The following is a 99,140-nucleotide window of genomic DNA, read 5'->3' as shown; positions in this document are numbered from 1 at the left end:
GCCCCTATGGGGGCGTCCAGCGTCCACAAAAACAGATCTTGCCCAGTGATCGCAGCGGAATACGGGAAAGTGCGGTCTCGCTGCGACGCGTACCGCCCGAGGATCAGGTGAGGGCGGTGCGGGAGCGCTCGTACGCGGCCAGGGCGCGGCGGACCGGTTCGACGACGTACCGCAGGGCGACCTTGTCGATCTCGGCGCGCAGCACGATCTCGGTCTTCTGGTCGGCGCGCTTCTTGCCGCCGGGGAGCCAGTTGCGGCGCGGGCGCTGGGCGTCGGCGAACGCGACGGCCTGGCCCAGGGCGGCGGGCAGCTCGTGCAGGCGGGAACGGGCCGCCTGCTCGACGGCCCTGGCCCAGGGTCCGGGGAGCCCGACGGAGGCGCTGGCGGCGTACGCCTGGATGGTCTGCTCGATGCGGGCGGCGTCGGTGCCGGCCGAGGACAGGCCGCGGACCAGCGGGTTGATCGTCGGTGGGCTGGCCGGGCCGCCGACGAGCTTGCTCAGGTCGGCGATGCTCGCGGTCAGGTCGCGGTCGACGGACTCCTCGGCGAGCGTGCCGCGCAGAATGATCGGTTCGAGCAGCGCGCGCAGCGCGGAGACGCCGGAGTGGCCGCGGGTGGAGCGCTCGGCGACGAACGGGCCGGGCTTCGGCTTGATCGGGCCGCGCTTGGCCGGCGGCAGCTGCGGGACCTCGCCGGTGGCCGAGGTCGGCACCAGCGGGACCTTGGAAAGGCCGCCCTCGTCGAGCAGTTGGCGCAGGTCGGCGCCGACCTTGGGCAGCTGGGCGGGTTGCAGGCGGTCGGTCTGGTTGAGGGCGACGATCAGGCCCTCCCGCGAGCTGGCGAGCTGGCGCAGGTAGCCCTCGTGCACGAGCTGGTCGCCGTACTTCTGCGGGTCGCAGATCCAGATGACCACGTCGACGAGGTGCAGCAGCCGGTCGACCTCGGCGCGGTGGCGCGGCTCGACGGAGTCGACGTCGGGCAGGTCGAGCAGGATCATGCCGCGCAGGCCGACCTCGTCGTTGGCGTCCAGCGCCGACTCCCGGGTGAACCGGCGGCGCGACGAGACGCCGAGCCAGTCGAGCAGCTCGTCGGCGAAGGTCAGGCTGCCCCAGACGCACGCGTACGGCTCGGAGGTCGTCGGGCGCAGGATGCCCGCGGGCGACCGGTCGATCGTGGTGAACGCGTTGAACATGCTGGATTTGCCGCTGCCCGTGGTGCCGGCCAGCGCGATGGTGGTGAAGCCGCGGGCCAGCCGCAGCCGGTCGGCGGAGCGTTCCGCGACCGTCCGCGCGTTCTCCATCGCCGGCTCGCCGGCGAGATGCTCGCCCGCCAGGTCGACGAACTGCTGGACCATGTCGAGCTTGGTGGTGACGGACTCACTGCCGGGGGTGGAGTGGGCCACTGGTCCCTCCTCACGCTCTCCTCAGCCGACGCGGTGCCGACCTGAACCCTCGTCGCCCGCGGAAGCGGCCGTCCGTGTCATCTTGACTCGGCAAGTTTCGCACTCGCGGTCTTGTCGAGGAACTCCCAGATCGGGGTGACCACTCGGTCCGAGAGCATGCCCTGCCGGTCGAGCGCCGATTCGGCCACCACGAACAGTGGCACCGGTTCGCCGAGCAGCTGGGTCAGGTGCGGCAGGATCTCGTCCGCGGCCTCGGTGGGCAGCCGGTTGAGGATCACCGCCAGGTCGACCCGGCGCTGCTGCGCGGCCCGCAGGTGCCGCCACGCCTCGGCGTCAGCGTAGCGGCTCGCCGTCGTCACGAAGATCCAGAGGTCGGCCCGCTCGAACGCCGCGTCGGTGGCTGCCCGGTTCTTCTGGTCCACCGCGTTGAGGTCCGGCGAGTCGACGATCGCGACGTGCGCGGGCAGCGCGGGCGCGGCGATCGGCAGCAGCCCGGCCACGTGGGTCGCCGCCACACTGCGGGGGTGGCAGGCCAGGACCGGTTTGCGGGTGGTGGGCCGGAGGATGCCGGTGGCGCTCACGGGTGACCGGACCAGGCTGTTGACCAGCGTGGACTTGCCCGCGCCGGTCGGCCCGCCGACCACCGCGAGCAGGGGGCCGGTGCGCACCGCGCCCTCCTCGGTTACTCGTTGGTCATACACAGGGGAAGCGTAAGCGGAAAAGGGACAACTCACTAGGACACCACCAAACTTGAGTGTGACCGACTCAACCTTCCGCTTGACACTTCCCGGTCTCATGTCAGTATTGAGCCGTCCGGACTCAACTTGAATCTCCGGCGACCTTGATCTTGGAGGAACACGAACATGGCACGTGCGGTCGGCATCGACCTGGGTACGACCAACTCCTGTATGGCCGTGCTCGAGGGTGGCGAACCCACCGTCATCGCGAACGCCGAGGGCTCCCGCACGACGCCCTCCATCGTGGCGTTCGCCAAGAACGGTGAGGTGCTCGTCGGCGAGGTGGCCAAGCGCCAGGCCGTCACGAACCCGGACCGCACCATCCGGTCCGTGAAGCGTGAGGTCGGCACCAACTGGACCGTCGACATCGACGGCAAGAAGTACACGCCGCAGGAGATCTCCGCGCGGGTGCTGCAGAAGCTCAAGCGCGACGCCGAGGCCTACCTCGGCGAGACCGTGACCGACGTCGTGATCACCGTCCCGGCGTACTTCAACGACGCGCAGCGCACCGCGACGAAGGAGGCCGGTGAGATCGCCGGCTTCAACGTGCTGCGCATCGTCAACGAGCCCACCGCCGCCGCGCTGGCGTACGGGCTGGACAAGGGCTCCAAGGAGCAGACCGTCCTGGTATTCGACCTCGGCGGCGGCACGTTCGACGTGTCGCTGCTGGAGCTGGCCGAGGGCGTCGTGGAGGTCAAGTCGACCTCCGGCGACAACCACCTCGGTGGCGACGACTGGGACGAGCGCATCATCGAGCACCTGGTGAAGACCTTCCGCGGCCAGTACGGAGTGGACCTGGGCGCGGACAAGATGGCCATGCAGCGCCTCAAGGAGGCCGCGGAGAAGGCCAAGATCGAGCTGTCCGCCGCCAACACCACCGGCATCAACCTGCCGTACATCACGGCCGGCGCCGAGGGCCCGCTGCACCTGGACGTCACGCTCACCCGGGCCGAGTTCCAGCGCATGACCCAGGACCTGCTGGACCGCTGCAAGGCGCCGTTCGAGCAGGCGATCAAGGACGCGGGCGTGAAGCTGGTCGACGTCGACCACGTCATCCTGGTCGGCGGTTCCACCCGCATGCCCGCCGTGACCGACCTGGTAAAGCAGCTCACCGGCAAGGAGCCGAACAAGGGCGTCAACCCGGACGAGGTCGTCGCCGTCGGCGCCGCGCTGCAGGCCGGTGTGCTCAAGGGTGAGGTCAAGGACGTCCTGCTGCTCGACGTGACCCCGCTGAGCCTGGGCATCGAGACCAAGGGTGGCATCATGCACCGCCTGGTGGAGCGCAACACCACCATCCCGACCAAGCGCTCCGAGGTCTACACCACCGCGGACGACAACCAGCCCTCGGTGCTCATCCAGGTCTTCCAGGGCGAGCGCGAGATGGCGGCGTACAACAAGAAGCTCGGCACCTTCGAGCTGACCGGCATCGCGCCGGCCCCGCGCGGCGTGCCGAAGATCGAGGTCACCTTCGACATCGACGCCAACGGCATCGTGCACGTCTCGGCGAAGGACCTCGGCACCGGCAAGGAGCAGTCGATGACGATCACCGGCGGCTCGTCGCTGCCGAAGGACGACATCGAGCGCATGCGCCGCGACGCCGAGGAGCACGCGGAGGAGGACCGCCGCCGCCGCGAGGAGGCCGAGACCCGCAACGTGGCCGAGGCGCTGCAGTGGCAGACCGAGAAGTTCCTGGCCGAGAGCGGCGACAAGCTGCCCGGCGACGCCAAGGAGAACATCAACGACGCGCTGAGCGAGCTGCGCAGTGCGCTCGCGGGCACCGATCTGGAGAAGATCAAGTCGGCGCACGAGAAGCTGGCGCAGGTCTCCCAGGCGGCCGGCTCCGCCCTGTACAACCAGGGTGACAACCCGGCCGCGGCCGGTGCGGGCCAGCAGCACGACGCGGCCGGTGGCCGTGCCGACGACGACGTCGTGGATGCGGAGATCATCGACGACGAGGGCAAGAAGTGACCGAAGCGGCACAGGGTGCCTCGCCGGCGGAGGAGCAGTCCCCCGCCGGCGAGCGCATCGTGATCAAGAACAAGCGCAAGATCAGCCCGAGCGGAGCGACCATGTCCGAGCAGCCGGCGACGCCGGCCGCCCCGGCGGCCGGCACCGAACAGCCGACCGGAGAACAGGAGACCCCTGCCCCGGAGAGCACCGAGCAGGACCCGACGCCGCAGGCCGCCGAGGCTGTCGCCGACCAGGACACCGTCGAGGTGCCGGTCGTCGCGCAGCCGGAGGCGGCTGCCGAGGCCGGGCCGGACACCGCCGAGGCGGTGGAGGGCGAGGTCGTCGAGGCCGAGCCGGTCACCGTGACGGCCGCGCCCGAGGCCGAGCCGGCACCCGCGCTGGGCGCGGAGCTCGCGCAGCTGCGGTCCGCTCTGGAGGAGCGCACCGCCGACCTGCAGCGGGTGACCGCCGAGTACGCGAACTACCGCAAGCGGGTGGAGCGCGACCGCACGGTCTCCGCCGAGCTCGCCACCGGTCAGGTGCTGACGGCGCTGCTGCCGGTGCTCGACGACCTGGACCGGGCCCGCGAGCACGGTGACCTGAGCGGGCCGTTCGGCGCGGTGGCCGACCAGATCGCCGCGGTGGTGGCGAAGTTCGGCCTGACCGCGTTCGGCGAGAAGGGCGACACCTTCGACCCGAACCGGCACGAGGCGGTGGCGCACCTGCCGTCCGCCGACGTGACCGAGCCGACCTGCATCGACGTGATGCGCCGTGGTTACCTGCTGGGCGAGCGCCTGCTGCGCCCCGCGATGGTGGCCGTCGCGGCACCGGAATGACACCATGACCGGGGCTCCCTCCCCCGCCCGATTCCGGGCGGGGGAGGGAGCTTCGATCACGACTGGGGGAGGGGGACGGATGAGCTCGAAAGACTGGCTGGAGAAGGATTTCTACGCCGTGCTCGGAGTGGCCAAGGACGCCACCGCAAGCGAGATCAAGAAGGCGTACCGCAGACTCGCACGCGAGCTGCATCCTGACCACAACCCCGGCAACACCGCCGCCGAGGAGCGCTTCAAGGCGGTGTCCGAGGCGTACGACGTGCTGTCGGACGAGAACCGGCGGCGTGAGTACGACGAGATGCGCTCGCTGTTCGAGGCCGGCGCGTTCCGGCGCGGCGCGCGTGGCGCGGGCGGGCAGCACTTCGACGTGAACGACCTGTTCGGCCAGGGCGGTGGACGCCAGGGCCCGGACCAGCGGTTCGGCGGCGCGAGCTTCTCCGACCTGTTCGGCTCGATCTTCTCGGGCGGGGCCACCGGCACCGGCGCTCCCCCGCGCGGCCCGGCTCGCGGTCGCGACGTCGAGGCCGAGATCTTCCTGGACTTCGCCGACGCGGTGCAGGGCACCACCCAGCCGCTGACGCTGCGCACGCTGGGCGTGTGCGACACCTGCCACGGCGACGGGGCCAAGCCGGGAACCCGCCCCCGGGCCTGCCCGCACTGCCAGGGCACCGGTGTGGTCAACCGCAACCAGGGCGCGTTCGGCTTCTCCGAGGCCTGCCGCGACTGCCAGGGTGTGGGCACGGTCGTCGACCAGAAGTGCCCCGAGTGCCACGGCACCGGCGGGGTGACCAAGACCCGCACGCTGACCGTACGCATCCCGGCCGGTGTCTCCGACGGGCAGCGCATCCGGCTGGCCGGGCGCGGTGAGCCGGGCGAGCGCGGTGGCGCCCCCGGTGACCTGTACATCCGCGCGATCGTGCGCCCGGACGCCATGTTCGGCCGCAACGGCGACGACCTGACCGTGACGGTCCCGGTGACCTTCGCCGAGTCGGTGCTCGGCGCGGAGGTCCGGGTGCCCACTTTGGACGGCATGATGAAGGTCAAGGTGCCCGCCGGCACGCCCAGCGGGCGGCTGCTGCGGGTGCGGGGCAAGGGTGTGCCCAAACGTGATGGCCACAGCGGGGATCTGCTGGTTACCGTGGAGATAGTGGTGCCGCAGCAGCTCTCCGAGGAAGCCCGGGACGCGCTGGTGCGCTTCACCGAGCTGGCCCCGCCGGTGCGGCGGGACCACCTGGAACGGAGGTGATCCACAGTGGACGTGCACGCCAAGGTGCTGCTGATCTCGGTGGCCGCGCAGCTGGCCGGGATGCACCCGCAGACGCTGCGGCAGTACGACCGGATGGGTCTGGTCGAGCCGGGCCGCTCCGCGGGCGGCGGACGCCGGTACAGCCTGCGTGATGTCGAGCTGCTGCGTGAGATCCAGCGGCTCAGCCAGGAGGAGGGCGTCAGCCTGGCCGGCGTCAAGCGGATCATCGATCTGGAGCAGCTGGTGCTGGAGTTGCGCGAGCGGCTGGAGCATGCGCAGCAGCAGCTGGCGTATGCCGAGCGGCGGTTGGCGCAGCTGGAGACCATCTCCGCGTTCCCGCGCACCGATCTGCTGCCGAGCACCCGCACCTCGACGGCGCTGGTGGTGTGGCGGCCGCGTTCGGCCGAAGGCTGAACCCGGCAGGTCGCCGGCCGGTATCCTCGACATGGGTCAGTCCGAATTGTCGGACTGACCCGGAGGGGGATGAGATGGGCATGTTGGACAAGGCCAAGGACGCCCTCGGTATCGACGACAAGTCGGACCAGGCCACGGACAAGGCCAAGCAGATGTCGGACAAGGCCAAGAAGGCCGTCGACCAGGCAGGCGACGCCGTCGACAACAAGACCGGCGGCAAGTACGCCGGTCACGTCGACAAGGCCCAGGACATGACCAAAGACGCGATCGACAAGATGAACAAGAAATAGTCGTATCGCGCCACGGCTCCCCGCGGTCAGTTCCGCGGGGAGCCGTGTGTGCGAGATCAGGTGCTCTTACTGCAATCTCCGCGAATGGCGGACCAGACCGCCTTCGCACCAGTCGTGGTAGTCGAAGAGCTGGGGCCGGGCCAGCAGCACGCGGGTGTTGTGGGCCCAGATCGCCATCTGCTCGTCGCCCTCCTCCTCGGCCTCCTCGACCATCTTGCGCAGCTTGCGCCGAGGGTGGGCCTTGAAGCCGGTGCGGATCGCGTCGGCGGCGTAGATGTACAGGCAGTGCATGGTGAAGCGGCGGGCCGGGCAGCTGGTGTCCATCGCCAGGTCGAACAGGGTCCCGATGAGCCGGTCACCGGAGACGAGCAGGTCCCAGTCCGGCGGCATGGCGGTGAGCGGCACGGAGTCTGGCGCGTACGCCCAGGTGCGCAACTCGTTGGGGGTGGGGTCGACCGGGTTGGCGAATCCTCGGAACACCGCCGGAGAAGCGCTCATCGATATCTCCTCCGCTGTGAAGACGCGGGATGGGGGAAGACGCGGCCAGATTCAGCGGCGCTGCTGCCGCGACACGCTAGCGCGGCCGCCCAGGTCAAGGGAAGGTCACGGCGCGTACTTTCATCAACCTGTTACGCATTGCGACCAACCGGGCACGGCAGCTGGGCGTCAGGACACCGAAAGCGCCCCATCGACCGGTGCCGACGGGAACCGGCCCGCCGGTTCACGGCTCGACCGGGTATGACTTCCGCCAGCGTGAACGGAATCGCGGGCCGCGTGCGCCCGCTGCTCATGACGGTGCTCGGGCTCGCGCTGGTCACGGCGTGCACCCCGCGCGGCGAGGGCCTCAGCACGTCCTCGCCAATCCCGGCCACTACCGCGTCCCCGCCTGCGCGGGCGGCGGTGCAGGAGCGTACGGCCGAGGTCGGCGTGCCGCCGGGCTACCTGCCGTTCGTCGAGTTCGCCGACGCCCGCAACGGCTACGCCGTCTTCACCGACTGCGGCGGCAGCGGGACCTGCCGGGGCCGCCTGTTCGCGACCGCGGACGCCGGGGTCACCTGGCAGGCCCGCCCGATGCCGCTCGCCGAGGACGAGAGCATCCAGCTGTACGTGGTCGGCCCGAAGCAGATGATGATCTGGGGCGACAAGGCCGGCGGCTACCACCTGTCCCGCGACGGCGGCCTGACCTTCACCTTCAGCGCCACCGTGCCGGCCGACTACCACGCCGCCACCGGTGTGCGCTACGGCGTGGACTTCGCCGCGGACGAGCCGGTGCTGCGGGAGTGGCAGACCGGCAAGCCGGTGGCTTTGCCCGACGGCTACCAGGGGGCGGGCGCGGTCGCCACGCCCGACGGCGCGATCTGGCTGACCCGGTTCGAGCCGAAGAAGGAGACCGCCCGCAGCGTCGACGGCGGGCGCACCTGGCAGCGGCTGGCCGTGCCGGACCAGCCCGGCCGCAAGCTGTGGATGCTGTCGGTGCGGGTCTCCCCCACCGGCGACGTCTGGCTGGTCGGCGAGCAGGACATGCTGTCCGCCGGCGGCGGGACCTCGCTGCTGCGCGGTTCGGTGCTCAAGGCGACGGGGCTGCCGCTGATCTGGCAGCTGGTGGACGGCGCCTGGCGGGCCCGCCCGATCGAGGGCCTGCGGGAGCAGCCGAATCAGATGTACACGGTGGCCCCGGCCGGTGACGGGCTGCTCGCGATCGCCGGACCGGACGCGGTCGGCTACCTCGCCGACCGCTACGTCGAGATCCCTGGCATGCCGCGCCTGGCCTGGGTCACCGAGCTGCCCGACGGCACGCTGTTCGCTCGGCAGGACACGCCCGGTGAGTTCTATCTGGGCACCGGCCACGGCTGGTCGCGCGAGTGGGTGAAGGTCACGTTGAGGTAGCCCGTCGACAGCTCCCTCCCGACTGGCCCGGGCAAGTTGAGTGCAGTAGGCTCAACTTTGGTTCGGAGACCAGCAGTCGAGGGAGCGTATGGACACTCAGCGTCTGACCACGAAGAGCCGCGAGGTCATCACGGACGCGGCGGCGACGGCGCAGCAGCGGGGCCACGCCACGGTCGAGACGTGGCACCTGCTGCTGACCCTGCTCGACACGGGCGGTTCCACCGCCGCGGGCCTGCTGCGCGCGGTCGGGGCCAACCCCGCCGACGTGCGCCGGGCCGCCGCGCGCGCGGTCGAGCAGCTGCCGTCGGCGCGCGGGTCGAGCGTGGCCGAGCCGAGCCTGTCCCGGGAACTGGTCAACGCCATCAACGCGGCCGAGCAGATCGCCCGCCCGATCGGGGACGAGTACGTCTCCACCGAGCACCTGCTGGCCGGCCTGGCCCGAGTCGGCGGAGCGGTCGGCAAGGCGCTCAAGCAGGCCGGCGCCACCGAGGAGGCGCTGGTCGCGGCGTTCCCGCAGATCCGCGGTGGGGATCGCCGGGTCACCAGCCCCGACCCCGAGCAGCAGTACCAGGCACTGGAGAAGTACGGCGTGGACCTGACCGCGCGGGCGCGCGACGGCAAGGTCGACCCGGTGATCGGCCGGGACCCCGAGATCCGGCGCGTGATCCAGGTGCTGTCCCGGCGTACCAAGAACAACCCGGTCCTGATCGGAGAGCCCGGCGTCGGCAAGACCGCCATCGTCGAGGGCCTGGCCCAGCGCATCGTGGCCGGTGACGTGCCCGAGTCGCTGCGGGACAAGAAGCTGGTCAGCCTCGACCTGGGCGCGATGGTCGCCGGCGCGCAGTACCGCGGGCAGTTCGAGGAGCGGCTCAAGAGCGTGCTGGAAGAGATCAAGGGCAGCGACGGCCAGGTCATCACCTTCTTGGACGAGCTGCACACGGTCGTCGGCGCGGGCAAGGGCGAGGGTTCGATGGACGCGGGCAACATGCTCAAGCCCATGCTGGCCCGCGGCGAGCTGCGCATGGTCGGCGCGACCACGCTCGACGAGTACCGCGACAACATCGAGAAGGACCCGGCGCTGGAGCGCCGCTTCCAGCCGGTCGTGGTCGGCGAGCCCACCGTCGAGGACACCATCGGCATCCTGCGCGGGCTCAAGGAGCGCTACGAGGTGCACCACGGCGTGCGCATCACCGACGGCGCGCTGGTCGCCGCGGCGAGCCTGTCCGACCGGTACATCGCCGACCGCTTCCTGCCCGACAAGGCGATCGACCTGGTGGACGAGGCCGCCTCCCGGCTGCGCATGGAGATCGACTCCCGGCCCACCGAGGTCGACGAGATCGAGCGCCAGGTGCGCCGCCTGGAGATCGAGGAGATGGCGCTGGCCAAGGAGCCCGACCCGGCCTCGGCGGAGCGGCTGACCAAGCTGCGCGCCGAGCTGGCCGACAAGCGCGAGCACATGGCCGCCCTGTCCGACCGCTGGCGTAACGAGAAGCAGCACATCCAGGCCATCTCGGCGGCCAAGGAGCAGCTGGAGGAGGTGCGCGACCAGGCCGACCGGGCCGAGCGCGACCTCGACCTGGGCCGCGCCTCCGAACTGCGCTACGGGCGCATCCCGGCGCTGGAGCGTGAGCAGGCCCGCGCCGAGGCCGAGCTGGCCGCGCTGCAGACCAACGGCGCGATGCTCAAGGAGGAGGTCGGCGCGAACGACATCGCCGAGGTCGTCGCCGCGTGGACCGGCATCCCGGCGGGCCGGATGATGGAGGGCGAGACCGAGAAGCTGCTGCGCATGGAGCAGTCGCTCGGCTCCCGGGTGATCGGCCAGGCCGAGGCGGTCGGCGCGGTCTCCGACGCGGTGCGCCGGGCGCGGGCGGGCGTCGCCGACCCGGACCGGCCCACCGGCTCGTTCCTGTTCCTCGGCCCCACCGGCGTCGGCAAGACCGAGCTCGGCAAGGCGCTGGCCGAGTTCCTCTTCGACGACGAGCGGGCCATGGTCCGCATCGACATGAGCGAGTACGCCGAGAAGCACTCCGTGGCGCGGCTGGTCGGCGCCCCGCCCGGGTACGTCGGGTACGAGGAGGGCGGCCAGCTCACCGAGGCGGTGCGGCGGCGGCCGTACTCGGTGGTGCTGCTGGACGAGGTGGAGAAAGCCCACCCGGACGTGTTCGACGTGCTGCTGCAGGTGCTCGACGACGGCCGGCTCACCGACGGCCAGGGCCGCACCGTCGACTTCCGCAACGCGATCCTGATCCTCACCTCGAACCTGGGCTCGCACGCCATAGCCGACCCGACCCTGTCCGAGGAGCAGCGCCGCGACGCGGTGATGGCGGTGGTGCGCACGCACTTCAAGCCGGAGTTCCTCAACCGGCTCGACGACATCGTCGTCTTCCACGCGCTCACCCAGGACGAGCTGACCCACATCGTCGACATCCAGCTGAGCCGCCTGCGCCGGCGGCTGGCCGACCGCCGGCTCACCCTGGAGGTCTCCGACGTGGCCCGCAAGTGGCTGGCCAGCCACGGCTACGACCCGGTGTACGGCGCCCGCCCACTGCGGCGGCTGGTGCAGTCGGCCATCGGCGACAAGCTGGCCAAGGCGCTGCTCTCCGGCGAGATCCGCGACGGCGACACGGTGCTCATCGACCGCGACGGGGACGCACTCAAGCTGGCCTGAACAGGTGATACGCAGACGGCGGGAGCGGTGGGACCCGCTCCCGCCGGCTGCGCGGGCCGAGGCGGAGCAGGCGCGTCTCCTCCTGAGGGGTGAGCGGCGATCGATCTGAGGTCGCAGGCGCGCCTGGCGGCCGGCGATTACGGTGTGCTGCATGTCGTACACGCCACCTCCGAGCGGTTACCTCGTTCCCGCCGCGCCGGGCTCCACCCCGCGGCCGGCCACGGTCTCCGTGTCGGCCCTGCTGCTCTATGTCATCTCGGCCATCCTGCTGCTCAGCGCGGCCATCTCGGTGTACACGTTCGCGTCGATGCCCGAGGGCCTCATCGAGGACATCTACCGCGACGCGGGCATGGACGCCGGCCTCGCCGAGTCCACCGCCTCCATCGCGATGGTCACCGCCTACGTCACCGCCGCGCTGTACGTGGCGCTCGCCGTGTTCTTCGTCGTGCTCGGCATGTTCGTGAACAAGGGCAAGCAATGGGCCCGGATCACCACGTGGGTGCTGACCGGCATCGGGCTGTGCTGCATCGGCTTCGGCCTGGTCTTCCAGGGGCTCGGGAGCGGCCTCGGCTCGTCCAGCGCCGGTGGCATCGACCAGAAGGAGGTCACCGACCGGCTGGCCGAGGTCGCCCCGGACTGGTCCGTCCTGGTGGGCACGGTGCTGAACGTGGTGCTGCTGCTGTCGATGCTTGGCGTGATCATCATGCTGGCGCTGCCGCCGTCGAACGCGTACTTCCGCAAGCCGGCGCCGGAGTGGACGCCGCCGGCGTACCCGACCGTCTGACCTGGCGAACCGCGGGCCGGCGCGACCCGCGCCGGCCCCGCGCGCAGTCCGGGGATATCCCCAATCAGGCACATACTCCCTGGTAGGGCGGGTAACTTCCGATCTGGAGCAATCTTCGGGCCGCATCGGGGGTACGCCAATGTCGCAATCCGCCTCGTCTCCGGTGGAGCCGGTGTCCCCGGCCGGCCCCAGAACGATGCTCACCCGGCCCATGGTCGTCACCGCCGCGGCAGCGATCCTCGCCCTGCTCGCCCTGCTCAATCTGGCGAACGCGATCCTGCACCTGGCCGCGATCGGCGGCACGCTGAATCGGTTCCGGGTACGGGCCGTGCTGGCCGGGGTGAACCGCGCCGACCTGGCCACCGCGGAGAAGAGCCTCAAGATCGCGCTCGTCGTCAGCGCCGCGGTCGTGGTGCTGGTCGCGATCGTGCTGCTGGCCCTGGCCTGGGGCGTCTGGCAGGGCAATCAGATCGCCCGCATCCTCACCTGGGTCGTCTGCGCTCTCGGCGTCCTGCTGGCCTGTTGCGGCATCTCCGGCGCGGTCAGCCTGGGCACCGGCAACGTGACGGTGCAGGGCGGCGGGGACCCGTCGACGACGCGCGCGTTCCAGGCTCTCGTCGACTCGTTCCCCGGCTGGTGGGCGGCGCTTTCCGGGCTCTCCTCCGTCGGGCAGGTTCTCGGCTACATTGCCTCTGCGGTGCTGCTCGCGATCCCGGCTGCGAACGCCTGGTTCAGCCGGACGCGGTCGCTGCCGCCGGGCCCCGACACCCCCGCGGTGCCCCCGCCGACGACCGCTTGAGGTGAGCCGATGTCCTCCTCCCCTTCCGCAGGCACCGCTGTGCCCGACGCCGCGACAGCGCCCGAGACCACGCCGGAACCGGCGGGCGAGCGCCGCACCGCCCTGGTCACCGGTGCGACCGCGGGCATCGGCCGGGCCTTCGCGGTCCGGCTGGCCACCGACGGCTGGGACGTGGTGCTCGTCGCCCGCGACGCCGGCCGGCTGGCCGACTTCGCCGAGGCTCTGAGCAGGACGTACGGCGTGCAGGCGAGTGTGATTTCGGCGGATCTGGCCACCACGGAGGGCTGCGAGCTGGTGGAAACGCGGCTGCGCGACACCGCCCGGCCGGTGGATCTGCTGGTGAACAACGCGGGACTGTCGCTGAACACACCGTTCCTGAAATCCACTGTGGAGCAGGAACTGCACCTGCTGGCCGTGAACGTGCAGGCGGTGATGCGGTTGACGCACGCGGCGCTGCCCGTGATGGCGGCGCGCGGCCGCGGAGATGTCATCAATGTCTCATCGGTGGCCGGATTCGGCGCGGCGATGCCTGGTAGCACCTATCCGGCGAGTAAAGCCTGGGTCACCAACTTCAGCGAGTCGGTGGCGCTTTCGGTGGCCCACCGCGGGGTGCGCGTGATGGCGCTGTGCCCGGGATTCACCCGTACGGAGTTCCACGACCGGGCCGGAATCAACATGACGAAGACACCGGGGTGGCTGTGGCTGCAGGCCCCGCAGGTCGTCTCCGACAGCCTGCGTGACCTGCGGCGGGGCCGCACGGTGAGCGTGCCGAGTTGGAAATACAAAGTGCTGGTGGGTTTCATGCGGCACACCCCGACGCGGCTGCTGCGACGGCTCGCGCGCGGGGCCCGGGTGCGCACCGGACGGGACACCGAAGCCGACAGCTGACGAGTGTGGGGAGGTCAACGCACCCCCCTAGATCGAGCTCTCAGCATCGGCGAGTAGTGTCCGTCCCATGTCCGACCGCGACGACCTGCGTAAATTCATCACTGACCTCGCGGTGGTTCGGGGAAAGGTGGTCCTGTCCTCGGGACAGGAGGCTGACTACTACGTCGACCTGCGCCGGATCACCCTCCACCACGCTGCTGCGCCCCTGGTCGGGCGCGTGCTGAACGAACTCACCGCGGACTGGGACTTCGACGCCGTCGGCGGTCTCACGCTCGGCGCCGACCCGGTCGCCGCTGCCATGCTGCACACCTCGACGCGTCCGCTGGACGCGTTCGTGGTGCGCAAGGCGGGCAAGGCGCACGGGCTTCAGCGCCGCATCGAAGGACCCGACGTGGCCGGCCGCCGCGTGCTCGCTGTCGAGGACACCTCGACTACTGGCGGTAGTGTTCTTGCCGCTATTGATGCACTGCGGGAGGCGGGTGCCGAGGTCATCGGTGTTGCGGTTATTGTCGATCGAGGCGCGGGCGATACGGTGCGTGCTGCCGGTCTGTCGTACCGAGCCGCCTATACGTTGGCGGACCTTGGCCTGTCGGCCTAACGGAACTCCGATCCGTACCTGCTAATATGTAGGTGGATCGATGCTGTTGTTGGAAGGAAGAAATCACGTGGGAACAGCTCTGGTGGAAACCCCGCTGCCTCAAATCTCGCCCCTCGCTGGTGAGCCGATCGAGCGTGCCGACGCGGAGCGCCTCGCCGGTGTCCTCAAGGCACTGGCCGACCCGGCCCGTCTCCGGCTGCTCAGCCTTATCCAGTCTGCCCCCGAGGGCGAGGCGTGCGTCTGTGACCTGACCGCTCCGCTGGGCCTGTCCCAGCCGACTGTCAGCCACCACCTGCGCATCCTCACCGAGGCCGGCCTGCTCAACCGCGACAAGCGCGGTGTGTGGGCCTACTACAGCCTGGTGCCGTCCGCCATCGCCACCGTCGCCGAGCTGCTGACGCCGCCGCGCAAGCGCGCGACCAAGAAGGCCCGCTGACCCTGGCAAGGCCCTGAAGCGCCGTGGGGCGCATCCTCTGTCACGGAGGGTGCGCCCCACGGCGCTTTTGGTGATATTGAGCGGCGAAAAAGTCACGCAGTGCAGGCTTCGGCAACCGTGAGTGAATTCTGTCATCACCCGGTTGCGCCTGGCCGGGGGACATCTAAGCTGACGCGAAGTCAGGCGTGCTGCCGCCCCGGTAACCCCCGCCGAAGGGCTCGGCGCCGCCGCCTCCTCACTGGGAGTCACCCATGTCTGGACGCCACATCCGTCGCGGCTGGGATGCCCCCGAGGCACCCGCGCCCCGGCGGACCGGCCTGTTCGGTCGCCGTGCCGTACGGATTCCCGTCATCATCATCAGTGCCCTGTCCGTGTGCGGCCTGGCCACCGTCGTGCTGCGCTCGGTCAGCGCCGACGCGGACGGCTGCGGCAGCGCCGGCATCACGCTGACCGTCGCCGCCGATCCCGCCATCGCGCCCGCCCTCACCGAGATCGGCAACCGCTGGAGCGCGACCAGCCCCATGGTCGGCGAGGACTGCGTGCGCGTCGAGGTCATCGAGAAGGCGTCGCACGAGGTGGCCAACTCGCTCGGCACCTGGGCCGGCGGTGCGGTGGACGTGGCCGGCAAGGCCGCGCCGACCCCGTCCGACGCCGAGCTGCCGGTGGTCTGGGTGCCGGACTCGACGTACTGGCTGGGCCGGGTTCGCGGGGTAGACCGCGACATGTTCGACGCCACCGCCCCGTCCCTGGCGGCCAGCCCGGTGGTGCTCGCCGTGCCGGAGACCGTCGCCCGCAACCTCACCGACAAGCTCGGCTCCGGCGTCGACGCCACGCTGCTCAAGAGCCTGCTGTTCGCCAAGACGCCCGTGCTCAAGCTGGGTGTCGTCGAGCCGCGTCGCGACACCGCGGGCATGGTCGGCGCGATGATGCTGTCCGACGCGGTCGTCGCCTCCGAAGCCGACCTGCCCGCGCTGGTCGCCGTGTACCGGGGCATCGGCGGGCCGGTCCCGGACACCGGGGCGCTGTGGAAGGCGTACGCCGCCGGCATGACCGGCGCACCGGTCAGCGAGCAGGCCGTGATCGCCTACAACGCGGCCACGCCCAAGGCTCCGATGGCCGCGGTCACCCTGGCCCAGGCGCCGACGCTCGACTTCCCGTACGCCGTGCGCGCCCGCCAGCCGCGCCCGCTGGCCGCCGCGGCCGCACTGTTCTCACAGGCCCTGGTCAGCGGTGAATACAAATCCGTGTTCGCGGAGAAGGGCCTGCGCTCGCCGGAGGGCGAAGCCTCCACCGGCTTCCCGACCGGCCACGGCGTCACCTCCAACACCGTCTTCGTGCAGCCGCTCAACGACATGAACAAGGTCCGCGGCGCGATGACCGCCTGGGTCGCCGCCAAGACGCCGTCCCGGGTGATCGCGCTGGTCGACGCAACCTCGTCGATGGGCCGCACGATGACCGGCGGCGGCAACACGGCCGTGCGCATGCAGGTGCTGCGCAGCGCCGCGGAGAAGGGCCTGAAGCTGTTCACCGACGACAGTGAGGTCGGCCTGTGGGCCTTCGCCGGCCCGGGCCACCAGCCGCTGGTGCCCCTGGGCGAGCTGACCAAGTCGCAGCGCAACAAGCTGAACGGGGCCGTCAACCAGGCCTCGCCCGCGCCGACCGACGTCTGCCCGCTCTACAAGTCGATCATCGATGGATACCGCGAGCTGCTCAAGGGATACGACCCGTCCCGCAGCAACACGCTGGTGGTCTTCACCGACAGCCGGGACAACTCCGGCATGTCGCTGCGCGCCGTCCAGAAGGAGTTGGAGAAGCTCGCCGACGTGACCAAGCCGGTCCGGGTGGTGCTGCTCGGCCTCGGCCCGGACGTCAAGCTGGCCGACCTGCAGGCCGTCGCCGACACCACCGGCGGCGTCGCCTTCCAGGTCACCGACCCGAGCCAGATGCAGACCATCTTCCTGAAGGCGCTGCTGGCCTGATGTCCGTACGAAGAGGGGGCACGGCCGTCGGCCGTGCCCCCTCTTCGCGCTTGATCATCGGACTTGCCGGGCAGGTGTGCGTATCTTGGACCGCTGTTCGCCCACCTGCCTGGCAAGTCGAGCGATCATGGTCAGCCGATGTCGACCTTGCTCATGACGACGGTGTCGTCGCCGTGGCCGTGCAGGCCGCGCTTCTTGGCCTGGCGCTCGCGGATGATCTCGATGAAGACCGGGATCAGCGAGAGGAAGACGATCAGGAAGACCATCGGCAGGATGTACTTGTCGATGTGCTCGGGGCCGCCGATCGCGCTGATGATCTGCTCGGCGAGCAGGTAGCCGGCCAGCAGGATGCCGTCGACCCAGAGGATCGCGCCGATCACGTTCCACACGAAGAACTGCCGGGCCGGCATGCCGAGCACCCCCGCGACCGGGTTCATGAAGGTGCGCACGATGGGGATGAACCGGGCCAGCACGATGGCCTTGCGCGGGCCGAACTTCGCGAAGTAGTGCTCGGCCTTGCGCACGTACTCCTGCTTGAACAGGCGGGAGTCGGGCTTGTTGAACATCTTGGGGCCGTATTTCGCGCCCAGCCAGTGGCCCAGCTGCGCGCCGATGATCGCGCAGAGCGGGCCGAGCAGCAGCAGCCAGCCGATCGGCAGCTGGACGCCCTTCGACTCCAGGAAGCCGGAGGCGAACACACCCGCGATGAACAGCAGCGAGTCACCGGGCAGGAAGAAGCCGACCATCAGGCCGGTCTCGGCGAACAGGATGAAGCAGACGCCGAACAGCGCGGCCGGGCCGAACAGGTTCAACCAGTCCGTCGGATTCAGGGGATTGAAGTCGGCGGCGGCCAGCGGGGGCGCGGCCAGGGCCTGGAGAGTGTCGACTACGGTCACGCCGCACAACAGTACCGGGCAATGTTCTGAACACCCGGACACGTCCAGTGAGTCGAGGAGGTGGCTGTGACGTACGAGGAATTCGTCAACTCGCGACTCGGCGCGCTCGCGCGCTATGCGGTGATGCTTACGGGTGACCAGCACACGGCCCAGGACCTCGTCCAAGAGACGATGGTCCGCGTCCAGCTCAACTGGCGCAAGGTGGCCCGTGCCGACGCGCCCGAGCGTTACGTCAAGCGCATGATGATCAACCAGTATCTCGACTGGCGGCGCGGATCGTGGCTGCGCCGGGTGTTCCTGCGGCCCGACGCGGACGAGGCGGTCGCCGTACCCGTCGATCACGCGCAGCGCACCGCGGACCGCGACCTGATCTGGTCCGTGCTGGCGACGCTGCCCCGGCAGCAGCGGGCGGCGCTGGTGCTGCGCTACTACGAGGACCTGCCGGACGGGGAGATCGCCGAGATGCTCGGCTGCACCGTCGGCACGGCCCGCGGTTACATCTCGAAGGCGCTGGCCCGGTTGCGGGAGTCGGCGGAGCAGCTGAGTCTGGGAGGAGTCCGATGATCGAGGAAGAGCTGCTGCGTGACGCGTTCGCCCGGCACGAGGAGCAGGCGCCTCCGCTGGACCCGCTGCGCCGGGCCATCGACGCCCTGGCCACCCGCCGCCGTCGCCGCCGCACGGCGACCCGTACCGGAGCCGCCGTGGTGGCCGTGGCGATCGCGCTGGCCGTGCCCGTGCAGCTGTGGCGGGGCGGGGTCGCCGATTACGTCGCGGCGATCGAGGTCGAGTCGCCGGTCGCGGCTCCCGAGGGCCCGCTGAACCTGCTGCTGCTCGGGCTCGACCGGCGCGGCGCCATGACCGACTCGCGGACCGACACGATCATGCTGGTGCACCTGCCCGCCGACGGCAGCGCCGCCTACCTGGTCTCCTTCCCGCGCGACCTCGCCACCGACGTTCCCGGCGCGGGCCGGACCAAGATCAATGGGGCGTACGCCCTCGGCGGGGTGGACGGTGCCCGGCAGGCCGTCGAACGGCTCACCGGCGTGCGGGCGGACGCCGTCGCGGAGGTGGAGTTCTCCGCGCTGGGCCCGGTGACCGAGGCGCTGGGCGGGCTGCCGGTGTGCCTGCCGGAGGCGGTGCGCTCCGAGCACACCGGGCGCACCTATCCGAAGGGCTGCCGCGACTACTCCGGAACCCAGGTGGCCGACCTGCTCCGGCAGCGCAAGACCATGCCCCACGGCTCCTACGACCGCGACCGGCTCGGGCAGCGGGTGCTGCTGGGGCTCGCGAAGAAGGCCGGCGAACTCGCCCTGCTCCGCGACGCCGGCACGGTGAGCCGCCTGGCCGGCACACCGGGGATCACGCTGCACACCGGCGACCTCAGCCTGCTGGGCCTGGCGCTCCGGCTGGACCGGGTCGAGGCGGCGCACATCATCGGCATCAGCCAGCCGACGTTCTACTCCGAAAAGTCGGGCGGAGTCTGGTACGAGCGGCTCGATCCAAAGGTCGCGCCGGGCCTCTTCGCCGCGCTGCAAGGCGACACGATGGGCGAGTTCGTGCCGCTGCACCCGGACTGGGTGCTTCAGGAGTAGTCCTCGTCGGCGGGCACGGCCGGCACGTTCTGTTCGATCTTGTCCCACTCGGAGGCCGGGGGCACCGGCGCGTCCGGCTCTCCGAGTGGCTCAGCCGGAAGGGCGTTGTTCATGTCCTCGGCGTCTGCCAGGGGATCCGCCGGCGTCGACTGCTCGAGCGCGTCGGCTTCGGGCACGTCGTACGTGTTCCCTGCCACGTTCTCGGTCATTGTTTCACGGTATGACTCGCCTGTGATATTCGCCAGCAGATGTGGGTTTCGGCGTAGAAGATGACCATATGGGCTTTCTGATCCGTTGGGTGATCAACGCGGTGGCGTTGTGGGTCACCACCCTGATCGTCTCTGGCATCGAGGTCACCGCCGCGACCACCACGCGCAGCATCCTCACCCTCATCGCGGTCTCGCTGATCTTCGGCCTGGTCAACGCGATCCTGAAGCCGATCATCCATCTCTTCGGGTGCGTCTTCTACGTGATCACGCTCGGCCTGTTCGCGCTGTTCGTCAACGCGCTGCTGTTCCTGCTGGTGGACTGGCTGGCAACGGTGTTCAAGCTGCCCTTCGAGATCGACGGATTCTGGCCCGCGTTCTGGGGCGCGATCGTCATGGGCATCGTGAGCTGGGCGCTCAGCCTGCTGGTGCCGGACGGCGACGAGGGCTGACGGCAGGCGTACCCCCTGGGCAGCCGCAGCATGCCGGAAAGCGGCAGCGACCGGCCCGGTCGATCCTGGCCGGCGGTCCGGGGTAGGGGCCGATTTTCCAGGTCAAGTGACGTAGGCAATACTCCTGTAACGAGGACATCGCGGTCTTCCCGCAGCCATCGGGCGCGGCGACGCGCCACCGCGGCCATCCGCGTCACTGCACGCACGCTAGGAGCGTTCACAGATGCCTATCGCATCCCCTGAGGTCTACGCCGAGATGCTCGACCGCGCCAAGGCCGGCGCGTTCGCCTACCCCGCGATCAACGTCTCCTCCTCGCAGACGCTGCACGCCGCGCTGCAGGGCTTCGCCGAGGCCGAAAGCGACGGGATCATCCAGGTCTCGACCGGCGGCGCCGAGTACCTGTCCGGCCCGACCATCAAGGACATGGTCAGCGGCTCGGTCGCCTTCGCGGCGTTCGCGCACGAGGTGGCCAAGAAGTACTCGGTCAACGTCGCGCTGCACACCGACCACTGCCCGAAGAACAAGCTGGACGGCTTCGTCCGCCCGCTGCTGGCGATCTCCGCCGAGCGCGTCGCGCGCGGCGAGAACCCGCTGTTCCAGTCGCACATGTGGGACGGCTCGGCCGTGCCGCTGGACGAGAACCTGCAGATCGCCGAGGAGCTGCTGGCCCTCACCCACGCCGCGAAGATCGTCCTTGAGATCGAGGTCGGCGTCGTGGGCGGCGAGGAGGACGGCGTCGTCGGCGCGATCGACGAGAAGCTGTACTCGACCGTCGAGGACGCGCTGGCCACCGCCGCCGCGCTGGGCCTGGGTGAGAAGGGCCGCTACATGACCGCCCTCACCTTCGGCAACGTGCACGGCGTGTACAAGCCGGGCAACGTCAAGCTGCGCCCGGAGATCCTCAAGGAGATCCAGGAGCAGGTCGGCGCCAAGTACGGCAAGGAGAAGCCGTTCGACCTGGTGTTCCACGGCGGCTCGGGCTCGCTGCTGTCGGAGATCCGCGACGCGGTCGACTACGGCGTGGTCAAGATGAACGTCGACACCGACACGCAGTACGCGTTCACCCGCCCGGTCGTGGAGCACATGTTCCGCAACTACGACGGCGTGCTGAAGATCGACGGCGAGGTCGGCAACAAGAAGCAGTACGACCCGCGCGCGTGGGGCAAGGCCGCCGAGTCCGGCATGGCCGCCCGCGTCGCCCAGGCCTGCCAGGACCTGCGCTCCACCGGTACGAAGATCAAGTAATCCGCCATGCGGGCCGCACCGGTTCGCGAGGTTGGCACAAGATCGCCGAATGCGGTCATGATCTGCGGTTCGACCGCAGGTCATGACCGCGTTTCGCGTCTACGGCGTGTTTCGCCGCGCGCGTGTCGGTCCGCGTCCCCGCCTTACCTGACAGGAATCGGTACGATCGTCCGAATCCGCGTCTCAGGGCAGGAGGTCCGCACGTGCTGGGCATCGACGGGTACGACCCGGTCTGGCACCACGATGCCGGTGCGCTGGCGGCGGCGCACCGCAACCGCTTCGCCCGCGTCATCGGACAGCCGCTCGTCGGCTCTTGGCTGGTGTGGGACCTGGACGCCGAGGCCTGGTTCACCGGCGGCCCCGTGGTGTTCGGCTTCCCCGACGCCAACATCGAGATCACGCACCGAAAGTTCGACGAGTGCGCGATCAGCTGGGACACCATCGACCTGCAGGCCCAGCTCGACTGGCCCGGCCTGCGCCTGGACTGGTGGGCCGACACCCACCCCGCGATCCTCTCGGCCCGTGGCCGCCCGCTGACCCAGGTCAACATCATCGAACGGATCAGCCCCACCGCCTGGCGCCCGCACGTGCTGCACGCGCTGGAGTTCTTCTTCGGCGACCTGCGCGTCGCCCTGTTCAACGCGATGGACGAGAACGGCCTCACCGGCGAACCCGAGGTCAACCTCCCGGTCGGCTTCTGGCGCCGCATCCCGGTCGCGTAGCGGGCCGGGATTGACGGCGCTGTCCGGTCGCGTAGCCGCTGCTCACGCACGGTCCAGTGAAAGGAAGGGCACCTTCCTCTACGTATAGCGATGTGAAGGTGCCCTTGCTTTCACTGGCAGAGGATGGCGAGGGCTTCGTCGACGTCGTCGGTGATGTGCACCAGGTCGGCCTGGGCGGCGCCGTTGAGGAGGATGCGGAGCAGGGCGGGGGCGGGGAGGTCCTCGGTCCAGAAGCGACGGCCGAGGAAGACGAAGGGGCCGCTCTCGCCGTCGGTGGCGTAGTAGGTCTTGGTCGCGGCCTGGAAGACCTCCTGGACGGTGCCCGCTCGGCCGGGGGCGAAGACGATACCGCCGCGGGCCGCCTTCAGGATCACGTCCTCGCGGATCGCGTTCGAGAAGTACTTCGCGATCTGGCCCGCGAACACGTTCGACGGTTCGTGGCCGTAGAGCCAGGTCGGCACCGATAGCCCACCCGCCCATGGGTCCAAGGTCGGGAACTCGGCCAGCACGTGCAGGGCGACCTTCGTGTACGGGTCGTGGGCGCGGAAGTCCGGCTCGGCGGCCAGCCGGCCGATCGCCTCGTCGAGCGCGGCCGCTGGGTGGGCGGCCAGGTAGGAGCCCAGGTTCGCGGCCTCCATGACGCCCGGACCGCCGCCGGTCAGCACCAGCCTGCCGTGGCCGGCCAGCGCGTGCCCGATCGCCGCTGCCATGCGGTACGCGTCGCTGCCGCGTGCCTCCGCGTGGCCGCCCATGATGCCGATGCGCCGTCGGGGCGAGATCCCGGCCAGGGCGTCATGCAGCGCGTTATCGATGCCGTGGTCGTGCAGCCGCTGCGCGAGCGCCTCGCGGACCCCGGCGTTCGGGCCGCCCTCCGCGACGAAGTGCTCGTACACCCGGGTGTCGTACATGCCGGCGAAACCGTTCTCGGCGAACCCCGCGGTCAGGTCGGCGGCCGTGTAGAGGCGGGCCGGGTGCGTCGGGTAGGGCGCCCAGTCCGCGACCGGCACCACATGCGCGCCGCGGCGTACCAGCGCGGCCTCCGCGGCTAGGCTGGGGAACGTGCAGCCGATGAAGACCGCGTCCTTGACCTTGACCCGGGACAGGTCGGCGCCGATCGTCAGCCCCTGCACGGTGAGCCCGGCGAGGCTCTTGTCGGCGAGCCGCTCGGACAGCTCTTCCAGGGACTCGATCTCCAGCGGGGTAGCAGCAGACATCAGGCGAGTATGCCCGTGACGAAACCCTCAGCGCAGCGCGGGGACTTCGGCGACCCCACCGGGTTGAATGTCCGTATGCAGAACCTGATGCCCGAACCTCCTGCCACGCTGCTGCCCGCCGACGAGGCGGCCGCCGCCGCGCTGGCCGCCGCCCAGGACCCGACCTCCGTCGCCGCGGCGCACCCCACGTACAGCGCCGCGTGGGCCGCGCTGGCCCAGCTCGCGCTGACCGCGGGGCAGCCTGTTCCGGCGTACGCGTTCGCCCGCACCGGCTACCACCGCGGCCTGGACCAGCTGCGCCGCGCGGGCTGGAAGGGCCACGGCCCGGTGCCCTGGTCGCACGAGCCCAACCAGGGCTTCCTGCGCTGCCTGCACGCTCTCTCGGTGGCGGCCGCGGAGATCGGCGAGGCCGACGAGGCGGCGCGCTGCGCCCAGTTCCTGCGCGACTGCGACCCGGCCGCGTTCGACGCGCTGAACTCCTGACGGGCTCAGCACTCCTGACGGGCTCAGCCGGCGGCGGGTGCGGACTCCGGCACGACCGGACCCGCCCGCCGCCTGTCCAGGGGCGGGCGGGCTCCGGTCAGAGGCCCTCGGCGACGGCCGCGGCGATGCGCAGCCAGGCGTCCTGGGACTCGTCGGTGAGGCGGCCGTAGTCGATCGGTTCGCCGGAGTCGAGCATGCGCTCGTACGGCGCGATCAGCACGGCCCGGGTGCGCGCGGCGAAGTGCCGTTCGATGGCGGGGATGTCCAGCTCGCGGCGGCTCGGCGGCAGGGAGACGATGGTGACGGCCTGCCGGACCAGGCGGCTGCGGCCGGTCTGCTCCAGGTGGTCGAGCATGCGGGCGGCCGTCTCCGCCGAGTCGTTGCGGGCGGACATGGTGACCACGAGCTGGTCGGTCGCGTCGATGGCGGCCTGCCAGTTCTCGGCCCGCACGTTGTTGCCGGTGTCCACCATGATCAGCTTGTAGAAGCGGCTGACCACCTCACGGATCTCGGCGAACGCGTGCGCGGTGAGCATCTCGCCCGCGGTCGCGGACTCGTCCGAGGCGAGCACCTCGAACATGCCGTCGCCCTGCGAGCGCACGTACTGCGACAGGTCGCCGACGCGGCTCTGCGACCCCTGGAACTGGTGCAGGTCGCGCATCAGGTCGCGCACCGTACGCGAGTGGAAGTCCTGCTGGGAACGCATGCCCAGGGTGCCCTGGGTCTCGTTGTTGTCCCAGGCCAGCACATAGCCGCCGCGCTTGCGGCCGAACGTCATCGCCAGCAGCAGCACGGCGACCGTCTTGCCCGCGCCGCCCTTCGGGTTGACCACGGTGATCTGCCGCAGGCCGCCGAAGTTGCGCCGGACCAGGTCGGTGGCCCGGCGGATCTCCTGCTCACGCTGGCCGGGGCTCAGATTGAGCAGGCCGAACGTCGACTTGCGCAGGGCCGCCTGGATGCCCATGTGGGCGACCGGGTCGGCGGGACGGGCCGCGCGGCGGCGCGCGAACTCCTCTGCCGTGGGCAGGTAGACCTCGCCCCCACCGGCCGGGCCGGGCTGCTGCGGCCCGCCGAACTGCGGCGGTGTCGGGGCGGCCGTGGTGGGCAGCGGCGGGATGTTCGGCTGGGCCGACACGGGCCATACACCCGGGGCGGTCTGCGGCGGCGGCACCGCCGTGACGGCCGGACGCTGCGGCGGCACGGCGGCGGTCGCGGTATGCGGGGTGGCCGGGCCCGGTTCGGCAGCCGGCGGGAACGGTGCCACCGCGCGGGGCTCAGCCGGCGGGACGGGCACCGCGGCCCGAGCCTCGGCGGGCGGGAACGGTACGGCGGCCCGTGCCTCGGCTGGCGGGAACGACGTGGCGGCTCGGGTGTCGAGCGTGGGCACGGACGCGGTGCCGCGAGTCTCTGCTTGCGGGGGCACCGGCGCGGTGGCGCGAGTCTCCGGCGCGGGCGCCGCCGGGCTTCCGTGGGTCTCGACCGGTGCCGCCGCGCGGGCCTCGGCCGCCGGGGTGCGGTAGGGCAAACGATGGTCGCCGGGCCCGGCCTGCGGGGGCGTCGGCGTCGCCGGGGATACCTGGGCGGCCGGCGGTGCCGAGACGGGCGGCGGCGGGATCGGCGTGGCCGCCTGCTGCGGGGGCAGCGGGATGGGCGCGCTGTGCGGCTGCACCGGCACAGCGGTCGGCGGCAGCGGCACCGCGGCGCGCTCGCGCTGCGGCAGGGGCGGCAGCGGCACCTGCACGGTCCGGGTCAGGTCGGCGGGGCCGGCCACCGGCTGCGGCGCGGGGATAGGGATGCCGGCCTGCGGCGCGGGCACCGCCATCGGCACGCCGGCCGAGGGCCCGCCGGACACCGGATCAGGACGCGGCACCGCGGCGGACGCCCGAGCGGGCTGGCCACGCGTGATCTGCTTGCTGTCCTCAGCGGGGCCGCTTATCTCGTCCGGCGGCCACTCCCATTCCGTCATCGCCATCTCCCCAGTGCCGTCTGCCCCTGCAGCCTAGTCAGTGCGCACACCCCGCAGCAGGGCCCGTTTCCCCGCCTCTCAGCGGGTATAGACGGCCCACGCCGCGGGCTCCACCCACCAGGAGCGCTTACGGGTCAGCCCGCCGGATACCCCGTCGTCGGCGAACGGAACCTCCGTGTCGCGCGGCGTCACCGAGACCGCCCGGCCGCGCGCCCGGCGCACCTCGATGCGCAGCCGCGGCGTACCGAACAGCGGTTTGTGCCGCACCGGCACCGCCACCGCGACGTCGATCACACCGTCGGCCGGGTCGGCGGAGGTCAGCAGCGGCAGCCCGTCCAGCAGCGTCGCGCCCGAAGCGTTGGCGACGGCGACCGCGAGCAGCGGCTCCGCGCCGTCGGTCAGCACCGCGTCGTCGACCTCGACCCGGCCCGCCCACTGCACGGGCTGGCCGTCCTCGGTGCTGCCGGCCAGCAGGACGCCGTCCAGCGTCACCGAGCCGCCGTCGTGGCGCAGCAGGTCCAGCCGCCGCGACCGGTCGCCCAGCACCGCCGCGGCCACCTCGGCGGGCTCCCGGGGCAGGCCCAGCTGGGCGGCGAGGTCCGCCGCGGCCGTGTCGATCGGCAGCACCGCGATCGGGGGCAGATCCGGCACGGTACGCCCCGCGGGCAGGTCGGCGGGCCGCTTCGACGGGGCCGGGGCATACCGGCGGACCAGGCGGCGCAGCACGTGGCGCAGCTGGCCGTCGTCGGTGACCGCAATCACCAGGCGGGTGCCGCCGCGGGCGTCCGGCCAGGTCAACCCGTCCTCGCGGGCCGGGCCATCGAGCCGCGACAGCACCTGGTCGATCTCCGCGTCGGAGCACGCGACCACGGTCTCCACCCGGGCCCCGGCGGCGCGCAGCGCGTCCGCGCAGTGCAGCACCGGCACCCGGGGCCGCGGTCCGCCGCTGTGACCCTCGCCATGCCCGGCGCCGCCGCCGGAGCTGCAGCCGCCGGAGCCGCAGCAGTCGCCCTCCGGCTCGGTCATGCTCAGCAGCACCACGTCAGCTGTGCCTGTGTCAGCGCGCACGCGAGTAGTCCTCTCGGGTTCCGGCATTGCCCGGGCATGCGTGCCCGATCAAGCTGTTAGCCTGGCACCCCGGGGTCACCACAGCCGTGGGCGGCCCGCGGCTCGCCTAGGAGGCGAAGGAAAGATGCCAGCGATCGTGCTTCTCGGCGCCCAGTGGGGCGACGAGGGCAAAGGCAAGGTTACCGACCTGCTCGGATCACGAGTGGACTACGTCGTCCGCTTCTCCGGGGGCAACAACGCCGGCCATACCGTGGTCACTCCGGACGGCCAGAAGTTCGCCCTCCACCTGATGCCGAGCGGCGCGCTGCACCCCAACGCCGAGATCGTGCTCGGCAACGGCGTCGTGATCGACCCGAAGGTGCTGCTGGCCGAGATCGACGGCCTCGCCGAGCGCGGCGTGGACGTCTCCCGCCTGCTGATCTCCGCCGACGCGCACCTGGTCATGCCGCACCACCGCGCGCTGGACCGGGTCGTCGAGCGCTACCTGGGCACCGCCCGCATCGGCACCACGGGCCGCGGCATCGGCCCCGCCTACGGCGACAAGGTCGCCCGCATGGGCATCCGGGTGCAGGACCTGCTCGACCCGGGCATCCTCCGGCAGAAGCTGGAGCTGGTGCTGCGGGAGAAGAACCAGATCCTGTTCAAGGTGTACAACCGCAAGGGCTTCGACGTCGACGCGGTGGTCGAGGAGTACCTCACCTACGCCGAGCGGCTCAACCCCTTCATCGCCGACACCCGCCTGATCCTGAACAAGGCGCTCGAAGAGGGCAAGACCGTGTTCATGGAGGGCGCGCAGGCCACCCTGCTCGACCTCGACCACGGCACGTACCCGTTCGTGACCTCGTCGAACCCGACCGCGGGCGGCGCCTGCGTGGGCGCGGGCATCGCCCCGACCCGGATCACCTCGGTGATCGGCGTCATCAAGGCGTACACCACGCGTGTCGGCGCGGGCCCGTTCCCGACCGAGCTGCACGACGACATGGGCGAGCACCTGCGCAAGACCGGCGGCGAGTACGGCACCACCACCGGCCGCCCGCGCCGCTGCGGCTGGTTCGACGCCGTCATCGCCCGGTACGCCGTCCGCGTCAACGGCATCACCGACCTCGTCGTCACCAAGCTCGACATCCTCTCCGGCCTGGACCAGGTCCCGGTCTGCGTCGGCTACGAGGTCGACGGCGAGCACCTCGACGAGATGCCGATGACCCAGACGGCCTTCCACCACGCCAAGCCGGTCTACGAGTACCTCCCCGGCTGGTTCGAGGACATCTCCAAGGCCCGCGACTTCACCGACCTCCCCCTCAACGCCCAGCGCTACATCGAACGCCTCGAAGAGCTCTGCGGCACCCGCATCTCCATGATCGGCGTAGGCCCCGGCCGCGACGAAAACGTAGTCCGCCACGACATGCTGGCCCCCGCCTGACGCCCCTTTCGGGTTGATCATGAACTTATGGCACGGCTCGGCGGCGTGTCGCTGCCATAAGTTCATGATCGACGCAGGTGGTGCGCATGGCTGTCCACAGGGTTATCCACAGGGGTTGTGAGCTGGGGTTCGGCGGCTCAGGCTGGCCGATGTGCTTGCTGTGCAACGACTTGCCGAGCGGCAGGACGGTCTGATCACCGCGGCCCAGTGCCGCGACCTGGAGTTATCCACCGCTGCTGTCAAGAGGTTCCTCCGTCAGGGGGTGTGGCGGAGCCTGAGCCGCGGTGTCTACCTGGTCGACGCTGACATGCGTGGTCAGCCGGACTCGCCGAAGGCGCTGGTTCGGGCTGCCGTGCTTACCGGTGGCCCGAATGCCGTCGCGGTGCTGGAGAGCGCGGCGGTCGTGCACGGGCTGCAGGGGCTGCGGCCGCAGACTCGGTTGCACGTCAGCCTGCCGGGCAAGTTGGCGCTGCCTCGCCGGCTGACCGACGTGACGGTGGTGCCCCACCAGCTGACCCTGGCCGCGGGAGACGTGACCGTGGTCGACGGGATCAGGGTGACGACGGTACGGCGTACCGTCGCGGATCTGCTCTTGAAGCTCGATCGCCTGGCCGCGGTCTCGGTCCTGGACTCGGCACTCCACCTGGGCTTGCTGGCCGAGGAAGAGCTGGTGGAACTGCCCTCGCTGATGTTCGGCCGTCGTGGTGCGGCGGGCGCGCGGGACTGGATCGCGCAGGCGGACGGCCGAGCGGAGTCACCGCTGGAGACCCGTGCCCGCCTGCGCTGCGCCGATGCGGGCGTGCCACCCGACGACCTCCAGGCGGTGATCGCCGACGGCGACGGCCGGACTGTCGCCCGCGTCGACATGCTGTGGCGGCGGGCGCGGCTGATCGGCGAGGCCGACGGCGGCGAGGTGCACGACCGCCCCGAGGCGGTCTACCGCGACCGGCAGCGCCAGAACGACCTGATCAACGCCGGCTACCGCATCGTCCGCTTCACCTGGTCCGACACCCTCGATCCGGTTGCCATCCCGCGGATCGTCCGCCGCGCACTGGCCGGTGGCCCCGAGATGCCGGCGGTGGTCGGGCGATCAGAGTCGATCAGGAAGCTGTGGACATGAATCGCCGTCGACCCGTGCCATAAGTTCATGATCAACTCGGAGGGTAGGGTGGGGGCGTGCGGGTACTGGTGGTTGGTGGTGGGGGGCGGGAGCACGCCCTGGTGTTGGGGCTTGTGCGGGATCCGGGGGTGACGGCGGTCATCGCGGCGCCGGGGAGTCCGGGGATCGCGGAGGTGGCCACGGAGCTGCGGGAGGTGGACATCCTTTCGCCGGTGGCGGTGGCGGGGCTCGCGGTGGACGTCGAGGCTGATCTCGTGGTGGTGGGGCCGGAGGCGCCGCTGGTGGCGGGGGTCGCCGACGCGGTTCGGGCGAAGGGCATTCCGGTTTTCGGGCCGTCGGGCAGTGCGGCTCGGCTGGAGGGGTCGAAGGACTTCGCCAAGCAGGTCATGACCGCGGCCAAGGTGCCCACCGCGCGGGCGTTCACCTGCACCACGGCCGAGGAGGCGGCGCGGGCGCTGGACACGTTCGGCGCGCCGTACGTCGTGAAGAACGACGGTCTCGCCGCGGGCAAGGGAGTCGTCGTCACCGACGACCGGGACGCCGCGCTGGCCCACGCCGCCGAGTGCGGGCGCGTGGTGATCGAGGAGTACCTCGACGGGCCCGAGGTGTCCCTGTTCGTGGTGACCGACGGCGTGACCGCGGTGCCGCTGCTGCCCGCCCAGGACTTCAAGCGCATCTTCGACGGCGACGCCGGGCCGAACACCGGCGGCATGGGGGCGTACGCGCCGCTGCCGTGGGCCCCGCCGAACCTGGTCGAGCACGTCATGGCCACCGTGGCCCACCCGACGCTGCAGCAGATGCGCGACGCGGGCACCCCGTTCTCCGGCCTGCTCTACATCGGCCTGGCGATCACCGAGGACGGCCCGAAGGTGATCGAGTTCAACGCGCGCTTCGGTGACCCGGAGACGCAGTCGGTGCTGGCGCTGCTGGACACCCCGCTGGGCGGTCTGCTGTACGCGGCGGCCACCGGCGAGCTGGCCGGCCACCCCGAGCTGGAGTGGAAGGACGCCTTCTCGGTGACCGTGGTGCTGGCGAGCGCCGGGTATCCGGCGAGCGCGCGTACCGGGGACGAGATCACCGGCGCGGAGGGTCTGATCCACGCGGGCACGAAGCGCGACGCCGACGGGGTGCTGCGCTCGGCCGGCGGCCGGGTGCTGTGCGCGACGGCGACGGGGCACGACCTGCACGCGGCGCGGGCGGCGGCGTACGAGCTGGTGTCGCACGTGGAGCTGGCGGGCGGCCAGTACCGCACCGACATCGCGCTGGCGGCCGAGGAGGGCCGGGTCGTCTCCCCTTGGCGTTGATGCCCGCGCATTTCATCCTTCGCTGAGCTGCGCAAACGTAGATCGTCTGTTAAGAAGGGCACCTTCTACAACGCGGAGCGTTGTGAAGGTGCCCTTCCTTTGTCCTTACAGGTTGCGGAGGAGGCGGGGGATGACCTTGCCGGTGGCGGTGCGGGGGAGTTCGGGGACGAAGTGCACGTCGCGGGGGACGCTGAAGCGGGCCAGGTAGTGGCGGACGTACTCGCGGACCTCGTCGCGGTCCAGGTGCTGGCCGGGGTGCAGGACCAGGTAGGCAGCCAGGCGCTGGCCGTACTCGGGGTCGGGGACGCCGATCACGGCCGCCTCGCGGACCTGCGGGAGCTCGGTGAGCAGCTCCTCGACCGGGCGAGGGAAGACGTTCTCGCCGCCGGAGACGACCATGTCGTCGGCGCGGCCGTCCACGTACAGCAGGCCGTCGGCGTCGAGGTGGCCCAGGTCGCCGGTGCCGAGCATGCCGTCGGGGCGGTCGCCGGACGGCGGCGGGATTCCGGGGCCGCGGGTGTATCCCTCGAACAGCATCTCGTTGCCGACGTGGATCTCGCCGATCCGGCCGCGGGGCACGGGCAGGCCGGTCGGGTCGAGGATCGCGATCCGGGTGCCGTGCGGCGGGCGGCCCGCGGTGCCGGGGTCGCGGCGCAGGTCGGCGGGGGTGGCGATGGACGCCCAGGATGCCTCGGTGGAGCCGTACAGGTTGTAGAGGCAGTCGCCCCAGGTGTCCATGAACCGGGTGGCCAGGCCCCCGGGCAGGGCTGATCCGCTGACCGCGACGATGCGCGGCGGCTTGGTGGGCACCGCGCCGGCCTCGACCAGCCGTTGCAGCATGACCGGCACCGCGAACAGGGCGGTGCATCCGTGCACGTCGACGGCGTGCGCGGTGGCGACCGGGTCGAACCGGCGCTGGAGCACCACGGTGGCGCGCATGGCCAGGGAGAGCTGCAGGGCGGCGTACCCCCAGGTGTGGAACAGGGGCGCGGAGATCAGGATGCGCTCGCCGACCTTCAGCGGAATGCGGTCGATGATCGAGACCAGCGGCCCGAAGCCGGGCGGGGTGGGCCGGCGGGCACCCTTGGGCGCGCCGGTGGTGCCGGAGGTGAGCACGATGGTGCGGCCGGCCCGGCTGACGTCGGACCAGCGGCCCTGCGGCGGGGTCTCGGCGAGCAGCGCGTCGACCCGCGACTCGTCGAGCCGCTCGCACGGCGCGGCCGCGGCGACCGGCGCGAACTCGCGGTCGTGGATGAGCAGGCGCAGTTGCTGCTGCTCGGCCACCGCGGTGAGCTGCGGCGCCGACAGCGCGGTGTTGACCAGGACGGCGTCCGCGCCGAGCAGGGAGCAGGCGACCATCGCCTCGATCAGGCCGGCGTGGTTGCGGCACATCAGCCCGACGCGTATGCCGGCAGCCACGCCCCGGGTGCCGCCGAGCGCGACGGCCAGGCGCTGGGATCGGTGCAGGAGCTGGCGGTACGTGATCGCCCCGCGGTGCTCGTCGATGATCGCGGGGCGGTGCGGGTCGCGGGCCTCGGCGGCGCGCAGTTCGCCGGCGAGCGTGAAGCCCCACCGGCGCAGGGTGTTGAGCTGGTCGGCGACGCGGGTCGGGCTGCCGGGGCTGAGCAACCCGCGGCGGGCCAGGGTGCGGACAATGAAGAGCAGGTCCACGACGGTGAGGCCTCTCGTTCGATCGTCAGGGTTACCCGGATATTACTGAGCGGTAACTAAAAAGTGAAGACGGCGGTCCGCCGAAACGGACCGCCGTCTATGTCTTTCCGGGTGCCGGGCATCGGGTGGAGATCACCGTTTCAGGTCAGGACCTGCGGTCTCACCGCACTTTCTGACCCGAAACGCCGGTCTTCGCGCCCGCGCCCGCTGGCCCACGCAGAGTCAGCGCAGTGAGGCCCCGGTGATGGCGCGGGCGATCACCAGGCGCTGGATCTCGCTCGTGCCCTCGAAGATCGTGTAGATCTTGGCGTCCCGGTACCACCGCTCCACCGGGTGCTCGCGCAGGTAGCCCGCGCCGCCCAGGATCTGCAGCGCCTTCTCGGTCACCGACACCGCGACCTCGCCGGCCTTCAGCTTGGACATCGAGCCCTCGCCCGCCGTGAAGGGCCGGTTGTTGCGGCCCATCCAGGCCGCCCGGTACACCAGCAGCCGCGCGGCGTCGATCTCCATGCGCATGTCGGCCAGCGCGAACGCGACCGCCTGGTTCTCCACGATCGGCTTGCCGAACTGCACCCGCGTCTTGGCGTACTCCAGCGCGTACTCGTACGCCGCCCGCGCGATGCCCAGCGCCTGCGCGCCGACCGCGGGCCGGGACAGCTCGAACGTGCGCATCGAGGCCTGCCCCGACGAGCGCTGCCCCGAGCGGGCCCGCGCGAGCCGTTCGTCGAGCCGGTCCTTGCCGCCGAGCACGCAGTTGCCAGGCACCCGGACCTCGTCGAGGAACACGTCGGCCGTGTGCGAGGCGCGGATGCCGAGCTTGCGCAGCTTGCGGGCGGTGTGCAGGCCCTTGCTGCCCGGCGGCACGATGAAGCCGGCCTGCCCGCGCGAGCCGAGCTCCGGGTCGACGACGGCGGTGACCACGTGCACGTTGGCGATGCCGCCGTTGGTGGCGTACGCCTTCTGGCCGGTCAGCACCCACTCGTCGGTGGCCTGGTCGTACACCGCGCGGGTGCGCATCGCGCCCACGTCGGAGCCGGCCTCGGGCTCGGTCGAGCAGAACGCGGCGACCTTCGGGTCCTCCTTGGTGCCGAAGCATTGCGGCACCCACTCGGCCATCTGCTCGGGGGTGCCGGAGCCGAAGATCCCGGCGACGGCCAGCGAAGTGCCCATGATGGCCAGCCCGATGCCGGCGTCGCCCCAGAACAGCTCCTCGCTGGCGATGCACATGGACAGGCCGCTCGGGTCAGCCCAGAGGTTGGCGAGGAACTCGAAGTCGTACAGGCCGATCTTGGCGGCCTCGGCGATGACGGGCCAGGGAGTCTCCTCCCGCTCGTCCCACTCCGCGGCGGCCGGGCGCACGACCTGCTCGGCGAAGCCGTGCACCCAGTCCCGCAGATCCCGCTGCTCCTCATTGAGGTCGAGTGAGAACTCCATGCTCATGCCCCCTGCTCCGGGGCGTACCACCTGAGGGGGGTGGTCATGGATCAGGCCTTGGGGATGTTGAAGAGGTTGGCGATGTTGGCGGCCAGGGCCAGGTCGCCCTTGGCCTTCAGCTTGCCGCTCATGAACATCATGACGGGGTTGCCGTTGCCGGAGACGAGCTTGAGGAAGTCGGCCGGGCCGACCGTTACGGCGAGCTTCGGCTCGTGCGACGGCGTCTCCGAAAGTGCGCAGGCACCGTTGGCGATGACCAGCTCGTAGGTGTCCGAGCCGCCCCCGGGCGCGCCCGTGATGATCCAGTGGATGACCGCCTCGGTGTTGCCCGCGCGCTCGGGGCGGAACAGGCCGGGCATCCGGCGGAAGATCTCGTCCAGCACCTTCGTCCGCAGATCACCCCCGAGCACCTCGTTCAGCTGTGCGTCGGAGGCGTTCTTGACCAGCGAGGCGAACTGCGCCGGGTCGAGCGAGCTGAAGTCGGACAGGTTGAACTCGGCCATGATGTCCTCCATAACCATTGAAACTTACTCGTGCGTAACCTTACGACGGAGTAGGTAGGCTGGCAAGGTGCAGAACAGCTCTCTTCCCTCAGGCGACGACGCGCCGATCGCGGCCCGTCCCGCGGACACGCCCCGCGGCCGGGTGCCGCGCGCGGAGCGTGAGCAGCAGATGCTCGACGCCGCCGTGCTGGTGTTCTCCCGCCGGGGCTTCCACCACGCCAACATGGACGAGATCGCCGAGCTGTCCGGCGTGTCCAAACCGATGGTGTACGCGTACCTGGGGACCAAGGAGGAACTGTTCATCGCCTGTCTGCGCCGCGAATCCGCGCGCCTGGTCGCGGGCCTGGCCGCCGCGGCCGATCCCACCCTCCCTCCGGACCAGCAACTGTGGCGAGGGCTCAAAGGTTTCTTCGAGTTCGTCGGCGCGCACCGCGACGGCTGGTCGGTGCTCTACCGGCAGGCCCGCACCCAGCAGCCGTTCTCGGTGGAGGTGGCGGCGATGCGGGAGTCCGTGGTCGAGGTGATCACCGACCGGCTCGACGCCGCGCTGCGCCTGGAGGGGCGGCAGGTCAAACCCGACGACCTGACCGCGATGGCGCTGACGCTGGTCGGCGCGAGCGAGTCGCTCGCCGACTGGCTCGCCGACCACCCCGACGAAGACCCGGGGCGTACGGCGACGCGCCTGATGAACGCCGTCTGGCTCGGCGCGGACCAGCTCATGCGCGGGGTGTCCTGGCGACCACCGGCCTGACCGGCTCCGGACACGCCAGAAGGGCGCTCACCGCGGTGAGCGCCCTTCGTCTTCGGGGAGCCGGTCCGGCGGTGCCGCACGGGGGGACGGCACCGCCAGGACCGGCTCCGGTCCACACCAGCCCGGCGGGCTGGGAGAAATGGTCAGCTCGCCGCCGGGCTCGGCGCGGTGGTGGGGCGAAGCACGGCACACGCCTGAATCGCCGCCGCCACCTTCGGATCGGCGGTCGCGAGCGGCTGCCCGGGTGTGAACTCCACACCGCGTTCAGCGAGGCAGTTGCGGTACGCCGCGTTGGCCCCGTTGTCGCCCCGGTTGCCACCGAAGCCGCCACCGGGTCCGCCACTGGGTCGTACCGCTGCGCAAGCCTGCTGTGCCTGCTGCCACTTCTCGGCGTCCACGCCTTCCGGCGCCCGCATACCCCCGCCGGGGCCGCCGAAACCTCCCGGCTGCCCACTCGGACGCACCGTCGGCCGGCCACTGGGGAAGCCCGACGGCCGAGCAGTCGGCATGCTGGACGGTCTGCCCTGGCCCTGCCCTTGGCCGAAGCCCTCCGGCAGGGTGATCCCCTGCTCCTTCAGACACGCGGCGTACGCGGCGAACCCGCTCGTCTCGTTGCCGGAAGCGGGCTGGCTGGCGGGGTCGTCGGCGGAACCGCAGGCCGCGGCGAGGCCGAGTACGGCGATCGCGACGGCGGCGGTGAGGGCCGCGCGGGTCTGTCTCATCGGCGTCTTCACGGGCGCGAGCCTGCGCGCCGCGGCTCGGGGCTTGCTCGACCGAACCTCAGAATGGGCTGGGAGTGACGCTTTGAGGTGGCTCCGAGGTTAGCTGAAGCGATCACCGAGCGGCGGCCGCGAGACTCCCGGCCATGACGTTCGTGGTGCGCGCAAGACGGCGCCGATGGGTGGCCGCGGGCGCGGCGGTGCTCATCGCCGTCGCGGTGGTGACGGTGGTCGCGGTGCAGGGCGGTGACCCGGCCCCGGCAGCCGCGGCGACGGTCGCGGTGCGGCGGGGCGAGGTCACCTCGTCGGTCGCGGCATCGGGCAAGGTCTCCCCGGTCGCCACCCGTGAGCTTGCCTTCGCCGTGTCGGGCACGCTCACCGCGGTGCTGGTGAAACCCGGCGACGAGGTGGCCGTCGGGCAGGATCTGGCGACGATCGACGATGCCGACGCGCGCGAGGCCCGCGACGCCGCGGCCAATGCGCTGGCCGAGGCCGAGCAGACGCTGGCCGATGCCAAGGACGCCGCCGACACCGCCGACACGGCAAGCACCGACTGCACCAACGCCCGCGGCGCGGCGTACGCCACCACAGGCGACAGTTCGGTCACCGCCGTGACGGTGGCGCTGCTCACCCGCTCCGCGACACCGTCGACCACTGCCCGCGCGCCGGTCACCTCCGCCGCCGCGGGCGCGACCACGGCGACCGGTGCGACGGCCACCGCCTCGGTCACCGCCATCGCCACCGCCACGTCCGGGCCGTCTCCCTCGCCGTCGAGCAGCCCGTCGCCCTCCTCCTCGCCGTCGGCTTCGCCCAAGCCCTCGGCTTCGCCCAAGCCGACGGCCTCGCCCAAGTCGTCAGCCGCGCCGTCGCGCACGACCCCGCCCGGCACCGGCAACTGCGACTCCGGCGGATCATCGAACGGCGGCCCGCAGAACGGCGGCGCGTCCAGCGGTCGCGGTGGGGATGCGATCTACACCGCCGAGGTCGCCCTGAACAAGGCCGAAGCCGATCTGACCAAGGCGGAACGTGACCTCGCCGGTACGACGATCACGGCTCCGGTGGCCGGGAAGGTGCTCGGCGTCGCCGGCCGGGCCGGGGACGCGGCAGGCACCGGGACGTTCATCACGCTCGGTGTCGTCGCCACGATGATGGTCGAGGCCGAGTTTGCCGAGGCCGACGCGGTCAGCCTGGCCGTCGGCCAGCCCGCCACGGTGACCCTGGCCAACCGCCCGGACGAGACCATGCCCGCCACCATCGCGCAGGTCGCCGCCACCGGCACCGCATCCAGCACCCTGGTCCGCTACCACGTGCTGCTCGCCTTCGATGGAGCACCGGAAGGCCTGCTCATCGGCCAGAGCGCCACCGCCGGCGTCGTCCTGGACCGAGCCGAGGGTCTCCTCCTGCCCCAATCCGCCGTCCGGGTCACGGGCGACGGGACCGGCGAGGTGAAGCTCCCCGACGGCACCACCCGCACCGTGGGCATCGGCCTGCGCGGCGACGGTTACGTGGAGATCCTCTCCGGCCTCACCGAGAACGAGACCGTCCGCCTCAACGCCCGGTCCTGACCCCGCCGCCCTAGGCGATCTTGGTGGCATTCACGGGGTTCCGACGGTGTTCTCAGGATTCTCCGAGGTAAGACGGATACAACGAGCTCACAGGCAGTGACGAGGTAGCAGGGAGCTGACGGTGACGCAGCAGCAGGAGCGGGCACGGACCAGGGTGCTGGTCGTCGATGACGAGGCCAACATCTGCGCGCTGCTGTCGGCCACGCTGCGCCTGGTCGAGTTCGACGTGCGGGTCGCGCACACCGGCCGGGACGCGCTCATCGCGGCCGAGGAGTTCCAGCCTGACCTGGTCGTGCTCGACGTGATGCTGCCCGACCTGGACGGCTTCGAGGTCGCCCGGCAGCTGCGCGCCGACGGCCGCGGGCCGGAAAACGCCCTGGTGCCCGTGCTGTTCCTGACCGCCCGGCACTCCGTGGAGGACCGCATCTCCGGCCTGACCGTCGGCGCGGACGACTACGTCACCAAGCCGTTCAGCCTGGAGGAGGTCGTCCTGCGCATCCGGGCCATCCTGCGGCGCAGCCGCCCCGGCGGCGAGCAGGCCGACAGCGGTGTGCTGCGCTACGCCGACCTGGAGCTGCACGAGGACGCGCACGAGGTGCGCCGCGGCGGCAAGCTCGTCGACCTGTCCCCGACCGAGTTCAACCTGCTGCGCTACCTGCTCGTCAACGCGGGCCGGGTGGTCTCCAAGGCGCAGATCCTGGACCGGGTGTGGAGCTACGACTTCGGCGGCGACGGCCGCATCGTCGAGTCGTACGTGTACTACCTGCGCAAGAAGGTCGACAAGTGGGACCCGCCGCTGATCCACACCGTGCGCGGTGTCGGGTACGCACTGCGGCTGCCCCGAGGTGGCCAGGAATGATCCGCCCACCGTGGCGGCGATGGACCCTGCGCACCCGGATGGTGGTCGCGGTGGTCGCGCTCGCCGGGGTGGCCCTGCTCGTCACCGACTTCGTCGCCGCCACGACGCTGCGCCACTACCTGGCCCAGCAACTCGACGACGACGTGCGCCGCCTGCCGATGCTGTGGGGCCAGGGGCGCGGCAGTCCCCCCGGCTGGGGTCCGGCCCCCAGCTCTCAGACCGGTCGACCCGCCGCCACATCCACGCCGCAGCCGAGCCCGTCGAGCAGCGCGGCGGCGCCGACCGCGGAGACTCCGGCCTCGACGGCGGTCGTCTGCGACACACCAGAGACAGCCACCGGCCGGGGCGGGGTGCCGCCGGTCGGCGACGACACCGCGTTCCTGCTGTACAGCGCCGACGGCCGGCTGGTGCGCTGCGCCACGAACGGGATCGCCCTGGCCGACGTCCCTGTGCTGACACTCGCCCAGATCGAGGACAACGCGGGTCCCGTCGTGGCGCGGGAGCCGGGCAAGCCGTTCCCGGGCGAGAACACAAAGCAGCCGTTCACTGCCGAGAACGCGGCCGGGCAGAAGTTCCGGGTCGCGGTGAACCGCACGTTCGACGGGGAGTTCCGGGTCGGCGCGATCTCGTTCGACCGGGTCGACGCCACCGCGAACCTGATGCTGCTCATCGGGCTGGGCGTCGGTGCGCTGGTGCTGCTGGTGCTGGGCTTCGCGGCGTACAGCGTGGTCCGGATCGGGCTGCGGCCGCTGACCAACATGGAGCACGCCGCGGCCCAGATCGCCGGCGGTGACCTGACCGCCCGCGTGCCCGACCCCGACCCGCACACCGAACCCGGCCGCCTCGGCCTGGCGCTGAACACCATGCTGTCGCGCATCGAGGCGGCGGTGACCGCGCGGGCCGCCTCCGAGCAGCGGCTGCGCCAGTTCCTCGCGGACGCCTCACACGAGTTGCGCACTCCGCTCACCTCGATTCGCGGCTTCGCCGAGTTGTACCGCCGCGGCGGCGCACCGCCCGGCCCGGAGCTGGACGAGACCATGTCCCGCATCGAGCAGGAGGCCGCTCGGATGGGCCTGCTGGTCGAGGACCTGCTGCTGCTGGCCGCACTGGACGAGGAACGCCCGCTGCAGCAGTCCCGTGTCGACCTGCTGGCGGTCGCGGCCGACACGGTCCGCGACGCGCACGTGCGCACCCCGGGCCGCAACGTGGAACTGGCCGGGTTCGAGCCGGTCAGCGTGCAGGGTGACGAGCACCGGCTGCGCCAGGTGGTGACGAACCTGGTGGCGAACGCGCTCCAGCACACCCCGCCTGACGCCCGGGTCACCCTGCGGGTGAGCCATCGCGGTGGGGAGCCCGCCGACGAGGTGTTCGAACTGCCGATTTCCCGCGACAGCGGCCCGGTGGTCGCCGCGGTGGGTGCGGAGCTGGATCCGGACCTGCCGGTCGCCGTGATCGAGGTCGAGGACTCCGGGCCGGGGGTGCCGCCCGAGCACGCCGCCCGCATCTTCGAGCGCCTCTACCGCGCCGACCCGCACCGGGCCCGCAGCCACGGCGGCGCCGGCCTGGGCCTGGCCATCGCCTCGGCGATCGTGAAAGCCCACGGCGGCCGCATCGAACTGGCCACCTCGCCGGGAGTGGGCTCGACGTTCCGCGTCCTGCTGCCGCTTGTTACTTAACGCGCATCACCGCGCTTGTTTGATACCTTCAGGCCCTCTGGGTATCAAACGAGCGCCTCCTTGATACCAAACTGCCTTGTGGGTATCAAAGGAGCGGCGATGTTGCGAGAGCAGTTCCTGCCGGCTCAGCGACCGTACGTGATCCGTGCGGAGCGGAACTACCTGGCCTTCCTGCCGCCGGACCTGCCGCCGCAGATCGATCTCGGTGGCATCCTGCTGAGCCGCTTGTCTGCGGCGGACCGAGCCGTGGGCGAACTGGCCGGTGTCGCCCGCACCCTGCCCGGGCCGGAACTGCTGGCAGCTTCTTTGATCAGGCATGAGGCGGTGTTGTCGAGCCAGATCGAGGGCACCCGGGCCACCATGTTCGATCTGGCCCTGTTCGAAGCCGAGCCCTCTGCGGCCGAGGCGGCGGACACCATTGAGGTCTTCAACTATGTCCTCGCCACCGAGCAACTGCTGGACCCGGACCGGCGGTTGCCGCTGAGCCTGCCGCTGCTTCTGGAGGCACACCGGACGCTCCTGGCGGGGGTGCGTGGCGGCCATGCCACGCCGGGCGAGTTCCGCCGCAGCCAGAACTGGATCGGTCCGCCCGGGTGCACCCTCAACGATGCGACCTACGTTCCACCGCCACCGGAGCGGCTCTGGGAATGCCTCGACCCGCTGGAGAGATATCTGCACGCCGACCGTGAGCTGCCGCCGTTGCTCGCGATCGGGTGCCTGCACTACCAGTTCGAGGCGATCCACCCGTTCCTCGACGGCAACGGCCGGGTCGGGCGGTTGCTGATCACCTTGCTCCTGGTGGAGTGGGGCCTGCTGCCCGGCGCTGTGCTGGACCTGTCCGCCTATATCGAGCCCCGGCGCGACGAGTACTACGCACGACTGCTGGCGGTCTCCACGCACGGCGACTGGGGTGGCTGGCTGCGTTTCTTCCTGGAGGGCGTGACACTGCAGGCGCAGGATGCGGTGAGCAGGGCACGAGCATTGTCCGAACTGCGGTCCGACTACCGGGCACGCGTGACCACAGCACGTGCTTCCGCCCTGCTGCCGCGCTTGGTCGACGCTCTCTTCGAGCGGCAGTCGCTGACCATCCCGCGAGCGCAGGAACTGCTCGGTGTCAGCGCACGATCGGCTGCGCTGGCCGTGGACCGGCTCGTCGAGGTCGGGATCCTCCACGAGCTGCGCCGGGGCCGTCGGCGGTACTTCCTCGCGAACGAGATCATTGACGTCGCGAGTGGCCGGGGCGTCGACCGGTGGCGGATGGCGCGTGAGTCGCAGTACGGGCAGCGGACGTTGCCGGGTTTCGACAGCTGACAGCTCCAAGCTCATTCCGAGGTTGGCCGGAGGTCGCGTCGAGGGCGGGTCGCGACGATGCGTGCCATGCGATTGCGGCGAGCCATCCCGCTCGGGCGGACCACCCTGCTCAACAGCGCCCTCGGGCTGCTGCTGGTCGGTGGCGGCACCTGGGCGTACTTCATGATCAGCGGAGACGCGGCGCCGGCCGAGGCGAACACGACGCGCACGGTGGCGGTGGCCCAGGGCACGGTGACCGCGACGGTCACCGCCGACGGGTCGATCGAGTCGGCGAACCTCATGTCGGCCGACTTCGCCACCGGCGGCACCGTGACCGCCATCAAGGTGAAGGTGGGCGACCGGGTCGCCAAGGGCGCGGTGCTGGCGACGGTCGACGCGACCGAGGTCAAGGAGAGCCGCGAGACCGCGGCGCGCAACCTCGACGCGGCCCGGGACGCGCTGGACCGGGCTGAGGACAGCGGCGACGACAGCAGCATCGCCAACGCCGAGAACCAGGTGGACCAGGCGGAGTCGGCGCTGGCCGCGGCGCAGCGCGCGGTCGACGGCACGGTGCTCAAGGCTCCGATGGCCGGCACGGTGGTGGCGATCAGCGGCGCGGTCGGCGGCTCCTCGGGCGGCTCGTCCGGCGGTGGCGGCAACGGCTCGTCGTCCTCGTCGTCGAGCGGGTCCGGGTTCGTGCAGCTCGCCGATCTGACGAAGCTGCAGGTGACGGCCGGGGTCGCCGAGGCGGACGCGACCCGGCTCAAGGTCGGGCAGTCGGCCAAGGTCACCTGGAACGCGTTGACCGGTGCCTCCGCGACCGGCAAGGTCTCGGCGATCTCACCGACCGCTTCCAGCGGGAACACGGTGACGTACCCGATCGAGGTGCTGCTGGACAGCATCCCGGAGGGAACCCGGCTGGGGCAGACGGTGAGTCTGTCGGTGACCGTGGACGAGGTGGCCGACGCGATCTACGTGCCCGCCGCGGCGGTGCGTACGGCCGGCGGCCGGACCACGGTGACCGTGGTGAAGAACGGCGTGCAGGAGACCCGGGCCGTCGAGATCGGGCTCAAGGGCGACGCGTACACCGTGATCGTGTCCGGGGTGAGCGTCGGTGAGCAGGTCGTGCTGGCCACTGTGACCAGCGGCACCGGCAACCAGCAGCAGTTCCCGGGTGGCGGGCCGGGCGGCTTCACCGGTGGCGGCTTCGGCGGCAACACCGGCAACCGTCCCGGTGGCGGCGGTGGTGGGCGATGACGGCCCCCGGCCGCGAGCAGCGGCCCGTGCTGGAGGTCGTCGACCTGGTCAAGACGTACGGCGAGGGCGAGACGGCGGTGCACGCCCTGGCCGGGGTCTCGCTGACCGTCGCGCCCGGCGACTACGTGGCCATCATGGGCTCGTCGGGCTCCGGCAAGTCCACGCTGATGAACATCCTCGGCTGCCTGGACGTGCCCACCTCGGGCACGTACCGGCTGGACGGAGTCGACGTCAGCGAGCTGAACGAGTCGCAGCTGGCCCTGGTGCGCAACCGCCGGATCGGCTTCGTGTTCCAGTCGTTCAACCTGATCGCCCGGACCAGCGCGCTGGCCAACGTGGAGCTGCCGCTCGCGTACGCCGGAATCAAACCGGCGGTGCGCCGCGAGCGGGCGCTCGCCGCGCTGGACATGGTGGGCCTGGCCAACCGGGCCGACCACGACCCGAACCAGCTCTCCGGCGGCCAGCAGCAGCGCGTCGCGGTGGCCCGCGCACTGGTCAGCCAGCCGGCGCTGCTGCTGGCCGACGAGCCGACCGGCAACCTGGACAGCCGCTCCACCTCCGACGTGCTGAGCATCCTGGACGGGCTGAACGCGCAGGGCCGCACCATCGTGCTGATCACGCACGAGGACGAGGTCGCCGCCCACGCCCACCGCACCATCCGCCTCGTCGACGGCCTGGTCGTCTCCGACGTCCGCCGCCGCGAGATCGCGCCCGTGGGGGTCCCGGCATGAGCATCTTCGAGATCTTCGGGTTCGCGTTGCGCGGGGTGGCCGCCAACAAGCTGCGCTCGGGACTGACCGTGCTGGGCATCCTGATCGGTGTCGCGGCGGTGATCCTGCTGGTCGCGGTCGGCAACGGCTCGGCCAAGCAGGTCGAGGACAGCCTCGCCGCGCTCGGCACGAACACGCTGACCGTGCAGGGCGGGCGGGGCGGCGGGAACACCGGTTACCGCACCGACCTGACCCTCGACATCGTCAAGGCGCTGCAGGACAAGGAGTCCGCGCCCGACGTCAAGAGCGTCTCGCCGGTGGTGAACAGCGCGCAGACGCTGACCTTCGGCGACGCGTCGTACGACGTCAACTCGGTGATCGGCACGTACCCGAGCTACTTCGAGGCGTCCAACAGTGTCGTGGCGACCGGGTCGGGGTTCACCGAGGAGGACGTGGACCAGGCCGCGCGGGTCGTGGTGCTCGGGCCGACCACCGCCGAGGAGCTGTTCGGCACCGTGGACCCGGTCGGGCAGCGGATCGGCATCGCCGGGCAGATCTACTCGGTGATCGGCGTGCTGGCGAAGAAGGGCTCCACCGGGTTCAACGACCCCGACGACGTGGCGATCGCGCCGCTGCCCGCGGTGCAGCGCTCGCTCACCGGGTACGGGCCCGTCTCGTCGATCACCGTCGAGGCGGTGAACGCGGACGCCGTGGCCGCGGCGAAGGCCGAGATCACCGCGATCCTCAACGCGAAGATGCACGTCGCGGACGGCGCGAGCAGCACGCCGTACCAGATCAGGGATGCCTCTCAACTGCTGGAGACCCGCACCGCGACCGCGGAGACGTTCACCGTGCTGCTGGGCGCGGTCGCCGGGATCTCGCTGGTCGTGGGCGGTATCGGCATCACCAACATCATGATGGTCTCGGTGACCGAACGGACCCGGGAGATCGGCATCCGCAAGGCGCTGGGCGCGCCGCGCCGGGTCATCCTCACCCAGTTCCTGATCGAGGCGACGCTGCTCAGCCTCGCCGGCGGCGGGTTAGGGGTCGCGGCGGCGCTGATCGGCGCGAACTTCGAGATCGTCGGGATCAAACCGGTGGTCATGCCCGACTCGGTCGTCCTGGCGCTGGGCGTCTGCGTGGCGATCGGCCTGTTCTTCGGCAGCTACCCGGCCAGCCGGGCGGCCGGCCTGCGCCCCATCGACGCCCTGCGGTACGAGTAAGGAGCCCTGAACTTCATGAAGCACGCGATCCGTACGCAGGAGTCGGACATCACCGTGGAAGCGCCGATGGACGACCTGGTGGCGGGCCTGGCGAAGGCCAAAAGCGGCCCGTGGCTGACCCGCAGCACGGGCACCCTGCTCGCGCTGGTGCTGACCTGCGGCGGCTTTCTCGCCGGCATCCAGGTCCAGCAGAACTTCGGCACGCCCGCCGCCAGTAGTGCGGCTCCCGGCGGAGCCACCGGCAACCGGCCGGGCGGTCTCCGCGGCGGCAACGGCGCCTTCCCCGGCGGCCAGCAGGGCGGGTTCCCGGGCGGCCAGCAGGGCGGTCAGCAACCGGCCGCCGCGCCGATCACCGGAAAGATCAAGCTGGTCGACGGCACCACCGTCTACCTGGAGACCTCCGACGGCCGCCTGCTCACCGTCAAGACCGGCGACACCACCACGGTCCAGACCACCAAGAAGTCCGCCCTCAAGGACCTGGCCGCCGGCACCGAGATCACCGTCCAGGGCACCACCGCCGACACCACCGTCACCGCCACCACCATCACCGCGGCGGGCTGACCCTCGCCCCCGCCCCCCGGCCCTCCGCCGGCCGCCGCCGCCCCGCGCCGCAACTCTTGAAGAGTTGCGGTCTCAGATCGGCCTGAGACCGCGACTCTTCAAGAGTTGCGCCAGGTGGGGGCGGGGCGGGCGGGTCAGAGGGTGGTGGTGAGGGTGAGGCCGCCGCCGGGGCGGGGGGTGGCGGTGACGGTGCCGCGGTGGGCCTGGGCGATGGCGCGCACGATGGACAGACCCAGGCCGAGGCCGCGGGACGGGCCGCCGACCCGCTCCCGGCCGAGGCGGCGGAACGGCTGGAAGATCGATTCCAGCTCGTACGCCGGCACGACCGGCCCGCTGTTCACCACCACCAGCCTGGCCCGCCCGTCCACGGTGGCCGTCTCCACCCGCACCCAGCCGTCGGGCACGTTGTGCCGGACCGCGTTCTCGACCAGGTTCTGCACCAGCCGCTCCAGCAGCACCGGGTCCCCGGTGACCGGAGCCGGGTCGAGCAGGCTGGTCACCACGGGGCCACCGGACGGCAGCGCCTCCAGCACGTACTCGGCGACGTCGGCCAGGTCGACCGAGGTCTGCTCGGCCACCTCGTGCTCGCTGTCGGCGAGCATCAGCAGCCCGTCGATGAGCCGCTCGTGGCGCTCGTTGACCTTCAGCAGGGCGTCGCCGAGCTGCCGCGCGTCCGCGCTCGCCTCGGGGCGGGTGATGGCCAGCTCCACCAGCGCCCGGTTCAGCGCCAGCGGCGTACGCAGTTCGTGCGACGCGTTCGCGACGAAGCGCCGCTGGCCGTCGAAGGAGTGGTCGAGCCGGCTCAGCATCGCGTCGAAGGTGTCGGCGAGCTGCTTGACCTCGTCCTCCGGTCCCTTCAACGCGATCCGCTCGTGCAGCCCGCGGCCCCCGGCGCTGGCCGCGATGCGGCCCGCGGTCGCCGTGATGCGGTGCAGCGGCTGCAACGCTCGTCCGGCCAGCACCCAGGCGACACCGGTGGCGGCGGTCAACACCAGGGCGAGCGCGATGCCGCCCTGGGTGAGCAGCGTGGTGAGGGTCGCGTTGTTGGACTCCTCGGTCTTGGTCTGCAGCAGCTCGCGCAGCGCCTTGAAGTCGCCGCCGGTCTTCAGCAGGTCGGTGACGATCAGCTTGGTGTCGAACGGGTTGGCGTTCATCTGCCACCGCACCAGGAAATACGTGATGGCCAGCAGGGCCAGCCCGGCGACGGTGAACAGCACGACGTAGAGCAGGGTCAGCCGGGCGCGGATGGTCAGCCTGTTCACGGTATGCGGTACCCCACTCCGGCGACGGTCTCGATGGGCTGCGGATCGCCGAGCTTGCGGCGCAGCTTCATCACGGTCACCCGTACCACGTTGGTGAACGGGTCGATGTGCTCGTCCCAGGCCCGTTCGAGCAGCTGCTCGGCGGAGACCACGGCCCCGTCGGCGCGCAGCAGCTCGGCCAGCACCGCGAACTCCTTGCGGGCCAGGCCGAGGTCGCGGCCGCCGCGTTCGGCGGTGCGCCGGGCCGGGTCGAGCACGATGCCGGCTCGCTGCAGCACGGCCGGGTTCTTCGCGACCGCCCGCCGCGCCAGCGCGTGCACCCGCGCCGCCAGCTCGACCATCGCGAACGGCTTGACCAGGTAATCGTCCGCGCCGAGGGCCAGCCCCGCGACGCGCTCGCGCACGGCCGCCGCCGCGGTCAGCATCAGCACCCGCGTCTGCGGCAGCCGGTCGGAGATCTGGCGGCACAGCTCGTCCCCGGGCACACCCGGCAGATCACGATCGAGGACCACCACGTCGTACGGATTCACCGCGAGCCGTTCGTGCGCCGCGTCCCCGTCGTACGCCACGTCCACCGCGAACGCCTCGCGCCGCAGCCACTCGGCCACGGCGTCCGCCAGCACGTCCTCGTCCTCCACCACCAGCACCCGCACCCGGCAATGATGCCCGCCCACCGGGTAACCACCGCATAACCAAGATCATGATCGTCCGACTTGCCCGGCAACCGGGCGTATCGGCGCTCAAGATTCGCCCACCTGCCCGGCAAGTCGGACGATCACCGCGGCCGGGCGGCCGGTCGCGGTTTACGTGGGGGTTATGCGAGGGCCGGTCTGATGGCGGTATGAGGATGAGAGTGATGGCCGTCGCGGCGGTGCTGGCGTGTGTGCCGGTGCTGGCGGCGTGCGGCGAGACGAAGGACGAGGGCGTGGCGACGGCGGCCGGAGCCCGGCCAAACGCTTCGGCATCGGCGGCGGCGTTGGACAAGCAGGAGCAGGGACGGAAGTTCGCCGCCTGCATGCGCGAGCACGGCGTGGACATGCCCGACCCCGAGCCGGGTGACCAGATGCGGGCCGACCTCGCGAAGATCGACAAGGACAAGCTGCAGCCCGCGATGGAGGCGTGCAAGACGCTGCTGCCGAACGGCGGTGAGGCGGTGCAGTTCGACCCGGAGCAGGTGGAGAAGCTGCGGACCTTCGCCAAGTGCATGCGCGAGAACGGGGTGCCGGAGTTCCCGGAGCCCGACGACACCGGCAAGCTGCGGCTGGACGGCGCGCTCGGCCAGTGGCGCACCAGCCCGGCGTTCACCAAGGCGCTGGAGAAGTGCCGGGCGATCGTGCCGGACTTCAAGGGCGGCGGTGGCAAGTGAAGGCTCGCTACCTGGTCGGCGGCGTCGCCGTGCTGGCGGTCGCCGCCGCGGCGGGCCTGGCCGTGGGCCTGCCCGGCCTGTCCGGCGGTGAGCAGGCGGCCGCGTCGGGCCCGGCCGGGACGGCCACGGTGACCCGGCAGACCCTGTCGGACACCGAGACGAAGAGCGGCACCCTCGGCTACGGCACCGAGCACACCGTCGGCGCGCGCAGCGCGGGCACGGTCACCTGGCTGGCCGCGGAGGGCGCGGTCATCGGCCGGGGCAAGCCCCTGTTCCGCCTCGACGACCAGCCGGTGGTGCTGCTGTACGGGGCGCTGCCCGCGTACCGGCAGCTGCGCGACGGGGTCGAGGGCACGGACGTGAAGCAGCTGGAGCAGAACCTGACGGCGCTCGGGTACACCGGCTTCACCGTGGACCGCGAGTACACGGCCTCGACGGCGAGCGCGGTGCGGCGGTGGCAGGAGGACCTGGGCCTGCCGGAGACCGGGACGGTCGAGCCGGGCCGGGTCGTTTACGCGGCCGGGCAGGTGCGGGTGGACGCGCTCGGCGCGGCGGTCGGTGACCTGGTGCAGCCCGGCACGCCGATCCTCACCCGCAGCGGGGTGGACCGTGCCGTCGTGGTGGAGCTGGAGGTCGCCGACGAGCGGCTGGCCGTGGCCGGCGCGGCGGTGGAGATCGAACTGCCCGACGGCAAGCGGGTCCCCGGCAAGGTCAGCGCGGTGCAGACCGTCATCGCGCCGGGCGTCAACGGGGCCGACCCGACGACGAACCTGGAGGTCACCGTGGCACTGACCGCGAAGGACGCGGTGCAGGGGTTCCATCAGGCCACCGTTGACGTCGACTTCACCGCGGAGACCCGCGAGGGTGTGCTGACCGTGCCGGTGGCGGCGCTGCTCGCGCTGGCCGAGGGCGGTTACGGCGTCGAGGTCGTCGAGGGCGGCGGGAGCCGGATCGTCGCCGTGGAGACCGGGCTGTTCGCGGCCGGGCGGGTCGAGGTCGGCGGCGGTGGCCTGACCGAGGGCACGGTCGTCGGGATGCCGTCGTGACCGGCCCGATGGTCGCCCTCACCGACGTCGCCAAGGTCTATCCCGGTGGGGTGACCGCCCTGGCCGGGGTGAGTCTGCGGATCGAGCGGGGTGAGGCGGCCGCGATCGTCGGGCCGTCCGGCTCGGGCAAGTCGACGATGCTGCACATGATCGGGGCGCTGGACCGGCCGTCCGGCGGCCGCGTCGAGATCGACGGGTACGACCTGGCCGCGTTGTCGGACCGGCAGCTCTCCGCGTTGCGCGGCAGCCGGATCGGGTTCGTGTTCCAGCAGTTCCACCTCGCGCAGGGGACGTCCTGCGTGGACAACGTCGCGGACGGACTGCTCTACGCGGGCGTGCCGCTGCGGGAGCGCCGGGAGCGGGCGACCGCCGCGCTGGACCGGGTCGGGCTGGGGCACCGGCTGACCCATCGGCCGCACGAGCTGTCCGGGGGCGAGCGGCAGCGGGTCGCCATCGCTCGCGCCGTGGTCGGCGACCCGCCGCTGCTGCTGGCCGACGAGCCCACCGGCAACCTGGACTCGCACTCCGGCGGGGTGGTCCTGGACCTGCTGCGCGAACTCAACGCGGCGGGCACCACGCTGGTCGTGATCACGCACGACCGGGAGATCGCCGCGTCCTTTCCCCGCATGATCGTGCTGCGCGACGGTGCGCTGGTCACGAAGGTCCCCGCATGACCGGCCTGGCCGCGCCGCGGCTGCGGTGGGCGGATCTGGTGCGGGTCGGGGCGATCGGGCTGCGTACCCGGCCGACCCGGGCGCTGCTGTCCGCGCTGGGGATCGCCATCGGGATCGCGGCGATGGTCGCCGTCGTCGGCATCTCCGCGTCGTCGCGGGCGGAACTGGACCGGACCCTGGACCGGCTCGGCACCAACCTGCTCACCGTCAGCCCGGGTAGCAACCTGTTCGGGCAGGACGCGAAGCTGCCGCTGGAGGCGGCCACGATGATCGAGCGGATCGGCCCGGTCACCGACGTGTCCGCGGTCGGCCGGGTCGACACCAAGGTGTACCGGACCGACCGGATACCTGCGGCGGAGAGCGGCAGCCTGGGCGTACGCGCCACCGACCTGGACCTGCCCGCCACGGTCGGCGCCGAACTGGCCGACGGGACCTGGCTCAACGCGGCGACGGCCCGTTATCCCGCGACGGTGCTCGGCGCGACCGCGGCGAGCCGGCTCGGGGTGACCGAGGCCGGGCCGGACCGGCAGGTGTGGCTCGGTGGCCGCTGGTTCACCGTGGTGGGCATCCTGCGGCCGGTGCCGCTGGCCGCTGAACTGGACACCGCCGCGCTGATCGGCTGGCCCGCCGCCGAGTCCTACCTGGCCTTCGACGGGCACGCCACCACCGTGTACACCCGATCCGCGGAGTCCCAGGTGGAAGCGGTCAGCGACGTGCTGGCGGCGACCGCCAACCCCGAAGCGCCCAACGAGGTCAAGGTCTCCCGGCCGTCGGATGCGCTCGCCGCCCAGCAGGCCACCGACCAGGCGTTCACCGGGTTACTGCTCGGGCTGGGCGCGGTGGCCCTGCTGGTCGGCGGGGTGGGGGTGGCCAACACGATGGTCGTCTCGGTGCTGGAGCGGCGGGCCGAGATCGGCCTGCGGCGCTCGCTAGGGGCGACCCGGGGCCAGGTGCGCGGCCAGTTCCTCACCGAGTCCCTGCTGCTGGCGGCGCTCGGTGGGGTCGGCGGAGTGCTGCTGGGCGGGGCCGTCACCGCGGCGTACGCCCTGCTCCAGGGCTGGCCCGGGGTCGTGCCGGCCTGGGCGACCCTGGGCGGCCTGGGCGCGACCTTGCTGATCGGCGGGGTGGCCGGGCTCTACCCGGCGGTGCGCGCCGCACGGCTGTCGCCGACGGAGGCGTTGGCCACGCCGTGACCGTGCGTCGTCGGCCGCGATGGCGAGGCGCGGCCGCCCGGTGGGAGGTGCCACGCCGCAGTTCGTTCCAGCCCAGGCCAGCCCACAGCTGATGTTGGGAAGGGCACCTTCTTATACGCGTGGCGATAAGAAGGTGCCCTTCCTTCGTTCGGTCCCGGTCCCGGTCCGGGTCAGAGGCGGGCGAGGGCCTTGCGGAGCGGGTCCAGGCCGAGGGAGCCCAGGTCGAGGGCGTCGGAGTGGAACTGGCGCAGGTCGAACGCGGCGCCCTTGCGGGCCTTGGCGTCGTCGCGGGCCTGCAGCCAGATCCGCTCGCCGACCTTGTATGCCGGAGCCTGTCCCGGCCAGCCCAGGTAGCGGTTGAGCTCGAAGCGCAGGGTCTCGTCGCCGATCCGGCAGTGCGCCCGCAGGAACTCCCAGCCCAGTTCGGGGGTCCACCGCTCGCCGGGGTGGAAGCCGAACGGGTTGTCGCGCGGGATCTCCAGCTCCAGGTGCATGCCGATGTCGACGATGACGCGGGCGGCCCGGAACGCCTGCCCGTCGAGCATGCCGAGCTTGTCGGCCGGGTCGGCCAGGTAGCCAAGGTCGTCCATGAGGCGCTCGCTGTACAGCGCCCAGCCCTCGCCGTGGCCCGAGGACCAGCTCAGCAGCCGCTGCCAGCGGTTGAGCTTGTCCGCCTGGTACGCCGCCTGGGCGACCTGCAGGTGGTGGCCGGGAGCGCCCTCGTGGTAGACCGTCGTCACCTCACGCCAGGTGGAGAAGTCGTTGACGCCCTGCGGCACGGCCCACCACATCCGGCCGGGACGGCTGAAGTCCTCGCTCGGGCCGGTGTAGTAGATGCCGCCGTCGCTGGTCGGGGCGATGCAGCACTCGATGCGCCGGATCGCCTCGGGGATGTCGAAGTGGGTGCCGTTCAGGTCGCTGATGGCCTTCTCGGCGAGCTGCTGCATCCAGTCGCGGAACTGCTCCTTGCCCTGGATCCGGTACTTCGGGTCGGCGTCGAGCTTGGCGACCGCCTCGTCGATGGACGCGCCGGGACCCGCGATGACCGCGGACACGGCCCGCATCTCGGTCTCCAGCCGGTGCAGCTCCTCGAAGCCCCACGCGTACGTCTCGTCCAGGTCCACCCGGGCGCCAAGGAAGTATTGCGAGGCCAGCTCGTAGCGCTCGCGGCCGGCGGCCTCCTTCTCGCGGCCCAGCGGGGCCATCTCGGCGCGCAGGAACGCCCCGAACTCGCGGGTCGCCTCGTTCGCGGCCGCCGCGCCGCGGTCCAGCTCGGCACGCAGCGCCCCGTCGGCCTCGATGCGCCGGGCCAGGCCGAAGTAGAAGTCGTCCCCGTCGGCGCTGGTCCAGATGTCGCACTGCTTGGCGACCTCCTCGATCTGGCGGCGCGCGCTGACCTTGCCCGAGCGCGCGGCGTCCAGCAGGGTCTGCCGGTACTGCGCGAGCGCGGTGGGGAAGGCGTTGAGCCGGGCGGCGATGTTCGCCACCGCCTCCTCGCTGTCGGTCGACATCAGGTCGAACGTGGCCCGCAGGTTGTGCAGCGCGCTGGAGATCACGTTCAGCTCGCTGGTCACCTCGCCCGCGTCGAACCGGGCGACGCCCAGCTCCAGCCGCTCGACCATGGCTTCCTTGGCGACGAACTCGCGCTCGTTCTCGGGTTCGATCGACCGGAGTTCGGCCAGCGTACGGCGTTCCAGGTCGGCGCCGGCGGCGAAGCCGTCGGCGGAGAGGTCATCCAGCTTGTCGTCATAGCCGCTGATACCGACATAGGTGGCGCCGGTGGGGCTCAGCGGCGCCCACTCGTCGACATAGCGATCGGCCAGGTCATCAACTCGTCCCATGCGTGGAAACCTAGCCGACCGGACCGACCGGGCGCAGGCGACTTAGTTGTGGCGCGAATCAGCCGTTCGATGTCCGGAACTCGCTGGCTCGGGACCCGGCGACTCTGGCAATGTGTCAGGGGTGACAACCACCATCGCTCCTGACACCACGGCGTCCGCCACCAGGTCAGCCTGGTTACCCGCATTCGCGGCGAACGCGGTCATCTGGGGCTCCAGCTTCATCTTCATCAAGATCGGCGTACGGGAGCTGCACCCGACCTGGGTGGCCGCCGGGCGGATCGTCATCGGCGCGTTGACGCTGCTGGCGCTGCTGCTCATCGCGGGGCAGCGGCTGCCGGGCGACCGCCGGCTGTGGGGTCACATGCTGCTGCCGGGCGTGGTGGGCGTGGCGCTGCCGTTCACCCTTTTCGCGTACGGCGAGGAGCGGGTCGACAGCCTGGTCGCCGGCATCTGGAACGCCACCACCGCGCTGTGGGTGCTGCCGTTCGCGGTGCTGGTGTTCCGCACCGAGAAGTTCACCGCCCGCGCCGCGGTCGGCCTGCTGCTCGGCTTCGCGGGTGTGCTCGTGGTGCTCGGCTTCTGGCACGACGCCGGGGCGTCCTCGCTGAGCGGGCAGCTCATGTGCGGGGCGGCGGCCGCCTGCTACGGCGTGTCGATCCCGTATCTCAAGCGGTTCGTCACCGGCCGCGACTTCGGCGGCACGCGGCCGTCCGGGGTGTCGCTCGCGTTCGTGCAGACCGCGGTCGCGGCACTCGCCTCAGCACTGGCCGCCCTGCTGGTCTCCGGCCTGCCGCCCGCGGTCACCGACCTGTCCTGGCCGGTCATCGGCTCGGTGGTGGCGCTCGGCGTGTTCGGCAGCGGCATCGCTTTCGCCCTGAACATGCGTGTGATCACGGCCGCCGGCGCGTCCACCGCCGCGTACGTGACCTACCTCGTCCCCGTGGTGGCCACCCTGCTCGGCATCCTGGTGCTGGGCGAGTCCCTGCACTGGAACCAGCCCGTCGGCGCGCTCATCGTGCTGCTCGGCGTGGCCGTAGCCCAGGGCGCCCTCTCCCGCCGCCGCTGACCCGCCTGGTGCGGGCCGCGGGTGGTCGCGCCGTCAGGCCTGGTGGGTACGGGTCCACGCCAGCAACTCGTCCGCGGGCAGCGTGTTCACGATCCGGTCGGCGGTGATGCCGGCGGCCTCGGCGCGGGCGCAGCCGTTGCCCAGCCAGTCGAGTTGCGCCACCGCGTGGGCGTCGGTGTTGATCGCGAAGCGCAGGCCGTCCACCTTGGCCGCCCTGCGCAGCAGGTTCGACGGCGGGTCGAGCCGGTCCGGCCGAGAGTTGATCTCGATGGCCTTGCCGTGGCTGGCGGCCACGGCGAACACCGCGTCCACGTCGAAGCTGCTCGGCGCGCGCCGCCGTGGCGCGCCGCCCCGGGACGCGTGCCGAGCGTCGGTCACCACGGGCAGCTTGCGGCCGGTGCAGTGGCCCAGGATGTCCAGGTGCGGCTGGGCGAGCGCGGCGAGCAGCCGCCGGGTCATCTTCGGCTTGTCCATGCGCAGCTCGCTGTGCACCGAGCCGACCACGACGTCGAGCGACGCCAGCAACTCCGGCTCCTGGTCGAGGCTGCCGTCGGGCAGGATGTCCACCTCGATCCCGGTCAGCACCCGGAACCCGGTGCCCGCCAGCGCCTCGTTCACCGCCGCGACCGCGTCGAGCTGACGGCGCAGCCGCTGCGCGGACAGCCCGTGCGCGATGGTCAGCCGGGGCGAGTGGTCGGTCAGCACCACGTAGTCGTGGCCCTGCGCGGCCGCCGCGGCGACCATCGCCTCCAACGGGTCGCCGCCGTCGGACCAGTCGGTGTGCACGTGGCAGTCCCCGCGCAGCAGCTCCCGCAGCCCACCTGATCCACTCACCCCGCCAGGCTAGCCGCATGCCCGCAAACCCCAGGCGGGGAAGGGGATTGTCGCGGTCGGAGGGCCGCGATAAGGTCCGGCACGCCGCGCGACGCGGTGGGATGCCCGCGGCACGAACGGTCCGGGCGCACGGGGAGGGATGTGCCATGAAAGCGGGTATGCGCGCGCTGTTCAGCGTGCTGATGCTGATCGGCTTCTTCGTACTGGTCCTGGTGGAGTTCCTGGCCTCGGTGGCGTTCGCCGTCTGGCTGATCACCGTGGGCCCGGCGGCGCTGGCGGTGAAGGTGACCGCGCCGCTGTTCGTCGCGATCGTCGGCGGTGTCGGCTGGGCGCTGTGGCAGGCGGTCCGGTTCAAGAACGAGCCCATGCCCGGCGTCGTGGTGACCCCCGACCAGGCCCCGCAGCTGTGGGCCGAGGTGCGCCGGCTGGCCGAGGGCGTCGGCACCCGCGCGCCGGACGAGCTGCGCATCGTGCCCGAGGTCAACGCCGCCGTGTCCGAACACTCCCGCCTGCTGGGGCTCATCCCGGGCCGCCGCTACCTCTACGTCGGCCTGCCGGTGCTGCAGGCGCTGAACGTCGACCAGCTGCGCGCGGTGCTCGCCCACGAGCTGGGCCACTATTCCGAGGCGCACCTGCGGCTGGGCGCGGTGGCCTACCGCGGGCGCATCGCCATGGAGGGCGCGATCGGCCGGATCGGCAAGTGGAACGTCGCGGGCTGGCCGATCCGCCTCTACGCGCGGGCATACCTCCTGGTGGACAACGCGGTGTCGCGCCGCCAGGAGCTGGAGGCCGACGCCGCCTCGGTGCGGCTGGCGGGCCGGCAGGCCGCCGTCGCGGCGCTGACCGAGATCGCGGTCGTCGACATGGCGTACGCCTTCTACCTGAACCGCTACGTCGGCCCCGGGGCCGAGCTGGGCATGCTGCCGGACAACGTGTTCGCCGGCTTCGGCGAGATGCTGGCGGCCCGCGAGGAGGAGATCGCGCGGCTGCGTCCGGAGGCCGCCAAGCGGGAGACCGGCTCGCGCTGGAACACCCACCCGCCGCTGGCGGTGCGCATCGCGGCCATCAACGCGCTGCCCGAGGGCATGCCGAGCAACGACCGCCGCCGCGCCACCGACCTGATCCCCGACCTGCCGACCATGAGCGGCCACCTGCACCGGCTCTCGGTGCGGACCGAGGGGCGGCAGGTGCTGCCCTGGCCGCAGTTCACCGCGGCGACCGCGAGCCGCCGGCTGCAGGAGACCGCCGACAACATCTTCCGCGAGCTGGCCCGGCAGATGAACCGCCCGGTGGTCGGCCTGTACGAGGTGATGGACGCGATGGCCGCAGGCCGGGCGGGCGAACTCGGCGAGGCCTTCTACGAGAACGCGACTCGCAAGGAGGCCGCGGCCAAGTTCGCTGACGTACTGGAGCTGCTGCTGATGCTGGCCGCGGTGCGCTCGGACCGGGCGACCTGGCAGGCGTCGTGGACCGACTCGGCCGAACTGCTCGGCCTCGACGGCAAGCCGCTGGACCTCGCGCCGATCGCGCAGCTGGCGGTCGTTCCGGCGACCACGGCCCTGGCGGTCGATCAGCTTCGCGAGCTGGGCATCGAGATCACGGCGGCGGTGGTGGTGGAGGCGACGGCCACCGCCCGTGGCGGCGACGTCATCGCGGGCCTGGGCAACGTCAGCTTCGACGGCGGCGAGGCCGACCTGCTGGTGCTCGACAACGGGCTGATCGCCGTGCCGACCAAGGGCGACAAGAACGAGGGCACCAAGCGGATGAAGGCGATGATGGCCTCGATGCCGGTGGCCAAGATCGCCGAGATGAACCGCTTCGTGCCGTACGAGGAGGTCCGCAAGGTGACCATCGTCAAGCAGGTGCCGATCCGGGCCACGATCGAGCTCCACGATGGACGGAGCATCGAGCTCAAGGAGTCGTGGACCGGCGACGAGCTGCACAAGAAGAGCCGCGAGGTGCTGCACGAGGTGTTCGCACAGTTCACCGGGCAGTGACCGGATGCCGGTCGAGCCGATGCCGACGGGAGAGTATCGCGTGATCCAGCAACGCCAGCCCGACCCGCACCACCCCGCCGAACCGGCCGTGCCGTCCGGCGGCCTCGTCGCGGCGTTCGACTACGGCGAGCCGGCCCGGTCCACCGCGCACGGCGGTGTCGTGGCCGCCGCGCACGAGGCCGAGGCACGCGAGGCGCGCGGCTGGTCGATCGGCGACTTCCGCCTGCTCACCATGCTGGCCGGAGTGCTGATCGGAGCGGGCATCGCCTGGACCAGCAAGGGCCACACCATGGCCTTCGTCACGGTGGCCGCCCTGCTGGGCGCGGCCGCTGGCGAGGCGTTCGGCTTCGGCCTGTCGCGGTGGGCCGAGGTGCGCCGACTGCACGTCATCGTGAAGCGGCGGGTGTGGTTCTCGGTGGGGGCGGTGCTCGTGCTTGCCGGTGCCCTCGTCTACGCGACGCCGTTCGTGCTGGGCGGCGACACGGGCGCGGACAACCTGACCAGCCGCGGGATCGCGCTGTCCGCCCTGGCGATCTTCGGCGGGCTCACCAGCGCGGCGACGCTCGCCGCGGTGAAGCAGGTGGTCGCCGACCCGCTGCCGGGCACACCGGGCCAGCAGTTGGACGCGCTGCTGCGGCTGCGCCGGATGTGCTCGCGCATGATGAGCCAGCTCGGCATCCTGGTGCTGCTGGTGATGGCGGTCAACGCCACCGCGATCGGCTTCGGTGAGGAGCTGGACAAGGGCGTGGTGCTCTACTCCGGAGTGGTCGCCTCGTTCGTGGTGGGCGCCATGTTCGCCCCTACCGCGGCGACCCTGCGTCGCCGCGGCCAGCTCTACCTGGAGCGGCACTTCTCGCTCGACGAGGTGGCGACCGGCGAGCTGATCGAGGCGGCCGAGAACAAGGCGAAGCTGGAGAAGCTGCTCGGGCTGGACCAGACCACGTTCGGCGAGCTGAAGGCCGGCCTGGTGGTGCTCTCCCCGGTGGTGGCGGGCCTGATCGCCGTGATGATCCAGAACGTCAAGTAGTCGCACACATGACGAAGGGCTCCCACCACACGGTGGGAGCCCTTCGTCATGACCCGGACCGGGTCACCAGCCGGTGTCCAGGAAGCCCGGTCGGCTGACCAGGTTGAACAGGGCGAAGCGGCGCTGCTGGTTGCCGTTGATCGCGGTGTACGCCCCTGCCGCGACGAGCTGCCCCAGGTCGCGGTTCGCGCTGAGCGTGTTCACCCCGACCGAGCCGTTGCCGTTCGCGGTCCACGGCAGCAGCTCGCCGGACAGGGTCACCGCGGCCAGCTTGACCCGGCGGTTCGAGCCGTCGAGGCAGACGCCCTTGTGGCCGACGTTGGCGCTCTTGCACACGTTGTCGAAGTGCCCGCCGAGGTAGACGGTGCCGTCGAGGACCGCGACCGCCTGCACGTCGCCGTCCGTGGTGATGGTCCACTTCGCGTTGCCGGACAGGTCCATCGCGGTGGCCCGCCCGCCGCCGCCGTCGATCCCGGCATACAGCGTGCCGCCGTCCAGCGCCAGGTCGTGCACCATCGCCGTGACATGCGACCAGAAGCCCAGGTCGACGTCGCCCCGCGCCGGGTCGACCGCGGCCACCTTGCCGGTGCCCTTGAGCCAGTTCACCGCGTTGAAGCGCCCGCCGAGGTAGACCCGGTCGGAGGAGACGAGCAGGGCGCGCACGATGTCGTTGACGTGCGGCCGCCAGTTCGGGTCCAGCGCGCCGGAGCTCGCGTCGAACGCGGCGGCCCGGGTGCGCTCCTGCCCGTCCACGCTGGTGATGGAGCCGCCCAGGTAGACCCGACCGTGCCCGACGGCGATGGCGTACGGCGTACCCGAGATCGAGTGCTTGAAAGTGCTCTCCACCGAACCCGACGAGCTGATCTTCGCCAGGTTGTCCCGGCTGACGCCGTTGACCTTGTGGAACGACCCGGCGGCGTAGACACCCCCGGAGTCGGCGGTCAGCGCGGTGACCCGGGCGTCCGCGCCGGGGTTCCACGGCAGCAGCGTCCCGGTGCGCGCGTCGACGGCCGCCAGCCGCGACCTGCCGACCGACTTGCCGTTGCTGGTGGCCGAGGTGAAGTCGCCGCCGACGTAGATGGTGTTGCCCCAGTACGTGGTGGCGAGCACCTCCCCGTTGAAGGTGACCGAGGGCGCCGGGACCGGGTTGACCGGGGCGGCGAGGACGGCCGTGAGGGCCAGCGGTGAGACCAGCACGCCCAATGCGGCGGCCACCGTCATATTGCGCAAGGTAGAACATTTCAGCACGTCATGCCCAACGAGGCACCCACCGGGCCGACGCTCCCACGCTCGCGGTGTGGCAGGCTGCGCGTGTGAACATCGCGGTGATCGGACTCGGGCTCATCGGCGGATCACTCATGCGCGCCCTGTCCGCCGCCGGGCATCGCGTGCTCGGCTTCGACGCGGACCCGGAGACCCGGGCTACGGCTCGCAGCGCGGCGGCCCGGGTGCCCGCGGCGCAGCGCTGGCAGATCACCGCGACGATCCGCGACGCCGCGGCCGACGCGGAGCTGGTGGTCCTGGCCGTGCCGCTGCCGGCCCTGGACGACGTGCTCGACGCGCTGGTCGCCAGCGGCTACCACGGCCTGATCACGGATGTGACCTCCGTGAAGGGACCGGTGCGCGAAGCGGTCGCGGCGCGGTTGCGCCGAGCGGCCAACCCGCTCGCCGGTTTCGTCGGCGGGCACCCGATGGCAGGCAAGTCCGTGTCCGGCTTCGCCTCCGCCGATCCGGCCCTGTTCACCGGCTGTGCCTGGGTGCTGTGCCTGGACGAGCAGACGGGTCTGGACGACTGGCTCACCGTGGCCGGCCTGGTCACCTCGCTCGGCGCCCGGGTGGTGCCGGCCACGAGCCCCGAGCACGACCGCGCGGTCGCCGTCATCAGCCACGTGCCGCACCTGCTGGCGCTGGCCCTGGCCGCGACGGCGGCCACCGACCCGCTCGCGCTGACCCTGGCCGCGGGCTCGTTCCGGGACGGCAGCCGGGTCGCGGGCAGCCGGCCGGAGCTGGTGGCCGCGATGTGCGGGGGCAACGCCGCGGCGGTGCTGGCCGCGCTCGCCGACGTGCAGGACCGGCTCGACGAGGCGGCCAAGGCCCTGGAGGGACGCGACCCGCTGCGCGGGGTGCGGGACTGGGCACAGGACGGGCACGCCGCCCGGAAGGCCTGGCCGCCCGCGCCGGGCCGCCCCGAGCAGGTCCCGGTCCGGGTGGAGACGTTGCTGCGGCTGGGCCGCGCCGGCGGCTGGATCAGCGAGGTCGCCGCGGACCGCCGTACCGTGACGGCGTTCCTGCCGGTTGAAGGGGCGTGAGCAGGCGGATCGGGTGGCAGGCGGCCGGTCGTTCCCGTCGACAGGCGCGGCGAGGAGCGGGCATGACCCAGACACGGATGCGTCCCACGCTGCGCGAACCCCATCCGGTGCGCCCCTGGGCGGTCGTCGCCGGGGCGTTGGCGGCGGGGGTGTGGCTGCTGTCGTTCGGCATGTTCGGGACGACCCTGGGCGGCTACGTCGCCTGGACCCTGGTCGCGGGTCTGCTCGCCTGGGCGGCCGCGCTGGCCCTCAGCCGGTACGGCGACCGCGGGGTCGCCGCGGGCGTCGCCGCGGCCACCGGCGTCGCCTGGACCGCGGCAGCACTCTCCGTAGTCGCCGAGTGGATCCGCCGAGGAGCCTGGCCACTGTGAGTGACCTTGTGTTAAACCCGAGAGACAACCTCGGCACCGGTACCGCGCTGAGGAGCAGCGGTCACGCAGCGTCGCCAAACAACCGCGTTACCGGACTTGACGGAGGTCACATCCGCGCGGCACTCTCGGCTGTATGTGGACGCCGCAGCAGCCAGACCCGGACCGTTGTCGCCGGCGCCTGCAGCTGCTCGCCGAGCTGTCGACAGGCACCGGCCGCGAGCGCCAGCTCCCCGCCGTGCGCAGCGCCGCCAGCACCGTGCGTGCCGTCCGGGGGGCCGGCAGAGCCGTCGCGGCTGACAAACTCCGCGAGCTGATCGCGATGCGTCGGCGACTGGCGGGCTGACTGGTCGTTGTCAGATCAGGGTCATCACTCGGCGACACCCGCCGGATGACCGTCTCACGGGTGACCTGTGGTTCGCCCGTGGCCCATATCGACACCATTTGGGGGGACCGTGTCGTACTTCGCCGCCGCGGTGGTCCGGGGCCGGTCCGGCTGGGCCGCCAGCGAACTCGACCTGCATGACGCGGCAGACGTGGACGAGGTCGCCGACCTGCTCCGCGACGCCGACCCGGCTGCCGACGTCTCCTTGATGTTCGTCGAGTCCGACGACGCCTACCTGGTCGTCCTGCGCCTCGACGAGGGTGAGGACCTGCGGATCTTCGGCTCCGACTCGGCCTTCGCCGACGAGTCCCGCCTCGGCAAGCTGCTGCTCAGCGACGTCGAGGCCCCGGTCGTGGAGATCGAGGAGGTCGAGGCGGCCGACGACGAGGACCGCCCGGCCGCCGACCCCACCGCCGACCCGGTGGGCGACGCCGACCTGCTCGCCGACCTCGGCGTCTCCGCGCACAAGCTGCTGGCCCTCTGCGCCACCGACGGGCTGCTGCCCGCCGACGTGACCGCCGAGGTGTGCCAGGCGATCGGCTGCGGCGACGAGGTCGAGGAGCTGCGCGAGTCTTGAGATCCCGGCCGCGGCACGAGCAGTGGATGCGCCGCGCCCTCGACGTCGCGGCGGGCTGCGACGACAGCGCGGACGTGCCGGTCGGCGCGGTCGTGTACGCCCCTGACGGCACGGAGCTGGCGATCGGCCGCAACGAGCGGGAGGCCGCCCACGACCCGACCGCGCACGCCGAGATCCTCGCCCTACGCGCCGCGGCGGCCGCGCGAGGCGAGTGGCGTCTGGAGGGCTGCACCATCGTGGTGACCCTGGAGCCGTGCACCATGTGCGCGGGCGCGATCGTGCTGGCCCGGATCGCCACGGTGGTCTTCGGCGCGTGGGAGCCGAAGACCGGCGCGGCCGGCTCCCTCTGGGACGTGCTCCGCGACCGCCGCCTCAACCACCGCCCCGAGGTCTACTCCGGCGTCCTGGCCGACGAGTCCGCCACCATGCTCCGCGCTTTCTTCGACCGGACCGGGCCGCTCACGCCGTGATCGTGCCGGCCAGGTGGGGTTTGGCGGTGCGGGCGTCGCGCAGGGTGAAGTCGCGGCCGGTGTAGGTGAAGCCGACCGTGGCCGGGAGCAGGATCGGGAGCTTGAACGAGACGTCCACGGTGTAGGCGTCGGGCAGGCGTCCCTCCAGGGCGGCCAGGCAGCGGGCCTTGCTCCACATGCCGTGTGCGATGGGTTTCGGGAAGCCGAACAGCCGCGCGCCGACCCACGAGGTGTGGATCGGGTTGTGGTCGCCGGACGCTTCGGCGTACGCGGTGCCGGTCGAGGTCGGCACCCGCCACGTCGCGTGCGGCGGGGTCGCCGGGGCGGGTTCGCGGGCCGGGCGCTCGCCCTTCGGCGTCTCCGACGGGCCCTTGCGCAGGTAGGTGGACACGTCCCGCCACACCACCTCGCCGCCGATCGCGGCCGTGGTGACCACGTCGTATTGCCGCCCGCGCGGGTGCTCGCGCAGGTCTTGCGCGTGGACCGAGAGTTCGAGGACGTCGCCCGCGGTGAGCTGCCGGTGCTGTTCGATCCGGTTGGCCACGTGCACCCCGCCGACCACCGGGAACGGGAAGTCGCGCCGGGTCATCAGGTCGAGCTGCAGCCCGAAGCCGAGCACGTGCGGGTACGTGACCGGCAGCCGGTCGCTCAGCCGGAACCCGCAGACCCGCTGGTAGCGGGCCAGATGCTCGGAGTCGACGGTGACCGTGGCGGTCAGCGTGTCCTCGGGCAGCGTGCTCGGCCGCGGGAACGGCACCACGGACAGCGCGGCGCGCAGCAGGCTCGGCATCAGGCCCCCAGCAGCGACTGGCCGCAGACGCGCACCACGTTGCCGGTCACGGCGGCCGAGCCGGGCGCGGCGAACCAGGCCACCGTCTCGGCGACGTCGACCGGCAGGCCGCCCTGCGACAGGCTGTTCATGCGCCGCCCCACCTCACGGATGAGCACGGGCATCTTCGCGGTCATCGCGGTCTCGATGAAGCCGGGCGCGACCGCGTTCACGGTGACGCCCTGCGCGGCGAGCACCGGCGCGAGCGCGCGTACCCAGCCGATCACGCCGGCCTTGCTGGCCGCGTAGTTGGTCTGCCCGCGGTTGCCCGCGACACCCGCGATCGAGGCCACGCCGACGATGCGGCCGCCCGCCGGGATCAGGCCCGCGTCGAGCAGCGCCTCGGTGACGTGCGCCGGGGCGATCAGGTTGACCTTGAGCACGCTGTCCCAGCGGGTCTGGTCCATGTTGGCCAGCGTCTTGTCGCGGGTGATGCCGGCGTTGTGCACCAGCACGTCGAGCCGGCCGTGCCGCTCCCGGACGTGCTCGACCAGCCGCTGCGCCGCGTCGGCCCCGGTCAGATCCAGCTGGTACGCCTCACCGCGCACCTCGTTGGCGACCTTCGCCAGATCGTCCCCGGCCGACGGCACGTCCAGGCAGATCACGTGCGCCCCGTCCCGCGCCAGCACCCGGGCCATCGCCGCGCCGATGCCCCGCGCCGCCCCCGTCACCAGCGCGACCTTGCCGGTCAGGTCCTTGCCCTCGGCTGCCGGAGTCGCGTCCACGGTGATCGTCTGCCCGCTGACGTACGCCGACTTCGTCGAGATCAGGAACTCCAGCGTCGAGCGCAGCGCCGCGGTGTCCGCCTCGGGGTGCACCCGCACCAGCTGGGCCGTGGTGCCCCGGCCGAACTCCTTGCCGACGCTGCGGACGAAGCCGTCCAGCGCCTGCTGGGCCGCGGCCTGGCCGGGGTCGGCGGCGCTGCTCAGCGGCAGGCCCAGCACGATGACGCGCCCGGCCGGGGTCAGCGAGCGCGCCGCCGGGTGGAAGAAGTCGTAGAGCGCCCGCAGTCCGGCCGGGGTGCTGATGCCGGTGGCGTCGAAGACCAGCGCGTGGTGCTTCTCGCCCTGCTCGTTCGAGCCGAGCAACTTGGCCAGCTCCTCGTAGCGAGGACCGTCCGACGGGCCGACCAGCACCGGCCCGGGGATGATCGCGTCGCCCGACCGGTAGCGCGGCAGTCGCGGCGGATCGGGCAGCCCGAGCCGCTTGACTATCGCCCGCCCCGGCCCGGACCTTGCGAAACTTGTGTAACGGTCGCTCATGCGGTAGACCTTACTCGCGAGTAAGGTCTGACACCAGGAGGCTGTTGTGACTGACAGAGTGCGCAAGGTGGCCGTGATCGGCGGCAACCGCATCCCGTTCGCCCGCTCCAACAGCCGCTACGCCCGAGCCTCCAACCAGGACATGCTCACCGCCGCCCTGGACGGCCTCATCGCCCGGCACGGCCTGGCCGGGCAGCGCCTCGGCGAGGTGGCCGCGGGCGCGGTGCTCAAGCACTCCCGCGACTTCAACCTCACCCGCGAGGCCGTGCTCGGCACCGGCCTCGACCCGGCCACCGCCGCCGTCGACCTGCAGCAGGCCTGCGGCACCGGCCTCCAGGCGATCAACTACATCGCCAACAAGATCGCGCTCGGCCAGCTGGAGTCCGGTATCGGCGGCGGCGTCGACACCACCTCCGACGCCCCGCTCGCCCTCAACGAGCAGTTCCGCCGTATCCTGCTGCGCCTCAACAACGCGAAGACGACCGGCGAGCGGATCAAGGCGGCGATGGCGCTGCGCCCGCTGCAGCCGTTCAAGCCCGAGCTGCCCCGCAACGCCGAGCCGCGCACCGGCCTGTCCATGGGCGAGCACGCCGCGATCACCGCCGAGCGCTGGGGCGTCAGCCGCGCCGACCAGGACGAACTCGCGCTCGACTCGCACCGCAAGCTGGCCGCCGCGTACGACGCCGGCTTCTTCGACGACCTGGTCACGCCGTACCTCGGCCTCACCCGCGACCAGAACCTGCGTCCCGACACCTCCCTGGAGAAGCTCGGCGCGCTCAAGCCCGTCTACGGCCTGCGCGGCAAGAACCCCACCATGACCGCGGGCAACTCCACGCCGCTCACCGACGGGGCCGCCGTCGTGCTGCTCGGCACCGACGAGTGGGCCGCCGAGCGCAAGCTGCCGGTGCTGGCGCACTTCGTCACCGCGCAGACCGCCGCCGTCGACTTCGTGCACGGCGACCCGGAGCCCGAAGGCCTGCTCATGGCCCCGGTGTACGCCGTGCCGCAGCTGCTGTCCCGGCTCGACCTGAAGCTCCAGGACTTCGACTTCTACGAGATCCACGAGGCGTTCGCCTCGCAGGTGCTGGCCACCCTGGCCGCCTGGGAGTCCAACGGTCTGGGCAGCATCGACCGGTCGAAGCTGAACGTCAACGGCTCCTCGCTCGCCGCGGGCCACCCCTTCGCCGCGACCGGCGGCCGCATCGTCGCCACCGCCGCGAAACTCCTCGCCCAGAAGGGCCGCGGCCGTGCCCTCATCTCCGTCTGCGCCGCCGGCGGCCAGGGGGTTGTCGCCGTCCTCGAACGCTGACCCACAGATCTTGACGGTTTGTGGCCGCCATAGCGACCACAAACCGCCAACATCCACACCCGCGCAGTGGCTGTCTCGCGATCTTGACTGGTTGTCGTTGTTATGGCTGCGATAAAGCGTCAAGATTTGCGGCTCTCGGGCCAGCCGGCGGCGGTGAGAGCGGTACGGAGGGTGGCGGCGATCTCGGCGGGGCGGGTGCGGACCTGGTGGGCGGAGAAGCGAAGGATACGGTCACCGCTGGTCCAGATGTCGTTCTGCCGTCGCATGTCAGCCTCCCAGTGGGCCGCCTCCATGTGATGCGCGCCGTCAACTTCGACATGCAGACGATATGCGCGCCAGTACGCGTCGCGGTAACGCACTCTCCCGCTCGCATCCACGCGCCGGTCCTGCAAGTCGGGCATCGGCAGCCGATGCCGTCGGCACAGCCGTATGAAGTCGATCTCAGACAGTGCGCCAGCGCCGCCCGCCGCGTCTCGCACGGTCGCACCGATCAATGCCCGCCGTGGCGCGCGAGGCACCCGCCCGAGCACTTCGAGCAACTCATCGGGTGTCACCAGACGCTGCTGGCATGCCGCGGCGACGATCGACTGCGCGATGTCGGGAAAGCGCGCCCAGGAGGCCGCGTCCACGACCGATCGGGCCATGGCGGTGCGCGGCGGCCGGGCCAGCTGGCAGTCCTGCTCCGGCAGGTGGGCGGGGCGGCGCACCCGCACTGCGGGCATGTCGAGGGGTAACCGCCGGTAGAGCCCTCCTGGGTGTCGCCCAGGGGGAACCGTCACGTCGATGCGGTCGTCACGGAACCGTCCCCGCAGTCCGCCTGCTTGCGCCGAGGCAAGCCCGGCGAGCCGTGCGCCCGGTCCCGCTGCCAGCACGGCGATCCAGCGCTGCTGGTCGACCGTGTACGGCCCGGTTCCAGCGACCAGGACGCCTCGGCAGACTGCCGTCCAGCGCCCGGATCGCACCCGATGCCGTACCTTGCCCGGTGTCAGCAGCGCACTCGCCTGCGCCCAGGTGAGCACGTTGCTCTGGGCGAACAGCGTCCACTCCAATTCCTCCATGACAGCAGCCTGGTCAGGATCTGTGCGGCAGGTGGTCGCGACTGCGACAACCGATCGCTCGGAATCCCGACCAAGGTGCAACCTCGCACCGTGTGAGGCCGGTCGGGCGGGTGGAGGTGAGGGATGACGAAGTCCGAAGAGGAACGGTTCCGGATGTTCGTCGCGGAGCGGATGGACCGCTGGCGGCGCACCGCGTACCTGCTCAGCCGGGACTGGCATACGGCGGACGACCTGGTGTCGATCACCGTCGGCAAGCTCTACCGGCACTGGCGCAAGGTCAGGACCGCCGACAATCCCGACGCGTACGCCCAGCGCGTGCTGACCCGCGCCTGGCTCGACGAGACCGCCCGCCCGTGGCGGCGCGAACGGGTCACGGCCGAGCTGCCGGAACGGGCGGCCTACGAGGCGCACGGCTTTCTGGACCGCGACGGCCTGAACGCGCTGCTGGGCTCGCTCGGGCCGGGCCAGCGCGCCGTGGTCGTGCTGCGGTACTACCTCGACTACTCGGTCGAGCAGACCGCCGAGGTGCTGGGCATCTCGGTCGGCACCGTCAAGAGCCAGTCCGCACGAGGCTTGGAGGCGCTGCGCCGCCAAGCCGTCCCGATGGGGGGTATGTCATGACACAGCAGTTGTTCGACGAGGTCATCGGTGAGGTCCCCGCACCCGGCGTGGACGTCGACCGGATCATCCGCCGGGAGCGGCGCGGCGCGGTGTCGAGGCGGCTGGCGGGAGTGTCCACGGGTGCCCTCGCCCTGCTGGCGGTGGGTGCCGTGGCGCTGGGCTCGGGAGCCCTGACCGGCGGGCCGGCGGCTCCGGTGGCGGTGCCGGCCACCGCCGCGCCCGGTTCCGGTGACCCGGTTCCGGTGCCCGGCTTTCGCCTGGTCTACGGCACGCCCGAGGAGGCCCAGGCCACCGCGGCTCGGCTCGCCGAGGAGTTCGACAAAGCGGTGCTGGCGGTCGTCCCGAACCGGGTCTGGATGTCGAGCGAGGGGGTGATCGTGCTGTTCAGGGCCAAGAACGGGAGCACAGAGGTCGCGCAGACCCTCTTCGCCGGCGGCGGCGACCTGTCCGTCGGCCAGCGCATGGGACACCTGCATCTGCAGGTGTCTCCCGTCGGGGTCGGCCCGTCCGCGAGGCCGGTCGAGACTGAGCGCCGGTTGATCGAGGGTGAGCTGTTGCAGGTCGTGACGAGGGTGTCGGTGCGCCTCGCGGACGGGCGGACGCTGCGGGTCCACGCGAGCAACCTGTACGGCGACCCGATCCCGACCGGACCGGTGCAGTCGGAGCCTCCGCTGACGGTGGGTCAGCTACAGGCGATCGCGCAGGCTGTCGCCGCGAAGGTCATCGCATAGTCAGCGGATGGTGCCGGGCGGAGCGAGCCACTGGGCGGGTTGCCCGGTGGCTCGCTTGATCACGTCGAAGTCCCCGTCGTAGTGCAGCACGGTCAGCCCGTTCAGCTCCGCGGCCGCCGCCACCAGCAGGTCGATCGGCCCGGCACTGCGGTGCTGACCCTTCTGCGTCAGCAGATCCTGCACCTGCGCGGCCCGGCGGTAGACGTCGTCAGGCATCGGCACCCAGGGGTAGGCGTCGTTCAGCAGCGCGACGATCTTCTTCCGGTCGACCAGCGACCTGGCGGCAAAGAGGAGTTCGAGTTCCGTGATCGGGCAGACCCCGACCAGTCCCTGTTCGATCTGCTGATCCCAGCCGAGGGCCGCCGAACCGGGTCGAAGCAGCCGCACCAGGGCACTGGTGTCGATCAGGTAGTCGACGGTCACGGCTTCGGACGATAGTTGTTCTTGTCCAAGAGCTCGTCGAAGTATCCGGATTCTGCCAGTTGCCGCAGCTCGTCCAGGGCTCGGGCGCGGCGAAGCCTAGCGGCCGACTCCCTGAGGGCCGTGTTGACGGTGTCCTTCTTGGTCTTCGTGCCGAAGACCTCGGCTGCGTCGGCGAGCAGCTGCTCGTCGACGTCGATCAGCATCTTCGCCATCGGCTCCCCCTCGCATCCGCGTATATACGCTCTGTCCTCCGAGTATATACGCGGCCGCACGGCCTCGCCAGGGAAGGCGATCGCTGCGTGCGAGAATGAGGCACGTGACAAAGCGCCCGCACGTTCCGAATGTCCTGGCCACCCGGTATGCCTCCGCCGAACTGGTGACACTGTGGTCGCCCGAGGAGAAGGTCCGCGCCGAGCGGCGGCTCTGGCTCGCGGTGCTCCGCGCGCAGCGTGATCTGGGCATCGCGCTCCCGGACGGCGTCATCGAGGCGTACGAGCGGGTGCTGGACACCGTCGACCTGGACTCGATCGCGCAGCGCGAGCGGGTGACCCGGCACGACGTGAAGGCGCGCATCGAGGAGTTCAGCGCGCTGGCCGGGCATGAGCAGATCCACAAGGGCATGACCTCGCGCGACCTCACCGAGAACGTCGAGCAGCTGCAGATCCGCGACTCGCTGCTGCTGATCCGGGACCGGATCGTCGCCGCGCTGACCCGCATGGCCGCCCGCGCCGCCGAGTACGACAACCTGATCATGGCGGGCCGCTCGCACAACGTCCCGGCCCAGGCCACCACGCTGGGCAAGCGCTTCGCCAGCGCCGCGCAAGAGATGCTCATCGCGTACGAGCGCCTCGACGAGCTGATCGCCCGCTACCCCCTGCGCGGCATCAAGGGACCGGTCGGCACCTCGGCCGACCAGCTCGACCTGTTCGACGGCGACGCCGCGAAGGTCGCCGAGCTGGAGCGTCGCGTCGCCGGGCACCTCGGCTTCGGCCGGGTGCTGGACAGCGTCGGCCAGGTGTATCCGCGCTCGCTGGACTTCGACGTGCTCACCGCGCTGGCCCAGGCGGCGTCCGCGCCGTCGAGCCTGGCCACCACGATCCGGCTGATGGTCGGCCAGGAGCTGGCCACCGAGGGCTTCAAGCCCGGCCAGGTCGGCTCGTCGGCGATGCCGCACAAGATGAACACGCGCTCCAGCGAGCGGGTCAACGGCCTGGCCGTGATCGTGCGCGGGTACGCGAGCATGGCCGGCGAGCTGGCCGGCGACCAGTGGAACGAGGGCGACGTGTCCTGCTCGGTGGTGCGCCGGGTGGCCCTGCCGGACGCCTTCTTCGCCCTGGACGGCCTGTTCCAGACGTTCCTCACCGTGCTCGACGAGTTCGGCGCGTACCCGGCCGTCATCAACCGCGAGTTGGACCGCTACCTGCCCTTCCTGGCCACCACGAAGGTGCTGGTCGGTGCGGTGAAGAAGGGCGTCGGCCGGGAGACCGCGCACGAGGCGATCAAGGAGCACGCGGTCGGGGTGGCGCTGGCCATGCGCGAGCGGGGCCAGGCCGACAACGACCTGTTCGACCGGCTGGCCGCCGACGCGCGGCTCGGCCTGTCCCGGGCCGAGATCGACTTGCTGGTGGCGGACCGCTCCGCGTTCGTGGGTGCGGCGTCGGCGCAGGTCGCCGCGATCGTCGCGCAGGTCGAGAAGATCGCCGCCCAGCACCCGGCCGCGGCGGCGTACACCCCGGGCGCCATTCTCTGACCTCCGGTGGCAGCGCCCGCAGCGTGCGGGCGCTGCCGTCAGGAGCGCAGCGGGCGGCCCTGGCCGTCGACGGGGTTACCGGCCATCAGGATGATCCCGTCGATGACGAACCAGAGCCACACCGCGGCGTAGATGAACAGCGGCAGGATCAGGAAGATGCCGCACCAGAAGGACGCCCAGCCCACCAGCGTCGCGCCGAGTTGCAGGATGCCGAGCGTGGTGTGCCCGGCGTAGAGCCGGCCGATGCCGCCGAGCCCCAGCAGGAAGCCGGGAAGCATCTGCAGCAGGCCCGCCACTACCTTGCTCTTGTCGGACACGGGCGGCCCGTAGCCGTAGCCGCCCGGCACGCCGCTGTAGGGCTGGACGGCCGCGCTCGGTCCCCAGGAGACAGGGGCCGCGGGCGGCGGGGCGGCGGGCAGTGCGTACGGGTCGGCCGCGCGGTACGGGTCGTCAGCCGGGGGCGGATATGTCATGTGCTGACCGTATCGAGTCCGTCCTGGCCACGCGGCCCCCCATCCGGCTGAGAAGATCGACCCGTGGAGTTCCTTACGGCGCTTTTAGTCGCGTACGTCGCTATCGTTCCGGTCGAACTGCCGGACAAGACGTTCGTCGCGACGCTGGTGCTCAGCACCCGCTACCGGCCGCTGCCCACGTGGCTCGGGGTGGTCGCGGCGTTCGGCGTGCAGTGCGTGATCGCGGTGGCGTTCGGCGCGCTGCTGACGAAACTCCCGACCCAGCCGGTGCAGCTGGTCGCCGCCCTGCTGTTCGCCACCGGTGCGGTCGTCCTGGCCCGAGGCGCGAAGAAGGCCGACGCGCAGGAGAAGGAGCAGGAGGCCGAGTTCGAGGCCAAGGCCGTCGAGCCGAAGCGGGGCTGGCGGGCCGCGGCGGCCAGTTTCGCGGTGCTCTTCACCGCCGAATGGGGCGATCTGTCGCAACTGCTGCTGGCGGGTCTGGTGGCCAGTGGGCGGCCGATGCTGCCGACGTTTCTGGGCGGATGGCTCGGTCTGGCGACGGTTTCCGGACTCGCCGTGCTCCTCGGGCGCTGGCTGTTGAAACGGGTGAAGCTCTCGGTCATCCGTTACGTCGGCGCGGGGGTGTGCGCGGTCCTCGCGGTCGTGACCTTGCTCTCAGCTCTGTGAAAGCAGTGAACTCCTGGGGGTTTTGGCGCTCCCCTGAACAAGGGGCGAATCAGCCGACCGGTAATCTGTGCATGCCCGTGGCGGACAGGCAGACATAGAAAAAAGTCAGGAGTTTCCCCGTGGCTCGCGTCGTGGTTGACGTCATGCTTAAGCCCGAGATCCTCGACCCGCAGGGGCAGGCCGTCGCGAACGCGCTGCCCCGCCTGGGCGTCAATGACGTCGCCTCAGTGCGTATCGGTCGTCGTGTGGAGATCGATTTCGCTGGAGATGCCGACCTGGAGAGGGCTCGCGAGATCGCGGACAAGCTCCTCGCCAACCCGGTCATCGAGGACTACGAGATCCGGGTAGTCGAAGCAGCATGAGCAAGATCGGTGTGGTGACCTTCCCCGGTTCGCTGGACGACGGGGACGCGGCCCGTGCCGCGCGCATCTCCGGAGCCGAGGTCGTGCGGCTCTGGCACGCCGACCCGGACCTGCACGGCGTCGACGCCGTGGTGCTCCCGGGCGGCTTCTCCTACGGTGACTACCTGCGCTGCGGCGCGATCGCCCGGTTCGCGCCGGTGATGGAGACGATCGCCGACGCCGCCCGCGGGGGCATGCCGGTCATGGGCATCTGCAACGGCTTCCAGATCCTCTGCGAGGCCCACCTGCTGCCCGGCGCCCTGACCCGCAACCAGCACCTGCACTTCCGCAACCGCGACCAGTGGCTGCGCATGGAGAACTCCTCGACGGCGTGGACCAACCACTTCACCGAGGGGCAGGAGATCCTGATCCCGGTGAAGAACGGCGAGGGCTGCTACGTCGCCGATCGGCGCACGCTGGACGAGCTGGAGGCCAACGGCCAGATCGTCGCGCGCTACATCCGCGGCAACCCGAACGGCTCGACCCGCGACATCGCGGCCATCCGCAACGAGGCCGGCAACGTGCTGGGCATCATGCCCCACCCGGAGCACGCGGTCGAGGCGCTGACCGGCCCGTCCCTGGACGGCCTCGGATTCTTCTCGTCGGTGCTCAAGCACCTGGCCGACGCTAAGGCGGCAGCATGAACGACATCTCGATCGACTCGGTGAAGAACGCCGAGGCGACGCCGGACGAGCTGCAGCCCTACCTGGAGCTGGGCCTCAAGGACGACGAGTACCAGCGGATCAAGCAGATCCTGGGCCGCCGGCCGACCCAGTCCGAGCTGGCCATGTACTCGATCATGTGGAGCGAGCACTGCTCGTACAAGTCGAGCAAGGTGCACCTGCGCCAGTTCGGCGAGAAGGCTCCGCCGTCGGACCGGATGCTGGCCGGCATGGGCGAGAACGCCGGTGTCATCCAGATCAACGAGAAGATCGCGGTCACCTTCAAGGTCGAGTCGCACAACCACCCGTCGTTCGTCGAGCCCTACCAGGGCGCGGCGACCGGTGTCGGTGGCATCGTGCGCGACATCCTCGCCATGGGCGCCCGCCCGATCCTGGTGATGGACTCGCTGCGCTTCGGCGCGGCCGACCACCCGGACACCCAGCGGGTGCTGCCGGGCGTCGTCGCGGGCGTCGGCGGCTACGGCAACTGCCTGGGCCTGCCCAACGTCGGCGGCGAGGTCTTCTTCGACGAGTGCTACCAGGGCAACCCGCTGGTCAACGCGCTCAGCCTCGGGGTGCTGCCGGTCGACGGCCTGCAGCGCAAGGAGGCCGACGGCCCCGGCAACATCGTGGTGCTGATGGGCGCGAAGACCGGCCGCGACGGCATCGGCGGCGTGTCGGTGCTGGCCAGCGCGACCTTCGACGACGAGTCGCAGCAGCGCCGGCCGAGCGTGCAGGTAGGCGACCCGTTCACCGAGAAGCTGCTCATCGAGTCGTGCCTGGAGCTCTACGCGTCGAAGCTGATCGTCGGCGTGCAGGACCTCGGCGGCGCGGGCCTGACCTGCGCGCTCACCGAGACCGCCGCGTCGGCGGGCACCGGCATGGACATCCAGCTGGAGAAGGTCCACCTGCGTGAGGCCTCGATGGAGCCGCACGAGATCCTGGCCAGCGAGTCGCAGGAGCGCATGCTCTTCATCGTGGAGCCGGCCAAGCTGGACGCGGTGCTCGGCATCGCCCAGCTGTGGGGCGTCATCGCCACGCCGATCGGCACCGTGACCGACACCGGCCGGGTCCGGATCACCTTCCACGGCGAGACCGTGGTGGACGTGCCTCCGGGCAGCCTCGCCGACGACGGCCCGGTGTACGCCCGGCCGCTGCGTGAGCCCGCGGACCTGATCCTGCTGCAGGCCGACCGCGCGGAGACGCTGCCCCGCCCGCACCACGACTTCCAGCTCAAGGACACGCTGCTCAAGCTCGCCGCGTCGCCGAACCTGTCGGACCGCAGCTGGGTGACCGAGCAGTACGACCGCTACGTGCTGGGCAACACCGTGCTGGCACAGCCGGAGGACTCCGGCATCGTCCGCCTCGACGAGGAGACCGGTCTCGGCGTCGCGCTGTCGCTGGACTGCAACTCCCGCTTCGCCCGCCTCGACCCGTACGAGGGCGCGAAGCTGGCCCTGGCCGAGGCGTACCGCAACGTGGCCGTGACCGGCGCCGAGCCGGTCGCCGTCACCGACTGCCTCAACTTCGGCTCGCCGGAGGACCCGGCGGTCATGTGGCAGTTCGCGGAGGCCGTGCGCGGCATCGCCGACGGCTGCCAGGAGCTGGGCATCCCGGTGACCGGCGGCAACGTCAGCTTCTACAACCAGACCGGCGCGGTGGCGATCCACCCGACCCCGGTCGTGGGTGTGCTCGGCGTGCTGGAGAACACGGCGCAGCGCATCCCGATGGGCTTCAGCCACACCGGTGACGTGCTGGTGCTGCTGGGCGAGACCGGCCTGGAGCTGTCCGGCTCCGAGTGGGCCTGGGTCGCGCACCGGCACCTGGGCGGCCGCCCGCCGAAGGTCGACTTCGCGCGGGAGCAGGCCATCGCCGGCTTCATGCAGAAGGCCGCCGAGACCGGCCTGGTCCGCTCGGCGCACGACCTGTCCGACGGCGGCCTCGGCCAGGCGCTGGTCGAGTCGGTGCTGCGCAAGGGCATGGGCGCGACGGTGACCCTGCCGGTCGACATCGAGCCGTTCGTGTCGCTGTTCAGCGAGTCGGCGGGCCGGGTGCTGATCTCCGTGCCGGTCGGCCACCGCCAGGCGTTCGAGACGCTGCTGGCCGAGCACGAGCTGCCGGCGACGATCCTGGGCCAGGTCGAGGACGAGGGCGCGGACCTGACGGTCATCGGCCACGGCGAGGCGGGCCGGTTCACGGTGTCGCAGGCCGAGCTGCGTGAGGCCTTCACCGGCACGCTGCCGCGGCTGTTCGGCTCGAACGAGCCGGGCGCGGCCGCCGCACCGGCGGTCGAGACCGTGACCGTGGTCGAGACGCTGGCCGTGGTCGAGACCGCGGCGGGTGTCGAGGTCACCGAGACCGTGCTGGTCGAGGCTCCGGCGGCGCTGCTCGCCGAGGGCGAGCCGGCCGAGCAGCCCGGCGAGGTCGCGCAGGCCGACGACGAGGGCCGCCGCACCGAGGGCTGACCCCAAGCACCATCTGATCCGGGTGCCGTTTCCGCTGTCCGCAGCGGAAACGGCACCCGCGTCGTTTCCGCCGCCGGGACCCCCATGATCGTTGGACTTGGCTGGCAGTCGTGCGTATCTTGAACCCCCATTCGGCCAGGTGCCGGGCAAGTCGAACGATCATGGTGCGTCGGGGGCCCCGGCTCGGAAAGATCTTCGCAACCTTCAGGGCGTATGCGGCGTGATGTCGCGACGGGCCGACGGGGCCCGCCAGGAGGGGAGAACGGGGATCGATGGCCCCTTATCGTGACGACGGTCCGGGCCGCCGGGTCGATTTCGAGGAGTGCTACGCCGCGCATTTCCACAGCCTCACCCTGCAGCTCAACGCATACCTCGGGAACCTGAGCGAGGCGCAGGACATGGTGCAGGAGGCGTTCGTGCGGGCGCTGGCCCGATGGGACACGATCGCGCAGTACGGCGACCCGCCCGCGTGGGTGCGCCGGGTCGCCTGGAACCTCGCGACCAGCGGGTGGCGACGCCGCCGTACCGCGCTGAACTTCCTGCGCCGCCAGCGCGAGGAGCACGTGCCCGCCCCGGGACCGGACCGGGTGGCGCTCACCCAAGCTCTGGCCGCGCTGCCCGACGTGCATCGGCGCGCGTGCGTGCTGTTCTACATCGCCCAGCTCACCGTCGCGGAGATCGCCGAGCAGGAGGACGTCGCCGAAGGCACCGTCAAGTCCTGGCTGCACCGCGGCCGGGCCGCGCTCGCCGCCCAGCTCACCGAGGCCCGGAAGGAGCACGATCATGTCTGAGTACGAGCACGACGACGTCCTGTGGTCCGCGGTGGACTCTTACCGCGCCGACACCGATCCGCTGATCCGGCCGACGGGCACCGCGGCGGCGTACGCCACGGTCCGGCACCGCAAGCGGGCCCGCTCCGTCGGCGTCGCCGCGAGCGCGCTGGTCGCGGTGCTGGTGGGCGGTGTCGCGATCAGCGCGCTGGGTGGGCCGGGGCCGACGGGGCCGACCCCCGGGAACACTGCCGGCACCTCGCCGACGGCGAGTCCCAGCCCCACGACCGACCCTTCGCCGCTTCCGGTCGCGACCGGCGGCGCGCTGCACGGGCTGGCGGACGCGGTGCTGGACCTGCCCGCCCGGAAGGTCTCCGGCGAGGACTGCCCAACCGGGCCGAAGCAGTTCCGGGACGGCAAGGCCGGTGCGAAGGTCTGGATCGACAGCGCCGTGCAGACCGACCTCGACGCCGACGGCACGCCGGAGCAGGTCGCCCTCATCTACTGCCGTCCCGGTGAGATCCCGCTGGGCCAGGTGGTCGCCTTCCGCCGCGACCGCGACGGGTTCACCACACTCGGGGTGGTCGTGCAGGTCGAGACGCCGCTCGCGCTGCCACCGCAGCAGACTCCGATGACGGTCGAGCGGATCACGAAGCTGGCCGGAGACTCGTCCGGCGAGATCCAGGTCGAGGTGGGCAACCTGGAGACGACCTACAGCGACCTGTCGGGCGGGCCGATCGGGCTGTACCAGTGGCGCTCGTACCGCTGGAACGGCTCGGCGTTCGCACAGTCGGGCGGCTCGCCCTCGTTCATGGCGGACACGGATCTGGTGCCGCAGAACGCGGTGCTGTCCCGCCCGGACGTCAGCCCGATTTCCGGCGGCGGCACCCAGGTCGAGGTGAGGGTGACCGTCGAACGCGTGTCGTCGGCGCTCGCCCCGGTGACGGTGCTGGTGTCGGTGGCGAACGCGCCCGGGGTGACGGTCGTGGGCGAGGCGGCGAGCGCGCCGCGGGTCGCGGGCGAAACCTGTGCCGAGGGCGCGCAGCAGTGGGTGCGATGCGACGCCGACCGAGGCCACCCCTATGCGTTCTTCACGTTCCGGCTGACGCTCCCGGCGGGGATGACGATCAGCGAGCTGCGACGCGATCTGGGGGACAGTTGGATCTACGTCCGGATCGGTGACCAGGAGCTGGCACGCCTGGCGGCCACGCTCTGAACCCCGGTGCGGCGGCTGCGGTCACGGGGCCGCAGCCGCCGCCCGCTCACCGCTGGATCGTCTTGGGGATCACCAGGCGAGCGCGCTCGCCCGCGGTCAGCCAGCCGTGTTCGACCATGGTGTCGAGCACCCGGTTCCAGGCGGCCGCGACGTCACCCGGGTCCGGGTCGAGGTGCACCCCGAGCAGCGCCGCCTCGGTGACGGTGAGGTCGCGCGGGTGCTTGCCGAAGTACAGCATCGAGGCGTCGACGAGCCCGATCGCGCCCTGGCCGTAGTGCGCGGTGTTGAGGTAGAAGTCGAGCAGCTGGGCCTTCGTGTACCAGCCCTCCAGCTTGTGCGCGCCGACCCGCACCCGCCAGCTGTCCAGGTCATCCCACGACGTCCCCATCGCGACGACCGTGTACCGCTTGGTGAGGTAGGTCGACGGCCACATGATCTCACCGGACTGCTGGTGGAAATCCGGGTCCACGGCCGCCACGAGCACATCGGCGACGCCTGGCCGCAGGTTCTCCGCCCGCACCTGGGTGGAGCCCGGCTTCTCCCGCGGGATGGGCACACTGGCGTAGTAGTACTCGGCCAGCCCGAAGGTGACGCCCAGCAGGAGCAGCAACGCCACCGCTCCCATCATCAGCCGGTGCAGGCCGCGCTGTGACGACGGCGGCATGGCGCCTGCCGCGGACTTCGGGAGTTCGACGAGGGTCATTCCGACAAGGTAGGCGCATCGATGAACATCCGCAGTCCATAAGCGACGCCCGATCGGGTGCGAGCGGCACGGCCGGGGGTCAGCCCAGCAGTTTGCGCGGGCCGGAGCCCTGTGCGGCGAGTTCGTCGCCCGGGTTGTAGAGCCGGCAGGACTGCAGGGAAAGGCAGCCGCAGCCGATGCACCCGTCGAGCGTGTCGCGCAGCCGTTCCATCAGCGCGATCCGGTCGTCGAGTTCGGAGCGCCAGCGCGCCGAAAGCCGGGTCCAGTCGGCCTTGGTGGGCGTACGGCCCTCGGGCAGCTCCTTCAGTGCGTCGCCGATCCGTTCCAGGGACACCCCGACCTGCTGCGCGATCCGGATGAACGAGACGCGGCGCAGCTCGCTGCGCTCGTACCGCCGCTGGTTGCCGCTGGTGCGGGTGGAGCGGATCAGCCCGCGTTCCTCATAGAAGCGCAGCGCCGACGGGGCCACCCCGCTGCGGGCCGACAGCTCGCCGATGGTGAGCGTCACCGGTTTCACGCATCCCCCGTACTTGAGTTCAAGTGCACTTGAACTTGCAGGCTACTCCCATGACGGTGCTGGATGTCGAGCCGCTGCTGCGGCGGTTGACCGGGGACGAGAAGCACGCGCCGAGCGCGTTCTCGACCCTGGACGTGCTCTGGGTGCTCTACGACCGGGTGCTGCGGGTGGACCCGCGCCGGCTCGACGACCCCGACCGGGACCGGTTCCTGCTCTCCAAGGGGCACGGGCCGGCCGCGTACTACGCGGTGCTCGCCGCGAAGGGCTTCTTCCCGGACGGCTGGCTCGATGATCTGGCCGGCGCGGACAGCCCGCTCGGCCACCACCCGGACCGGCTGCGCGTGCCCGGCGTGGAGATCAGCTCCGGCTCGCTCGGGCACGGCCTCGGCCTGGGCGTGGGCACCGCACTCGGCCTGCGGGCCCAGGGTCGGCTGGAACCGAGGGTGTACGTCCTGCTCGGCGATGCGGAACTCGACGAGGGCAGCAATCACGAGGCGATCGCTTACGCGGGCGCCACCGGCCTCGACGCGGTCACCGCCATCGTGATCGACAACCGGAGCGCCTCGCACGGCTGGCCGGGCGGCATCGCGTCCCGGTTCGCGGTGCACGGGTGGACGGCGGTCACCGTCGACGGGCGCGACCACGACGCCGTCGCGGCCGGGTTGGGCCAGGCCAGGGAAGGCGCGCCGCACGTGGTCGTGGCGGTCGTCGAGACGAAGGGGAGCTGATCATGAGGCAGGCGTTCATCGACACGGCCACCACGCTGATCGAGGAGGACCCCCGCACCGCCCTGGTGTTGGCCGACATCTCGGTCGCCGCGTTCGAGGAGGCGGCGCTCAAACACCCCGACCGGATCCTCAACGTCGGCATCCGCGAACAGCTCATGATCGGAGTCGCGGGCGGCCTGGCCCTGACCGGGCTGCGCCCCATCGCGCACAGCTACGCGACCTTCCTGGTCGACCGCGCCTACGAGCAGATCAAACTCGACCTGGCCCACCAGGGCACGGGCGCGATCCTGGTCAGCGTCGGCGCGTCCTACGACGGCTCCTCCGCGGGCTACACCCACATGTCACCGATGGACGTGCAGCTCATCGACACCCTGCCCGGCTGGACCGTGCACGTCCCCGGCCACCCCGGCGAGGTCGCCCCGCTGCTCACCGCGGCCGCTGCCCACGACGATCCGGTCTACCTGCGCCTGTCCACCCAGACCAACGACATCGCGTACGCCGACGCGCACCTGCTGCGCCCCGTGCGCCATGGCACGAAGGCCCTGGTCGTAGCGGTCGGCCCGATGCTCGCCCCCGTCCTGGAGGCGACCCGGGGCCTGGACGTCACCGTGGCGTACACCCACACCCCCCGCCCCTTCGACACCACCGGCCTACGCGCTCTCGCTCATTCCGGCAACGTTGCCCTGATCGAGCCCTACCTGGCCGGCACCTCGGCCCACGTGGTGTCGTCGGCCCTGGCCGACCGCCCCCACCGCCTCCTCAGCCTCGGCGTGACCCGCCGCGACCTCCACTCCTACGGCACCCCCACCGACCACGCCCGCCACCACGGCCTCGACCCCGCAGCCCTGCGAGCCTCCCTGACCACCTGGCTCCCCTGACCCAACCCCGCGAACCGCCCGCCCCAAAGCAAGATCGCGACGATCTTGCGTGAACCGTTGGGGATATGCCCTGTTCGGGCGTGTCATCCCCGCAGCTCGCGCAAGAATCGTCGCGATCTTGGGTGGTGCGGTGGTGAGAGGGGCGGGGGTTAGCCGCGGGTGTGGGAGCCGAGCATGTGGACCTGGCCGGTGCCTTCGATGATGTCGCCGACGTGCCAGCACTCGACGCCGCGGCCCGTGAGGAGGGCCATGGCGCGGTCGGCGTCGGCGGCGGAGACGACGGCGAACATGCCGACGCCCATGTTGAAGGTCGACTCCAGGTCGTGCTGATCGATGCGGCCCTTGCGCTGGATCAGGTCGAAGATGGGCTGGGGGGCCCAGGTGGAGCGGTTGACCGTCGCGTCCAGGTGCTTGGGGAGGACGCGGACCAGGTTGCCGGGGATGCCGCCGCCGGTGACGTGGGCGAAGGCGCGCACGTCGCACTCGGCGATCAGGCTCAGGCAGTCCTTGGCGTAGATCTTGGTCGGGGTCAGCAGCTCCTCGCCGAGGGTGCGCTGGTCGCCCAGGTCCTCGATGACCGAGTCGAGCTTCAGCCGGGCCTGGCCGAGCAGCACGTGGCGGACCAGCGAGTAGCCGTTGGAGTGCAGGCCGGAGGAGCGCATGGCGATGACGACGTCACCGGGCTGCACCCGCTCGGCGCCGAGGATCATGTCCTCCTCGACGACACCGACACCGTTGGCCGAGAGGTCGTACTCGTCCGGGCGCATCAGGCCGGGGTGCTCGGCGGTCTCGCCGCCGAGCAGTGCGCACCCGGCGTAACGGCAGCCGTCCGCGATACCCGCGCCGATCTCGGCGATCCGGTCCGGCACGACCTCGCCGCAGGCGATGTAGTCGAGCAGGAACAGCGGCTCGGCACCACAGGCGACCAGGTCGTCGACGACCATCGCGACCAGGTCGATGCCGACCGTGTCGTGGATGTTCATCTGCTGCGCGATGGCCAGCTTGGTGCCCACGCCGTCGGTCGACGAGGCCAGCACCGGGCTCTTGTACTTCGAGGTGTCGAGCTTGAACAGGCCGGAGAAACCACCGAGCCCGCCCAGGACCTCGGGCCGGTGCGTACGCGCGACCTTGTCCTTCAGCATCTCCACGGCCTTGTCACCGGCGTGGATCGACACGCCCGCGTCGGCGTAGGTCACGGTGCGGCGGCGGTTGGTGCTGCCCTCCGCCGTCCACAGCTGACGGTTCCCGTTCTCCGGTTGCCCGGACACGGGGCGCTCGGTCACGTGGGTCACGGTATTTCTCCTCTTTGTGCGCGGCACCGTTCAGGGAAGGGTCGGTGGTGCCGTGACGAGTGGTACTAAGACCGGCTCAGCTCCGTGGACGGGGCTGCGGCCTGGTCGCCGCTGAGCTCGTCGGACTCGACCCGGCGGCCGACCCCTTCGAGCACGTGCTTGCCGATCAGGTTGCTGGCCGGCAGCTTGATCGGGTATTCGCCGTCGAAGCAGGCCCGGCACAGGCGGTTCTTCGGCTGCTCGGACGCAGCGATGAGCCCTTCGAGCGACACGTAGCCGAGCGAGTCGGCACCGATGGAGCGGCGGATGCCCTCCATGTCCATGCCGTTCGCCAGCAGTTCGGCGCCGGTCGCGAAGTCGATGCCGTAGAAACACGGCCACTTCACCGGCGGAGAGGAGATGCGCACGTGCACCTCCAGCGCGCCCGCCTCGCGCAGCATGCGCACGATGGCGCGCTGCGTGGTGCCGCGCACGATGGAGTCGTCGACCACGACGAGGCGCTTGCCCCGCACGTTGTCGCGCAACGGGTTGAGCTTGAGGCGCACGCCGAGCGCGCGGATGGTCTGGGAGGGCTGGATGAAGGTGCGCCCGACGTAGGCGTTCTTCATCAGGCCCTGGCCGTAGGGGATGCCGGAGGCCTCGGCGTAGCCGATCGCGCCCGGGGTGCCCGACTCGGGCACGGGGATGACCAGGTCGGCGTCGACCGGGTGCTCGGCGGCCAGCTTGCGGCCGATCTCCACCCGGGTCGAGTACATGTTGCGGCCGTTGATGGTCGCGTCCGGCCGGGCCAGGTAGACGTACTCGAACAGGCAGCCCTTGGGGTCCGGGGCGGCGAAGCGCGAGGAGCGCAGCCCGTACTCGTCGATGGCGATCAGCTCGCCGGGCTCGACCTCGCGGACCACGGACGCGCCGACGATGTCCAGCGCGGCCTGCTCGCTCGCGACGACCCAGCCGCGCTCCAGGCGGCCCAGCACCAGCGGCCGCACGCCGTGGTGGTCGCGCGCCGCGTAGAGGGTGTTCTCGTCCATGAAGACGAAGCTGAACGCGCCCTCGACGGTCGGCAGCACCTCCATCGCGGCGGCCTCGACCGACAGGTCCGGGTGCCCGGCCAGCAGCATCGTCACCAGGCTGGTGTCGTTGGTGGAACCGCGGCTGTCCATGCCGAGGTCGGCGGCGCGGCGGGCCAGGTCGGCGGTGTTCACCAGGTTGCCGTTGTGGGCCAGCGCGATCGTGGTGCCCGAACTGGTCGACTGCAGCGTGGGCTGGGAGTTCTCCCAGGTCGAGTCGCCGGTGGTCGAGTAGCGGGCGTGCCCGATCGCGAGGTGCCCGCGCAGGCTGGCCAGGGTCGGCTCGTCGAAGACCTGGGCGACCAGGCCGACGTCCTTGTAGACCACCACGCCGGAACCGTCGCTGACCGCGATGCCGGCGGCCTCCTGGCCGCGGTGCTGCAGCGCGTACAGGCCGAAGTAGGTGAGTTTGGCAACCTCTTCACCAGGGGCCCAGACACCGAAGACGCCACATGCGTCTTGCGGGCCTGGCCGGTGGGGGTCGAGTTCGTGGCTCAACCGGCCGTCGCCTCGGGGCACCCTGTTGCTCCTTGCGCTTGTCGCTTCAGTAGCTGCCTAGATGCCCTGCTCGGTGAGCCGGCATCGGTGGTGTGTGTCGGCGTCCGGCGGCGATCGCCGCCGCAGCTCAGTGTACGTGACCCGGCAGGGTGGGCACCCCGGTGGCCGGGCTGTGTGCTACGTGACTGAATAACGGATGCGCAGGCCGGATGGCTACACGATCGGGAAGAAAGCGCTGATGTCGGAACGAATGCCACTGGCCCGAATCCGCCCATCCGCCACCGCGGACGCCCAATCCACCCTTCCGGCGGCGAGCTGAAGAAACGTGACCGGATCGGTCTCGACGAGGTTCGGTGGCGTTCCTCTCGTGTGCCTCGGTCCCTCGACGCACTGAATCGCGCCATAAGGGGGAACCCGCACCTCCACCGAACGGCCAGGCGCCGTGGCCGCAAGATGTGCCAACAATGCCCTAACCGCATCGCGGAGCGTCAAACGTTCCGGAGTCCGGCCGTTGGCCAGGCAGTCCAGGGCGGTGCTGACGGCGGGGGAGATTTCCGGCGAGGGGGACATAAGCGGACGATACAAGATGACTGCGGCTCACTTTGTGGCGGCCCTGGGTCGCGCAATCCTTGCTTCGCAAGGCATAGTTGCGGTCGGTGTATTCCCGCAGCGCCCCCCACACCCCGATCGCTGTGGGATATCGAGGAGCTTGGAAGGCGGTGGCCGTGACTACCCAGCGACGGTCCTGGTTGGCACGCGTCGGAGTGGTAGCGATGGTGTCACTCGGCACTCTCGTCGGCGTCTCCGCTCCCGCGAATGCGCAGGCTGCAACTGTCAACATCGATTCGTTCCCGTCGTCTGCCAAGAAGGGCGACACGATCACCGTCAAGGGAACGGTCAAGAACGGCAGTAGCCCCGGCCTAGGCGAGATCACCGCCAGCGACAACAGTTCCAAGGTCGAGTGCACTCAGTGCTCGGTCGCGGCGGATACCACCGTCCTACCCGACGGCACGAAGTCGTTCGAGTTCAAGCTCACGGTTTCAGGGGATCCCGCCTCGGGCGACAAGGTCCAGATCACGGTCAGCGCCGATGGCAAGAATGACACAGCCACGGTCAACCTGCAGGCGGCTGTTCAGGCACCGGAGACCACCGGCAAGATCTCCGGCATCGTGCGGGACCAGAAGACCGGTGACCCGATCAGCGGGGCGCTCGTCGCGCTGTCGGACGACAGTGGCCGGACCTTCCCCACCAAGACGACGGGTTCTTCCGGCACTTTCACCTTCACCCCCACGACTTCCGTTCCGATCGAGCCCGGCCTCATCGTCATCACGGTCCAGAAGGACCCGTACAAGATGAAGTCCGTCTCGGTGAACCTCGGCCCCGGGCAGTCGAAGACCGACATCAACGTCTCGATGGTCGACGTGAACGCCACCGCCTCGCCGACGGCCGAGGTCACGCCGACGGCCGAGGAGAGCGCGGCCCCCGAGGAGTCGGGTGACGGCGGCGAGACCGTCGAGACCGATCCGGCCTCCAACAACGAGGAGGACTCGGGTCTCGGCACGATGACCTGGGTCATGATCATCCTGGGCGGCCTGCTCGTCGCCCTGGGCATCGGCGCGATCGTCCTGCTCGTGATGAAGCGCGGCAACGACGACGACGATGACGATGATGACGACGACGATGACGACGACGAGCCGGTGCGCGGCCGTCCGGTGCGTCCCGCGGCCCAGCCCGCTCGTGCGGGCGCCGGAGCCGGCGTCTACGGCGGCGGGGGCGGTGGCGGCGCGTACGGCCGCCCGGCCGACCCGACCATGGTGGCCCGACCCGGCGGTGCCGACGCGACCGTGATGCACCGCCCCGGCGAGTACGGCGGCGTGCCCGCCCAGCGCGGCCCGCAGCAGCCCTACGGCGCCCCGGCCCAGCCGACGCAGCAGTACGGCGGCGGTTACGGCTCGCCCGCCCAGCCGACCCAGCAGTACGGCGGCTACGACGCCCCGGCCGGCGGCGCCTACGGCGGCTCCCCGGTCGCGCCGACCAGCGGTTACGGCAGCCCCGCGCCGACCTCCGGTTACGGCAACCCGGCCCCGACGAGCGGTTACGGCAGCCCCGCGCCGACGTCCGGCTACGGCGGCAACGACGCCTACGGCTCGACCACCCCGACGTCCGGTTACAGCGGCGGCCAGCCCAACTACGACCAGGGCTACGGCCAGCAGGCCGGTTACGGCCAGCAGCAGGGTTACGGCCAGCAGGCCGGCTACGGCCAGCAGCAGGGCGGCTACCAGGGCCAGTACGACGAGCCCACGCACTACGCGGGCCCGACCTCAGGCGGCAGCTCCTACGACCAGCAGGCCGGCTACGGCCAGCAGCAGGGCTATGGCCAGGACTCCTACGGTCAGCAGCAGGCCGGCTACGGCCAGCAGGACCCGTACGGCGCGCAGCAGGCCGGCTACGGCCAGCAGCAGGGCGGCGGTTACGGCCAGCAGGACCCGTACGGCGCCCAGGGTGCCGGCTACGGCCAGCAGCAGGACCCGTACGGCGCCCAGCAGGCCGGCTACGGCCAGCAGCAGGACCCGTACGGAGCCCAGGGTGGCGGCTACGGCCAGCAGGGCGGCGGCTACAACGACGACCGCCGCAGCAACCGGGACAACCGGCGGCTCGACTGGCTCGACGACTGAGCACCGATGATCGTGAACGACGGACGCCCCCCGGAATCTCCGGGGGGCGTCCGTCGTATGCGGGAACCCCCTCCCGTGGCGTGTCGGGGCGCACGAGGTGGGAGAGGGGAGACAGGAGTCGGCACGGTTTGCTGGAATGGTCAGGTGGCCACCGTCAACGGCATGCGCGGGGTGTCCCGGGTGCCGGCATACGTGGTGATGCAGCCCACGACCCTGTGCAACCTGGACTGCGTCTACTGCTACCTGCCCCTGCGCGCCCAGGACCGCCGGATGCCGGTCGAGGTGGCGCGTGCCGTGGCGACCGACGCGAACGCCTGGGCGGCTCGCGACCGCTTCTCGGTGGTGTGGCACGGGGGTGAGCCCCTGGCGGCCGGCAGGGACCATCTGGGGGCGCTGATGGCCCCGTTCGGCCCGGCCGTGGAGCAGCACGTGCAGACCAACGCGACGCTGCTGGACGACGCCTGGTGCGAGTTCTTCGCCGCGCGCGGGGTGCGGGTGAGCGTGAGCGTGGACGGGCCGGAGGAGCTCAATACGAGCCGGGTGTCACGTGCGGGGCGGCCCGCGTACGACCGGATCGCACGGGGGATCGCCACGCTGCGCCGGCACGGGCAGTCCTTCGCCGCGCTGTGCGTGGTCGGCGACCCGCGGCCGGGCGTGGCGGCCCGGCTCTACGAGTACTTCCTAGAGCTGGGCTGCGACACGCTGGGCGTCAACATCGAGGAACGCGAGGGGGTCAACGAGCGTCCCAACTCCCATGATCCGGAGTCGGTGCGGGCGTTCTGGGCCGAGCTGGTCGCGGCGTGGCGGGCCGACCCGCGGATTCACGTCCGCGAGCTGGAGTGGAGTCTGCGCTACCTGGGCGCGGTGCTGGACGGCACGTCGGGCGACCTGCTGCCGGCTGAGCTGGACCCGATCCCGACCGTCGGCCACGACGGCGCGGTGGTGCTGCTCTCGCCGGAGCTGGCGGGTTTCCGCGACCCGGAGCACGGCGACTTCAGCAGCGGCAACGTGCTGCACACGCCGCTGTCGTCGCTGCTGGCCGAGCCAGGGCGCACGAGCTGGGTGCCGGAGTTCCTCACCGGGGTGGAGGCATGCCGCGACACCTGCGCGTACTTCGGCTTCTGCGGCGGCGGGCACGCCGCCAACAGGTACTTCGAGCACGGACGGTTCGACGGTACGGAGACCGAGCACTGCCGCAACAGCAAGATCAACCTACTGGAGGGAGTGCTCGACCATGTCCGACACCCTTGATGACCGGATCCGCGACGCGCGTGGCGAGTTGGCTCCCCTGCTGGAGGAAGCCCGCCTGGCGAGACTGGCCCGTTCCGAAGTGCCAGGCGCAGACAGCAGCGCCGTCTGCGCCTGGAACCACTTCGAGAACATCCCGACCTTCTTCAACTGGAACAACCGGCCGCGCTGAGGCGGAGGCCGTTCAGGAAGTCAGCGGCGGGGGGTCCAGTCCTTACCGTCGTCGTCATCGTCGTCGTCGACGGCATAGTTCCCGTACGGGTCGTACGGATCCGGCTCGTCGTCGTCTCGCTGGTCCTCGACAACAGCACTGCCGCTGCCGCTGCTGAGCTCGCTACCGGCAAGCTCGCGCTGCAAGGCGGCGAGGTCGGTGTTCGGGGAGTGGTACTTCAACTCCCGGGCCACCTTAGTCTGCTTGGCCTTAGCTCGGCCGCGCCCCATGGCCGACCCCCTCGCACATGAATGACGGGGCTACCCGAAGGCGGGCCCCGATGACGTCAGACATCTCTCGTGGGTCATACGGTACATGGGAGGAGGCCACTTCGGCATCTCGGGTTACCGGGTGTCTGGCGGCACATCGGAACCTGTCCGTTTTATTACTGGTAAGGAGTATATCGCTCCCCAGTGATAACGGCCCAGCTCCCTCACCAGCGCAGCGACCCGTTCTTGATCGCGAAGGTCGCCTGGCAATCGGGCGAAAGACTGCTCAAGATACGCACGATTGCCAGGCGACTCGAATTCCAGGTTCGGCGTGGCGCTAGATCCGGATGGTGCGCAGGCGGCCGACCTCGGCCATGCGCTGCTCGGCGAGGCGGTCGGCGGCACTGGCCGGCGAGATGCCCTCGGTGTCGGCCAGTTCCAGGATCCGCTTGGTGGTGTCGTAGATCTTGGTGGCGCGCAGCTTGGCCCGGTCGAAGTTGAAGCCGTCGATCTCGTCGGCGACCTGGATCACACCGCCCGAGTTGACCAGGTAGTCGGGCGCGTACAGGATGCCGCGGTCGACCAGCAGCTTCTCGATGCCCGAGTGGGCGAGCTGGTTGTTGGCCGCGCCGGCGACGATCTGCGCCCGCAGCGCGGGCACGGTGTCGTCGTTGAGCGCGCCGCCCAGGGCACAGGGCGCGTAGACGTCGATGTCGCTGGTGATCAGCGTGGTCGCGTCGGCGACCAGGCCCACCTGCGGGTAGGTCGCCTTGGCCCACTCCAGCGCCTTCGGGCTCACGTCGGTGGCCACCACCTCGGCGCCGTCCTCGATCAGGTGCGCGACCAGGTACTTGCCGACCTTGCCCAGGCCGGCCACGCCGACCCGCTTGCCCTTCAGCGACGGGGTGCCCCAGCGGTGCTCTGCCGCGGCGCGCATACCCTGGAAGACGCCCCAGGCGGTGAGGATCGACGAGTCGCCGGCGCCGCCGTACTCCACGCTGCGGCCGGTGACGTACTTCGTCTCGCGGGCCACGACGTCCATGTCCTGCACGTACGTGCCGACGTCACAGGCGGTGTAGTAGCGCCCGCCGAGGGACTGCACGAAGCGGCCGTACGCCCGCAGCAGCTGCTCGGACTTGATCTGGTCCGGGTCGCCCCAGATGACCGCCTTGCCGCCGCCCAGGTCGAGCCCGGCGAGGGCGTTCTTGTACGCCATGCCCCGGGACAGGTCCAGCACGTCGTGCAGGGCCTCCTCCTCCGAGGCGTACGGGTAGAAGCGCGTGCCGCCCAGGGCGGGCCCCAGCGCGGTCGAGTAGATGCCGATGATCGCTTTCAGGCCGCTGGCCCGGTCCTGGCAGAACACGACCTGTTCGTGACTGCCGTCGGTGAATACGCCCACTGCTGGCTCCAAGGTGACGACGATGGCCCTTGTGAGGCCCATCCTGCTCGGTCTGACGGAAAGTGGCTCGTCCCGTCGAGCTGCCCTCCAGCAGCTCGCCAAGCGACTCCCCACCTTCCGCCGAGGGGTTGGGGCACGCCGCGGTAGCGACGCTCCCGCTGACAGCCTAATCGTGGGAGGATCGCGAGGTGCCGTCACAGTTCGCCGCGTACCTGAGGGTCTACGAGCCGCTCACCGCGTTCGCGCCCGAACGTGAGCGTTTCTGGCGCCGCTACGTGGACGAGGGGCGCGCCGTCGGGCTGTCCGACGGGCCCGGCCGGCAGCGGGCGACCGTGCTCGAAGCGCTCGGCGCGGGCTGGTCGCGCCTGCCCGACCTGCCCGATGAGGCGTACGTCATGCAGGGGCTGACCGGTCAGACCGACGTGACCCTGGTCTGCCCGTGGAACCTGCGGGTGCGGGTGGCCGAGGCGGCGCTGCAGGCGCGCGACGGGGTGCCGCAGGTGCTGGCCGACGCTTTCGTGCCGCCGGTGCTGGTGGACCTGGCGCAGACCGTGGTCGAGCAGACCCGCGCCGAGGACCGCATGCACGAGCAGGTGGCCACCTGGGGGGTGCCGCTGCGCTGGTTCGTGCTGGTCTCCCCCGCGGAGCGGGACCTGGTGCTGGAGCCGTCCCGGCGGGTGCTGCGCTACCGGACCGAGATCGGCAAGGCCCGGCAGCGGGCGCACAAGGGGCTGCGGGTGCTGCGCCGGACCCTGGGCGACGTGCCCATCACCGACTCGCTGCGGGAGACCGCCCGCTGGCTGGAGTCGTTCCACCCGGGCTCGGTCGTCGAGCTGGACTACGGCGGCCTGACCGGGCTGCTGTCCGAGGACGCGCTGCGTGACGACGACTCGGTCGAGCTGGTCGCCACAGGGCTGGCCGGGCTGGAGCGCGAGGACGGCGACGCGGCCACGGCGGCGTATGAGCAGCTCGTGCAGCGGTGGCGGGCGATCCAGTTGATGGAGCGCAGCAACTGACGTTGAGTAGTTTTCAGGTCACTTGCAGTGATTGAAAGCTATGAAATTACTGTCTTCATCCGCTAAAAGCAGACATGTCGTTCATTCATCATCCGTCCATCCACGGACCTTCACCCGTTCGGCCCATGTCGGACATCGGGGACTAGCCGGACTATGGGTAGCGCGTTGGCCGGCGGGACCCCGGCCTACGTCTATAGGTACTTGTGGAGGAGACCGCATGGCGTCGCGTACGCACGAACCAGAACCCCTGCTCACCCCGGCAGAGGTCGCATCGATGTTCCGCGTCGACCCGAAGACGGTGACCCGGTGGGCCAAGGCGGGCAAGCTCAGCGCGATTCGCACGCTGGGCGGCCACCGTCGCTACCGTGAGTCGGAGGTGCGTGCTCTGCTCCAGGGTCAGATCCCGCACCAGCGTCAGGGCGACTGAGCTGCACAACCGGAGGGCTGACGTCCTCCTACATACCCCCCATGGCCAAAGCTCCGCCACGCTGCCCCCGCAGCGGGACGGAGCTTTGGTCATTTCCGGGTCAGGGGACGAGTGCTCCGTCGCGGAGCGTGACGACCCGGTCGGCCATCTCCATGAGCGCCGCGTCGTGGGTGGCGACGAGTGCGGTCATGCCCCGGGCGTGGACCAGGGCGCGGAGCAGGTCCATGATCTGGCGGCCGGTCTCGGAGTCGAGCTGGCCGGTCGGTTCGTCGGCGATGAGCAGCTGCGGGTCGTTGGCCAGCGCGCGGGCCACCGCCACGCGCTGCTGCTGGCCGCCGGACAGCTCGTAGGGCCGCTGGTTGGCGTGCCCGCCGACCCCGACCAGCTCCAGCAGCACCGACACCCGCTGGTCCCGCTCGGCCGGCGGGACCTTCGCCAGCCGCAGCGGCACGCCGACGTTCTCCGCCGCGGACAGGATCGGCACGAGGCCGAACGACTGGAACACGAACCCGATCACGTCCCGGCGGAGCGCGACCAGCTGCTGCTCGGCCGCCGAGGTGATCTCCTGCCCGGCGATGAAGACCTTGCCCGAGGTGGGCCGGTCCAGCCCGCCGATGATGTTGAGCAGGGTCGTCTTGCCCGCGCCCGACCTGCCGCGCACCGCGACCAGCTCGCCGCGGCCCGCGGTGAACGACACGTCGCGCACCGCGTGCACGACCTTGCCCGCCCGGCCGAAGTCACGGCTGACGTTTTCCACCCTGACCAGTTCCTCAGCCACGGCGCACCTCCACATGGTCGGACTCCAGGTTCAGCTTCACCCGGTCCTTGAGTTCCAGTTCCTGCACGAACGACTGGGGCAGCTGCATCCGCCCGGCCCGGTCCAGCACCGCGTACTCCTCGCTGACCAGCTCGGTGCCACCGTCAGCGGTGGCCCGCGAGCTGCGGCGCACCTCCGAGGCCAGCCGGCCGTCGCGGATCGCCACGGTACGCCGGACCTGCGTGGCCACGTTCGGGTCGTGGGTCACCACCACCACGGTCACCCCCAGCTCGGCGTTGATCGTCTGCAGCGCGGTGAACACGTCCGCGGCGGTCGACTCGTCGAGCTCACCGGTCGGCTCGTCGGCGAACAGCACCTCCGGGTCGTTGGCCACCGCGAGGGCGACCGCGCAGCGCTGCTGCTCGCCGCCGGACATCTGATCCGGGCGGCGGTCCGCGCAGTAGCCGACGCCGACCATCTCCAGCAGCTCCATCGCCCGCTCGCGCGCCTTGCGGCCCGAACGCGTGCCCGCCAGCTTCATCGGCGTGATCACGTTCTCCAGCGCGGTCAGGTACGGCAGCAGGTTGCGGCCGGTCTGCTGCCAGACGAAGCCGACCATGTGCCGCCGGTACGACAGCCGCCGCCCCGCCTTCATGGTGAGCAGGTCGTACTCGCCCACCCGGGCGATGCCCGCGGTCGGCACATCGAGCCCGGACAAGATGTTGAGCAGCGTCGACTTGCCCGACCCGGACGCCCCGACGATGGCCAGCAGCTCACCGCGGTCCACCACGAGGTCGAGGCCCTGCAGGGCGACCACCTCGACACCCTCGGTCTTGTAGATCCGCACCAGCCCGTCGCAGACCAGGTGCCCGCGCAGCCGGTCCGCGCCCCCGGCCCGGTCGGCGGCCCGCTGCGCGGCACGTGCCTGCAGCGTCGCCAGGTCCGGCGGGCTCGTGATCTCATTCGTCGTCGACATCAGCTCTCTCCCGCGTCGAAGGAACCAAGCCGCAGCACCTCGCCGAGGCGCAACCGGCGGTTGAACAGGGTCTCCACCGCAAGCGCGGTCAACATCCCGATGATCACCAGCACCAGCGAGGCGCCGACGATCACCGGGTCGAACGTGACACCCACGGACAGGCCGTCGGTGAACTGCGACAGCCCCAGGGCCGGGGCGATCAGATGCGGCACCGCCGTGCCCACGACCGCGCCGGTCACCACCGCCACGACCACCACCGGCATCAACTCCACCAGCAGCAGGCGGCGGCCCTGACCCCGCGACAGGCCCATGGTCCGCAGCCGGGACAGCACCGTGCCCCGGCCCCGCGCCCCCGACACCACCGCGAAACCGATCGCGAGCAGCGCCAACGCCACCCCGGCACCCGCGCCGATGGCGTACGCGAACGTCACCACCGCGTTGATGCTGGCCTTGTCCAGCTCCGCCCGCGCTTGCTCCCAGGTGATCACGTCAGTGACCTCCTCGTACGCGCGCGGCCGGAAGCCCTCGTTGGCCCAGCGCTCCTGACCCGCGGCGCCGACCTCGCGCAGCCGCTCCGGGTCGGGGTCACCGGCGACCAGGTAGCCGTTCGGCGTGAACGCCTTCTGAGCGTCGGTCTGCACCGCCTGCCACGGCACGACGATGAAGTTCGACGCGCCGTTGGCGATCGGCGGGAAGCCGTCGACCACGGCGGCGATCCGGAATTCGTATTGCCGACCGCGCAGTGTGACCGCGCCGTGGTCGCCGCCGAGCTGCTTGGCGACGCCTGGGGAGACCAGGACCGGTACCTGTGCGCCGGGCACCGCCTCGGTGAACTCCTTCGGCGGGGTCACGTCGACTCCGGAGTCCGCCACCACCTTGGCGTACGCCTGCCCGTCGAGCACCAGCGCGTACACCGTGCCGAGCCGCTTCTGATCGACGACCAGATCGCTGGCCCCGTCGACCATGTACTGGGACACCGCCGTGACACCGGGCACCGCGGCCAGCTCGGCCTCGGTGGCGTCGTCGAAGAAGTACCCGTCGACCTTGACGTCGGCGGGCAGGCGCAGGTCGGTGGCCCGGTCGCGGCCCTCGTCGATGGTGCTCGCCACGGCCACGCTGAACACGGCCGTGCTGACCGCGACGACCAGCACCGCGACCGGCCCGATGACCGCGCCCGCGGTGCGGCCCGAGCGGGACAGGCCGAGGAAGCTCACCGCGCCGCGCCCACGGGCGGCCAGCCTGCCCAGCCGGCTCACCACCGGCGGCACCAGCCGCACCATCGCGACCGCCGCCCCGGCGGCCAGCAGCGCCGGCACCGCGGCCAGGTAGACGTCGACCCCGGCGGCGGTGCTCAGCCCGCGGCTGCGCAGCAGCCACACGCCCAGCCCCGCCAGCACCAGCAGGCTCAGCTCCGCGGTGCGCCGCTTGACGCCGACCCGTGCCGTGGCCAGGTCGGCCCGCTCGCCGGAGAAGGAGGGGTTGCGGGCCGTCCGCATGGTCATGACCGGCACCGCCAGCGCCGCCAGCGCGGTGAACAGGGCCAGCACCGGCCAGGTGACCGCGGGACGTCCGGTCACCGCGGCGCCGAGCAGGCCACCGGCCACCGCCGGGGGCACCACCAGCAGCGACTCCAGCAGCGTGTACGAGCCGATGGTGGCGATGGCCCCGCCGCGCGCCCGCAGCAGCGCGAACTCGCCCCGGCGGCGGGTCACGGCGACCCGGGCCGCCAGCAGCACCAGCCCGGCCAGCGTGATCAGCGCGCCCATCTGCACGACGGCCAGCAGCGCCGCCCCGGCCCGGGCCTTGTCGGCGAACTTCGCGAGCTGCGAGTCCAGGCTGGTCAGCAGGGTCGCGTCGAGCCCCTGCCGCCGGGCGACGGTGACCGCCTCCACGACCTCGGGCAGCACGCCCGCGTCGAGCTTCGCCGTGTCGACCCGGTAGCGCCACTCGTAGACGATCCCGACGAGGTCCTTCACCCGGTCGAGGCCGAACTCGTCGGAATAGAGCACCGCGCGGTACGGGTCGCCGTCGTCGTTGGGCAGGTAAGCCCGCAGCCCGAACGGCGCGGGTTCCCAGAAGGTGCCGTTCTCGTCGTGCGGCCGCACGATGCCGACCACCTGGACCGGCACCTCCCGGTGGAACAGGAACGTGCTGCCGACCTTCTGCCGCAGCTTGTCGGCGTTCCACTCGGTGAGCACGACCTCGATCGGGCCCACGGTGCCCGGCTGGGTCTTCGGGAAGCGGCCCTCGACGAGGTCGACCTGCTCCTCCAGCCCGTTGCCGGCGCGCAGGCTGAACAGCATCGCGCCCTGCTTGTTGTCACCAGGCAGGCCGGTGCCGGTCACCCAGGACTCGTCCAGCGTCGTGGTCGCCGCCCACCAGGACTGCTCGATCCGCTCGCGCAGCGCCGGGTAGAGCACGGCCTGCTGCTGGTCCAGCTTGCCGTCCGGCTTCCAGTTGTCGCCCTTGTCCTTGAGGCCACGGTAGGTGAGGTCCCGGGACGTGTAACTGAGCTGCGCGATGTCGTTGCGCAGGCCTTCGTCGGTCAGCCGGTTCGCGGCACGTGGCGCGCCGACCACCAGCACTCCGGCCAGCAGTGTGAGTGTGCCGAGCAGCGCCAGCGGCCCGGCCGTGGCCCGTACCCGGGCGATCCAACCCTTCACCGGTCAGCTCCGATCCGCAGCTGGGCCGCGGCCAGCCGCTGCCGCATCGTGGTGGCCACCAGCCCGGCCATCACCAGGGTGAGGACGAGCAGGGCGGCGGCGGTGCCCAGCACGGGCAGCCAGTCCGTCGTGGTGAGCGCGGGCGGCACCGGCCGGCTCGCGCTCGGGGTGAGGATGACCAGCGGCCCGGTCGTCCGGGCGACCAGCAGGCCGACCACCAGGCCGACCGCCACACCGAGCCCGGCCAGGAACGCCTGCTCGATCATCAGTGCGCGGGCGAGCAGCCGTGGCGTCGCGCCCAGGGTGTTGAGCACCGCGAGCTCGGCGACCCGCCGCCGGGCGGTTGCGCGCACGTCGACGGCGACGCCGACCAGGGCCAGGCAGATCGCGCCGAGCGCGGCGATGAACAGGGCGATCCGCGCGCCGACGCCGAACGGGTCGTCCGCCGCGTGCACGGCCAGCGCCTTCCGGTCGACGGTCTGCAGGTTGGGCAGCGGTCCGGCCGCCGCGGCGGCCTCGGCGTGCCGGGCCGGGTCGGTCTGCACCCACCACTCGGTGATGTTGGGCGGACGCCAGCCGGCCTGCTGGAAGTGGGTGCTCAGCGCGGGCATGTCGACCAGCAGCGCGGCCTGGTCCACCCCGCCGGGCAGCGCGGTGAGCTGCCCGACGATGTGCACCTCGACGTTGCTGCTGCCCCACAGCGGGATGGCCAGCTTCGCGCCGACCTCGGTGTGCAGCGACGCGAGCACCTCGGGCGTGGCCAGCGCCGGGACGGTGAGTTTGTCGCTCACCGGGCGCAGGTTGAACGCGAAATCCGGGATCTCGCCGAAACCGCCCAGGTTCAGCAGCTCGACCCGGGCCGTGTTGCCTTCGACCCGCTGGAGCCCCTGCAGGGAGGAGGTGGGAATGCCCCAGGTGGTGTTGCCGCCGTCGAGGCTCAGCGGCGTGGCCGTGCCTCCTGCGCCCACCGCTGCCAGGTCGCTGAGCTGCCACACGATCGGGACGCCGCCCGGCAGTTCCGGCCCGTCCACGGCGAACCCGGTCAGCCGCAGGCGCGGCGTACGGGGCAGCGCCACTTCGAAGGCGTACGCGTCGGAGTCCTCGTCGCCGGCCACCGACACCTGGTGGATCGCACCGTGCTCGTCGGTGAGCACCAGCGCCGTCACCTCGCGCGGGTGGGCGAGCCACTCGCCCTCCGGGCCGGTGACGTGCACCGTGCCGCGCAGCGCCGTCGTGCCCTCTGGCAGGTCGACGCCCGGCTGGCGGTGGCTCTCCGCCGCGGCGGCGGCCAGCTGTGCGGGCGCGTCGCCGAGATCGGGGCGCAGCCGCAGCACGTCACCGGCGGCCGTCGTGTCGATGGCCAGGACCGTGGTCGGGGTCGCCTTCTCGCCGGTGTCCATGCGGGTCCGCCAGGCCGGCAGGGCCGTGGTGACCCCGGGCAGCGCGGCGAGCTGGTCCACCCGGCCGGGCGGCACCGACCAGGCCGTCTCGATCAGGCGCAGATCCGCGCCCGCGGTGTGGTCGGCCTGGTCCACCTGGGACTGCCGGGCGGTGGCGGCCAGCGTCCAGGCCAGCGTGCTGACCGCGACGCTCAGCGCGAGCAGCAGCACCGGGCCGGCGTGCGGGCGGCGTCCGGCCTGCCAGACGCCGAGCTGGGCGGCGAACCACGGCCGCCGGTCCACCCGGCGCTCCAGCAGCCGGGTCAGCGGCGGCAGCAGGCGCAGCGCGAGCACCGCGCCCGCGAGCACGCCGAGCGGCCCGGCCGCGGCCAGCAGCGGGTCGATGCCGAGCTTGCCGGCGACGCCGGACAGCGGCGACTCGTACTGCTGGAGCTGGTACCAGGCCAGCCCGGCGAAGCCGATGAGGGCGAGGTCCAGGCCGGTGCGCTGGGCGGCGGCGGCGCGGCTGGGCCGCGAGCGGGCCGCCAGGTCCGCGACGTAGGTGCCGCCGCCGCGCATGGCGGGCAGGAGCATCGCCAGCACACAGCCCAGCCCGGCGGCCGCGGCGACGGCGATGGTCGCGCGGGTGATCCCGGCCTCCAGCCGCAGGCTCACGTTGCTCAGCGCGGGCAGCCGCGCGACGAGGCCCAGCAGCGGGGCGACCAGCAGCGGGGCGAGCACGGCGGCGGGCCCGGCGATCAGCAGCGCCTCGCGGGCGGCCAGGCCGGCCAGCTGGCCGCGAGACGCGCCGCGGGCGCGCAGCAGCGCGGTCTCCGCCCGGCGGCCCTCGGTGAGCAGCGCGGCGAGCAGCAGCAGCGCGTACCCGCCGAGGATGGAGATCAGCAGCAACGGGGTGAGCAGGTCGGACCGGCCGACGAGGCTGGCCTGCTGGATCCGGTCGACCAGTCGCTCCAGGTGCGTGCCGGCCTGGCCGCCGTCGCCGTAGCCAAGCTCCTCGGTCACCTCCGGCAGGGTCCGCACCGCGTTGCGGGCGGCGATCAGCTGCGGCAGCTCGGCCCGGGACAGGTCCGGCGTCACCACCCAGCCGCTGTTGCCGAGGTAGGACCAGTCGCGGAAGAAGTCCGCACGGGGCAGCACCAGCGGGCCGTACGTGCTGCGCCCGGCCTCGACGCCCTCGGCCATCTCCGGCACGAGCAGCCAGTACGGGTCCTCTTCCCGGTTCGCGGCGAAGACGCCGCTGACCACCACGCGCTGGTTCTTCTTGGTGATGCCGTTGGCGAAGGCGACCTCGGAGCCGACCTGCAACCCCAGCGCCTGCGCGGCGGCCTCGCCCACGACGACCTGCTGCGGGTTCGAGCCGGCCGCCGGCCACGTTCCGGAGACCAGGCGGGCGTGCTCGGCCAGCTCGTCCAGGAACATGACCCGGGCGTACACCACGCCATAGCTGTCGGCCGTGGCGTCACCGGTGTCGCTGGTGAACCGCAGGCCGCTCGCGTAACCGGCCGAGCCGAACTCGACCTTCGTGCCGGCGAACCGGGCCGCGAACGACTCGCGCAGCTTGCCGTCGGTCTCCCGCCAGGACTGCTCCGAGAATGACTTGCCGACCTCGGTGCCGGTCGAGGACCAGCCGCTGCCACCGGTGCGGGAGGGCAGGCGCACCTGCACGGCGCGCTCGTCCGGCGGGGCCGCGGCCACGGCCGCCCGGCCGCCCGCCTCGATCACCGCGCCGCTGTAGCTCGCCAACCCCACCAGGAGCGTCGTCGAGATCAGTGCTGCCGCCGCGGCGGCAGTCAACAGGCCCTTCGCGCTATAGGCCCGCCGACGTGCCAGCATGACGCCTCCCTGATCGTTTGCGCTTCAACTTCTGTATGAGTTGAGACGACAGGGAGGGGGTTCGCAGACAGTGGCGGCTGTTACCCGAATGTGATGACCAACGGGGCGGTATGCCCCTTTCACCCCGGACCGCGAATACCCACAGTGAGCTGCGCGAATGCCGAACGGCGCGCAGCGGCCAGGTCGGGGCTGTGCCCGCCGGCCCAGGACCAGAGCGCGCTGTCCCACGCGGCCTGGGCCGCCCCGGCGACCAGCAGCGGGTACGGGTGGGACTCGGGCACCCCGCACCGCGCCGCGACGAAGCGGCTCACCAGGCTCCGCAACTCCTCACTGATCACCAGGTACGCGCTCAGCAGCGTCGGCTGCTCGGTGAGCAGGCGCAGGCGGGCCCGGATCTGCGCGAGCTGGACCTCGTCGGTGATGTCGGCCCCGTCCAGCACGGCGCGCACCGACTCCAGCGGCGGCTCCCCGCCGGGGCGGGCGGCCAGGGCGGTGCGCAGCTGCTCCACCCGCGAGTGGCCGACGTCGCCGAACAGCACGTGCTGCTTGGACGCGTAGTAGCGGAAGAAGGTGCGCACCGAGACGCCGACCTCGGCCGCGATGTCCTCCACCGTGGTCTGCTCGAAGCCCTGCCGGGCGAACAGCGCCAGCGCCGCGTCCTCCAGCGCCTCGCGGGTGTGCTGTTTGTGCTGTTCCCGCCGGTTGATCACCCGTCCGGTCATTCACTCATCCTGAAGGCGTTGTTGCGTACCGTCAAAGTCCCCCTCGGTTATGCGCCCGGGTTGTTCGATATAGCAGCATTCAAGTTCTATGCCCCGCTACCGTCGGACCATGGTCGCCCATCGACTGGTGCGGAACCTGCTGGGAGGGGCAGCGGTACTCGCTGCCCTGCTCTTCGTCGTCTTCGGGCTGCCGGCCCTCAACCGGGCCGTGCCGACCGACCGCTCCCTCGCCGGGCACCTCTACGAGGTGGGCGCGGGCGTCAGCGTGCAGCCGCCGCCCGGAGCCCGGGTCGACGCCAGCAAGACCCGCCCCGGCGACGAGCGCGCCACCGTGCTGTTCCTGGTCGGCGACGTGCGCTACGCGATCGTGGTGCAGCCGTTCGGCGGGCAGATCGCGGAAGCAGCCGACAAGCTGCGCACGAAGATCAAGGCGACGCAGGGCTACCAGGTCACCGGCGACGAGGGCGGGGTGAACACGGCCAGCGGGCTGTCCGGCCTGGCCGGCGGATACACCGCGCCCGGCCGGTGCGGCCGGTACGCCGTGTTCCTCGCCGACGGGCGCTCGATCGAGGTCACCGTCAGCGGCGCGCAACTCGAACTGCAGCGCGAACTCGCCGGCATCGACGACTCGATCAGCTCCATCCGGTACGGCGGTGGCCGGTGACGGTCGCGGGCCGCTCCGGGGGGCGGCGCTGGCGGTTCTCCGTACGCCCGACGCCCCGCGCGGCGCGAGCGCTCAAGTCGCTGCAGCTGCCCGCGTTCTGGCTACTCGGCCTGATCATGCTGGCCGGCCTGGTGCGCCTGCTGGAGATCCTGCGCACGGACATGGCCCGCTTCCCGATCGCCACCACCGCCGCGGTGCTCCTGTTCGCCCTGTACGCCGTGCCGTTCTGGCTCTTCATCGCGTCCATGGACTTCCTCGAACGCGAGCCGCCGCTGCTCATGGCGACCGCGTTCGCCTGGGGCGGCGCGGTGGCCACCACGGCGGCGATCCCCGGCACCCAGGCCGTGCACGACCTGGTCGCCAAGCTGATCTCACCGGCCTTCGCCGCGACCTGGGGCTCGGCGATCGCCGGACCGACCATCGAGGAGCTGCTCAAGGCACTCGGCGTCGTGATGATCGTGCTGGTCGCCCGCAAGCAGATCAACAGCGTGCTGGACGGCATGGTCTACGGCGCGCTCATCGGGCTCGGCTACCAGGTCGTCGAGGACATCGTGTTCGCCGTCAACGCTGTCGCGCTGCGTGGCCAGGGCGACGGCGTCGGTCCCGTGATCGCCACCTTCTTCCTGCGCGGCTTCCTGGCCGGCCTGTGGAGCCACACCCTGTTCACGGCGCTCGCGGGCGCGGGCATCGCCTGGTTCGTGGTGCGCACCGACAAGCCGATGTGGTGGCGGCTCGGCGGGCTCGGCCTCGGCCTCGGGCTGGCCTGGCTCACCCACTTCGTGTGGAACTCGCCCCTGTTCGCGGACGGACTGGGCTCCGGGGCCGCCGGAGTGCTGCTCGGCATGCTCGGCAAAGGGCTGCCCGCGCTGGCCATGGTGCTGGCCCTGCTGTGGGTGGCCCGGCATCGCGAGGCCCACTACTACGTCGCGCAGCTCGCCCGGCTGCACGACCGGAACATCGCCACCCCCGGCGAGCTGCAGATCATGGGCCACGGCCACCTGCGGGCCGACGCCCGCCGCTACGGCCGGGCCCGCTGCGGCCGGGCCGGTGAGCGGGCGGTACGCGGCCTGCAGACCGCGCAGGCCCGGTTCGCGGTGGAGCTGAGTCGGGTCGATCACATCGCGCCCGGCGACATGCTGCTGGTGCACTGCCGCGACGAGGTGCTCGCCCAGCGGCAGCGCCTGGTGAACCTCGGCCACCCCGAAGCGGTCGTCTCGCCGATGCGCCCCGCCGTTCCCCGCGTGGTCGTGCTCGGCGCCCTCTTCGCCGTCGCCCTCTTCCTGCTCATCTGGCAGGCCATCCGCCACCTCAACGCCGCCTGACCGCCGCCGAACCCCGAGCCGCAACTCTTGAAAAGTCGCGCCCTCCAGGACTCCTGGAGGGC

General features: G+C 71.5%; 95 protein-coding genes and 1 pseudogene. 61 read left to right on the top strand and 35 right to left on the bottom strand.

Features of this window, described 5'->3' with window-relative positions; genetic code table 11:
- Window positions 1-103 precede the first annotated feature (103 nt).
- Both ACFQO7_RS23720 and ACFQO7_RS23715 read right to left on the bottom strand, forming a co-directional pair.
- Window positions 104-1,402 carry a hypothetical protein gene (locus ACFQO7_RS23720; RefSeq protein WP_376808407.1) on the bottom strand — a complete coding sequence of 433 codons (1,299 nt, stop codon included), beginning with the start codon at window positions 1,400-1,402 and terminating at the stop codon, window positions 104-106.
- 77 nt (window positions 1,403-1,479) lie between these two features.
- On the bottom strand, window positions 1,480-2,103 hold the full coding sequence (locus ACFQO7_RS23715) for a GTPase domain-containing protein (RefSeq protein WP_360523218.1): 624 nt from the start codon (window positions 2,101-2,103) through the stop codon (window positions 1,480-1,482).
- Window positions 2,104-2,265: 162 nt separating this feature from the next.
- On the opposite strand from ACFQO7_RS23715, the gene dnaK reads away from it, so the two are divergent.
- The 5 genes from dnaK (at window position 2,266) to ACFQO7_RS23690 (ending at window position 6,875) form a co-directional block, all read left to right on the top strand.
- The gene (dnaK, locus tag ACFQO7_RS23710) at window positions 2,266-4,107 is read left to right on the top strand and encodes a molecular chaperone DnaK (protein ID WP_376808406.1); all 1,842 of its coding nucleotides are present in this window, start codon (window positions 2,266-2,268) and stop codon (window positions 4,105-4,107) included.
- Window positions 4,104-4,925, top strand: a complete 822-nt coding sequence (grpE, locus tag ACFQO7_RS23705) for a nucleotide exchange factor GrpE (protein WP_376808405.1) — start codon at window positions 4,104-4,106, stop codon at window positions 4,923-4,925. The genes dnaK and grpE overlap by 4 nt, the downstream gene beginning before the upstream one ends.
- 79 nt (window positions 4,926-5,004) lie before the next feature.
- Window positions 5,005-6,171: a molecular chaperone DnaJ gene (gene dnaJ, locus ACFQO7_RS23700; protein WP_376808404.1), complete on the top strand. Its 1,167-nt coding sequence runs from the start codon at window positions 5,005-5,007 to the stop codon at window positions 6,169-6,171.
- A gap of 6 nt (window positions 6,172-6,177) precedes the next feature.
- Window positions 6,178-6,585 carry a heat shock protein transcriptional repressor HspR gene (locus tag ACFQO7_RS23695; protein ID WP_360523206.1) on the top strand — a complete coding sequence of 136 codons (408 nt, stop codon included), beginning with the start codon at window positions 6,178-6,180 and terminating at the stop codon, window positions 6,583-6,585.
- 74 nt (window positions 6,586-6,659) lie between these two features.
- Window positions 6,660-6,875 (top strand): antitoxin, encoded by a 216-nt coding sequence (locus tag ACFQO7_RS23690; RefSeq protein ID WP_376808403.1) that lies wholly within the window; start codon window positions 6,660-6,662, stop codon window positions 6,873-6,875.
- 66 nt (window positions 6,876-6,941) lie between these two features.
- On the opposite strand, the gene ACFQO7_RS23685 is transcribed toward ACFQO7_RS23690, so the two are convergent.
- Window positions 6,942-7,373, bottom strand: a complete 432-nt coding sequence (locus ACFQO7_RS23685; RefSeq protein ID WP_203694662.1) for a hypothetical protein — start codon at window positions 7,371-7,373, stop codon at window positions 6,942-6,944.
- Window positions 7,374-7,628: 255 nt separating this feature from the next.
- Here ACFQO7_RS23685 and ACFQO7_RS23680 point away from each other — a divergent pair, with 255 nt between their 5' ends.
- The 8 genes from ACFQO7_RS23680 (at window position 7,629) to ACFQO7_RS23645 (ending at window position 16,914) form a co-directional block, all read left to right on the top strand.
- Window positions 7,629-8,762: a WD40/YVTN/BNR-like repeat-containing protein gene (locus ACFQO7_RS23680; RefSeq protein ID WP_376808402.1), complete on the top strand. Its 1,134-nt coding sequence runs from the start codon at window positions 7,629-7,631 to the stop codon at window positions 8,760-8,762.
- An 88-nt stretch (window positions 8,763-8,850) separates the two neighbouring features.
- Window positions 8,851-11,430 (top strand): ATP-dependent chaperone ClpB, encoded by a 2,580-nt coding sequence (gene clpB, locus ACFQO7_RS23675; RefSeq protein WP_360523196.1) that lies wholly within the window; start codon window positions 8,851-8,853, stop codon window positions 11,428-11,430.
- 151 nt (window positions 11,431-11,581) lie between these two features.
- Complete coding sequence (locus tag ACFQO7_RS23670; protein WP_376808401.1) at window positions 11,582-12,214, top strand: hypothetical protein; 633 nt, start codon at window positions 11,582-11,584, stop codon at window positions 12,212-12,214.
- Window positions 12,215-12,353: 139 nt separating this feature from the next.
- A complete protein-coding gene (locus tag ACFQO7_RS23665; protein WP_376808400.1) occupies window positions 12,354-13,013 on the top strand; it encodes a hypothetical protein in 660 nt (219 codons plus the stop codon).
- Window positions 13,014-13,022: 9 nt separating this feature from the next.
- The gene (locus ACFQO7_RS23660) at window positions 13,023-13,901 is read left to right on the top strand and encodes an SDR family NAD(P)-dependent oxidoreductase (protein WP_376808399.1); all 879 of its coding nucleotides are present in this window, start codon (window positions 13,023-13,025) and stop codon (window positions 13,899-13,901) included.
- 67 nt (window positions 13,902-13,968) lie between these two features.
- Window positions 13,969-14,499 carry an orotate phosphoribosyltransferase gene (gene pyrE, locus ACFQO7_RS23655; protein WP_360523185.1) on the top strand — a complete coding sequence of 177 codons (531 nt, stop codon included), beginning with the start codon at window positions 13,969-13,971 and terminating at the stop codon, window positions 14,497-14,499.
- A gap of 40 nt (window positions 14,500-14,539) precedes the next feature.
- Complete coding sequence (locus ACFQO7_RS23650) at window positions 14,540-14,935, top strand: ArsR/SmtB family transcription factor (protein WP_120317708.1); 396 nt, start codon at window positions 14,540-14,542, stop codon at window positions 14,933-14,935.
- Between the two features lie 251 nt (window positions 14,936-15,186).
- Entirely contained in the window at window positions 15,187-16,914 is a 1,728-nt protein-coding gene (locus ACFQO7_RS23645; protein ID WP_376808398.1) for a VWA domain-containing protein, read from the top strand.
- Window positions 16,915-17,045: 131 nt separating this feature from the next.
- Here ACFQO7_RS23645 and ACFQO7_RS23640 read toward each other — a convergent pair whose 3' ends face one another.
- Window positions 17,046-17,810, bottom strand: coding sequence for a DedA family protein (locus ACFQO7_RS23640; protein WP_376808397.1), 765 nt, complete (start codon window positions 17,808-17,810; stop codon window positions 17,046-17,048).
- Between the two features lie 66 nt (window positions 17,811-17,876).
- Here ACFQO7_RS23640 and ACFQO7_RS23635 point away from each other — a divergent pair, with 66 nt between their 5' ends.
- Both ACFQO7_RS23635 and ACFQO7_RS23630 read left to right on the top strand, forming a co-directional pair.
- On the top strand, window positions 17,877-18,374 hold the full coding sequence (locus tag ACFQO7_RS23635; RefSeq protein ID WP_376808396.1) for a SigE family RNA polymerase sigma factor: 498 nt from the start codon (window positions 17,877-17,879) through the stop codon (window positions 18,372-18,374).
- Complete coding sequence (locus ACFQO7_RS23630) at window positions 18,371-19,402, top strand: LCP family protein (protein ID WP_376808395.1); 1,032 nt, start codon at window positions 18,371-18,373, stop codon at window positions 19,400-19,402. The genes ACFQO7_RS23635 and ACFQO7_RS23630 overlap by 4 nt, the downstream gene beginning before the upstream one ends.
- Here the strand turns inward: ACFQO7_RS23630 and ACFQO7_RS23625 are convergent.
- Window positions 19,393-19,611, bottom strand: coding sequence for a hypothetical protein (locus ACFQO7_RS23625; RefSeq protein ID WP_376808394.1), 219 nt, complete (start codon window positions 19,609-19,611; stop codon window positions 19,393-19,395). The two genes, ACFQO7_RS23630 and ACFQO7_RS23625, sit on opposite strands and share 10 nt — an antisense overlap.
- A 68-nt stretch (window positions 19,612-19,679) precedes the next feature.
- Here ACFQO7_RS23625 and ACFQO7_RS23620 point away from each other — a divergent pair, with 68 nt between their 5' ends.
- From ACFQO7_RS23620 to ACFQO7_RS23610, 3 genes are all read left to right on the top strand, one after another.
- Window positions 19,680-20,060 carry a phage holin family protein gene (locus tag ACFQO7_RS23620; RefSeq protein ID WP_376808393.1) on the top strand — a complete coding sequence of 127 codons (381 nt, stop codon included), beginning with the start codon at window positions 19,680-19,682 and terminating at the stop codon, window positions 20,058-20,060.
- Between the two features lie 223 nt (window positions 20,061-20,283).
- A complete protein-coding gene (fbaA, locus tag ACFQO7_RS23615; RefSeq protein WP_376808392.1) occupies window positions 20,284-21,306 on the top strand; it encodes a class II fructose-bisphosphate aldolase in 1,023 nt (340 codons plus the stop codon).
- A 203-nt stretch (window positions 21,307-21,509) separates the two neighbouring features.
- Window positions 21,510-22,028, top strand: coding sequence for a hypothetical protein (locus ACFQO7_RS23610; protein ID WP_360523163.1), 519 nt, complete (start codon window positions 21,510-21,512; stop codon window positions 22,026-22,028).
- A 110-nt stretch (window positions 22,029-22,138) separates the two neighbouring features.
- On the opposite strand, the gene ACFQO7_RS23605 is transcribed toward ACFQO7_RS23610, so the two are convergent.
- Complete coding sequence (locus tag ACFQO7_RS23605; RefSeq protein WP_376808391.1) at window positions 22,139-23,242, bottom strand: LOG family protein; 1,104 nt, start codon at window positions 23,240-23,242, stop codon at window positions 22,139-22,141.
- Window positions 23,243-23,317: 75 nt separating this feature from the next.
- Between ACFQO7_RS23605 and ACFQO7_RS23600 the strand changes: the two genes are divergently transcribed.
- Window positions 23,318-23,725, top strand: coding sequence for a DUF3151 domain-containing protein (locus tag ACFQO7_RS23600; protein ID WP_360523157.1), 408 nt, complete (start codon window positions 23,318-23,320; stop codon window positions 23,723-23,725).
- A gap of 97 nt (window positions 23,726-23,822) precedes the next feature.
- On the opposite strand, the gene ACFQO7_RS23595 is transcribed toward ACFQO7_RS23600, so the two are convergent.
- Window positions 23,823-25,691: a MinD/ParA family ATP-binding protein gene (locus tag ACFQO7_RS23595; protein ID WP_376808390.1), complete on the bottom strand. Its 1,869-nt coding sequence runs from the start codon at window positions 25,689-25,691 to the stop codon at window positions 23,823-23,825.
- 78 nt (window positions 25,692-25,769) lie between these two features.
- A complete protein-coding gene (locus tag ACFQO7_RS23590) occupies window positions 25,770-26,717 on the bottom strand; it encodes a diacylglycerol kinase family protein (RefSeq protein WP_376808414.1) in 948 nt (315 codons plus the stop codon).
- A 166-nt stretch (window positions 26,718-26,883) separates the two neighbouring features.
- Here ACFQO7_RS23590 and ACFQO7_RS23585 point away from each other — a divergent pair, with 166 nt between their 5' ends.
- From ACFQO7_RS23585 to purD, 3 genes are all read left to right on the top strand, one after another.
- Entirely contained in the window at window positions 26,884-28,179 is a 1,296-nt protein-coding gene (locus ACFQO7_RS23585; protein ID WP_376808389.1) for an adenylosuccinate synthase, read from the top strand.
- A gap of 160 nt (window positions 28,180-28,339) precedes the next feature.
- Window positions 28,340-29,299, top strand: a complete 960-nt coding sequence (locus ACFQO7_RS23580; protein WP_376808388.1) for a type IV toxin-antitoxin system AbiEi family antitoxin domain-containing protein — start codon at window positions 28,340-28,342, stop codon at window positions 29,297-29,299.
- 56 nt (window positions 29,300-29,355) lie between these two features.
- Complete coding sequence (gene purD / locus ACFQO7_RS23575; protein WP_376808387.1) at window positions 29,356-30,603, top strand: phosphoribosylamine--glycine ligase; 1,248 nt, start codon at window positions 29,356-29,358, stop codon at window positions 30,601-30,603.
- Between the two features lie 105 nt (window positions 30,604-30,708).
- Here the strand turns inward: purD and ACFQO7_RS23570 are convergent, their stop codons facing one another.
- The 3 genes from ACFQO7_RS23570 to ACFQO7_RS23560 form a co-directional block, all read right to left on the bottom strand.
- On the bottom strand, window positions 30,709-32,274 hold the full coding sequence (locus tag ACFQO7_RS23570; RefSeq protein ID WP_360523139.1) for an AMP-binding protein: 1,566 nt from the start codon (window positions 32,272-32,274) through the stop codon (window positions 30,709-30,711).
- 222 nt (window positions 32,275-32,496) lie between these two features.
- Window positions 32,497-33,708, bottom strand: a complete 1,212-nt coding sequence (locus ACFQO7_RS23565; protein WP_376808413.1) for an acyl-CoA dehydrogenase family protein — start codon at window positions 33,706-33,708, stop codon at window positions 32,497-32,499.
- A 50-nt stretch (window positions 33,709-33,758) separates the two neighbouring features.
- Entirely contained in the window at window positions 33,759-34,211 is a 453-nt protein-coding gene (locus tag ACFQO7_RS23560; protein ID WP_203694681.1) for an SCP2 sterol-binding domain-containing protein, read from the bottom strand.
- A 106-nt stretch (window positions 34,212-34,317) separates the two neighbouring features.
- Here ACFQO7_RS23560 and ACFQO7_RS23555 point away from each other — a divergent pair, with 106 nt between their 5' ends.
- Window positions 34,318-34,962, top strand: a complete 645-nt coding sequence (locus ACFQO7_RS23555) for a TetR/AcrR family transcriptional regulator (protein WP_376808412.1) — start codon at window positions 34,318-34,320, stop codon at window positions 34,960-34,962.
- Between the two features lie 143 nt (window positions 34,963-35,105).
- On the opposite strand, the gene ACFQO7_RS23550 is transcribed toward ACFQO7_RS23555, so the two are convergent.
- The gene (locus tag ACFQO7_RS23550; protein ID WP_376808386.1) at window positions 35,106-35,684 is read right to left on the bottom strand and encodes a hypothetical protein; all 579 of its coding nucleotides are present in this window, start codon (window positions 35,682-35,684) and stop codon (window positions 35,106-35,108) included.
- A 143-nt stretch (window positions 35,685-35,827) separates the two neighbouring features.
- Between ACFQO7_RS23550 and ACFQO7_RS23545 the strand changes: the two genes are divergently transcribed.
- The 8 genes from ACFQO7_RS23545 (at window position 35,828) to ACFQO7_RS23510 (ending at window position 44,822) form a co-directional block, all read left to right on the top strand.
- Window positions 35,828-37,246, top strand: a complete 1,419-nt coding sequence (locus ACFQO7_RS23545; protein ID WP_376808385.1) for an HlyD family efflux transporter periplasmic adaptor subunit — start codon at window positions 35,828-35,830, stop codon at window positions 37,244-37,246.
- Window positions 37,247-37,367: 121 nt separating this feature from the next.
- Window positions 37,368-38,105 (top strand): response regulator transcription factor, encoded by a 738-nt coding sequence (locus tag ACFQO7_RS23540; protein ID WP_376808384.1) that lies wholly within the window; start codon window positions 37,368-37,370, stop codon window positions 38,103-38,105.
- On the top strand, window positions 38,102-39,781 hold the full coding sequence (locus ACFQO7_RS23535; RefSeq protein ID WP_376808383.1) for a sensor histidine kinase: 1,680 nt from the start codon (window positions 38,102-38,104) through the stop codon (window positions 39,779-39,781). Before ACFQO7_RS23540 ends, ACFQO7_RS23535 begins: the two co-directional genes overlap by 4 nt.
- Window positions 39,782-39,880: 99 nt before the next feature.
- Window positions 39,881-41,092 carry a Fic family protein gene (locus ACFQO7_RS23530; protein ID WP_376808382.1) on the top strand — a complete coding sequence of 404 codons (1,212 nt, stop codon included), beginning with the start codon at window positions 39,881-39,883 and terminating at the stop codon, window positions 41,090-41,092.
- A 66-nt stretch (window positions 41,093-41,158) separates the two neighbouring features.
- Entirely contained in the window at window positions 41,159-42,328 is a 1,170-nt protein-coding gene (locus ACFQO7_RS23525) for an efflux RND transporter periplasmic adaptor subunit (RefSeq protein ID WP_376808381.1), read from the top strand.
- A complete protein-coding gene (locus ACFQO7_RS23520; protein ID WP_376808380.1) occupies window positions 42,325-43,059 on the top strand; it encodes an ABC transporter ATP-binding protein in 735 nt (244 codons plus the stop codon). Before ACFQO7_RS23525 ends, ACFQO7_RS23520 begins: the two co-directional genes overlap by 4 nt.
- Window positions 43,056-44,261 carry an ABC transporter permease gene (locus tag ACFQO7_RS23515; RefSeq protein WP_376808379.1) on the top strand — a complete coding sequence of 402 codons (1,206 nt, stop codon included), beginning with the start codon at window positions 43,056-43,058 and terminating at the stop codon, window positions 44,259-44,261. Before ACFQO7_RS23520 ends, ACFQO7_RS23515 begins: the two co-directional genes overlap by 4 nt.
- A 15-nt stretch (window positions 44,262-44,276) precedes the next feature.
- Window positions 44,277-44,822: a hypothetical protein gene (locus ACFQO7_RS23510; RefSeq protein ID WP_376808378.1), complete on the top strand. Its 546-nt coding sequence runs from the start codon at window positions 44,277-44,279 to the stop codon at window positions 44,820-44,822.
- Between the two features lie 134 nt (window positions 44,823-44,956).
- On the opposite strand, the gene ACFQO7_RS23505 is transcribed toward ACFQO7_RS23510, so the two are convergent.
- Together ACFQO7_RS23505 and ACFQO7_RS23500 are read right to left on the bottom strand one after the other, a co-directional pair.
- Window positions 44,957-46,084, bottom strand: a complete 1,128-nt coding sequence (locus ACFQO7_RS23505; protein ID WP_376808377.1) for a sensor histidine kinase — start codon at window positions 46,082-46,084, stop codon at window positions 44,957-44,959.
- On the bottom strand, window positions 46,081-46,737 hold the full coding sequence (locus ACFQO7_RS23500) for a response regulator transcription factor (RefSeq protein ID WP_376808376.1): 657 nt from the start codon (window positions 46,735-46,737) through the stop codon (window positions 46,081-46,083). Before ACFQO7_RS23500 ends, ACFQO7_RS23505 begins: the two co-directional genes overlap by 4 nt.
- A 188-nt stretch (window positions 46,738-46,925) precedes the next feature.
- On the opposite strand from ACFQO7_RS23500, the gene ACFQO7_RS23495 reads away from it, so the two are divergent.
- Genes ACFQO7_RS23495 through ACFQO7_RS23480 form a run of 4 tightly spaced genes read left to right on the top strand, consistent with a single transcriptional unit; the run spans window position 46,926 to window position 50,363 of the window.
- The gene (locus tag ACFQO7_RS23495) at window positions 46,926-47,450 is read left to right on the top strand and encodes a hypothetical protein (protein ID WP_376808375.1); all 525 of its coding nucleotides are present in this window, start codon (window positions 46,926-46,928) and stop codon (window positions 47,448-47,450) included.
- Window positions 47,447-48,496 (top strand): peptidoglycan-binding protein, encoded by a 1,050-nt coding sequence (locus ACFQO7_RS23490; RefSeq protein ID WP_376808374.1) that lies wholly within the window; start codon window positions 47,447-47,449, stop codon window positions 48,494-48,496. Before ACFQO7_RS23495 ends, ACFQO7_RS23490 begins: the two co-directional genes overlap by 4 nt.
- Window positions 48,497-48,504: 8 nt before the next feature.
- Entirely contained in the window at window positions 48,505-49,170 is a 666-nt protein-coding gene (locus ACFQO7_RS23485; RefSeq protein WP_376808411.1) for an ABC transporter ATP-binding protein, read from the top strand.
- Window positions 49,167-50,363 carry an ABC transporter permease gene (locus ACFQO7_RS23480; protein ID WP_376808373.1) on the top strand — a complete coding sequence of 399 codons (1,197 nt, stop codon included), beginning with the start codon at window positions 49,167-49,169 and terminating at the stop codon, window positions 50,361-50,363. The genes ACFQO7_RS23485 and ACFQO7_RS23480 overlap by 4 nt, the downstream gene beginning before the upstream one ends.
- Before the next feature lie 170 nt (window positions 50,364-50,533).
- Here the strand turns inward: ACFQO7_RS23480 and ACFQO7_RS23475 are convergent, their stop codons facing one another.
- A complete protein-coding gene (locus tag ACFQO7_RS23475; RefSeq protein ID WP_376808372.1) occupies window positions 50,534-52,204 on the bottom strand; it encodes a DUF885 domain-containing protein in 1,671 nt (556 codons plus the stop codon).
- A 121-nt stretch (window positions 52,205-52,325) separates the two neighbouring features.
- Here ACFQO7_RS23475 and ACFQO7_RS23470 point away from each other — a divergent pair, with 121 nt between their 5' ends.
- Complete coding sequence (locus ACFQO7_RS23470; RefSeq protein WP_376808371.1) at window positions 52,326-53,270, top strand: DMT family transporter; 945 nt, start codon at window positions 52,326-52,328, stop codon at window positions 53,268-53,270.
- Window positions 53,271-53,303: 33 nt separating this feature from the next.
- Here ACFQO7_RS23470 and ACFQO7_RS23465 read toward each other — a convergent pair.
- Window positions 53,304-54,086: pseudogene (locus ACFQO7_RS23465) on the bottom strand (PHP domain-containing protein); the annotation flags it as partial.
- Window positions 54,087-54,250: 164 nt separating this feature from the next.
- On the opposite strand from ACFQO7_RS23465, the gene ACFQO7_RS23460 reads away from it, so the two are divergent.
- Window positions 54,251-56,101, top strand: a complete 1,851-nt coding sequence (locus ACFQO7_RS23460; RefSeq protein WP_376808370.1) for a M48 family metallopeptidase — start codon at window positions 54,251-54,253, stop codon at window positions 56,099-56,101.
- A 40-nt stretch (window positions 56,102-56,141) separates the two neighbouring features.
- Window positions 56,142-57,128 carry a hypothetical protein gene (locus ACFQO7_RS23455; protein ID WP_376808369.1) on the top strand — a complete coding sequence of 329 codons (987 nt, stop codon included), beginning with the start codon at window positions 56,142-56,144 and terminating at the stop codon, window positions 57,126-57,128.
- Window positions 57,129-57,191: 63 nt separating this feature from the next.
- Here the strand turns inward: ACFQO7_RS23455 and ACFQO7_RS23450 are convergent, their stop codons facing one another.
- Window positions 57,192-58,349 carry a PQQ-binding-like beta-propeller repeat protein gene (locus ACFQO7_RS23450; RefSeq protein ID WP_376808368.1) on the bottom strand — a complete coding sequence of 386 codons (1,158 nt, stop codon included), beginning with the start codon at window positions 58,347-58,349 and terminating at the stop codon, window positions 57,192-57,194.
- A gap of 74 nt (window positions 58,350-58,423) precedes the next feature.
- On the opposite strand from ACFQO7_RS23450, the gene ACFQO7_RS23445 reads away from it, so the two are divergent.
- From ACFQO7_RS23445 to tadA, 4 genes are all read left to right on the top strand, one after another.
- Window positions 58,424-59,437, top strand: coding sequence for a prephenate dehydrogenase/arogenate dehydrogenase family protein (locus ACFQO7_RS23445; RefSeq protein WP_376808367.1), 1,014 nt, complete (start codon window positions 58,424-58,426; stop codon window positions 59,435-59,437).
- Between the two features lie 62 nt (window positions 59,438-59,499).
- Window positions 59,500-59,808 (top strand): hypothetical protein, encoded by a 309-nt coding sequence (locus ACFQO7_RS23440; RefSeq protein WP_376808366.1) that lies wholly within the window; start codon window positions 59,500-59,502, stop codon window positions 59,806-59,808.
- Window positions 59,809-60,260: 452 nt separating this feature from the next.
- Window positions 60,261-60,767 (top strand): tRNA adenosine deaminase-associated protein, encoded by a 507-nt coding sequence (locus ACFQO7_RS23435; protein ID WP_376808365.1) that lies wholly within the window; start codon window positions 60,261-60,263, stop codon window positions 60,765-60,767.
- On the top strand, window positions 60,731-61,237 hold the full coding sequence (tadA, locus tag ACFQO7_RS23430) for a tRNA adenosine(34) deaminase TadA (RefSeq protein WP_376808410.1): 507 nt from the start codon (window positions 60,731-60,733) through the stop codon (window positions 61,235-61,237). Before ACFQO7_RS23435 ends, tadA begins: the two co-directional genes overlap by 37 nt.
- On the opposite strand, the gene ACFQO7_RS23425 is transcribed toward tadA, so the two are convergent.
- Together ACFQO7_RS23425 and ACFQO7_RS23420 are read right to left on the bottom strand one after the other, a co-directional pair.
- A complete protein-coding gene (locus ACFQO7_RS23425) occupies window positions 61,227-62,027 on the bottom strand; it encodes a MaoC/PaaZ C-terminal domain-containing protein (protein ID WP_376808364.1) in 801 nt (266 codons plus the stop codon). The genes tadA and ACFQO7_RS23425 overlap by 11 nt on opposite strands.
- On the bottom strand, window positions 62,027-63,328 hold the full coding sequence (locus ACFQO7_RS23420; RefSeq protein WP_376808363.1) for a 3-oxoacyl-ACP reductase: 1,302 nt from the start codon (window positions 63,326-63,328) through the stop codon (window positions 62,027-62,029). Before ACFQO7_RS23420 ends, ACFQO7_RS23425 begins: the two co-directional genes overlap by 1 nt.
- 46 nt (window positions 63,329-63,374) lie before the next feature.
- On the opposite strand from ACFQO7_RS23420, the gene ACFQO7_RS23415 reads away from it, so the two are divergent.
- Window positions 63,375-64,637 carry an acetyl-CoA C-acetyltransferase gene (locus ACFQO7_RS23415; protein ID WP_376808362.1) on the top strand — a complete coding sequence of 421 codons (1,263 nt, stop codon included), beginning with the start codon at window positions 63,375-63,377 and terminating at the stop codon, window positions 64,635-64,637.
- Window positions 64,638-64,756: 119 nt separating this feature from the next.
- Here ACFQO7_RS23415 and ACFQO7_RS23410 read toward each other — a convergent pair whose 3' ends face one another.
- Complete coding sequence (locus ACFQO7_RS23410) at window positions 64,757-65,695, bottom strand: DUF559 domain-containing protein (RefSeq protein WP_376808361.1); 939 nt, start codon at window positions 65,693-65,695, stop codon at window positions 64,757-64,759.
- Window positions 65,696-65,818: 123 nt separating this feature from the next.
- On the opposite strand from ACFQO7_RS23410, the gene ACFQO7_RS23405 reads away from it, so the two are divergent.
- Window positions 65,819-66,316, top strand: coding sequence for a SigE family RNA polymerase sigma factor (locus tag ACFQO7_RS23405; protein ID WP_376808360.1), 498 nt, complete (start codon window positions 65,819-65,821; stop codon window positions 66,314-66,316).
- Complete coding sequence (locus ACFQO7_RS23400) at window positions 66,313-67,047, top strand: hypothetical protein (protein WP_376808359.1); 735 nt, start codon at window positions 66,313-66,315, stop codon at window positions 67,045-67,047. The genes ACFQO7_RS23405 and ACFQO7_RS23400 overlap by 4 nt, the downstream gene beginning before the upstream one ends.
- Here ACFQO7_RS23400 and ACFQO7_RS23395 read toward each other — a convergent pair whose 3' ends face one another.
- Both ACFQO7_RS23395 and ACFQO7_RS23390 read right to left on the bottom strand, forming a co-directional pair.
- Window positions 67,048-67,470, bottom strand: a complete 423-nt coding sequence (locus ACFQO7_RS23395) for a PIN domain nuclease (RefSeq protein WP_376808358.1) — start codon at window positions 67,468-67,470, stop codon at window positions 67,048-67,050.
- Window positions 67,467-67,682 carry a type II toxin-antitoxin system VapB family antitoxin gene (locus ACFQO7_RS23390; protein ID WP_376808357.1) on the bottom strand — a complete coding sequence of 72 codons (216 nt, stop codon included), beginning with the start codon at window positions 67,680-67,682 and terminating at the stop codon, window positions 67,467-67,469. The genes ACFQO7_RS23395 and ACFQO7_RS23390 overlap by 4 nt, the downstream gene beginning before the upstream one ends.
- A 95-nt stretch (window positions 67,683-67,777) precedes the next feature.
- Between ACFQO7_RS23390 and purB the strand changes: the two genes are divergently transcribed.
- Window positions 67,778-69,220, top strand: a complete 1,443-nt coding sequence (gene purB, locus ACFQO7_RS23385; RefSeq protein WP_376808356.1) for an adenylosuccinate lyase — start codon at window positions 67,778-67,780, stop codon at window positions 69,218-69,220.
- A 38-nt stretch (window positions 69,221-69,258) separates the two neighbouring features.
- Here the strand turns inward: purB and ACFQO7_RS23380 are convergent, their stop codons facing one another.
- A complete protein-coding gene (locus tag ACFQO7_RS23380) occupies window positions 69,259-69,693 on the bottom strand; it encodes a TM2 domain-containing protein (protein ID WP_376808355.1) in 435 nt (144 codons plus the stop codon).
- Window positions 69,694-69,756: 63 nt separating this feature from the next.
- Between ACFQO7_RS23380 and ACFQO7_RS23375 the strand changes: the two genes are divergently transcribed.
- The 6 genes from ACFQO7_RS23375 to ACFQO7_RS23350 all read left to right on the top strand — a co-directional run bounded on the left by ACFQO7_RS23375 (window position 69,757) and on the right by ACFQO7_RS23350 (window position 75,873).
- A complete protein-coding gene (locus ACFQO7_RS23375) occupies window positions 69,757-70,359 on the top strand; it encodes a TMEM165/GDT1 family protein (RefSeq protein ID WP_376808354.1) in 603 nt (200 codons plus the stop codon).
- Window positions 70,360-70,478: 119 nt separating this feature from the next.
- Window positions 70,479-70,721: a phosphoribosylformylglycinamidine synthase subunit PurS gene (gene purS / locus ACFQO7_RS23370; RefSeq protein WP_120317757.1), complete on the top strand. Its 243-nt coding sequence runs from the start codon at window positions 70,479-70,481 to the stop codon at window positions 70,719-70,721.
- On the top strand, window positions 70,718-71,404 hold the full coding sequence (gene purQ / locus ACFQO7_RS23365; RefSeq protein WP_360523043.1) for a phosphoribosylformylglycinamidine synthase subunit PurQ: 687 nt from the start codon (window positions 70,718-70,720) through the stop codon (window positions 71,402-71,404). Before purS ends, purQ begins: the two co-directional genes overlap by 4 nt.
- Window positions 71,401-73,887, top strand: a complete 2,487-nt coding sequence (purL, locus tag ACFQO7_RS23360; protein WP_376808353.1) for a phosphoribosylformylglycinamidine synthase subunit PurL — start codon at window positions 71,401-71,403, stop codon at window positions 73,885-73,887. Before purQ ends, purL begins: the two co-directional genes overlap by 4 nt.
- Window positions 73,888-74,159: 272 nt before the next feature.
- Window positions 74,160-74,678 (top strand): RNA polymerase sigma factor, encoded by a 519-nt coding sequence (locus tag ACFQO7_RS23355; protein ID WP_376808352.1) that lies wholly within the window; start codon window positions 74,160-74,162, stop codon window positions 74,676-74,678.
- Window positions 74,671-75,873 (top strand): hypothetical protein, encoded by a 1,203-nt coding sequence (locus tag ACFQO7_RS23350; protein ID WP_376808351.1) that lies wholly within the window; start codon window positions 74,671-74,673, stop codon window positions 75,871-75,873. Before ACFQO7_RS23355 ends, ACFQO7_RS23350 begins: the two co-directional genes overlap by 8 nt.
- Before the next feature lie 46 nt (window positions 75,874-75,919).
- On the opposite strand, the gene ACFQO7_RS23345 is transcribed toward ACFQO7_RS23350, so the two are convergent.
- Together ACFQO7_RS23345 and soxR are read right to left on the bottom strand one after the other, a co-directional pair.
- On the bottom strand, window positions 75,920-76,576 hold the full coding sequence (locus ACFQO7_RS23345) for a transglycosylase domain-containing protein (protein WP_376808350.1): 657 nt from the start codon (window positions 76,574-76,576) through the stop codon (window positions 75,920-75,922).
- Between the two features lie 79 nt (window positions 76,577-76,655).
- Window positions 76,656-77,093 carry a redox-sensitive transcriptional activator SoxR gene (soxR, locus tag ACFQO7_RS23340; RefSeq protein ID WP_376808349.1) on the bottom strand — a complete coding sequence of 146 codons (438 nt, stop codon included), beginning with the start codon at window positions 77,091-77,093 and terminating at the stop codon, window positions 76,656-76,658.
- A 50-nt stretch (window positions 77,094-77,143) separates the two neighbouring features.
- Between soxR and ACFQO7_RS23335 the strand changes: the two genes are divergently transcribed.
- Window positions 77,144-77,821, top strand: a complete 678-nt coding sequence (locus ACFQO7_RS23335) for a transketolase (protein WP_376808348.1) — start codon at window positions 77,144-77,146, stop codon at window positions 77,819-77,821.
- Window positions 77,822-77,823: 2 nt separating this feature from the next.
- Entirely contained in the window at window positions 77,824-78,699 is an 876-nt protein-coding gene (locus ACFQO7_RS23330; RefSeq protein ID WP_376808347.1) for a transketolase family protein, read from the top strand.
- A 149-nt stretch (window positions 78,700-78,848) separates the two neighbouring features.
- Here the strand turns inward: ACFQO7_RS23330 and purM are convergent, their stop codons facing one another.
- From purM to ACFQO7_RS23315, 3 genes are all read right to left on the bottom strand, one after another.
- Window positions 78,849-79,991 carry a phosphoribosylformylglycinamidine cyclo-ligase gene (gene purM / locus ACFQO7_RS23325; RefSeq protein WP_360523019.1) on the bottom strand — a complete coding sequence of 381 codons (1,143 nt, stop codon included), beginning with the start codon at window positions 79,989-79,991 and terminating at the stop codon, window positions 78,849-78,851.
- A 65-nt stretch (window positions 79,992-80,056) separates the two neighbouring features.
- The gene (gene purF, locus ACFQO7_RS23320; protein WP_360523016.1) at window positions 80,057-81,577 is read right to left on the bottom strand and encodes an amidophosphoribosyltransferase; all 1,521 of its coding nucleotides are present in this window, start codon (window positions 81,575-81,577) and stop codon (window positions 80,057-80,059) included.
- A 192-nt stretch (window positions 81,578-81,769) separates the two neighbouring features.
- Entirely contained in the window at window positions 81,770-82,126 is a 357-nt protein-coding gene (locus ACFQO7_RS23315; protein ID WP_361055536.1) for a sterol carrier family protein, read from the bottom strand.
- 203 nt (window positions 82,127-82,329) lie between these two features.
- On the opposite strand from ACFQO7_RS23315, the gene ACFQO7_RS23310 reads away from it, so the two are divergent.
- The 3 genes from ACFQO7_RS23310 to amcA all read left to right on the top strand — a co-directional run bounded on the left by ACFQO7_RS23310 (window position 82,330) and on the right by amcA (window position 85,651).
- Window positions 82,330-84,231 carry a carboxypeptidase-like regulatory domain-containing protein gene (locus ACFQO7_RS23310; RefSeq protein WP_376808346.1) on the top strand — a complete coding sequence of 634 codons (1,902 nt, stop codon included), beginning with the start codon at window positions 82,330-82,332 and terminating at the stop codon, window positions 84,229-84,231.
- A 162-nt stretch (window positions 84,232-84,393) separates the two neighbouring features.
- Window positions 84,394-85,482 carry a cyclophane-forming radical SAM peptide maturase AmcB gene (amcB, locus tag ACFQO7_RS23305; RefSeq protein WP_376808409.1) on the top strand — a complete coding sequence of 363 codons (1,089 nt, stop codon included), beginning with the start codon at window positions 84,394-84,396 and terminating at the stop codon, window positions 85,480-85,482.
- Window positions 85,466-85,651, top strand: coding sequence for a multiple cyclophane-containing RiPP AmcA (gene amcA, locus ACFQO7_RS23300; protein WP_361055530.1), 186 nt, complete (start codon window positions 85,466-85,468; stop codon window positions 85,649-85,651). Before amcB ends, amcA begins: the two co-directional genes overlap by 17 nt.
- 20 nt (window positions 85,652-85,671) lie before the next feature.
- Here amcA and ACFQO7_RS23295 read toward each other — a convergent pair whose 3' ends face one another.
- A complete protein-coding gene (locus ACFQO7_RS23295) occupies window positions 85,672-85,920 on the bottom strand; it encodes a DUF3073 domain-containing protein (RefSeq protein WP_203697521.1) in 249 nt (82 codons plus the stop codon).
- Window positions 85,921-86,236: 316 nt separating this feature from the next.
- Window positions 86,237-87,298 carry a Glu/Leu/Phe/Val family dehydrogenase gene (locus ACFQO7_RS23290; RefSeq protein ID WP_376808408.1) on the bottom strand — a complete coding sequence of 354 codons (1,062 nt, stop codon included), beginning with the start codon at window positions 87,296-87,298 and terminating at the stop codon, window positions 86,237-86,239.
- 188 nt (window positions 87,299-87,486) lie between these two features.
- Between ACFQO7_RS23290 and ACFQO7_RS23285 the strand changes: the two genes are divergently transcribed.
- Window positions 87,487-88,314, top strand: coding sequence for a DUF8083 family protein (locus tag ACFQO7_RS23285; protein ID WP_360523003.1), 828 nt, complete (start codon window positions 87,487-87,489; stop codon window positions 88,312-88,314).
- Between the two features lie 217 nt (window positions 88,315-88,531).
- Entirely contained in the window at window positions 88,532-88,741 is a 210-nt protein-coding gene (locus ACFQO7_RS23280) for a BldC family transcriptional regulator (RefSeq protein ID WP_020522548.1), read from the top strand.
- 100 nt (window positions 88,742-88,841) lie between these two features.
- Here the strand turns inward: ACFQO7_RS23280 and ACFQO7_RS23275 are convergent, their stop codons facing one another.
- From ACFQO7_RS23275 to ACFQO7_RS23255, 5 genes are all read right to left on the bottom strand, one after another.
- Window positions 88,842-89,534, bottom strand: coding sequence for an ABC transporter ATP-binding protein (locus ACFQO7_RS23275; RefSeq protein ID WP_376808345.1), 693 nt, complete (start codon window positions 89,532-89,534; stop codon window positions 88,842-88,844).
- Window positions 89,512-90,474 carry an ABC transporter ATP-binding protein gene (locus tag ACFQO7_RS23270; protein ID WP_376808344.1) on the bottom strand — a complete coding sequence of 321 codons (963 nt, stop codon included), beginning with the start codon at window positions 90,472-90,474 and terminating at the stop codon, window positions 89,512-89,514. The genes ACFQO7_RS23275 and ACFQO7_RS23270 overlap by 23 nt, the downstream gene beginning before the upstream one ends.
- Window positions 90,474-93,137 carry an FtsX-like permease family protein gene (locus ACFQO7_RS23265; RefSeq protein ID WP_376808343.1) on the bottom strand — a complete coding sequence of 888 codons (2,664 nt, stop codon included), beginning with the start codon at window positions 93,135-93,137 and terminating at the stop codon, window positions 90,474-90,476. The genes ACFQO7_RS23270 and ACFQO7_RS23265 overlap by 1 nt, the downstream gene beginning before the upstream one ends.
- Window positions 93,134-96,370 (bottom strand): ABC transporter permease, encoded by a 3,237-nt coding sequence (locus tag ACFQO7_RS23260; RefSeq protein WP_376808342.1) that lies wholly within the window; start codon window positions 96,368-96,370, stop codon window positions 93,134-93,136. Before ACFQO7_RS23260 ends, ACFQO7_RS23265 begins: the two co-directional genes overlap by 4 nt.
- A gap of 119 nt (window positions 96,371-96,489) precedes the next feature.
- Window positions 96,490-97,092 (bottom strand): acyl-CoA-like ligand-binding transcription factor, encoded by a 603-nt coding sequence (locus ACFQO7_RS23255; RefSeq protein ID WP_376808341.1) that lies wholly within the window; start codon window positions 97,090-97,092, stop codon window positions 96,490-96,492.
- Between the two features lie 109 nt (window positions 97,093-97,201).
- Between ACFQO7_RS23255 and ACFQO7_RS23250 the strand changes: the two genes are divergently transcribed.
- A complete protein-coding gene (locus ACFQO7_RS23250; protein WP_360540871.1) occupies window positions 97,202-97,756 on the top strand; it encodes a hypothetical protein in 555 nt (184 codons plus the stop codon).
- Window positions 97,753-99,078, top strand: a complete 1,326-nt coding sequence (locus tag ACFQO7_RS23245; RefSeq protein WP_376808340.1) for a PrsW family intramembrane metalloprotease — start codon at window positions 97,753-97,755, stop codon at window positions 99,076-99,078. The genes ACFQO7_RS23250 and ACFQO7_RS23245 overlap by 4 nt, the downstream gene beginning before the upstream one ends.
- Window positions 99,079-99,140: the final 62 nt, after the last annotated feature.

It is taken from the genome of Catellatospora aurea, from assembly GCF_042663325.1.
GTDB lineage: Bacteria > Actinomycetota > Actinomycetes > Mycobacteriales > Micromonosporaceae > Catellatospora > Catellatospora aurea.
This window is presented reverse-complemented; position numbering and strand designations above follow the sequence as displayed.

What these genes read in the sequence shown, in the direction of transcription:
- ACFQO7_RS23335 (WP_376808348.1), top strand. Translation starts at nt 77,144, where the DNA reads ATGACGGTGCTGGATGTCGAGCCGCTGCTGCGGCGGTTGACCGGGGAC.
- ACFQO7_RS23270 (WP_376808344.1), bottom strand. Translation starts at nt 90,474, where the DNA reads ATGTCGACGACGAATGAGATCACGAGCCCGCCGGACCTGGCGACGCTG.
- ACFQO7_RS23260 (WP_376808342.1), bottom strand. Translation starts at nt 96,370, where the DNA reads ATGCTGGCACGTCGGCGGGCCTATAGCGCGAAGGGCCTGTTGACTGCC.
- ACFQO7_RS23650 (WP_120317708.1), top strand. Translation starts at nt 14,540, where the DNA reads ATGCTGTTGTTGGAAGGAAGAAATCACGTGGGAACAGCTCTGGTGGAA.
- ACFQO7_RS23315 (WP_361055536.1), bottom strand. Translation starts at nt 82,126, where the DNA reads ATGTCCCCCTCGCCGGAAATCTCCCCCGCCGTCAGCACCGCCCTGGAC.
- amcB (WP_376808409.1), top strand. Translation starts at nt 84,394, where the DNA reads ATGCGCGGGGTGTCCCGGGTGCCGGCATACGTGGTGATGCAGCCCACG.
- ACFQO7_RS23515 (WP_376808379.1), top strand. Translation starts at nt 43,056, where the DNA reads ATGAGCATCTTCGAGATCTTCGGGTTCGCGTTGCGCGGGGTGGCCGCC.
- ACFQO7_RS23550 (WP_376808386.1), bottom strand. Translation starts at nt 35,684, where the DNA reads ATGAGACAGACCCGCGCGGCCCTCACCGCCGCCGTCGCGATCGCCGTA.
- dnaJ (WP_376808404.1), top strand. Translation starts at nt 5,005, where the DNA reads ATGAGCTCGAAAGACTGGCTGGAGAAGGATTTCTACGCCGTGCTCGGA.
- ACFQO7_RS23275 (WP_376808345.1), bottom strand. Translation starts at nt 89,534, where the DNA reads ATGTGGAGGTGCGCCGTGGCTGAGGAACTGGTCAGGGTGGAAAACGTC.
- ACFQO7_RS23425 (WP_376808364.1), bottom strand. Translation starts at nt 62,027, where the DNA reads ATGCCGAGCCTGCTGCGCGCCGCGCTGTCCGTGGTGCCGTTCCCGCGG.
- fbaA (WP_376808392.1), top strand. Translation starts at nt 20,284, where the DNA reads ATGCCTATCGCATCCCCTGAGGTCTACGCCGAGATGCTCGACCGCGCC.
- ACFQO7_RS23510 (WP_376808378.1), top strand. Translation starts at nt 44,277, where the DNA reads ATGAAGCACGCGATCCGTACGCAGGAGTCGGACATCACCGTGGAAGCG.
- ACFQO7_RS23345 (WP_376808350.1), bottom strand. Translation starts at nt 76,576, where the DNA reads ATGACCCTCGTCGAACTCCCGAAGTCCGCGGCAGGCGCCATGCCGCCG.
- ACFQO7_RS23535 (WP_376808383.1), top strand. Translation starts at nt 38,102, where the DNA reads ATGATCCGCCCACCGTGGCGGCGATGGACCCTGCGCACCCGGATGGTG.
- ACFQO7_RS23670 (WP_376808401.1), top strand. Translation starts at nt 11,582, where the DNA reads ATGTCGTACACGCCACCTCCGAGCGGTTACCTCGTTCCCGCCGCGCCG.
- amcA (WP_361055530.1), top strand. Translation starts at nt 85,466, where the DNA reads ATGTCCGACACCCTTGATGACCGGATCCGCGACGCGCGTGGCGAGTTG.
- ACFQO7_RS23355 (WP_376808352.1), top strand. Translation starts at nt 74,160, where the DNA reads ATGGCCCCTTATCGTGACGACGGTCCGGGCCGCCGGGTCGATTTCGAG.
- ACFQO7_RS23545 (WP_376808385.1), top strand. Translation starts at nt 35,828, where the DNA reads ATGACGTTCGTGGTGCGCGCAAGACGGCGCCGATGGGTGGCCGCGGGC.
- ACFQO7_RS23520 (WP_376808380.1), top strand. Translation starts at nt 42,325, where the DNA reads ATGACGGCCCCCGGCCGCGAGCAGCGGCCCGTGCTGGAGGTCGTCGAC.
- ACFQO7_RS23630 (WP_376808395.1), top strand. Translation starts at nt 18,371, where the DNA reads ATGATCGAGGAAGAGCTGCTGCGTGACGCGTTCGCCCGGCACGAGGAG.
- ACFQO7_RS23405 (WP_376808360.1), top strand. Translation starts at nt 65,819, where the DNA reads ATGACGAAGTCCGAAGAGGAACGGTTCCGGATGTTCGTCGCGGAGCGG.
- ACFQO7_RS23605 (WP_376808391.1), bottom strand. Translation starts at nt 23,242, where the DNA reads ATGTCTGCTGCTACCCCGCTGGAGATCGAGTCCCTGGAAGAGCTGTCC.
- ACFQO7_RS23525 (WP_376808381.1), top strand. Translation starts at nt 41,159, where the DNA reads ATGCGATTGCGGCGAGCCATCCCGCTCGGGCGGACCACCCTGCTCAAC.
- dnaK (WP_376808406.1), top strand. Translation starts at nt 2,266, where the DNA reads ATGGCACGTGCGGTCGGCATCGACCTGGGTACGACCAACTCCTGTATG.
- ACFQO7_RS23690 (WP_376808403.1), top strand. Translation starts at nt 6,660, where the DNA reads ATGGGCATGTTGGACAAGGCCAAGGACGCCCTCGGTATCGACGACAAG.
- ACFQO7_RS23685 (WP_203694662.1), bottom strand. Translation starts at nt 7,373, where the DNA reads ATGAGCGCTTCTCCGGCGGTGTTCCGAGGATTCGCCAACCCGGTCGAC.
- ACFQO7_RS23625 (WP_376808394.1), bottom strand. Translation starts at nt 19,611, where the DNA reads ATGACCGAGAACGTGGCAGGGAACACGTACGACGTGCCCGAAGCCGAC.
- ACFQO7_RS23410 (WP_376808361.1), bottom strand. Translation starts at nt 65,695, where the DNA reads ATGGAGGAATTGGAGTGGACGCTGTTCGCCCAGAGCAACGTGCTCACC.
- ACFQO7_RS23495 (WP_376808375.1), top strand. Translation starts at nt 46,926, where the DNA reads ATGAGGATGAGAGTGATGGCCGTCGCGGCGGTGCTGGCGTGTGTGCCG.
- clpB (WP_360523196.1), top strand. Translation starts at nt 8,851, where the DNA reads ATGGACACTCAGCGTCTGACCACGAAGAGCCGCGAGGTCATCACGGAC.
- ACFQO7_RS23460 (WP_376808370.1), top strand. Translation starts at nt 54,251, where the DNA reads ATGAAAGCGGGTATGCGCGCGCTGTTCAGCGTGCTGATGCTGATCGGC.
- ACFQO7_RS23440 (WP_376808366.1), top strand. Translation starts at nt 59,500, where the DNA reads ATGACCCAGACACGGATGCGTCCCACGCTGCGCGAACCCCATCCGGTG.
- ACFQO7_RS23390 (WP_376808357.1), bottom strand. Translation starts at nt 67,682, where the DNA reads ATGGCGAAGATGCTGATCGACGTCGACGAGCAGCTGCTCGCCGACGCA.
- ACFQO7_RS23530 (WP_376808382.1), top strand. Translation starts at nt 39,881, where the DNA reads ATGTTGCGAGAGCAGTTCCTGCCGGCTCAGCGACCGTACGTGATCCGT.
- ACFQO7_RS23420 (WP_376808363.1), bottom strand. Translation starts at nt 63,328, where the DNA reads ATGAGCGACCGTTACACAAGTTTCGCAAGGTCCGGGCCGGGGCGGGCG.
- pyrE (WP_360523185.1), top strand. Translation starts at nt 13,969, where the DNA reads ATGTCCGACCGCGACGACCTGCGTAAATTCATCACTGACCTCGCGGTG.
- purQ (WP_360523043.1), top strand. Translation starts at nt 70,718, where the DNA reads ATGAGCAAGATCGGTGTGGTGACCTTCCCCGGTTCGCTGGACGACGGG.
- ACFQO7_RS23665 (WP_376808400.1), top strand. Translation starts at nt 12,354, where the DNA reads ATGTCGCAATCCGCCTCGTCTCCGGTGGAGCCGGTGTCCCCGGCCGGC.
- ACFQO7_RS23255 (WP_376808341.1), bottom strand. Translation starts at nt 97,092, where the DNA reads ATGACCGGACGGGTGATCAACCGGCGGGAACAGCACAAACAGCACACC.
- ACFQO7_RS23330 (WP_376808347.1), top strand. Translation starts at nt 77,824, where the DNA reads ATGAGGCAGGCGTTCATCGACACGGCCACCACGCTGATCGAGGAGGAC.
- ACFQO7_RS23645 (WP_376808398.1), top strand. Translation starts at nt 15,187, where the DNA reads ATGTCTGGACGCCACATCCGTCGCGGCTGGGATGCCCCCGAGGCACCC.
- ACFQO7_RS23590 (WP_376808414.1), bottom strand. Translation starts at nt 26,717, where the DNA reads ATGACCGAGCCGGAGGGCGACTGCTGCGGCTCCGGCGGCTGCAGCTCC.
- ACFQO7_RS23600 (WP_360523157.1), top strand. Translation starts at nt 23,318, where the DNA reads ATGCAGAACCTGATGCCCGAACCTCCTGCCACGCTGCTGCCCGCCGAC.
- purB (WP_376808356.1), top strand. Translation starts at nt 67,778, where the DNA reads ATGAGGCACGTGACAAAGCGCCCGCACGTTCCGAATGTCCTGGCCACC.
- ACFQO7_RS23620 (WP_376808393.1), top strand. Translation starts at nt 19,680, where the DNA reads ATGGGCTTTCTGATCCGTTGGGTGATCAACGCGGTGGCGTTGTGGGTC.
- ACFQO7_RS23380 (WP_376808355.1), bottom strand. Translation starts at nt 69,693, where the DNA reads ATGACATATCCGCCCCCGGCTGACGACCCGTACCGCGCGGCCGACCCG.
- ACFQO7_RS23350 (WP_376808351.1), top strand. Translation starts at nt 74,671, where the DNA reads ATGTCTGAGTACGAGCACGACGACGTCCTGTGGTCCGCGGTGGACTCT.
- ACFQO7_RS23480 (WP_376808373.1), top strand. Translation starts at nt 49,167, where the DNA reads ATGACCGGCCTGGCCGCGCCGCGGCTGCGGTGGGCGGATCTGGTGCGG.
- ACFQO7_RS23475 (WP_376808372.1), bottom strand. Translation starts at nt 52,204, where the DNA reads ATGGGACGAGTTGATGACCTGGCCGATCGCTATGTCGACGAGTGGGCG.
- ACFQO7_RS23250 (WP_360540871.1), top strand. Translation starts at nt 97,202, where the DNA reads ATGGTCGCCCATCGACTGGTGCGGAACCTGCTGGGAGGGGCAGCGGTA.
- ACFQO7_RS23400 (WP_376808359.1), top strand. Translation starts at nt 66,313, where the DNA reads ATGACACAGCAGTTGTTCGACGAGGTCATCGGTGAGGTCCCCGCACCC.
- ACFQO7_RS23560 (WP_203694681.1), bottom strand. Translation starts at nt 34,211, where the DNA reads ATGGCCGAGTTCAACCTGTCCGACTTCAGCTCGCTCGACCCGGCGCAG.
- ACFQO7_RS23585 (WP_376808389.1), top strand. Translation starts at nt 26,884, where the DNA reads ATGCCAGCGATCGTGCTTCTCGGCGCCCAGTGGGGCGACGAGGGCAAA.
- ACFQO7_RS23565 (WP_376808413.1), bottom strand. Translation starts at nt 33,708, where the DNA reads ATGGAGTTCTCACTCGACCTCAATGAGGAGCAGCGGGATCTGCGGGAC.
- ACFQO7_RS23280 (WP_020522548.1), top strand. Translation starts at nt 88,532, where the DNA reads ATGGCGTCGCGTACGCACGAACCAGAACCCCTGCTCACCCCGGCAGAG.
- ACFQO7_RS23485 (WP_376808411.1), top strand. Translation starts at nt 48,505, where the DNA reads ATGGTCGCCCTCACCGACGTCGCCAAGGTCTATCCCGGTGGGGTGACC.
- ACFQO7_RS23295 (WP_203697521.1), bottom strand. Translation starts at nt 85,920, where the DNA reads ATGGGGCGCGGCCGAGCTAAGGCCAAGCAGACTAAGGTGGCCCGGGAG.
- ACFQO7_RS23310 (WP_376808346.1), top strand. Translation starts at nt 82,330, where the DNA reads ATGGTGTCACTCGGCACTCTCGTCGGCGTCTCCGCTCCCGCGAATGCG.
- ACFQO7_RS23660 (WP_376808399.1), top strand. Translation starts at nt 13,023, where the DNA reads ATGTCCTCCTCCCCTTCCGCAGGCACCGCTGTGCCCGACGCCGCGACA.
- ACFQO7_RS23595 (WP_376808390.1), bottom strand. Translation starts at nt 25,691, where the DNA reads ATGACGGAATGGGAGTGGCCGCCGGACGAGATAAGCGGCCCCGCTGAG.
- ACFQO7_RS23450 (WP_376808368.1), bottom strand. Translation starts at nt 58,349, where the DNA reads ATGACGGTGGCCGCCGCATTGGGCGTGCTGGTCTCACCGCTGGCCCTC.
- purL (WP_376808353.1), top strand. Translation starts at nt 71,401, where the DNA reads ATGAACGACATCTCGATCGACTCGGTGAAGAACGCCGAGGCGACGCCG.